The following is a 115343-nucleotide window of genomic DNA, read 5'->3' as shown; positions in this document are numbered from 1 at the left end:
GTTCCGGCACCAAAGATTACAATTCTTCCTTTTTCAAGGTGACGGTCAGCTCTTCTTTTAATATAGGGTTCTGCTATAGATTCCATTTTCAAAGCAGTCTGTAAACGCGTTTTCATTCCTTTGTCTTCAAGTGCGCCCTGCAAAGCCATTCCGTTAATGACAGTAGCAAGCATTCCCATGTAATCACCTTGCACTCTGTCCATTCCAGCGCTGGCACCAGCAACGCCTCTAAAAATATTTCCTCCTCCAATTACAATAGCGATTTCTACACCCTTACTATGGATTTGCTTAATTTCATCTGCATATTCGGCCAATCTTTTTGGGTCAATACCGTATTGTAAATCACCCATTAAGGCCTCGCCGCTAAGTTTAAGAAGAATTCTTTTATATTTCATGTTTGTGTTGCGTTAATTTGTGCAAATATAGACATATTCTGATTTTTAAAAATAATGTTTACAAAAAAATAATTGTGCGCTAAGTTTAAATTTATAGAGAATTTTTACGTTTTTTTTATCAAATGTGATAAAAGTCAGTTGTCAATCTTTAGAAATCCGTAATTTTATACATAGCAAAATAAAATATTTATGAAAAGTATCGTAGCTAAAGCATTATTTAACAGCCATTCCTATGCGGAATATCGAAAATTAGTGTCCGATTTATTATCAGAAGGAAAATCGACCGGAAACGAGCAGTCTGATAGTTTGACTAATTATACGAGATTGAATGAAGCAAGAATGAATCGGCTGGAAAAGACGATCCAAGTTTCTGAAGATTTAGTCTCAAAACTGAAACATTTAAATAATCATTATATCTGGCTGGTTATTTCGGAAGGTTGGTGCGGCGATGCGGCTCAGATTCTTCCAATTTTAAATAAAATGGCTCACGAATCAGATAAAAAAATTGATCTCCGAATTGTGTTTCGGGACGAAAACGACGAATTAATGAATCATTATTTGACAAATGGCGGAAGAGCCATCCCGAAAGTAATTGTGATTTGCAAAGAAGCTGGAATTGTGAGAGCAGATTGGGGCCCAAGACCAAAAGGCGCTACCGAATTAATGGTAAAACATAAAAAAGAAGTTGGACCAATTGATGAAAAAATCAAAACCGACCTTCAGTTGTGGTATCTTGCAGATAAAGGGATTTCAGTTCAGGAAGAACTGGTTGAAATCATGGAAAGCATTAAATACAACCGTCTATAATAACTGCTTTTTTTGTAAAGAAAGCTTGAATAAATTGTTGATAACCTGTTGATAATAAATAAAATAAGATGTTAAATAATGAGTCTAAAATTTTTATTTCATTCAAAATTTTGTAATTTAGTAACACTATCCCACTTCTATTATTAATTTTCTGATTTACTCTTTTTATTGGTGTTTATTTAATGTTTAACTATTAAAAAATGCACTGCTATGAAAAAGTTATTCGAAAGATTTTATGATTTCTTTTCTACATTTTTATTTGGAGGGAAAAATGTGCCTCACTATTAACTCAGGGGAAATAAGTATGGAATAACTATACTTTGATTTACGAGCTGGGCACATTACGATTATGTTGTAATGTGCTTTTTTATGCATTTTACTTTGGCAATTACTTTAAACTTTCTTCAAATAAAGTAATGTCAATTGCATTTTTAACATCATAATCACCAATTTTTGTTCGGCGTAAAACGGTTAAGTGTGAACCGGAATTCATCGCTTTTCCAAAATCAAAAGCAAGGGAACGAATATAAGTTCCTTTAGAACAAACTACTCTAAAATCAACTTCGGGCAAAGCAATACGAGTAATCTCAAATTCGTGTATTGTTGTTTTTCTGCTGGCAATTTCTACCGTTTCGCCTGCGCGCGCATGTTCGTACAAACGAACGCCGTCTTTTTTAATAGCAGAAAAAATAGGCGGTTTTTGATCAATTTCACCTAAAAATTGTTTTACGGTTTCCTGAATCAAAGCATCATCAATATGTGAAGTTGGGAAAGTCTCATCGATTTCTGTTTCTAAATCGTAAGATGGAGTAGTAGCTCCAATATAAAAGGTTCCCGTATATTCTTTTGCCTGACCCTGAAGTTCAGATATTCTTTTGGTGAATTTTCCTGTACAAATTAGTAATAGGCCTGTCGCTAATGGATCTAAAGTTCCGGCGTGCCCAATTTTGAACTTTTTTGGAAGTCCGACTTTATTAATTAAAAGGTATTTTAACTTATTGACAGCTTGAAACGAACTCCATTTTAAAGGTTTGTCAATCAATAAAACTTGTCCGTCTAAATATTCTTCAGTTGTCATTATATAATGGTAAGCGGGTGAATTAAAAAGTGAATCAGCAATAAAACAATTCCGGCAATGATTCGGTAATAGCCAAAAACTTTGAAACCATTTTTAGTCAAAAATCCAATGAAAGTTTTAATTGCTAAAAGTGCTACAATAAAAGCAACAACGTTTCCAATAACCAATATTGTGGTTTGATCTTGCGATAATTCAAAACCAGCTTTGTAATAATCGTAGCATTTTTTTACGGTAGCGCCAAGCATTGTTGGAACAGCAAGAAAAAATGAAAATTCAGCGGCTGTTGTTCTGCTTAATTTTTGAGACATTCCACCAACGATGCTGGCACCGCTTCGAGAAACTCCTGGAATCATAGCAATACATTGAAATAAACCAATTTTAAGGGCCTGTAAATAAGTGATTTCTTGTGAAGTTTCAGCAGTATTTGGGTTGTTGAACCATTCGTCAACTTTTAATAAAATCAATCCTCCAATTAAAAGCGAGATAGCAACTGTAACAGGATTTTCTAATAAGCCATCAATAAAATCGCTTAGTAATAATCCTAAAACAACGGCAGGAATAAACGCAACTAAAAGTTTAAAGTAAAAATCAAGCGTTTGAAAAAATCGTTTAAAATATAAAACGACTACTGAAAGAATAGCGCCAAGCTGAATAACAATCGTAAAAAGTTTGGTAAAATCTTCGTGTGCAATCCCGAAAAAAGAAGAGGCAATAATCATGTGTCCAGTTGAAGAAACAGGCAAAAACTCTGTAATTCCTTCAATAATGGCAAGAACGATAGCTTGTAATGTATTCATGGAGAATTTTAGATTTCAGATTTCAGATTTCAGATTGTCACCCTGAGCGAAGTCGAAGGGCAGTCCAATTAAAAATCCGAGATCTATTTTATTTAGATTTTTTGAAAATAGAATAAATCGTGATTCCAAAACCAATTAAAACGGTTGTTGGCGCTAAACGAATACGTCTAAAGCTAAAAATATCTTCATTAAAAACATTCGGGTCAGTACTTCCTCCGCCAGACATTAGAATAAATCCTAGCGCAATAACACCAATTCCGATCAATAAGATTTTGTAGTTGATGCCGTCAAAAAGGAATTCCTGTTTTTGAACTTGTTGTTCTTCTTTATTGTTGTTTTTCATTTTATTTCTTTTGCTGTCCTGAGCAATACCCAAGATGTTTTATTTATTGTCAGCCTGAGCGTAGCCGAAGGCATTTTATTTAATACTGAAAACTTAAAATTGCGACTTAGTACTAGTATAAATCGTCTGTTCTTAAGTTTAAGAAACGTTGTGTTGCAAAATGCGTGCTTACCCAAGTAATTAAAACGCCTAATCCGAAAACGGCCAATAAAACCAATCCAATTAAGGCTTTGTCTTCTAAAATTCCTAAACCTGGGAAATTAGTTTCAACATAAATTAAAAGCCCAATCAATGCAACGATGGCCAAAGCAGCGCCAAGCATTCCTAATTTAACGCTTCTTGTCACAAAAGGCTTGCGGATAAATGATTTAGTCGCACCAACCATTTGCATTGTTTTAATGATAAAACGGTTTGAATGTATTGATAAACGAAGTGAACTGTTGATCAATAAAACGGCAATTATAGTCAAGAAACCGCTGATGATCAAAATCCACATACTTACTTTTTTGATATTGTCATTTACCAGATTTACTAATTGTTTGTCGTAAACAATATCTTCAATCATGGTGTTTTTGCGCAGACCGCTTTCAATTTTTAAGATGCTGTCTCTTTCAACATAATCTGCTTTTAGGTGAATGTCGTATGAATTCAATAACGGATTTTCTCCCAAGAAAGTAAGGAAATCTTCTCCAATAATATCAGTGTGCTCTTTCGCCGCTTTTTCTTTGGTTACATAAACAAAAGATTTTGCAAAAGGAGCTCTTTTTAATTCGGTATTAAACGCTTTGATAACGCTGTCATTTGCTTCATTTTTAAAGAAAACGGTCATGGCGATTTTTTCTTTAAAATCATCTGCCAGTTTTTTAGAATTAATGATGAATAATCCCAGTACTCCTAAAAGGAATAAAACCAAGAATACACTTAATACTACCGAAAAATAAGAGGAAATTAACCTGCGTTTTTGAAATTTATCAAAGTTAGAACTCATAGTCTGCTTAAATTATGTGGTAAAAATAATAAAGAATTTCTTTATTTAAAGTTAATAACGAACTTTTATACCATAAATGTACAATTTGATATTGAATAAAAAATAGGTTTAACCGCAAAGTACACAAAGTTTGCATGAAAAATTGTTTGAATCGCGCAAAGTCGCAGAGTCGCAAAGTTTTTCTTCAATCAATTTTAAAACTTTGCGACTTTGCGACTCTGGGAGCAAAAAAACATTGCACATTAGTCCCGATAGCTCTCGGGACTGCATCTCAGAACCTTAGTTGACTTTATAAACTTCAATGCTTTTTAACCAATAAACATGTCTTGGCCCGGTTCTAATATCGTTTCTGCAAATAGCAATCATTTCGCCATTTTTTAACGGTTTTCCATTTTCTTCAAAAAGAATAAAGGCATTTTCACCTGTTGGATTATTGAAAATTTCTGCCCAAGAAAAAGTAGCTTTATAATCGTCTGAAGCTCTTGCAACGATATAAAAATTGCGGTCTTTATGATCTTCTTGTTTGATTTTTGCTTTTTCTAAAATATCTTTTAAAAGCACTCCTTTACAAACTTTAATTTCTCTTTTGACTTCTCCGTTTTTGCCAGTTATTTTTAGATTGTCAATTGTAACAACTTTCATTTTTCTTAATGAATCAACAGTCAATTGCAACGGAAATTCGACATCACCCTTTACTTCGATTTGATGATTTACTAATTTCAAACTGTCTTCTACCGAAAGCAGGTCATGATCAAGTTTTTTTGTTTCTGAAGTTTTTTCAGCTGCAACTTTTTCTTCTTTTTTAGAAGAATTACACATCGCACAAGAAAATGCAATTAGAAAAATAAGAATGTAATTTTTAATTTTCATAGAATTAATGATTTAGAGTTTTTTGGTTTCCCATACTAATGATAAATAATACAAGCCGCCAATTGATGGTCCGCCTAGAATTGATGTATACGCTTTATTTAAAATATTCGTGCCACCTAGTTTTGTTGTAATACCTGATTTTTTGAAATAATAATTAACCTGTGCATCCATCGACCAATAGGCAGGAACAGTGCCGCTGACTAAAAAAGAAACGTAATCAAAATTGTTTTGATAGCGCGCTGTAACACTTGCACCGAGATTTTTCCAGATGTTTTGCGCCATTAGCGTTCCGTTGACGTTGAATTCAGGTGTGTTGAAGCCGTCTTCAAGTCCGTCTTTATCATCTGTTCGGTCGAGTTTTGTATAAGTAAGATTGGTTAAAGCAGTAAAAGTTTCATCAAGTCGATATTTCAAACCTAAACTTCCGCCGTAATTGTAGATTTTACTTTTAGAATTTGTCCAGAGTCTATAGCGATTTTGGCTGTTTTTTGAATATAATGCAGTCGGAATCTGATTTGGATCTGTAGTATTTGGAATGCTGGCTTCGACTTGGGCGATGAAATTTTTATAGGAGTTGTAATAGAAATCGGCATCAATAAAAAGGTTTCGGTTTAATGTTATTCCTCTAAAACCAACTTCAAAGGATTTCACAAATTCAGGTTCTAAATAGGTGTATGGATTTTTCTGAATCGTATTTTTATTTTTTTCGATTGCCTGCGCCTGAGTCAAGCCATTTGTATTGACATCAGTATTTACCTGTGCCTGAAATTTATCAATGGAAGCTTTCGTATATGAGTTTTCAAAAATTCCGTCAGACATGATTCGCAATCCGCCAACACGTTTTACACCTCCCGAATTCACATTCGAAAAACCCTCAAAAATACTCGGAAAACGGTACCCGTTTTGATACGAAGCTCTAAAATTTAAACTTTCTTTTGGCGAATAAACTGCAGTAAACTGTGGCGTGAATTTGGCTTCAAAATAATCGGCTTTATCAACTCTTACTGTTGCGCCCAAACGTAATTTTGAATTGAAGAAATCTTTTGTCAATTGTGTAAATCCGCCCGTTTTTTGATAGGTTAAATTTTCGTCAGCATGAACAGGATTAATAAAATAATTGCCGTCTGGAACAATGATGTAGTTTCTATAATCCAGTCCGCTTAATAGTTTTGCATCCATTTTTTCGAAGAAATGGGCAAAAGCTTTATCCCAATTAATTAATCCTTCGCCATGAACTAAAGTTGATTTTACGCGCAAAGCGGCGCCAATATCCCAATTGTTGATATCAATCAATTCTTCTTTTTTCTTTTCATAAGCTTCAGTTCCAGGAATAAACCTTCCTTGATCACTTTGCGTTCTGGCAATTCTGTGTGCATCTGCGACTGTTGCACCGCCTGTTATGGCGTTTTTGTAGGCAGTTGTATAATCGGAAAACCATTTGTCATCAGATTTATAAGCGCGGTCCATATTTTCGGCAAGGGAACGCATATTGTATGAATCGCCCGTGTTCTCTGTTGTTGCGTAGGCTTTTACCTGAAAAACGGTAGAATGATAATCAACAGCAAATTGATTTAGTGTGTAATTGTCAAGTCTAAATCGGTTTGAACGCTGATAAATCGTGTTTATTAAAGCTGTTTTGTATGATACAGAAAGTTCATTTCCCGGTTTTGGGCGAAAATAAAATCCGACATCAGCTTTATAATTTTTGATTCCATAATCTGAAATATCCGTTTCGCGATAACCTGTTCTGGCCACAACATAATTTTTGCCGTTTAGGTTTAAGGTTTTTCGGTTTGCCGATTCGTTTCCGTAGCCATTAACTTCGTCATAAGCCGGATTATCTGCACCAAATAAACCTGTCGATGCATTTGCATTTGGAGCTAAATCGGTTCTGTCATCGGCAACCCAATCTGTTCCTCCGGTTGTCGAAGCATTTACTTTAAGCGCCAATTTTTCATTGAAAGCTTTTGCAAATCTTAGATTAAACTGCGAATATACTTTTGGCGAAAATCGGTCAATATTCCCCACATGATTTATGCCAGTTAATTGCTGAATACTGACGCCTTGATATTCAAAAGGATTTTTAGTTTGAATATTTGCTAAACCATTAATGGCGTTCATTCCATACAAAGCGGCGGCGGTTCCTGGAATTATTTCGATTTTATCAATATCAAGGTCATTAGCGCCCAAAGCATTTGCAATTGGTGCGCCCAAGTGTGGTGCCTGATTGTCAATTCCGTCTACCAATTGCGCAAATCTTACATTTGTAGAATTAGCAAAACCACGAGTGTTGATTACTTTAAAACCTAAACTTGGCGTAATAATTTGAACGCCTTTTACATTTTCAAGCGCTTCGTAAATGCTTGGCGATCCCATTTTTTTGGCTTCCGCCGATTTTAATTGTTCGATGCTGATAGGAGAACGCATAATATTCTCAGAACGGCGAGAGGCTGTAATAACAACTTCGCTTAGTTCTTCTTTTTTGATGCTGTCTTGCTTTGCTTTAGAATTTTCAGTTTGTGAAAAACTTTTCAGGCTGATAAAAATAAAGAGCAGATATAGTTTTTGGTTCATGTCTTTGGTTTTCTTTCAGTATGTTTTAAAATGAACACTGAAGGTTAAAAAAAATGATCTTGGTTTTTTAAATGCATAGAAACATAGATCAGCTATGTGTATTGAAATGAGTGAAACACCTTTTTTAGGTAACTAAAGGTATATTTCTATGTGTTTAAATATTTGTTTTTAAAATTTCAGATTCTGTGTTTCTTTTTGAGCAAACTCTTTAATGCGTTTTTCAACTTCGTAAAAAACAGTGATTGCTCTTTCTCCGGCTTCAGTTAATCGCGCGCCACCACCGCCTTTTCCGCCAAGCAATTTTTCGACCAACGGATTTTCGGCACGCTGATTCATTTCTTCAACCAATTGCCAAGCCTGACGATACGCCATTTTCATTTCTTTCGCTGCATTCGTAATCGATCCAGTTTTCTGAATGTTTTCTAGAAGCCAGATTTTTCCAATTCCTAGAAATGGACCATCGGCTTCTTCAATCCAAACCCGAACTTCAATCGAATATTTTTTATTTATACTCATTTTGTTCTTTAAATAACTTTGTAAAAATAAAGATTAGTGCGTAAAAGTATTCTTTCTTTTTTTTCAAATGTTTTATAAAAAGAAAATATTTGATACGTATTTTGAATTACAAACATAAGTATTTTTACGTAATTAAAAATAAGTATTTTGTTATTTTATTTGTTTGTCAGTGAAATAGCTTTGGAACAAGCGACAATAAATGTAAATTTGCGCGATAATTAATTAGTGAAAAGCCTTAGAACCTTAGTCACTTAGAATCTTAGTCACTTAGAAATGAAATACAATCCAAACGAAATTGACGCCAAATGGCAAAAATATTGGGCAGAAAATCAAACTTTTGCAGCAAAAAATAACTCTGAAAAACCTAAACATTATGTTCTCGATATGTTTCCTTATCCGTCTGGAGCAGGATTACACGTTGGGCATCCGCTGGGTTATATAGCTTCAGATGTGTATTCTCGTTTCAAAAGACATCAAGGTTTCAATGTTTTGCATCCAATGGGTTACGACAGTTTTGGATTGCCGGCAGAACAATATGCAATTCAGACAGGACAGCGTCCGGAAGATACAACTCGTGTAAATATTGACGGCGGAGTTGATAAAGAAGGAAAGCAAATTGCGGGATACAGAAAACAATTAGATAAAATCGGATTTTCATTTGATTGGGCGCGCGAAGTGCGTACATCAAATCCGGATTATTACAAACATACACAATGGATTTTTATCCAATTGTTCAATTCTTGGTATTGCAGAAAACAAGGAAAAGCTTTTGAAATTTCTGAGCTTGTAAAAGTTTTTGAAGAAGAAGGAAATAAATTAGTTGAAGCCGTTTGTGATGACAACGTAGCGATTTTTACTGCTGAGGAATGGAACTCCTATTCTGAAGATCAAAAAGAAAAAATCCTGTTGCAGTACAGAATGACCTATTTGGCTGAAACCGAAGTGAACTGGTGTCCTGGCTTAGGAACTGTCTTGGCAAATGACGAAATTGTAAACGGAGTTTCTGAGCGTGGAGGCTTTCCTGTTATAAGAAAAAAAATGACACAATGGAGTATGCGAATTTCTGCTTATGCCGAACGTTTGCTTCAAGGTCTAAATGATATCGATTGGAGTGAGTCTATAAAAGAATCTCAAAGAAACTGGATTGGGAAATCGGTTGGTGCTTTGGTGACTTTTAATGTGAAAAATCACGATGAAGTAATCGAAGTTTTCACTACTCGTCCTGATACTATTTTTGGAGTTACTTTTATGACTTTGGCACCAGAACATGATTTGGTTGCTAAAATTACAACTCCAGAACAAAAAGCAGCAGTTGAGGCGTATATTGAAAAAACTGCAAAACGTTCTGAACGTGAGCGTATGGCCGATGTAAAAACCATTTCGGGAGTATTTACAGGTGCTTATGCGGAGCATCCTTTTACGAAAGAAGCCATTCCGGTTTGGATTGGTGATTATGTTTTGGCAGGTTACGGAACTGGCGCTGTAATGGCGGTTCCTTGCGGAGACGAAAGAGATTATGCGTTTGCTAATTTCTTTAAAGGTCAAAACGGAATGCAGGAAATCAAAAATATCTTCGCCAATGTTGATATTTCTGAGGCCGCTTACGGATCAAAAGACAACGTTGAAATCGCAAATTCTGATTTCTTAAACGGATTAAATTATAAAAATGCAACGTATGCTGCTATTAGCGAATTGCAAAAAATAGGTCAGGGAATTGGTAAAACAAATTACCGTCTGCGTGATGCTGTTTTCTCTCGTCAGCGTTATTGGGGTGAGCCATTTCCAGTTTATTATGTGAATGGATTACCAAAAATGATTGATACACAACATTTGCCAATTATTTTGCCAGAAGTAGAAAAATATTTACCAACTGAAGACGGTTTGCCTCCTTTAGGAAATGCTGCAGTTTGGGCTTGGGATACAAAACAAAATAAAGTTGTTGATACCGATTTAGTTGACAATGTCACTATTTTTCCTTTGGAATTGAACACAATGCCAGGCTGGGCAGGAAGTTCATGGTATTGGATGCGTTATATGGATGCGCACAATGAAAATGAATTCGCAAGCAAAGAAGCTTTGGCTTATTGGGAAAGTGTAGATTTATACATTGGTGGAAGTGAACACGCAACCGGACATTTATTGTATTCTCGTTTTTGGAATAAATTCTTAAAAGACAAAGGGTTTGCGCCAACAGAAGAACCATTCAAAAAACTGATTAATCAGGGAATGATTTTGGGGACTAGTGCTTTTGTTTACAGAATTGAAGGAACTAATAGTTTTGTTTCTAAAAATAAAATTGGAGACCACAAAGTACAGCCAATTCATGCAGATGTTTCAATGGTTAATTCTTCTGATGAATTAGATGTTGCTAAATTCAAGGCTTGGAGAGAAGATTACGCTGATGCAGAATTTATTTTAGATGATAACGGAAAATACATTGTAGGTCGTGAAGTCGAAAAAATGTCGAAATCAAAATACAATGTAGTAACGCCAGATGATATTTGTGATGAATATGGTGCTGATACATTACGTTTATACGAAATGTTCTTAGGTCCGTTAGAGCAGGCAAAACCTTGGAATACTGCTGGTATTTCTGGAGTTTTTGGTTTCTTGAAAAAATTATGGAGATTGTATTTTGATGATAATGGTTTAATTGTAAACAACGACGAACCGACAAAAGACAACTTGAAATCATTGCATAAAACCATCAAAAAAGTGGCGGAAGATATTGAGAATTTCTCTTTCAATACTTCAGTTTCCCAATTTATGATTTGTGTGAATGAATTGTCTTCTCAAAATTGTCATTCAAGAGCGATTTTAGAGCCGTTAGCGATTTTGGTTTCACCATATGCACCTCATATTGCTGAAGAATTATGGTCACAGTTAGGACATACAACTTCAATTTCAGAAGTTGCTTTCCCAATTTTTGAGGCAAGTCATTTGGTTGAAACAAATAAAGAATATCCAGTTTCTTTCAACGGAAAAATGCGTTTCACCATCGAATTGCCTTTGGATTTAACCAAAGAACAAATCGAACAAATCGTAATGAAAGACGAAAGAACACAAAAACAATTAGACGGCAGAACGCCAAATAAGGTGATTATTGTTCCTGGAAAAATCATTAATTTGGTTGGTTAACCGAATTAAATTCCAATATAAAAATTCCAAATTCCAATTTTATGATTGGGGTTTGGGATTTTTTTTGTGCTTATTTTTTTCCGCCACGAATTCACAAATTAATAGAAAAAAATTCGTGAATTTGTGGCGGAAAACCTAGCGTCCTTTGCGTAAACCTTCGCGCACTTTGCGGTTAAAAACCCCTACCAACATTGGAATTTGGAATTTTTTTATTTAAATTTTAAAAACTTTTGTAACATTTTAATAGCTCTCGTATCCAAACGACGGATCCGATTAAATTAACAACTTAAAACTATTAAAAATGAAAAAGTATATCATCTTAATTATCGCATTCTTATTCTCTGCATTATGTCTAAATGTTTTTGCACAAACAAAATCATATCCTTTTGAAGTTCTTAAAACCGGAAAGGGAAAACAAACTATAATTTTCATTCCCGGATTTGCTTCTTCTGGAGAGGTTTGGAACGAAACTAAAGCTTCATTCGAAAAAGAGTTTACTTGCTACACGCTTACAATGCCTGGTTTTGCCGGAGTAAAACCACAGGTGAATCCTTCATTCGAAAATTGGAAAACAGAAATCGCCAATTTTATAAAAGAAAATAAAATTGTAAAACCAATCTTAGTTGGCCATAGTATGGGCGGTGGATTAGCACTTGCCATTGCTGCTGATTATCCAGAATTAATCGGGAAAATTGTGGTTGTAGATGCGCTTCCGTGTATGGCGGCACTGATGGATCCTTCTTTTAAATCAAAAGAAAACAATGACTGCACAGCAGTTGTGAATCAAATGACAGGCATGACTGATGCTCAGTTTTTGGATATGCAGAAAAAAACAATGCCACGACTTTTGGCTGATGCCTCAAAAATGGATATGGTTGTGGATTGGAGCGTAAAATCAGACAGGAAAACATTCGGACAAATGTATTGTGATTTTTCCAATACCGATTTAAGAGCGAAAATCGCACAGATAAAATGTCCAGCGTTGATTTTATTAGAGTCTTATTTTATAAATTTAAAACCAGCAATTGAAGATCAGTATAAAAACTTGAAAACAGCCCATTTTCAATATGCGAGCAAAGGTCTGCATTTTATTATGTATGATGATGCAGCTTGGTATTTGGCACAATTAAACACTTTTATAAAATAATAAGAATGGAATTTGAACAAATCTACAAGACGTATTGGGATCGAATATTCAGGCTCTGCATGGGTTTTGTCAATGATTATGACATTGCGCAGGATCTGGCTCAGGAAACATTTATAATTGTCTGGCAAAAGTTGGATACTTTTAGAAATGAGTCGGCGATTGGAACTTGGATTTTTAGAATTGCTTCTAATAATTGTTTAAGGCAGATTGAAAAAGAAAAGCGTTTCCCAAAATCAGATTTGCCAATTCATCTTTCTGAAGAAAAACAGCAGTCAATAGAACCTCAGATTCAGTTTTTATACAAATGCATTGCCGAATTACCTGAAACGGACCGTATCATTATTTCACTGGAATTGGAAGAAGTCAAGCAGACTGAAATTGCCAAAATTGTTGGACTTTCAGAAGCGAATGTAAGGGTGAAAATTCACAGAATAAAAGAAAAATTGACTCAAAAATTTAAAGAAAATGGACAACGATAACAATATAGATTTTAAAGATTTATGGAAAAAACAATCCGTAAGTCAGCCCGATATGCAGGATTTGCTTTCCAGAGTTAGCAAGTTTAAAAAAGCGTCTTTACGCAGTTTATGGATGACTAATATTATGCTTTTTGCAACGAGTGCGTTTATAATTTTTGTTTGGATGCATTATCAGCCACAGTTTATTTCAACTAAAATCGGAATTGTTTTAACGATTCTTGCGATGGTGATTTATTTGTTTGTTTCTAATAAATTATTCAGCAATTATAAAGATATTGATGCAACGCAGACGAATCAGGAATATCTTCAAAAATTAATTCTGATTCAAAAGAAGCAGCAGTTTTTGCAAACTAATATGATGAGTCTATACTTTTTGCTTCTAACCGCTGGAATTTGTTTATATATGTATGAATATGCAAGCAGAATGACAGTCCGAGGTGCAAGTCTTACGTATGGAATCACCTTGCTTTGGATTTTGTTTAACTGGTTTTATATTCGTCCAAAACAGATTAAAAAACAGCAGGCAAAAATAAATGCTCTGATTGAAAAGTTTGAAGAAGTAAACAATCAATTATCTTAAATTCCAAATCAAAAAATCCAAATTCCAACAATTATTATAAGTTCCAATTTTTAAAAATCCAAATTCCAATTAGTATTTGAATTTGGATTTTTTTCATTTGAACTCGAGCGATAGCGAACAGGTAAAGCAATTTTATGTAAGATGTCAAAATGTCATTTTGTTAAAATGGTTCATAAATTGCGATTGGTTTTGTAACTTTAAATTTCAATCAAAAAAATAAAAACATGGGAGGTGCATACATAATTCTTGCCGGAGCTATAATGTTGTTTAGCTGGATGGTAAGTTCAAAACTGAAAAGTAAATTCGAATTATATTCGAAACTGCAGTTGCAAAACGGAATGAGCGGTAAAGAAATCGCTGAAAAAATGCTTGCTGATAATGGGATAAGAGATGTTCGTGTTATTTCGGTTGCAGGTCAATTGACCGATCATTATAATCCGTCTGATAAAACAGTTAATCTAAGTGAAGCGGTTTACAATCATCGAAATGCGGCGGCAGCGGCAGTCGCAGCGCACGAATGCGGGCATGCGGTTCAACATGCGATAGGCTATGAATGGCTTACGCTGCGTTCTAAGTTAGTGCCAGTTGTAAGCGTTGCATCTAATTACATGCAATGGATCTTGCTTGCTGGTATTTTGATGATTAAAGCTTTTCCTCAGTTATTATTGGTAGGTATTATTCTTTTTGCAGCAACAACTTTGTTTTCGATTATTACGTTGCCAGTAGAATATGATGCGAGCAACAGAGCGTTGGCTTGGCTTGAAAATAAGCATATGTTGACACAACAGGAGCAAGCAGGAGCTAAAGATGCCTTAAAATGGGCTGCAAGAACTTATTTAGTTGCAGCAATTGGATCGATTGCAACGCTTTTGTACTATATCTCGATTTATTCTGGAAGTAGGAGGAATTAATTGATTAATTAGAAAATTAGTCAATTAGATAATTTATAACAAACCCGACAGATTTTTAAAATCTGTCGGGTTTTGTATTTTTTAGCAAACGATTTGTCAGGCTGAGCGTAGTCGAAGCCCTTGTGTGTAACCTAGCCTTCGACTTCGCTCAGGGTGACAATTATTTTTTTAAGAAATTATCTAATTATCAAATTGACACATTCTCTAATTTACAACTGTATCTGCCTGTCAATCTGCTGATCCAACGAAATAAAGGTTTCAGTTCTTGACACTCCTTCAATAGCTTGAATTTTATTGTTTAAAAGAGACATTAAATGTTCGTTGTCGCGACAAATAATTTTAATCAAAACCGACCAGTTTCCGGTTGTATAATGACATTCTAAAACTTCTGGAATTTTTCTTAATTCTTTTACAGCTTCAGAGTTTCGGGAAGCTTTGTCAAGATAGACACCAATGAATGCCATTGTGTTGTAGCCTAAAACTTTTGGATTAACAGTGAATTTTGATCCTGAAATAACGCCCGATTGCTCGAGTTTTTTTAATCGTTGATGAATTGCAGCGCCTGAGATACCGATTTTATTGGCAATTTGTAATATTGGTTTTCGGGCATCGTCCATTAAATAACGAAGAATCTCTTTGTCGATACCGTCAATTTCAATTATTAGGGAATTAATTTTCATAACTTAAAATTTGAAACTATTTTTTGTGATTTGGGTTTGGAATAGAAATCAAATGTAGTTAAAAGGAAGGAAAAATAAAATTCCAATTTAAAATATAGCAGCCCGTGATTTCAACCACGGGATTGGGTTGTGTTTGATTTATAAATTGTTATAAAAATAAAAAATCCAAATCCCAGTGATTAGTTGGAATTTGGATTTTAATCCCGAGGCTTCGGGAGTATATTTTTATTCTTAGGTTTACTTTCCTTTGTTTGCTTCGGCGATGTATTTTTCTAAAGCCATTGTCATAGAAGGAGTTTCAGGAGTTGGAGCAAGAATATCAATTCTTAAACCATGGTCTAAAGCTTCTTTTTGAGTTGTGCTTCCAAATACAGCGATTCTGGTATTGTTTTGTTTAAAATCTGGGAAGTTTTTAAACAAAGATTTAATTCCTGTTGGGCTAAAAAATGCTAAAACATCGTAATAAACATCAGCCAAATCAGAAAGGTCACTCATTACAGTTCTGTAAAAAATAGCCTGTGCCCAATCAACTTTTAAGTTGTTCAGCGTTACTGGTGCATCTGCATTTAATTGATCAGATGCAGGAAGTAAAAACTTCTCGTCTTTGTACTTTTTGATCAGCGGAGATAAGTCTGCAAAATCTTTTGCTCCAACGTAAATTTTACGTTTTCTGTACACAACATACTTTTGAAGGTAAAAAGCAACTGCTTCAGATTGACAAAAATACTTCAATCCTTCAGGAACTTTGTAACGCATTTCATCAGCCACTCTAAAAAAATGATCTACAGCATTTCGACTTGTTAAAATGATCGCAGTGTAATGATTAAGATCGATTTTTTGTAATCGAATCTCTTTTGCGCTAACCCCTTCCACATGAATAAATGGTCTGAAATCAATTTTTATTTTGTGTTTTTGTTGGAGCTCAAAGTAAGGAGAATTCTCCACTTTAGGTTCAGGCTGTGACACCAAAATTGTTTTCACTTTCATATTATAAACATTTTCTAAGCACTCCCTTTTGTTATCCAATAATAGAGAAAATAATAAGGGGCTATTTCAAGAGCGCAAAGATATAAAATAAAATAAAATAACTTGCTGATTATTGCATTTTGATACGTTTTAATTGAAATAAAATAGGAGTATAAGCTTATACACAGCGAAATGCCTATCAATGCTAACGGCACAATGGTTGGAATATTGTCATAATAAAACAAAACAGCATTGATTGGAAGCAGTAAAACCCCAATATAGGTTCGATAAGTGACTTTTTGTAGGTTAAAAAGATCTACAAATTCTTCAATATTAAAGGAAGTGGCTACAATTTTCTCGACTAAATATTTTGCAAGAATAAAATAAAGTAGAAATGTTGCGATCTGGATAAATAAAATCCAATCGGTTTTTAATACGATATCTGCTGCGTTTTTTGAATTTTGAGAAAAAATATGCATCGTCAGCTGAATAAAAAAAGCAAACGAAATAATCTGCACAAAAAACAAGCCTACTGTAAAACTGCTTTTCATGTGGCTGTTGTCACGGTAGATTTTGGCATATTTATCTGAAAAAATCAACTTGCTGAATTCTGAAAATCGGCTTTCGTAAGCTGACTTCGTAATAGCAACAACGGCAAAGGTCAGGACAAATAAAGCAGTTGCCCAGTCTTTGTTTTCAATAATTCGTGGATGAAGGTGTTCAATCATAGTGTCACAAAATTAGTAATTTTTTATTTCAATAGTTTTATTATGCATTTATTATGAAGCAAATGCTATAAAAAGTTTATTTTTGCGGTGAAATTACCGAGAAAAAAATGAGTGATAGTATTGTCATAATTCCTACTTACAACGAAATAGAAAATATTGAAAGCGTTGTAAGAGCTGTTCTTTCGCAGCACAAGTCTTTTCATCTTTTAATTATTGATGATAATTCCCCAGATTTTACCGCAAATAAAGTGATTGCACTGCAGGAAGAATATCCTGGAAGATTGTTTTTGGAAAAAAGAGCAAAAAAGTCAGGTTTAGGAACTGCTTATGTTCATGGTTTTAAATGGGCTTTGGAGCGTCAGTATGATTTTATTTTTGAAATGGATGCTGATTTTTCACACAATCCAAATGATCTTGAAAAATTATTCGATGCCTGCCATTTTGGAGGTGCCGATTTAGCTGTCGGATCTCGTTATGTAACAGGAGTAAATGTTGTAAACTGGCCTTTAAGCCGTGTGTTGATGTCTTATTTTGCTTCGGTTTATGTTAAGTTTATTACCGGAATGAAAATTCACGATGCTACAGCGGGTTTTGTTTGCTACAAAAGAGAGGTTTTGGAAAAAATAAATCTGAACAAAATTAAATTTGTTGGTTATGCTTTTCAAATTGAAATGAAATATCGAACTTATTGTGGTAAATTTGAGATAACGGAAGTTCCGATTATTTTTACCGACCGAACAAAAGGAGTTTCAAAAATGAGCAATGCCATTATTAAAGAAGCTATTCTTGGTGTAATTTCTCTTCGATTAAAAAAATTATTCAATACATTATAAAGAAAAAGACAATGAACAGGGTTTTAATTAAAAATGCTAAAATTGTAAACGAAGGGTCAATTTTTGAAGGTGATGTTTTGATTGAAAATGACTTAATAGTTGAGGTTTCAGACAGCATCAGCCTAAAAACTTCTGACTGTAAAGTGATCGATGCCGAAGGAAATTATTTAATTCCGGGTGCAATTGATGATCAAGTGCATTTTAGAGAACCGGGATTAACGCACAAAGGCGATATAGAATCAGAATCGAGAGCGGCAGTCGCGGGTGGAATCACCTCTTTTATTGAACAGCCAAACACGGTTCCGAATGCGGTTACTCAAGAAATATTAGAAGATAAATATCAAATTGCTTCTGAAAAATCATTTGCGAACTATTCGTTTATGATGGGAGCAACAAACGATAATTTAGAAGAAGTTCTAAAAACAAATCCAAAGAATGTTGCAGGAATTAAGATTTTCCTAGGTTCTTCAACAGGAAATATGCTGGTAGATAATGAAGCAACTTTGGAAAAAATCTTTTCAAGCACACCAATGCTGATTGCAGTTCACTGTGAAGATGAAACTACAATTCAAAACAATTTGGCAAAATTTAAAGAAGAATACGGTGAAGACGTGCCAATTACAGCGCATCATTTAATACGTAGTGCAGAAGCTTGTTATATTTCATCTTCAAAAGCAGTTGCCCTGGCGAAAAAAACAGGCGCAAGACTTCATATTTTTCACCTTTCAACGGCAAAGGAAATGGAATTGTTTACCAATAAAATTCCGTTAGAAGATAAAAAGATTACCGCTGAGGTTTGTGTGCATCATCTTTGGTTTACTGATGCAGATTACAAAACAAAAGGGAATTTCATAAAATGGAATCCAGCTGTTAAAACGGCTGAAGATCGTGCAGAACTTTGGAAAGCTTTGAATGACGGGCGAATCGATGTTATTGCAACAGATCATGCGCCTCATACTAAAGAAGAAAAACAGCAATCGTATTTGAAAGCGCCTTCTGGAGGTCCATTGGTACAGCATGCAGTTGTGGCAATGTTTGAAGCGCATCATCAAGGAAAAATCAGCGTGGAGAAAATTGTGGAGAAAATGTGTCACAATCCGGCTAAAATTTTCAAAATTGAAAAAAGAGGCTTTATCAAAGAAGGTTATTATGCCGATTTAGTGATTGTGAATCCAAGTTTGCCTTGGAGTGTAAACTCTGATAATATTTTGTACAAATGTGGCTGGTCTCCTTTTGAAAATATGGCTTTTAAATCGAGAATTACGCATACTTTTGTGAACGGAGAAATGGTTTATAACAATTTCAAAGTAAAAGATATACGCGCCGGAAAAAGATTATTGTTTGACAGATAAAAAACTGAAATGAAGAATTTTGTATTTATAATATTGGTTTTGTTTCTTTCTGTAAGCTGTAAAAAAGAGCTTGTAAAAGAGCCAAAAGGACTTATTGAAAGAGGGAAAATGGTTGATATTATGTATGATCTTTCTATTTTGGAAGCAATGAAATATCAAAATCCGCTGTCTTTGGATTCAGTTGAATCAGATCCGAAGAAGTTTATCTATAAAAAATATAAGGTAGATAGTCTTCAGTTTGCACAAAGCAATATTTTTTATGCTTCTGATTATGAAACGTATAAAGATATGTTTGATGAGTTAGGCAAGCGATTGGCAGTGCAGCAGCGCGCTACAGATTCAATAGTTAAAATAGAGGATAAAAAGGCAGCAAAAACAGCGAAGAAAGCAGCTGAAAAAGCTAAAGATTCTATAAAAAAAGCAGCAAAACCGGTAAATATTGATCCAAAGAGCAGAGAAAAGCTTTTAGACAAATAATTAATTATAGTTTTGAAATATTTATAATGTACTCATGTACATCCTGAAAAACCGTTCCTAGAGCGGTTTTTATTTTTTCATTAGAATAAAGATCTTTCGAATACGATGATTTTGCAGTTGCTTTTGTCAGGCGTCTTTTTTGAAAGAATAAAGTTGAAAAAACAGCATCTGTCATCCAAAGAACATTCATTAAAAACGGTTTTGCGTGAATGCGTGGTTTTTTTACTTTTAAAACCGTTGCAATCGTATCAAGAATGTCTTTAAAAACTACATTTTCTGCAATTAAGGTAAAACGCTCATTTTTGATGTCGCTTTTCATTAACTGAGAAGCTGTTTTTACAACATCGTCAACGGAAATAAAACCTGTGCTTCCGAGTGTGTAAAAGGGAAGTCCGTTTGCGACTTTTACGTATAATTCGGCACTTCCTTGTTGTGTGTTTTTTGTTTTCGGAATCGGTCCTAAAATCACTCCCGGATTTACAATTATAATATCCAGACCTTCTTGAACGGCACGCCAAACTTCCATTTCGGCGCCATATTTAGAAATGGCATAATCACTATGTGGTTTTTCAGGATTCCAGTCGGTTTCTTCAGTGATGAAGGTTTCATGTGGTGCTAAATCTCCTAATGCAGCAATAGAACTTATAAAACAGAATTTTTTTATTCCGCGCGCTATTGAAAAATTGACCATATTGGCTGTTCCTTCAATATTGGTTTTTCGCAGTGCGTCTTCATCTTTTGGATCAAAAGAAATTAATGCGGCGCAATGATAAACGTAATCAATATTATTGAAAGCAATTTCGAGAGAAGGAACATCTAAAATATCGGCTTCAAGCCATTCTATTTTATCAAACAAATCACCTTTTTTATAAAGTTCAAAAACCGATTTTGTTTTTTGAATGTTGTTTTGACTGCGGTAAATTGCCCGTACATTTTCTCCATTTTCAATTAAATGAAGTAATAAATGCGAGCCTACTAAACCTGTTCCTCCAGTTACTAATACCATTTTGTAAATATAAGTTTTTGCTTGGAAGATGCAAAGAGACAAAGGCTCAAAGTTGCAGCGGTTTTTTGATTTTGTTTGAATTTCAAACGCAAAAAAAAATGCTGCCAAAATATTAGTTTAAATATTCTGACAGCATTTGTGATATAATAAAATAGTTTAGAAAATGGTATAAGCTAAAACAAAATCTACTGAACTATAATTTGTAGAGTAATTCAAGTAATCACGCATTAGCTGCTTTTTTGTGTTTAATCGCAGTTCGCCGCTAAATTTGTTTTTAAAATTATAACCTAGTCCAAAGGCGAAATTTGCTCCAGTATTGCTTTTAAATTCGGTAACTGTATTAGTAGCTACGTCTGTGTATGTTATGCTTGCCTTAGAACCCAAGTCGATAACATATGCTGCATTAATGAAAAGTTTCGAGTTTTCATTTAAAAACATATAATGTCTGATTCCTAGTGGTACTTGAATAGTATTATAATTCGCACTTGCTTTGTATTCTTTATCAGGAATCGATACAAATCCTGTTGGCACCAGGTATATTTTTTCGTTTTCATATTTTTGGTAAGATGGATTCGTGAAAACGCTCCATTTGTTTTTATTGTAAGGCAAAACATATTCTGCCTCAAAACCAATTTTGAAAATAACCTTACTGTCAAAATCAACATTAAAGTTTGAATTACCAGTGTTGTTAGCAGATAAAGAAACAAAACTTACTGCGGGAGCTATTTTTATATGAAAAGCTCCTTTTGTTGTGTTTTCTTCTGCTTTTGGAGCCGCATTTGGATTGACAGCATTGTTGTATTTGTTGAAATACTTAACAAGATCAGCTTTTTTATAAGTAAGTCTTGCAATATCATTTTCGGTTATATTGTCCGATTTTACATTTTTAAAAAGCTGCGTTTTATACTCATTGCTTTCAATAACTTTTTCAGCTCCCTCGTTGTTGTCAGATTCAATATATTTTACATTAATAAGCTGTTCTGTCGGAATCGTTTTTGTTTCATAGAAGTAGCGAGTGATGCTTTCGTCGCTGAAACTATATAAAGTTGCATCGCCTTTTACAAGGACTTTTAGAAAGATAACTTCTTCACTCCAGATAGGCTCTTTGTTTGTAAGCATTTTTTTTAGTTCATTACTTGAGCGATCGATTTTGATTTTAAATTTTTTATACGTGCTTTCATTAGTAATTCCAAATTCCTGAATATTAGCAATATTTTCAGTTTTAAATTCTTTTTCGCTAGGATCTGTTTTGTATTTAAAGTCTTTAGGAGTGTTTTTCCAGTCTAGATTTTTGATAAAACATTCTGTTCGCTGGCCATCGTTTGAAATAAAGTAGCCTTTTTCAAAAGAAATTTGTGCATTGATAAAAGAGCAGTAAAGTAAGAGAGTAAATAGTAATATTTTTTTCATTGTTATATTTTTGATGTCGGCGAAACTAGAAAAAAAAGAATGGTCATTTTTACGGGTTTCCTCATTTTTAGTTTTTTTTTGATCAAAAGTTTTAAAACTTCAAGTTTTTCTTCGCTTTTATTATATCTGATTTAGTATTGCTTTTTGATATTGCCATTGCCATTGATTATATTTGCGCAAAATATTATTAAAAATGAAGAATCTAGTTGAAGAATTAAAGTGGCGCGGTTTGTACCATGATAGCATGCCAGGAACGGAAGAACAATTGCTAAAAGAGGTGACATCGGCTTATATTGGTTTTGATCCAACGGCAGATTCACTGCATATCGGCAGTATGGTTCAGATTATTTTATTGGTTCATTTAAAGAATTTTGGTCATCAGCCAATTGCTCTTGTGGGCGGCGCGACTGGAATGATTGGTGATCCTTCTGGAAAATCTGACGAAAGAAATCTGTTGAACGAAGAAACTTTAGCTAAAAATGTTGCCGGAATTAAAAGCGTTCTGTCTCGTTTCTTAGACTTTAATTCAAAAGAAGCAAATTCTCCAATTATGGTAAACAACTATGACTGGATGAAAGAGTTTTCGTTTATTGATTTTGCACGTGAAGTTGGAAAACGTATCACGGTAAATTATATGATGGCGAAAGACTCTGTGAAGAAAAGATTGAGTGGAGAAGGTGAAGGAATGTCTTTTACGGAATTCACTTATCAATTAATTCAGGGATACGATTTTTATCATTTATATAAAAATAACAACTGCCTTTTACAAATGGGAGGTTCTGACCAATGGGGAAATATTACCACTGGTACGGAATTAGTACGCAGAATGGGTGGCGAAAATGCAAAAGCTTTTGCTTTGACTACGCCATTGATCACAAAAGCAGACGGATCTAAATTTGGAAAATCTGAAGGCGGAAATGTTTGGTTGGATGCTGATAAAACTTCTGTTTATGCATTTTACCAATTCTGGTTGAAAGTAACTGACATTGATGCGAAAAAATATATCAAAATCTTTACTTTTTTAGATAAAGATGTAATTGATGCTCTGATTGAAGAACATGAGGTAGCGCCGCATTTGTGGATTTTGCAGAAAAAATTAGCAGAAGAAATCACGACTTTTGTACACGGAAAAGAAGCTTTAGAGAAAGCAATTCAGGCTTCGAATATTTTGTTTGGAAGTTCTACAGCAGAAGATTTGAAACAATTAGACGAAGCAACTTTTTTAGAAGTTTTTGACGGAGTTCCGCAGGCAGAAATTGCAAAAGCTGATTTAGAAAACGGATTGGATATTATTTCAGTTTTAAACGAAAAAACAGGTTTCTTTAAATCAAACGGAGAGGCGAGAAGAGCTTTAACGGCAAATTCAATTTCGGTAAACAGAGAAAAAATTAAAGAAGATTTTGTTTTAACAGCGAATGATTTAATCAACAATCAGTTTGTTTTGTTACAAAGCGGAAAGAAAAACTATTTTGTGATTAGAACTGTTTAAGTGTTTAATCGGTTAATTGTTTAATCGAGTTTGAAGCCGATTAAACGATTTCAACAAATCAAGGATTAAACCGTAATATATTATCAAAACGTCCCAATAGCATGAAAGTGTTGTTGGGATTTTTTTATTTTGAATGAAAATAAAATCGAATGTTTTTTTTAGTAAGTTTATTCCCTAACTAAAACAACAAACCTATGATTGGAATTTTATTTATTTATTGGATTTGGAAAGCATTTGCCAATTTGGCTGAAGAATATGGCAAGAACAAGTGGCTCTATTTTTTTATAGGAATTGTAGCTTATTACGGAGGAACAATTGTTTCTGGATTTGGTCTTGGTCTTTGCTTAGCCTTTCTTGGTGATGCAAGTGCTGTAAGTGAAGATTCTATAAATCCAGGATGGAATTTGTTTTTTATACTTTGCGGCGGTTTAGCTTGTTATGGAATTTATAAGCTTTTAGAATATAAAGGTGAAAGAGAATTACTAAAAGAAGATAGTATAGATGATATTGGAATTAACAATGAAAATCAAGGCGATTTATAGTTTGTTTTTTTTCGGTTAAACGAATTAACAAATCAACGATTAAACATTTTACAAAACCATCAGGTTACAGCCTCTGATATCAGAATTATCAAAACGTCCCAAAACTTCAAAAGAGTTGTTGGGATTTTTTTTGCCTAAATCCTGCGTTGCAATAAAAGAACAAGAATTAATATTGGCCAAATCTATAACATTGATGCCTCCGGTTTTTCCGTCGTTTACATATGTAAGCGCATCTTCTGGATCGCGCACTAAAATATTCATCCATGAAGGACATTCAAAAACACCGTCTCCCAGTGAATAGGCTTGTGCCAAAAGTTCAGTCATTCCGTATTCTGAATGAATTGATGTAACGCCAAAACCTTTGCACAGCAATTCATGAAGCTCTTCGCGAATCATTTCTTTTCGTTTTCCTTTCATGCCTCCAGTTTCCATTATTATGGTATTTTGAAGCTGAAATTGATGTTTTTCAATCAGATCTAATAAAGCATAAGTAACGCCAATTAAAATTACATTCTGACCAGATTCATCAAGTTCAGTAAGTTTCTTAATTAAGTCGTCATGATTGTGTAAATAAAACCCGCTTTCAGGCTGATTCGAGAGCTTTATCAGATCGTCGACCATATAAATTAGTGAAGAGCCGTCGCGTTCTAAATAAGACGGCAAAAGGGCTAAAACAACGTAATCTTCGATATTGCCATAAAATTGAGAAAATCCCTGACGATAGCTTTCTTCATAAAGGGAAACATCAGTAACTAAATGTCGGCTGGTAACCATTCCGGTTGTACCGCTGCTGGTAAAAGTTACCTGAGGAAAATCAGTGGTAGAAACTACTTCGTGAGATTTGAAAAATTGAATAGGCAAAAACGGAATTTGTTTCAGTGATTTTACCTGCTGTGGATTCACTTTTAAAAAATCACAAAAATCACGATACACTTTATTGTTTTCGTGCTGAAAACGAAACACTTTTAAAGCTATTTTTTCAAACTGTTTCTGACTCGAAATGCTAAATATATCGCTGGCTGTGATCAAAACTTTTTTTTGCAAAGATATTGTTTTTAGTTTTCAGTCGCAGTTTTCAGTGACAGTTTTCAGTTGCAGTTTTCAATCACGGTTTCCGGCAAAGTATATAAACTGAAAACCGTGACTGCGACTGAAAACTAAAAAAGCTCCTAAGAAGGAGCTTTTTTCTATATTTTACCGAATAATAAGCTTTCGGGTTGCTGATGCATTTTCTTCACTTATCTTGATGATATAAACGCCGGGAGCTAAATCAGAAACATTCAGTTCTTTTGAAGTGATATGTGTTTGGAGTACTTTTTTTCCCAGAAGATCAAAAACGATAATTTCTTTCTCTAAATCATTTTTAGATGAGATGTATACTTTTCCGCCAGTGACTGGATTAGGGTACAAGCTTAGACCCTCGATAGAAGTAGACTCTTGAGGTTTTGGTAATTGTTTACTGTCTTGTGCTGAAACACTTACAGTAAAGAAAAAAGCCAATAAGAATGTAATATAAAAGTAGTTTTTTGCCATCGCATAAATTTGATTAGTGTAAATATACAAAAAAAATTACAAAAATTACGCCAAAAAAAAACATCCTAAATATTTAGGATGTTTTTAACATTTTATAAGTGTATTCTTATTATTTGATCAAGTTTACACCGTCAACTGTAGCCCAAGCTCCAGCAGTTAATGAAGCTCCAGTTGCAGTAGTACTTGGAGTGAAAGTTCCAGTAGGGAAAGCAACAACAATAGCGTCAGTAGCTCCGATTGGCGTTACATTTGTTGTGTTAGTGATTTTTACATTTAAAAGTTTGATTTTAGATGTTTTCACTTGGTGATCGTTTGTTGCAGCATCTAAGATACTAACAGCGCTACCTTTGTAAGTAGTAATAGTTCCAGTTGTAGTTGTAAAGTTACCGTAACCATCGATTACGATGTTGCTGTATTCTCCGTTACCTTCTCTTTTGAATTGGAAAGCATCAACTTGATTATCTCCAACTTCAGGAACGTTACCAGCTTCTCTTTTTAAAGTAATGTTAGAAACTTTTGGTCCGAATGAGTTATCATTTAAAGACGCTTCAATTTCCATTCCGTAGTTACCTTTTCCAGTTTGGTAAGCATACCAGTTTGTATTGATAGTACCTTGCCATCCATCTTGCCAGTCAAAAGCATCATCATAGTTTCCGTAAGAAATAGCATTTGTCATACTTACAGTTCCTCCGAAGAATTCGAATCCGTCATCAGCACCTTTGTAAGATACTAAGTGATCTAAAACTGTTCCTGAACCTACTGAATAGAAAGTAAAACCATTGTTTTCTTTTTCTCCGTCAGCTAATTTAGAACCAGCATATTCTACTCTTGTGTATACTAATGAACCACTATTATCAGTAGCATTAGCTCCACCGTAAGAAATTTTGTTACCATCTTCAGATGTACCAGTAGTTCCTCCACCAGCTACTTTTGCAGGAGCATCACCGTAAACAATGATACCACCCCAAGAACCTGGAAGTTTAGATTTTTCTGTAAATACAACTGGTTTGTCAGCAGTACCTTGAGTGATTAATTTTCCACCTTTTAAAACAACTAATGCGTTGTCTCCAGTAGCTTTATCAATAGTAATTGTTGATCCTGCTTCAAAAGTTACAGTTACACCAGAATTAATTTTTACAATTCCTTTTAATGTGTAGTTACCATAAGCATACGTTTTGTTTGCTGTGATTGAACCTGTGATTTCGCCTGTTGCAGGTGTAGGTGCAGGAGTTGGGTCATCGCTGCTAGAGCAAGAATTTAAGAATAAACCTGTAGCAAGAGCTAAAGCAAAAAGTTTAGTTTTCATAATTTGTGTGTTGTATTATTCGTTTTTATTTTTGTCAAAATTAGAATGTAAATCCTTTTCAGGTGTTATCTCAATATTACATTACGGTTATCAAAAACCAACTAAAATGTCAAGAAAATGTTAAGAGGTTTTAAAATAGCTTTTAAATAAAAAAGCCCCAGATATATCTGGGGCTTTCATGGTATAATGATTAAATGCTATTAAAAAGTGTATCCTAATTTTAGAGAGAAACCAACTCCTTTTTTATAGCTTTGAGCTAATAGAGATTCTTCTGCAACTTTTATAGTTCCGTCGTTTCCGAATTCTAATTTTCTTGCAGGGTTTAATAAGTTTTCAGCTGTAAACTTCACATCAAAGTGCTCTGAAATTTTGCTAGACCAAACAAGATCCAATTGCGATACTGGCAATTCATAAGTATGATCCTGACCGTTTGTTCCTACTGCATAAATTCTTTTTCCGAATACGCCATAAACAAGAGACATAGTGTTTGTCCAGTCTTTTCCTAAATTGAATTCATATTTCAAATCTGAGTTTAGCAACCAGTTTGATGCACCTTGTAAATCTCTTGATCCTTTATGTGTTTCAATTGATGGGTTAATTGTAACAATTCCATCCTCATCTGCTGAAGCATAAGTTGGACTTACATTAACTTTAGTAGACATCAATGTACCGTTTAAACCAAATGAGAACGCTTTAAGATTATCACTGATTCTGTCTAATCCGAAAAGGAATTCAGCTTCAACTCCGTATAAGGTTGCGTTGTCAGAGTTTAAGAATGTTGTAACAGTTCCTGTTGTAGCATTCGAAACAAAAGTTCTTTCAATTGGGTTGTCAAGATATTTTCCAAATACACCTACAGCAAGCATTTCTTTTGCAGAAGGGAATAATTCATATTTTAAATCAACGTTGTAATTGTCGCTGTTTTTTAATAAAGAGTTTCCTTGTACTGAAGTTCCATCAGCATTTTGGTATGAGATAGGGAACGATTCCATAATAACTGGTTTTGTGTAAGTTTTACTTGCAGCAAAACGCAGGTTAGATTTTTCATTCATCAAATATTTTACGTTCAATGAAGGTAAAACATAGAAGTTGTCATATGTACTTACTTTAAAAGGAGCGTCAAAACTTCCTAATCCTCTGTACTTAGTTTCTTTAGTTGTGCTTTCAACTCTCACACCTGCATTAAGTTCATACTTTTCTCCAAATTTCAAAAGCAAATTAGTGTAACCTGCATTTGACGTTTCTGTAAGTTTTACTTTCCAAGTTGAATTTGAGTTTTCTTCAAAAGAAGTACCATTACTAGCCTGAAGGTCACTTATGATATGATCATTGATATTGTTTATGCTAGATGAAAATAAACCACCTCGGCTTGAAACAAATCGGTAAGAAGATTCCATACCTGAAGTATTACCGTTGTAACCAACTGTTAATTTGTTTTGTTTTCCGTCTTTTCCAAATTTAAGGTTGTACTCAGCCATTGCTGACAAGAACGAATTTCCATCTACCGTTAAATATTGACGTAAGAAGTTGTTACCTCCATATGAAGTGTTAATTTCATCATCGCCTGTTTTTTGTCCAGTAAAGAACTTTCTGTCTGGTTGCTCAAATTTAGTATCAGCATAAGAAACACCAGCTTTTAAAGTTTGGTTTTTATCTTCAGTTAGATTGTATTCTCCTAATAATTGAAGATTCAAATAATCACTTTTGTCTAATTGGTTCGTACGGATAAGTGTATTTTGAATAGCAGTTCCATTTGATTGACCAAATTGATCTTTGATTGAGTTCAAAGTAGTTTTAATATATAATGTATTAAATGCTAATTTGAATTTGTTTGTATTATAATTTAATCCTAATAATGTTGAAGTACTAGTTTTAAAACGGTAATCAGTTACAACAAAATTGTTCACGTATTTTGAACCTGTTGTTTGTAAATCTAAAGTTCTGTCAACACCTTCTCTAATTGCATAGTTATTATCATAGTTGATCGATAATAAATAAGAAAAAGAACGTTCGTTGCTTAAATCAAATTTTTCAGCATGCAATAAGTTCAAGCTTGAGTTTAATGGGCTTTTGCCTTCGTTTACGCTAAAACCTTTGTTGCCGCTAACAGAGCTTAAAGCCTGTTCGTTTGTAAAAGGTGTTTTTGAAGCAGTTGAAGGTAAGAAACTTGGTAATTCTCTGTCTTTTCCGTTGAATCCAAAAAATCCAGCAGCGGTTGCAGCATCTTCAGAAAGTAAAAAATCTTTAAAGCTGTTTCCAGTTGTATAACCAAAACCAATATTTATTTTAGTTACACTTTTTGTTGGTTTTGAAGTTTGAATATTGAAAGTTCCTCCAGCAAAATCTCCGTAGATATTTGGGTTGAAAGTTTTGTAAACATCAATAACACCTACAATGTTTGTTGGGAACAAATCCAACGGAACAATTTTAGAAAATGGATTGTTTGAAGGAGCAGCAAGTTCGTTAATCAATAAGTTATTGTAACGATCTTCAAGACCACGAACAAATAAACCTCTTGATCCTACTTTTGAGATTCCGGTGATTTTTGTTAAACCTTCAGCAACATCACTTACACCTTTTCTAGACATTTCCTGTGCACCAATACTTTGTTTGATTACAACAGCATTTTTTTGGTCTAATAATAAGGCGGTTTCTTTTTCTTTGTTTGCTGTCGATTTTACAACAACATCTTTAAGAGTATAGCTTCCTGATGATAATACTTGGTTAACAGTAATTGTTTCGCCTGCTTTAACAGTTACTGGTTTTTCTACAGATTCATATCCTACGAAACTAAAAATAATAGTATAAGTTCCTGGATTTATACTTAACGTATATTTTCCGTCAATGTCAGTGTTGGCACTAATGTTTGTTCCTTTTATTAAAACATTTGCAAAAGGAAGTACTTCATTATTAGTTTCTTTGTCGGTTAATACACCAGAAATCGTACCTTTGTTTTGCGCGATCGAAATCGAACAGATAAATAATGTGATTAATAGAAATTTTAAATTGAATTTCATTTCAGTGTTGTGTTTAATTTATTTTTGTGCAAAGAAAGAACGGCATTGTAAAGTTCATGTTAGGCACTTGTTATGTTTTTGTGTTGCTAAGATTATCAAATTGTTACCAGATTAAATTACCGTTAACCGTAATTTTTAACGGTTATTTTGTTACTATCTTTACGCTGTGAAATAAAAAACATCGAATATATATTACAGAGAATTTGATGTAAAAATCTCAATTTTTGCTATTTATGAAAAAAACACAAACCAAGATTTTATTAGTTGACGATGAACCAGATATCTTAGAAATCGTTGGCTATAACCTTGCGCAGGAAGGCTACCAGATTGTAACAGCTTCGAACGGAAAAGAAGCTATAGCAAAGGCTCAGAAAGAATTGCCGGAACTAATCATTATGGACGTAATGATGGCCGAAATGGACGGGATGGAAGCTTGTGAACACATCAGAAAAATTCCAGAATTAAATAATGTTATCATAACATTCTTAACCGCAAGAAGCGAGGATTATTCGCAAGTAGCTGGTTTTGACGCAGGTGCTGATGACTATATTACAAAACCAATAAAACCAAAATTATTGGTAAGCAAAGTAAAGGCGCTGTTAAGAAGATTAAAAGAACAAGAAGTCGTTACTGATACAATAAATGTTGGCGGAATTGAGATTAACCGCGAAGAATACAAAATCATAAAAGGAAACGTTGAAATCGCTTTACCAAGAAAAGAATTCGAATTGTTTTACTTATTAGCTTCAAAACCAGGAAAAGTTTTTAAAAGAGATGAAATTCTGGACAAAGTTTGGGGAAATGAAGTTGTAGTTGGAGGAAGAACAATTGACGTTCACATCAGAAAACTTAGAGAAAAAATTGGCGAAGACCTTTTTAAAACCATAAAAGGTGTTGGTTATAAATTTGAAGTTTAATCTTTTTAAGATACTAAGGTTCTAAGATGCTAAGATTCTAAGGCTTGGCAAAAATCGAATCTCAGTTTAGATTTAAACTGATTCAAATTATTAAAACATTCACTAAATTTAAACCATATAAGAAATTGAAGTTTATCAGAACTCCAGTTTCTTATATGGTTTTTGAGTTAAACTTAATTTTACTTAATCTCTTAATGGTTCAATACTTTTAATGAAAATCAATTTTAAAAAAACATACAAATTTGCGATTAAGTCGGCTTTATATATAAGTCTGTTTGCAACAGGATTTGTCTTGATGCTGATGTCTTTATTTTATAAAAATCAATTGAATCATCAAATTGCTTTTGGAATAATATTTATAATTTCAATTTATATTTTCTCTTTTTTGGTGCTTCAATATCGTGTTGAAAGATTTATATACAGAAGGGTAAAAAAGATTTACGATGAGGTTTCGCTTTTAGAATCGACACCGCTTATAAATCAGCCCATCACAACCGATATGGAAACGCTTTCGCGAGAAGTGAAAAAGTTTGCAACCGATAAAAAGCTTGAAATCGAAATGCTCGAAATTCGTGAACAATATAGAAGAGAGTTTCTTGGAAATGTTTCGCACGAACTTAAAACGCCATTGTTTACCGTTCAAGGTTATGTTTCGACTTTGTTGGATGGTGCAATGGATGACAAGAATATCAGAAAAAAATATTTAAAACGTGCCGAGAAAGGTGTGGAGCGTCTTATTTATATTGTGGAAGATTTAGATATGATTACCAAATTAGAATCGGGTGATTTAGATTTAAATATGACTGATTTTGATATTGTTGAATTGATTCAGAATGTGTTTGATTTATTGGAGATGAAGGCCGATAAAAAGAAAATCAAACTGGCTTTTGAAAGCAAAAATGTTCAGTCGGTAATTATTCGCGGTGATCAGGACAGAATTCAGCAAGTGCTGGAAAACCTGATTGTCAATTCTATTAAATACGGAAAAGAAGGCGGTTTGACTGAAGTTGGTGTTGTAAATCTTACCAAGAAAAAAGTTTTAATCCGAATTAGTGATAATGGTGAAGGTGTTGAGAAACAAAATATTTCGAGACTTTTTGAGCGTTTTTACCGAGTGGACAAAAGCGGAACACGTTCTGAAGGAGGTTCTGGTTTAGGATTAGCAATTGTAAAACATATTATTGAGGCTCATAAAGAGAAAGTTTATGTAGAAAGTGAATTCGGAATTGGTTCTGAATTCTCTTTTACACTCGAAAAAGCCAATAAAACACTAAAAACTTAGGTTAAATAATTGTAACAGCAGTTTTTTCAGAAGCTGTAAAATTAAAGGTTTAACAATAAATCAACATTTGACTTCGCGTCATAACATTAAATTTTTATTATAGTAACATCTTGTTAATGATTTCTTAACATAGGTGATACATCTTTGCATCTTGAAATTAAGGGCAATAGAAAAATGATAAAAAAAATAATCACTGCAGTTTTATTACTGCTTATTTGCGGAGCCGCTAATGCGCAGGAATTAAATAAACAGGATGTAAAAAACGAAGTAATGCGTATTTTAGATTCTATCAATAAAGCAAAACTTCCGGACACTAAATCTGGAGGAGGAGTTGAAGAACATTGGTACGATAAAATCTCTTTAAGAGGTTATGCCCAGATAAGATATAATGGTTTGTTCTCAACAAATGATAAAGTTTCGTGCGATCAATGTGACAGATCTTGGGGAACAACTTCAACAGCTCCAGATGCAAAAGCAAACAACGGACTTTTTATTCGTCGTGCACGTTTAGTGTTTTCTGGTCAGGTTCATCCAAATGTATTTTTCTATTTCCAGCCTGATTTTGCCAGTTCACCAGTTACTGGAATCCAAAATTTTGTTCAAATTCGTGATTTATATTTTGATCTTTCTTTTGATAAGAAAAGAGAATATCGCGTTCGTGTAGGACAAAGTAAAATTCCGTATGGATTCATTAACATGCAGTCGAGTTCACAGCGTTTAACATTAGATCGTGCCGATGCTATAAACAGTTCAATAGCAAATGAACGCGATTTAGGAATGATTTTTTATTGGGCACCTGCCGAAATCAGAGAGCGTTTTGCAATGTTAGTAAGAGATGGTTATAAAGGTTCAGGTGATTTTGGTGTGTTTGCATTTGGAGTTTATAATGGACAGATCGCTAATAAAATAGATGCAAACAGAGATTTGAATGTAGTGGCCAGAGTATCTTATCCTTTTGTAATTGGCAGCCAGATTATTGAACCCGGAATTCAAGCCTATGATGGGAAGTGGGCTTTTACAGACGAAATTTCAACCGGTGTTATTGTTAATGATCCTAAATATGTGAAAGATGAAAGAGTAGGGGCGACTTTTGTTTTGTATCCAAAACCTTTCGGAATCCAAACCGAATACAATATTGGTAAAGGACCTCGTTATAATCCAGCAACAAATACTGTTGACGAAAAGAGTTTGAATGGAGGTTATGTTTTACTTAATTATAAATGGGATTTCAAGAAACAGCATATTTATCCTTTTGCTCAATTTCAATATTATGACGGAGGCAAGAAATATGAAAAGGATTCCAGAAGTTATGTCGTAAGAGATTATCAATTTGGTATCGAATGGCAGCCAATCAAAGCATTCGAATTAACAGCCGAATATGTTATCGCTGACAGAACTTTTGAAGACAGCGCCCGCCCTGTTAATAGACAAGAGGGGAATCTATTGCGTTTGCAAGCACAGTTCAACTTCTAGAATTATTCCTCAAAAACAGAAAATAAAGCATCCCAGTCAATATCATTTTTAAATTGGGACAATCCTTTAAACGACTTTACTTTTGAAAGATCTTCAATGGTAAAGTCGTTTTGCATTGCATACGGTACCAAGTTTTCTTCCTGAAGTTTTATCGCCAGATATTCTTGTTCATATTGCCCTGGAGTTGGAATAAAAAAGGCTTTTTTGCCCAATTTTGCCAAATCCATAACAGTCGTATATCCTGAACGGCAAAGAACAAAATCACTTTCGTTAAAAGTTTGTTCCAGCTGTTTTGAATTCATGAAATTGTAATATGTAACATTTCCAGCCTGCCATTTGCTTTGCACTTTTTCTACAAGGCCTTGTATAAATACCACTTTTCCTTTAAAATTAGCGGCCTCTTTTTGAAGTTTTTCATCCAAATAGGTTCGCTGAGGTTCAGGTCCAGACAAAATAATCATTAAATCATATTGTTTTGGCGTTTCTTTTTGACGCATTCTGCTCAACGGCCCAATATATTTTAGATTAAGGTGATTGGTTTTTAAATGACCTAATTCGCCCGTAAGATTAGTTTCTCCATTTGTATCAGGAACCCAGCATTCTGTATATTTTTTGATAATGTGTTGATGACATTTACTGGTAAACCAAGTAGTGTTTCCTGTCATAACATTCAATTGATGTGTCATAAAAACAGATGGAATTTTTCTGCTAAAAACACCTAAACGATTGTCAGAAATGATACCATCAATTCCGTGTTTTTTAATCCAGCCGTTCACTATTTTTTTCTCGTCTAAAATAGCTGTAATCATTTTAGGAAGATTCTTAATCAGCTTCCATTTAAAATTTTTGCCATTTTTTGCATATTCAATATGATAAGAAGGCAATTCTAAAGTTTGTATGTACGGAAATTCTTTTCGCAATAAGGCAAGTGCAACTCCATCAGAAGCAATAATCGGAATGAAATTATTCTCTTGAAGCGCTTTGATAATCGGGATACATCTTGTGGCGTGGCCTAATCCCCAGTTTAATGGAGCAACTAAAATTGTTTTGTTCGCAGAATAGTCAATGCTCATAGTTTAACACTTTTTGAAAACGAAGATAAAGAAATATGTTTCTGATGATATTTCGGACATATTACTAAATTATTAACTCTATATTTTATTTAAGTTGCTAAGATACTGAGGCACTAAGGTTCTAAGATTTTCTTGCTTAGTAAATAAAAAAGCCGAACATAAGTTCGGCTTCAAAGTCTCATATTGAACCTTAGCACCTTAGTCCCTCAGCACCTTTGCTTACTCTTGAATATAAGTTTTATTTCCATTTTTGTTAATGTAGTATTTACCGCCTCTTGGACCTGTATATACTTTTTTTCCATTGTATTCTCCCGTAACTTTATCCGGAACAGCTGGGGCTTTTTCGTTTGTTTCTTTTAAAGTTTTTGTGGCGGTTTTTTTAGCTGCTGTAGCATCTTTTTTAGCTGCTTTTGATGCTGCGTCGGCGCGGGCTGCTGATTTTTTTACATCAGTTGTGGTGCTTTCTGCTTTTTTATCGGCACTTTTTTTAGCTTTGTCTGCGCTGCTTTTGGCTTTATCGGCGCTGCTTTTTGCTTTTGTAGCTTCTTTTTCTGCTGATTTTTTAGCTGCGCTTGAAGTTTCTTTTTTTGCTTTTGCGGCTTCTTTATCTGCTGTACTTTTTGCACTTGCTGTTTCTTTTTTAGCTTTTGTCGATGCTTTGGTAGCTTCATCCGCCGACTTTGTAGCTTTGGCTGATTCTTTTTTTGCATCCGCTGCCGCTTTATCTGCTTTTTTCTTTTTAGCAGTTGCTTCGCTTTTGGCTTTGGTGGCTGTTGTAGTTTCCTGAGCATAGAAATTTCCAGATAAAACAACTAGAAAACAAATTAAAAATAATTTTTTCATGAGGTTACAAGTTTAAAATTCAAATTAAAATTAATCAATTTATTTTTATTTAAACGTAGGTTTTTTCCTTATATTATTAAAAGTAAGCGCGAAGTTGTACATTTCCAGTATGAACCGTTGCTCCAGTCTCACTTTTACGGCCTTGATAGTTTAAATTAACATCTAAAAATGACGTTATATTTTTTTGAAGCAGCAATTTCCAAACTAAATTTTGTCCAGCCTGAAGACCTTCCAGCATTTGATATCCTACTGATGAAAATTCATTTCCGGTAAATTTATTTTCGTAAAAAGAAAATTCACCATTCAGTGTTACTTTTTTCTCACCAGCAAATGAGAATGAAGTTCCCAGTCTGTTTTGAACTAAAGTTTCTAAATTGCCAATCTGATTTTCTTTATTCTGAAATTCATAAAAGACATCTAAACTCGTATTTTTCGAAAATAAATAACTGATTTTTGGCGCAAGCTGATAACCTCTCAAATCATAATTTTTCTCTATAAAATCTTCTGAAACTAAATTCGTTTTTATTGTTTTGGTGAAAAAATTAAAGAGCCACGTTTTTTGAACCAAATGCATATACTGCAATTGATGCGAATTATTCGTAACATTTTGTGATCCTACAGACAGCAGATTTTTACCTTTATTGACCAAATAAGAATAAGTAACAGAATGTTTCTGTTTGCCTCGGTTAAAATACAAACTGTTTCTTAAGCTTGAATTTAATCCCAATATATTTTCTTCTGAAGAATCAAACGGATTTAGCTCCAAACGTTCACCTTTACTTTTTACTTTTCGATCCATAATAAAGGAAGTTTGATTATAGAAATAAGAAGCAAATTTCTTCAAACCTTTTTCATTTTGCCATTGCATTGGATTCAAAATCAGCGACTGCGAAAATTTATTTTGATTGGTTTTAATGTAAACTTGATTGGGCAAAAAGATTCTGATAAAGCGCGCCTGATCTGGAAACTGCGCAATTTCAAATTCTTCCAGTTCTTTAATTCCGTTGCCGTTGTAATCGTTCCAAGTATAAACACCTTGGCCAGTTGGGACTTCAATATACGTGAATTCTTGCTGTGCAATAGTTCCTGAACTGGTTTCGTAAGTAGTTCCAATTTGCATTAATTGAGTAAAGAAACGGTCATTATATAAAATTCTTGAATTCAATGAAGGTTCATTGCTTCGATTTGGATCTGTAAAATTTAAATTTCGATAACTCGCATAAACCGCCAGATTTGTTTTTTTATTCTGAATCAATTTTGATCTCAAATAATAAGTCTGCGAATTGTTGACATGCTTCAATAATCCGTTTTGCAAACTGTCATTTTTGCGTTGCAGAAAACCGATTTCTACAAAAACTTTGGTACTGTCGCCACGCCCAACAAAACCTCCAAATTCTGAAAATCTTTGGCTCAAGGCCGAAAACTGATTCGTAACTTTATCTTTTTCCTGATTGTCCTCAAGCTGCATACTGGCGCCAATCCAGTTTTTTCCAAAATGATATTTGGTTCGGGTCTGATTTCGAATAAATTTTGAAACCGAAGTTGTGGCATCAGAATTCAAAAAACTTCCCTGATTTTCAAAAGTCCATTTCTTTATTTTAAAAAAAGCCGTAGTGGTGTGGCGCGTTCCTGCATAACTTTCGCTGAAATCTAATTTCTCAAATTGATACGTCAATAATCCAACATTCGACGTTTTCTTCTTCGCAAATAAATCAAAATTAAAACCAGTCGCCAGCAGACTCTGATTCCCCAAAAGAGTCGTGTTTAAATTCCAGTCACGACTAAATTCAATATTATACAAACGCTCAACCGACTTAAAATTTTCCTCCACAAATTGATAATTTGCAAAAGCATCTAACGTCCAGCTTTTAGTAAAAAGACGTTTTTTGATATTGGTCTTAAAAGCAATTCCTTCGTTGTTTGCATCATCAATACTCGAAAATAAATTTTTGTCGTTGTTGCTTACAGCGAGTTCAAAATCGGCTAACGTTTTTTCATTTGGATTATATTTCCCTAAAAAGGTCGCAACCTGTAGTTTTATTGGCGGAACCAATTGCACAACGGGTTCGTAATTTCCTTGAAGAATTCCGTTTACAGGAGGAGCATATTCGTAAATTCTTTCAACCGAATTATTGTTTTGAATAATATAATTTCCAGCGTTATTGCCAACAAGACTGAATTTGACATTGTACAAAACATCAGCAGAATTGTTCGAATATTCATAAACTTCAACCGAATTGATGAGCATTTTTTTATATAAAATTTTATTGTCCGAATAGGTATCTTCAAATGCTGATGGTGCTTTCATCAAATCTGGATTATCGCCGGCCTGACCTAAAATTTGAACCTGATCTTTTGAAAGATTTTGCTGCAAAGGCTGATTTTTTAAATCGCTTTCAGAATAAACATAACCGCCAAAACTCCAATTTTTTGTTTCATGCGAACCGCCGGCATACGTTACAAGTCTGTTGTAATTTCGTTCAGAATATTGGTATTCAATGTTAATACGCATTTCAGAAGTAATGGTAAAAAGCGACGTAAAAACAATTTCACCTGCATTATAATCGATCACATAATCATTATTTTCACCACGTTTCAGCAAAACGCCATTTACATAAACACGTTCTGAACCAGAAATAACTAAAACGTACAATTCGCCATTTTGACCTTTTAATTTATACGGACCTTGATTTCCTTCCTGCCCTGTAAAAGTACTTTTGGCATATTGGCCTTTTACAAAAGCAACTGAAGCAAAGACATTGGTTTTGCTTTTTCCGGTATCAAAATCAAAACTTGCAGAAAGTCCCTGAACTTTTTTGTTGAAATTTAGAAATTGCGTTTTGTGATTTTCCAGAAAAACATCGCCTGCGCGAATGTTCCAATCGTCGCTGAAAAGTTCCATGAAAATATTATCAAACTGATCCAGCTTTTGTGAATAACCGCCATCTTGAAGCGGAATATTATTGTCCTGAAGCGAGGCCCGCAAACTGACTTTGTCTGAGATTTTTCCTGCAATCTGTAAATCTAGATTAGAGTTTAAAACCGTATTTTGATTGTTCCCAACGGTAACGCCACGCGTAATACTTCCAGAAGTATTTAAACCATCAAAGGGGACAACTTTTTTAGTATTGGCGTTGTCAATTTTATACAGTTTTTCAGAACCGGCTTCGTTGCTGACCACTTGATCTGCTTTGTAAAGACTATATTCTTTGGTTATAAAATCTGGATATTTTAAATAATTGACAATTAAAGTATCTGAAAGTGAAGTGAATTTTTCATTTAAAAGAAGTGTTCCTTTTTGAAAATCTATTTTATAAAAAGAAGAATCGATAACTTCATTTTTGGTATTCAGAAGCTGAAAATAACTCGGATTTATGCTGACTTTTTCAAGATGAATGGTATCGCGCGCTGCAATTACTTTTTTTGTTTTGTACGATGATTCTGTTTCCTGAGCCTGAAGCGCAGAAAACCAGATAAAAACCGTTAAAAAAAGTAATTTTTTCAACATAAATACTTTAACTCTAAAAAGCCAAAAGTAGTATTTATAATTGGGAAATGTTTGGTTGGTTATTTTGTTTATAATGAGTTATTGATGAGTTCTGAGCGAATCACAACTGCTTTTGCATTTATACATTTTTAAGACTTTGGGTTTCCTCTATTTTGAGTCTTGTTTCATTTATAAAGTCATTTGCATTATCAATATAGAACAATACCTTTTTTGAGTTTTTTGTTATTCCAAAAGGGAGTTTGAAATTTTGATCGTTTTTTAATTCTAATGAAATATTGTGTGGTTCCAGTTTACCTAATAATGCATATTTTACAAGTTCAGGACTTTTTTCATAATCGCCTTCGAATTTATTGATTGATGAAATCGAATGCATAGGAATTTCTGTGCTTTCAAAAAGACCATACCGAAGGACAATTTTTTGAGACAATACAAGATGAGTTCTGAAAAAAATAGCTTTTAGATGACCAATTAAATTGATTAACAAATAAACATGAAGTACTAGTAATAAAATAGCTAAAGTTTTATTTCGGGAAATTAAGAGTGCGTGAAAACCAAACGCCTCAAAAACAGAAACAAGCATCAAACCAAAATAAAGACCGCTGACACCGCTATTGTAATATCCTGAAAAGTCGTTTTCGGTTTTTTTATCACCTTGCCATTTTATAAAACAATAATAGAATGAGCAAATTTCAAAGGCAATCATCTTTCCTAATTTTTCAAAACGTACCGACTTTTTTAAAGAGTTTGTAATAATTGAATGTGCATCTTGCTCAATGTTTTCTTTTTGCTTTGCTGTTTTTTTGAAATTTTTTAAAAACAAAAATGCTTTCCAAGTCAGGAATAGCAAGAAAGCGATGTTTAAATAGATTTTCAACAGAAACAATTTTTCGAAAAAATTATTTTCCATTGAAAATAGGTAAGGCGTTATTTTAAATACCGAATAAAAAACGAACCAAAAAGTAAGTTCTGTTTGTTTTTTTCTCGTTAGCAAATAGTAGAAAAAGGGAATAACCAGTAAAAAGACCGTAGTTAAAAGTGATATGAATTGATGGTTGTCTTTTACAAAATTACTAAGGGCAAACAATGCAATAAGAATTTCTGTAAGCGTAAAAATAATAAGTAATTTATATTTTTTGAACATAAGTTTTTCTAAAATTAATGCTGCATAGCGATTAACTATTTTCCATTGTAATTTAGTAAAAAGGGCTCTCATTGAATGAAAAAAAAGTAATTTTTTCATCATAAATGTCTTAAACTCTAAAATTCAAAAAGTAGTATTTATAATTGTGAAATGCTGCTGAAGATATTTTAGTTTTTATGATTAGGAAATAGCTTCTAATGCATATGTCTTCCTACAACAGTAAGAATTACTATTAGAATAATGATTGCAAAAACAGAATTAGGATTAGCAAAATTAGTAGTATAACCAAACTCTTTTATTCGCTTGGGAGGAAAAAGTCTTTTATCTTTTGGGTTGTAATAGAAAAGTCCCCAAATCCAGTTGTCGGGGTTGTTTATCCATTTATTTTTTTCTTCTTCGCTTGGCTCGCTGTCGTTTTCCATTAATTCGGCAATTTCTAATATTATTTGATTTTTCTTTAAGCATTATAAAATTAGTTAAATATTTTAATCTTAGGAATAATCTTATTTTGTATTAAAACTAAAAAGGCGATCAATCAAAATCAATTTTTCTTTAGCTTTGTGAGGATAAAACAAATTTAAAAATGGACACAGGTAAAGAACTCTTATTCTTTTTTAGTGCTTTAGGAGTTTTCAACGGAATTATTCTGGGTGTATATTTCTTTTTCTTTACCAAGAAAAAATACCTGACTAATTATTTTCTGGGCGCACTTTTATTTGCACTAAGCATCAGAATAGGGAAATCTGTATTTATATATTTTAATCCAGCCTTGCCAAAAACATATTTGCAATTTGGGCTTACGGCTTGTTTTTTTATTGGACCTTTTCTTTATTATTTTCTAAAATCAGCTGTTGCCGAAATTAATATAATGCCAAAATCCTGGAAAATTACACTTTTATTCTGGGGAATATTTATTGTTTCGATCGGAATTATTTATCCGTATGAATATTATCCCTTGCTTTGGAAACGCTATTTTATAAAGGTTATTTATTTGCAATGGTTTGTTTATATCGTAGTTTCTGGATTTGAAATCAGAGGAATATTGGCAAAAATCATAAACAGAAAACATAAAACAACTCCATCAGAAATGTGGTTTGGGATGATTTTTCTGAGCAATTTGTTATTGTTTCTTTTTTATTTTCTGGCTATAATGCATGCTCCGGCGGCAACTTATATTAGTGGTGCGGTTGTTTTTTCGTTTATTCTGTATTTAATTATTTCGATTCTTTTGTACCGAAAAAAGACAGAGGATTTGTTTTTATTGAATGGACCCAAAAATTCTGGTAAAAAAATAGATTCGGCGGAAGCCACAATTTTATTAGAAAAATTGGATAAAATTATGCTTGAAAAAGAATGGTATAAAAACTCAAACCTCACTTTACAGGATTTGTCTCAGGAACTTACTATTTCGAGCCATCAATTGTCTCAGTTTTTAAACAATAATTTGAATAAGAATTTCACCAGTTTTGTGAATGAGTTCCGAATAAATGAGGCTTGTAAAATAATAACTTCAAATGACAAACTGACCTTGGAATCTATAGGTTACGATGTTGGGTTTAATTCCAAATCGACATTTTTTGCGGCTTTTAAAAAACATACCGGAACTACGCCTTTGAATTATCAAATTCAGTCTCTGGATGCATAAACAGAGTCTCGATTTATAAATTCGTACTCCTGATTTCGCTTTCGATTACCTCATTTTGTGATTTGAAACTGACTTTTGTTCTCACAAAGTCAAATTTTAAATACAAAAATTCATGAAGTTTTTAATTCTGGTATTCGCTTACATTTCTTGTTTTCTTCTAAATGCAACCCAATCAAACGCGCAATCCATTCAGAAAATATCTGGAAAAGTGATTAATTCAAATAATGAATTAATGATGGGAACCGCAACAGTCTTATCTGTTCAGGATTCTACAATCATTAAACAATTGGATTTTTTTGATGGCGTTTTTCAATTGTCGGATATCAATCAAAAAGAAATTCTTTTAAAATTAAATGCAGCAGAATTTGCAGATCGTTATTTGAGTGTGAAATACGAGGGAAAAGAAAATGTTGATTTAGGTCCCATTATCGTCATACAAAATCAATTAAATGAAGTTATTATAAAAAGCCAGCCTTCATTAATAAAATATGGTGCAAACGGAAATATTGATGTTAATGTAAACGGAACGGTTCTCGCAACGAGCAGTTCTGTAAATGAATTATTAGGAAGAGTTCCAAATGTTACAGTGGCCGATGGAGAAATAAGCGTGATCGGAAAAGGAGAAGCTATTATTTACTTAAATGGAGTTTTGATTAATTACGACCGTTTTGCTGCAATTCCGGTTTCTCAAATTCAGAAAATAGAAGTCATTTCAAATCCGTCTTCCAGATATGATGCCGAAGGAAAAGCGGTTATCAATATTGTGACGAAACAAAACGTTGAAAGTGGTGTAATAGGAACGGCAAGCCAGCATGTTTCGGTTTCTAAATTTGGAGGAACAAGCTATAACTCGCTTTTTGATTTTAGTTATTCTAAAGGAAAGTTTTCTTTTATAAGTAATTACGGTTTGCAATTGGGTAGAAATCGTGAATTGTTATACACTACCAGAACGCGCCCAAATCCTGATGAATACATAAAATCTGAATTGACAACAGATTGGAAAAGAAGATTCAATAATTATTCAAATTTTGGAGTAGGACTTCAATATAGTTTTAATGCAGCTAATTATATTTCGTTGGCTTACAGCGGTAATGTCAATGATTTAGGAGGAATAACAAAAAGCACAAATACTATAGAAAATAGTTTCGGAAGTAGTTTTTACGCCACAGATGTTGATCGAAATGATGTTTTATTGAATCAGTTTGTTAATTTGAATTATAATAGGGAAACAGATCAAAAAGGTTCAACATTGTTTATTGGTTCTCAATTTTCCAATTACAATCTGACAATAGGAGATCAAATTAAGGAAAACAGTTTTGTTGAAGAAACAGATCTAGAAAGGTATTTAAAGAATAATGTGGGAAGCAGGATTAATATAATTGCAGTTCAGGCAGATTATACAAAAAAAATAGATGAAAAAACAAAACTTGAAACGGGAGCAAAGATTAGTTATGCAACGATAAAATCGGGAACTGCTTTTCTGATTTCTGATGATAATTTGGATTTTGAATTAGACGAGAAGCTTTCGAGTGATTTTAAATACAATGAAAAAATTGTAGCTGCTTATTTCAACTATGTTAGAACTTGGAATGATAATTTCAATTTTTCGCTTGGTGTAAGAGCAGAAAAAACGAATTATAATTTGTTTACAAATGCAAATAAAGTTCAGGAATTTGAAAAAAGTTACAGTAACCTCTTTCCAAACGCACTTTTAAATTTTGATTTTTCAGACGATTGGAAAGTACATTTTTCGTATGCTGCAAGAATCACAAGGCCAAGATATCAGGCTTTGAATCCTTATGTTGTTTATCAAGATCCATTTACTACAATTGAAGGAAATCCAAATTTAGTTCCAGAAAAAACACACGCTTTTGAAATCGGTACAATGTATAAAAAGTTCGATTTTAAAATAGGATATACGTATAAAATCGACCCGATTTCTGCTGCTGCTTTGCGCGGTGACACACCCAATAGTTATGTTTTAAGAGCTTTAAATTTGGAAAAAGGACACACTTTTTTTAGTTCGCTTTCTAGATCTTTTAACGTCAAATGGTGGAACTCTACCAATACAATGAGTATAACGTGGCAGAAATCTGTAGATAATTTTTATGCATTTGAATTTAGTCCTGTGAAACCTCAATTTTATTTGTATTCCAATAATACTTTTACGATTACAAATCTTTTCAAGCTTCAGCTTTTGGCTTGGTATTTAAGTGACAGAAGTTATGGATTGGGAAGTGAAAACAGCCGTTCGACAGTAACTTTAGGAATTGAAAGAAATTTTTTCGGTGATACTTTAAAGCTCAATTTTTCAGCCAATGATATCTTTCACAAGTTTATGGTTTCTGGAGATTATAATGTTGGGCAGACTCAAATTTATTACCATAGAACGTATACGAGTAATTACTTTAAACTTATTGCAACTTATAATTTTGGGAATTCTAAAAAAACAACTTATAAGAAATCTGAAATTGAACAATCGGAGAATAATAGAGCGAGGTAAACAAAAAAAGGCCCCACATTAAAGTGAAGCCTTTCTAAAATATATTTGAATTGAAATAATTACCTTTTATAAAGCAATATTAGTTTAGCTCTTTTGTCACAATCTGCATTGTTTCACGGCTCACTTGTTTCAATAAAACTTCTTTGTTTTTTTCAACCGTTTCGGCAGCTTGTTCTGTAAAGTGACGAATGGTATAAAGTGTTACATTTTCGCTGTAATCTACTTTGAATTTTTTCGAAAGAATGGCGTTCAATTCGTTGAAATTTCCAAATTTATCTTCCACACAAACAGAGAAACTAATCGCAGAATTCTGAATTAGGTTCACTTTGATTTTAAATTCGTGGAATAATCCAAAAATCTCACTGATATGCTCTTCCATAATAAAAGAGAAATCAATTGACGAAAGCGAAATTAAAAGCTGTTCTCTTTTTACAATAAAACATGGATATTGCGGTTCAAGATCAACACCTTTAGAAACGCAAGTTCCTTTTAATAAAGGATTTATGAATGATTTTACGTATAACGGAATTTCTTTTTTCTGTAACGGCTGTAATGTTTTTGGATGAATAACTGTCGCTCCGTAAAACGCCAATTCGATTGCTTCACGATACGAAATTTGGTTCAACAAACTTGCATTTTCAAAATAACGCGGGTCAGCATTCATAACTCCAGGAACGTCTTTCCAGATGGTTACGCTTTCGGCATTTAAGCAGTAAGCAAAAATTCCAGCCGTATAATCTGAACCTTCACGGCCAAGAGTTGTCGTAAAGTTGTTTTCATCGGCACCTAAAAATCCTTGCGTGATATTTAAAATTTTACGCGGCACATTTTTGCTGATATTTTGCTGTGTAGCTTCCCAGTCAACTTCGGCATCTCTGTAAGTTGCATCAGTTTTGATGAAGTTGCGGACATCAAGCCATTGCGTTTGAATTCCTCTGAAATTCATATAATGACTTAAAATATTGGTAGAAATTAATTCTCCAAAACTTACTACCTGGTCATAAACGAAATTGTAATTTGGCGATTTGTTATGCGCTAAAAAGTATTCCAGCTCAGTAAATTGTTCGTTTACTGCTGTAAAAACTGCATGTTTTTCGTCTTCAAATAAATCCAATAAGATTTGATTGTGGTACTTTTTTATTTCTTGTACCGAAGAATTTAACTCAGCCGATTTGTCAAAATAATTTTTGATAACCACTTCAAGAGCATTTGTTGTTTTTCCCATAGCCGAAACTACCAGGATTACATCTTCATAACCTACTTTTTGTAAAACGTCATAAACGTTTTTAATTCCATCTGCATCTTTAACCGATGCTCCACCAAATTTAAATACTCTCATTTTTAATTTTAGATTTTTAATTTCAGATTTCAGATTCAAATTGAAACCTAGTATTTTGTTTTTTTGCCACTAATTCCACGAATTTCCACAAATTAATTCGTGCTAATTCGTGAAATTCGTGGCAAAATAAATTTTATAATTTTTCTAAGAACGAATTAACTCCTGCTTCATCCATTTGAACAACTTGCCAGTCTTCCAGAATTCTTGCTCCAGAATTCTTGTAAAAATTAACGGCTGGTGTATTCCATGCTAAAACATTCCATTCCACTCTTCGAACGTTATCTTTTTTTCCTTGTTTCATGATTTCAGCATAAAGCGCCGATCCTAAACCGGTACCGCGCATTTTTTCTTTTACAATCAAATCTTCAAGGTGTATTGTTTTTCCTTTCCAGGTCGAATAGCGGTAATAGTATAATGCAATTCCAACTATTTCTTTTCCATTTTTACTTTCTTCAGAATCACTTTCAATCTCTGCCACAAAAACCTGAAAAAGAGGTTTTTCTCCAAATCCGTCACGAACTAAATCTTCTTCTGTAATTACTACAGCTTCAGGTTCTTTTTCGAATATTGCCAGCTCCTGAATTAATCCTAAAACCGATTTCATGTCTTCGGGATTTCCTTTTCTAATATTCATTTATTCGTATTATTAAGTGTTTATTAGCTAAAAAAGCATTTATTTATAAGGTACTTTTTGCTATTAATTAGCAAATATACAATAGTAGCAAACTAACAAAATAATTTTTAAATCATTCTCACAAAATAAGCGATATTTGTGACTTTAAATTAAAACTATAACGATATAGCAATGGAAGAACGCAATAAAACACTGGGAGAGTTTATTATTGAGAACCAAAAAGCATTTCAGTATTCGTCGGGAGAGCTTTCCCGGATTATCAACTCTATACGTTTGGCGGCAAAAGTCGTAAACTATAAAGTTAACCAAGCAGGATTAGTGGATATTATTGGCGCCGCAGGTGAACAGAATATCCAGGGAGAAGACCAGCAAAAATTAGATGTCTATGCCAACGAAGTATTTATCCAGACGTTAATAAACCGTGAGATTGTCTGTGGTATTGCTTCTGAAGAAAACGACGATTTTATAACTGTTCAGGGGAGCGACAACAGTCATAATAATAAGTACGTGATCTTAATGGATCCGCTTGACGGATCTTCAAACATTGATGTAAACGTTTCTGTGGGAACTATTTTTTCTGTTTTCAGAAGAATTACACCGATAGGAACCCCGGTAACAAGCGAGGATTTTTTACAGCCGGGAATCAATCAAGTGGCAGCAGGTTATGTGATTTATGGAACTTCGACAATGCTGGTTTATACCACCGGACATGGAGTAAATGGTTTTACACTGAATCCGGCAATTGGTACATTTTATCTTTCACACCCAAATATGAAGTTTCCAGAAAACGGAAATATCTATTCGGTAAACGAAGGAAATTATGTTCATTTTCCGCAAGGAGTAAAAAATTACATTAAATATTGTCAGCGTGAAGAAGAGGACAGACCTTATACTTCAAGATATATAGGAAGTCTTGTAGCTGATTTTCATCGAAATATGATAAAAGGCGGCATTTATTTATATCCAACAAGCTCAAAAGCACCAAAAGGAAAATTACGTTTATTATATGAATGTAATCCTATGGCTTTTATTGCAGAACAAGCCGGAGGAAAAGCAACAGACGGTTTTGGAAGAATTATGGAAATCCAACCGACAGAATTACATGAAAGAGTTCCGTTTTTCTGCGGAAGCAAAAATATGGTGATAAAAGCTGAAGAATTTATGGCAGCTGAATAAAAGTATTCAGTGTTCAGTTTTTAGTATTCAATCATAGTCAACCTAACAGGTTTTTATATCCTGTTAGGTTTTTTTGTTTAAGTTTTCATGGTTGAATATGAGTTTAAAATCAAATCCAATAAGTTTAATAAAAAAGGATCTTTTTTTTGAAAACACTTATTTATATTTGTATGAAAATATTTATTAATTTAATTAGTTAAACTTTAAAATATACCATATGAAAAACATAACTATTACTCTTTTAGCCATTTTGTCATTCTTAACCATTTCCTGTAATAATGATAAAAACGATGATATAATTATAGGAAAATGGGAAGACAATATTAAACTTTCTCAAAAAACCGCCACTGTTACTTCTGAAAGTAATTCGATAACCATTACAACACAAGGTGAGAGTTGGTGGCTGAACGGAATTGCATTAAATAAGGTAATGATTGATTTAGGTAAAGTTGATACGTTTGCTAAAAACTTTGTTGTTACGAATTCAGAATTTCAATTAGAAAGAAAGAATGGTAAAACCATTATAATAACAATGAATAAAAATACGACCAATGCTGAAAGAGTTCTTTCTATTGCACTTGAAGATGGGGATTATTTTGATAACATAAATATTACTCAGTCAAAATAATCGTTTAGAATATAGGATCAAAACAAAAACCCGATAATCAAATTATCGGGTTTGTTTTATAATTTCATTCACAGTCAAATTTTCAGTATAAAACTGAATACTAAAAACTGATTACTGAATACTATTTATGCATGTGCTGCATTTCGTAAATAAAAGTATCTCCGTCAACTTTCTGATCTACTAAAGACAATGCTTTTGCAATGATATAATCCACGTTGCTTGGAGTGAATCCTAAAGCTACACTTATCTTTTTTAACAATACTTCTTGTTTGTCTTCAAGGTGGTGGTCAACATGCACCATTCTTGTTAAGTCATATAAACGCTCTAAACGCTGTACGTATGAATAAGGCGGATTAATTGGGTATTTTAATGGATCGCTAAGGATTTCTTCGTACTCTGATTCTGTAATTTCTAAGCGAGAAGCAAGTTTATCTAAGAATTGTTTTTCTTCAGGATATACAATTCCATCTGCTAAAGCTACGCGAACAATAGCTGAGAAATGGCCTTTATTTCTTTGTTTGAATTCGCTATCAAATAATTCTGAAAATGACATAATTAATTAAGGTTTTTGTTAAACAAAGATAAAAGTTATTTTAATTCATAATTTTAAATTTCTCATAAAATTTAACTTATTTTTCTGCGTTGTTTTTACGGAGGGACTTCACGAAATTTTCAAAATAAATCGTAAGTTTACATCCCCTAATCATTTAATATTACAACCCCTATGTCAGAATTTTGGATTTATTTTCAGATAGGACTAAAACATGTTTTAGACATCAATGCCTACGATCACGTTCTTTTTTTAATCGCACTAACGGTTCCTTATGTTTTTAAAGATTGGAAACGCATTTTGCTTTTGGTTTCGGTTTTTACAATCGGTCATACAGTAGCATTAATACTTTCTGTTTTTGGAATAATTGCAGTAAAAGTGAATCTTGTAGAGTTTTTAATTCCAATAACGATATTGATAACCGCCTTGTATCATCTTTTTACAGCAGGAAAAGCAACTAAAAATGAAGGTGTAAATTTAATTTTTATGGTTACCCTGTTTTTTGGAATTATACACGGACTTGGATTCTCAAATTATTTTAAAACAATTTTAGGAGGTTCGGCAACGTCAAAATTACTACCTTTAGGAGAATTTGCGTTAGGAATCGAAGCAGCTCAGTTAGTTGTGGTTTTCGTAGTTTTGATACTATCATATATAGTGCAGACCGTATTTCGTTTTTCAAAACGCGACTGGGCACTTGTAATGTCGGCTTTTATTGTTGGAGTTGTGATTCCGATGATTATTGAAAGCCCAATTTGGAACAGATAAAATAAATGGAGATAAAAAAATTAAACAAATACGATAAAGCTTATTTGAGAATTGCAAAAGAATGGAGTTTGCTTTCGTATTGCAAACGCAAACAAGTAGGCGCAATTATCGTAAAAGACCGAATGATCATTTCTGATGGTTACAATGGAACGCCATCTGGATTTGAAAATTGCTGCGAAGATGAAGACGGACTGACCCGATGGGATGTCCTTCATGCCGAAGCAAATGCAATTTTAAAAGTAGCACGGTCAACGCAGTCCTGTGAAGGTGCGACTTTGTATATCACACTTTCACCATGTAAAGAATGCAGTAAATTGATACATCAGTCAGGAATTAAAAGAGTGGTTTATCATAATGGATATAGAGATGATTCCGGACTTCAATTTTTGTTAAAAGCGGGTATCGAAGTCGAACATATTCCTGTTTTAGAAGAGTAATGAAATTTAATCCAAAATATTTGCCAATTGTTATCGGAGCTACTTTTGCTCTGGGAACCGTACTCGGAAGCCTGATGAATGCTCCCGCAGATGATCAGCTTTTGGCTAAAAATTACTCGAAAACCAAATTAAATAAACTGATCGATTTTATTAATAATGAATATGTCGACAGTATCAATACCGATTCAATTGTTAATCTGACAGTTGATAATATCTTATCAAAATTAGATCCGCATTCCGTTTATATTCCGCCAAGTGAACAAGCCGAAGTTGCCGAAAGCATGAAAGGTGATTTTGTTGGAATCGGGATTAATTTTTATATGTATAAAGATTCTGTTGCAATCATAAAACCTATTGAAAACGGACCTTCTGCGAAAGCGGGACTAAAATCTGGCGACCGAATTTTATTTGCAGGAAAAACAAAATTATACGGACGAAAACTTCCTTCTGATAGTTTATTTTCGAAATTAAAAGGGCTTCAAGGTTCTGAAATCGAATTGACGGTTTTTAGAAAATCGGAACAAAAGAAACTGAAATTTAAAATCAAAAGAGATATTATTCCCATTAAAAGTGTTGATGCTTCTTTGATGCTTGGAAATAATACAGGTTATATCAAAATCAACCGTTTTGCCGAAACTACATATAATGAGTTTAAAACTGGTTTGACTCGATTGAAACAAAGCGGTATTCAGTCACTGGTTATTGATCTTCGTGACAACGGTGGCGGTTACATGGAAGAAGCTGTAGCTATTGCCGATGAATTTTTGAAAGACAAACAGTTGATCGTTTTTACCAAAAATAAAAACGGCACAACCGAAAAAACATACGCAACAAAAGCCGGAAGTTTTGAAACCGGAAAAGTTTATGTTCTGATTAATGAAAACAGTGCTTCTGCCAGTGAAATCTTGGCTGGAGCCATTCAGGATAATGATCGAGGTACTATCGTTGGGCGCCGTTCCTTCGGGAAAGGATTAGTACAGCGCGAAATGGATTTTAATGACGGATCTGCAGTGAGATTGACTGTGGCGCGTTATTACACACCTACAGGAAGATCGATTCAGAAACCTTATAAAAAAGGAAATGAAGAATATTTTAAAGAATCAGAATCCAGAATAAAATCTGGAGAACTTTATGCGAAAGACAGCATAAAAGTGGCCGATTCATTGAAATTTAAAACTCCAAAAGGCAAAATTGTTTACGGCGGTGGCGGCATTGTTCCCGATGTTTTTGTTCCGATGGAAGCAGAGCACGGAAATGAAAATGTTGCTTATTTATTGCAAACCGGAATTGTTGGACATTTTGTTTTTGAAGAATTGGATAAAAATAGAAAAGCGTTTGTTGGACTTCATTTCAATGAATTTTTAGAGGAAATGAAAAATTCAGATGTTTATTTCAAGAAGTTTAAAAACTACATTGCAATGACTGGTCTGGATTTAAAGTTAGATAAAACAAAAGCTTTGGTTAACCGTTATATCACAGCTGAATTTGCTAGACAATTATTTGGCGAATTGTATTACTACAATGTGATTTTGAAAGAAGACGCCATGATCAAATCGGTTTTAACTCCGAAAAAACAATCCTGAAACTTTTAAAATATGAACACAGAAGCCATTGTAAATGCTGAAATCGAACTTTTGACTGCAATTAAATATGCTGATGTTTCAACTTTAGAGAAGCTCCTTCACGACGATTTGCTTTTCAATTTGCCTGACGGAAACACAATCACAAAAGACTTTGATTTAGAATCCTATCGTTCGGGGAAAATGAAAGTAGTGTCATTAGAAGCTTCAGATCAAATTATTAATATAATTGATGATGTGGCTGTCGTAACTGTAGTAGTTTCATTAAAAGCGACTTATGATAATGCTGCAATAAATGGCGTTTTTAAATACATCAGAGTTTGGAAACAGTTTGATGAAAATTTAAAAGTTATCGCCGGAAGCTGTATTCCATTGGCATAAATTTTGAGAAGAAACTTAATAATAACATAAAATTAGACTTAGCGATCCTTGCGTAATTCTTGGCGTACTTTGCGGTTAAACACATTTAAAACATGAAAAATTTAAAAAGAATAGGTTTTCTTCTGATGGTAATGACTTTTATAATCTCTTGCGCAGGTGCGAAAGATACTTCCAGAACAGTTTCAGGAAAAGTCGAATCAATTGAAGGAGGTAAAGACGGCTACACAGCAAAAATCAACACAGCTCAAAAAGAGGTTTATTTTGCCACAATCAGTATTGTAAATGTAGGGGGACCACAAAACTACAAACAAGTAAAAATTGGTGATGAAGTTTCAGTAAAAGGAGAATTCTGGAAATCTGAGGATGAAAATCATATTAAGGTTACGCAGATAATTTCTGTGAAATAAAAATTATTTAAACCATATAAGTTATATAAGTTCATTTAATATCTATGCGCAAAGCATTTATATTGACTTATATAACTTATATGGTTTAAAATTTTATCGAATGCTATCGTGCACATGAGTCTGCACGCCATTATTCCATAAAGTAAGAATATCTGTGGCAACAGCGGCACCGCTTCCTGCGGCAATAGCTAATTGGCTTCTCCAGCCAGCTAAAGTTCCAATTGCATAAATGCCCTCAGCAACTTTGTGATCGTCATTTTTTAACTGAATTCGCTGTTTTTCTGGAAGTGCTTTTTTATGCGGTTCAACAAACTGCATCAAGCCTTCAATGTCAAATGTATTGGCAGAACCAATTCCGACAACAATGGTTTTTGTTTTATAGGAGTTTTTATTTGTTATTACAGTAAATTCAGGAAATTGTCCTTCAACTTTAATTACCTTTTCATTTGGAATTTGAGTAATATGCGGATAATTTGCAGCTAAATCCTGTGTGCTTTCTGTAAGTAATTCAGAACCTAATTTCCCTGACGTTATGCCATAAGCATTGTAGAAAATTGCTTCCTGAAGAGAAGAATTTTTTTGATGTGTAAAAATTCCGATTTTTTTATCGGCAGCAAAAGCTTTATTTTTAGCAGAGCCTAATACAAGTGCACAAGATATTCCTGATACGCCTCCGCCAATAATTAGAACGTCAAACATTATTATCTGCCGTTTGTTTTTTCTTCAATTCTTTTTGAAATTCTAAAAATCAAAAGAATCAATACGGCGCAGAAAGAAGCGGCGATTCCAATAAAAGCTACCATACTATCCCCTTGAAATGGGTTTTTAAAGTCCAATAGCGTAATATTAAAAACAATTAAAGCTAATGCTAAAAGCACTAATATTGAAGTAAAAATTTTCATCTGGTTGTTTTTTGTTTAAAATAATCAAAGTAAAACCTTAAAAAAGAGCTTAAAGTTTTGTTTTTAGAAATTTTATGGGGTAAAAGTATAAAAATAAATGTTAGACGAACAAACCTTTAACATTAGCGGCGAATAATTTAACAGCAATCGCTAAAAGTATGACGCCAAATGTCTTGCGGACCACGCCCAGACCGTTTTCACCTAGTAAAGTTTCAATTTTCTTTGATGATTTTAAAACGATGTAAACCAGTATAATATTTAGTAAAATAGCGATAATAATATTGATCGTATGAAATTGAGATCGGAGCGATAGCAGTGTTGTCATAGTTCCGGCTCCGGCAATCAACGGAAACGCTAAAGGAACAATTGAAGCTGATCCTGGCTCTTCATCACGATAAATTCGGATTCCTAAAATCATTTCCAAAGCAAGAAAGAATAATACAAAAGATCCGGCAACGGCAAATGAATGTACATCAATACCAATTAAATTCAATAATCCTTCTCCAACAAAAAGAAAAACAATCATAATCATACCTGCGACTAAGGAAGCTTTTTCTGAATCAATGTGCCCAACTTTTGCTCGTAAATTGACAATAATCGGAATCGATCCTACAATATCAATTACTGCAAAAAGTACCATTCCAACTGTAATAATTTCTTTAAAGTCAATTTCTAACATATAGCGCTGATTTTAAGCGATTAATAATTTGCTGCAAAAGTAGGTAATAAAGTTAGGTGATTTTTTGACACCTTGTATTTTTGTTATAAAAACACTGTTTATTCGTGTAAATTGTGATATTTGTAACATTGTAATCTTTCGGTTGCTGATTTGCGGAAAAAGGGCCGCTTATTTTTGAACTTAATTTATTTTCTGTTTTTCTAGGAAAAGTTAATAAAATCAAGCGTTAAAAATGTAACTTACTGAAAATCAATCACTAAATTTGTTGTAACTTAAAAAAGGAAAGATTATGAAAAAGATGATGCTTGTTATAGTTTTCTTGTGTTTGTTGTTTCCATTCAATAGTTCACAAGCCCAAATCTGGCAGCAAATTAAAAAAGCAGCACAACAAAAAGGTCAAAACGGGAGTGGAACCGCTGATCAAAATGTAAGTATGGAAAATGCCGTTTTGGGCTACGGTAAAAATAAAGTTGACCCGTCGGTTGTCCCGAGTTCGTATAATTTCAGCTGGAAATATATTATGGAAATTAAAACGGATGAAGGAAAAGCAATGAATGCAAATTATTTGCTAGAACCTAATGCAGCTTATTTTGGAATGAATATGTCGCAGGGACAAGGACAGGATATGTTCATGATTATGGACTCTAAAAACAGCATTACGGTAACTGCTTTTGGAAACGGAAAGGAAAAAATGGCATCAGCGTCAAAAATGGCTGATTATTCGGAAATGGCGAAAAAAGAGGGAGAGAAGTCTAAATTTACTTATAAGGCACTTCCGAACAAAACCTTTTTGGGGTACAACTGCAAAGGAATTCAGATGACAAGTGATGAATACGATATTATTTGTTATTACACGAGTGAGGCAAAAGTCAGTTTTGGCGACATGTTTAAAAATCAGAAAGGATGGAAAATGCCCGAAGGATTATCGAATTATTTTAAACCCGAGGACCGTACCTTATTAATGGATATGACAATGAAAGATTTAAAAAGCCGAAAAGTAACCACAATGAAATGCATTAGTTTGGAAAAAAGCGCTTATACATTTAATAAATCCGACTATAAATTTATGTAGATAAAATGGTAACATTCTAAATAAGTTGGGTTTGCAAACATATATCGGTGAGCGGTTTTTATTTCCTGAATCTTTAATTACCTTTGCAAAATGTTTCAACTAGGAAAAACCATCGTATCAGAGGATATACTCGAAAAAGAATTTGTTTGTAATTTATCAGCATGCAAAGGGGCTTGTTGCGTCGACGGAGATGCAGGTGCGCCTTTGAGTGAAGCTGAAACTAAAATCTTGGAAGAGATTTATCCAAAAGTAAAACCTTTTTTAAGAAAAGAAGGAATTGCTGCAATTGAGGCTCAAGGAACTTGGGTAAAAGGAACTGATGGCGATCTTGAAACGCCATTAATTGATGAGAAAGATTGCGCTTACGTTATTTTTGACGGAAAAACGGCACTTTGCGGTATCGAGCAAGCTTACAATCAAGGAATCGTAGACTGGAAAAAACCAGTTTCTTGCCACTTATATCCAATCCGTGTGAAAGACTTTACAGAATTTGCGGCGGTAAATTATGATAAGTGGGATATTTGCGATGATGCCTGTTCTTTAGGCAAGGAATTAGAAGTTCCAGTTTACAAATTTGTTAAAGAAGCTTTGATTCGCCGTTTTGGTGAAGACTGGTATTTGGAACTTGAAAAAGTTGCTGCCGAACTTAAGAACTCGTAAAAATCAAGTGTAAAAAATACCCTTTTGCGAGGGCGCGTTTTAACTCAAAAAAATAAAGTTTTAGCTCAAAAAAAACTTTTAAAAACTATTTAAAATTTCTTGCTTTTTATTTCAAAAAGTCTATATTCTACGGGACTTCAAGATGCTATTTGTGCTTTTAAAGTGTTCATTTGCAATAAATTAATTATTGTATGAAAATCATTTCAAATTTCACCCGTTGTTAAAAACTACGTCGAATTGTGAATAAGTTTGACTTTCATTTTTAGCGATAATTGACAATCTTTGTAGTCTACTGAATTAGTAAAGTTTCAGTATAAAAATTAAACAAAAATTGTCATGTCACAAGTCGAACCAATATTACAAGAAAATAAAAATCGTTTCGTTATTTTTCCAATTAAACATCATGATATTTGGGAATGGTACAAAAAGATGGAAGCTAGTTTTTGGACTGCGGAAGAAATCGACTTGCACCAAGATTTGACAGATTGGAATAACAAATTAAATGATGATGAAAGATATTTCATCAAACATATTCTTGCATTTTTTGCGGCTTCTGACGGAATCGTAAATGAGAATCTTGCTGAGAATTTTGTAAACGAAGTTCAATACGCTGAAGCGAAGTTTTTCTATGGTTTCCAGATCATGATGGAAAACATTCATAGTGAAACGTATTCTTTATTGATTGACACTTATGTTAAAGACGAAGCAGAAAAAGCAGAATTATTCAATGCTTTGGAAGTTTTCCCTGCAATTGCTAAAAAAGCAGAATGGGCTTTAAAATGGATCGAGTCTGATTCATTTGCTGAAAGACTTATTGCTTTTGCTGCTGTTGAAGGTATTTTCTTCTCTGGCGCATTCTGTTCAATTTATTGGTTGAAAAAACGTGGTTTAATGCCAGGTTTGACATTTTCTAATGAATTGATTTCTCGTGACGAAGGCGTACATTGTGATTTTGCGGTTCATTTGCATAATCATCATTTGATTAACAAAGTACCAAAAGACAGAATCAAAGAAATCATTGTTGATGCTCTTGATATCGAAAGACAATTTGTAACAGAATCGCTTCCGGTAAGTTTAATTGGTATGAACGCGACTTTAATGACGCAATACTTAGAATTTGTTGCCGACAGATTATTAGTAGAATTAGGTTGTGAGCGTGTGTATGGATCAGCGAATCCGTTTGATTTCATGGACATGATCTCTCTTCAAGGAAAAACTAATTTCTTTGAAAAACGTGTTGCCGAGTATCAAAAATCAGGTGTGATGAACACCGACAGCGATGCTCAAAAAATTTCATTTGACGCAGATTTTTAGAACAACAGTATTTTGATTTTGGCTGATTTTATCTAAGGCCATGATTAATAATTTTTACAGAACAATTTTAGGTTAGATCTCTATCACCCAAATCGGAGATTTAATAGCAATTTTAACGGCTTTTCGGTTTGATATTCAAATTGGAAAAGGACAACTATTGAGAATCCTGTAATTCTCGAAAAATAATTTAAAAACACGCAATGTTTAAGTACTAGAATTCGTTTTCTAGATGCTTTCATTTTTTCAATAACTAATTAATAGTAAGCTTATGTATGTAGTAAAAAGAGATGGCCACAGAGAGCCCGTAATGTTTGATAAGATTACAGAAAGAATCAAAAAATTGTGTTACGGCTTGAATGAGCTCGTAGATCCGGTTAAGGTAGCGATGAGAGTTATCGAGGGATTGTATGATGGGGTTTCTACTTCTGAACTAGATAATCTTGCGGCAGAAACGGCGGCTTCAATGACTATTGCGCATCCTGATTATGCACAATTGGCAGCGCGTGTGGCAATTTCAAATCTACATTCAAATACAAAAAAATCGTTCTCAGAAACGATGAAAGATATGTATCACTACGTAAATCCAAGAAATGGTCAAGACGCACCATTAATTGCTGATGACGTATTTAAAGTGATTCAGGAAAATGCTGCTTTTTTAGATTCTCATATTATTTATACAAGAGATTTTAATTACGATTACTTTGGTTTCAAAACTTTAGAGCGTTCTTATCTTCTTAAAATAAACGGAAAAATCGTAGAGAGACCACAACATATGTTGATGCGTGTTTCGGTTGGTATTCACTTAGACGATTTAAAATCGGTTATTGAAACTTACGATTTAATGTCTAAAAAGTTCTTTACGCATGCAACGCCAACGTTGTTTAATGCCGGAACTCCAAAACCTCAAATGTCTTCTTGTTTCCTTTTGGCAATGCAGGATGACAGTATTGATGGGATTTACGACACATTAAAACAAACAGCAAAAATCTCGCAATCAGCAGGAGGAATTGGACTTTCTATTCATAACGTTCGTGCAACTGGATCTTATATTCGTGGTACAAACGGAACTTCAAACGGAATTGTTCCAATGTTGAGAGTATTCAATGACACCGCTCGTTACGTAGATCAAGGTGGTGGAAAACGTAAAGGAAGTTTTGCGATTTACATTGAAACTTGGCATGCTGATATTTTTGATTTCTTGGATTTAAAGAAAAATACAGGAAAAGAAGAAATGCGTGCGCGTGATTTATTCTTTGCCATGTGGACTTCAGATTTGTTCATGAAACGTGTTCAGGAAGATACAACTTGGACTTTAATGTGTCCAAACGAATGTCCAGGATTATATGATGTTTACGGAGATGAATTCGAAGCATTATATACGGACTATGAATTTAGAGGAAAAGGAAGAAAAACAATCCGTGCTCGTGAATTATGGGAGAAAATCCTAGAATCACAAATTGAGACTGGAACGCCATATATGTTGTACAAAGATGCAGCAAACCGTAAATCGAACCACAAGAATTTAGGAACAATTCGTTCTTCTAACTTGTGTACAGAGATTATGGAGTTTACTTCTAAAGATGAAATTGCAGTTTGTAACTTGGCTTCTATTTCGTTGCCAATGTTCATCGAAAATGGAAAATTTGATCATGAAGCGCTTTACAACGTTACAAAACGTGTAACGCGTAACTTGAACAAAGTAATCGACAGAAACTATTACCCAGTTCAAGAAGCTGAAAACTCAAACATGCGTCACCGTCCGGTTGGTTTAGGTGTGCAAGGTTTGGCTGATGCTTTTATCATGTTGCGTTTGCCATTTACAAGTGACGAAGCTAAAACATTAAACCAAGAAATTTTCGAAACTTTATACTTTGCCGCTGTAACCGCTTCTATGGAAATGGCAAAAGAAGAAGGACCATATTCTACATTTGAAGGGTCTCCAATGTCAAAAGGAGAATTCCAATACAATATGTGGGGAATGAAAGATGAAGAATTATCAGGACGTTGGGACTGGGCTTCATTAAGAAAAGAAGTGGTAGAACACGGAGTTCGTAACTCATTGTTAGTAGCGCCAATGCCAACTGCATCGACTTCTCAGATTCTTGGAAACAACGAAGCTTTCGAACCATATACATCAAACATTTACACACGTCGTGTATTGTCTGGAGAGTTCATCGTAGTAAACAAACATTTACTAGAAGACTTAGTAAAACTAGGTTTATGGAACGAAGATTTGAAACAAGAAATTATGCGTCATAACGGATCTGTTCAAAATATTGATAGGATTCCGCAAGACTTAAAAGATTTATACAAAACTGTTTGGGAAATGTCGATGAAAGATATTATCGATATGTCACGTCAAAGAGGTTATTTCATTGACCAATCTCAATCGTTGAACTTGTTTATGCAAGATGCAAACTATTCTAAATTGACTTCAATGCACTTCTACGCTTGGCAGTCAGGTTTAAAAACAGGAATGTATTACCTAAGAACAAAATCAGCAGTTGATGCGATTAAGTTCACATTAAACAACGATAAAAAAGAAGAAACAGCTCCGTCTTTAGTTGCAGAAACTGAAGAAATCAGTGTTGAGGATTACAAAGCGATGTTGCTGAAAGCACAAGCGGCAGATCCTGAGGATTGTGAGATGTGTGGGTCTTAATTTTTTTTTAGAGGAAAGAAAATAGAATAAAGAGAAAAGATTTATTCTTAAATTAATAGAAAGCAGTTATTGTAATGATAGCTGCTTTTTTTACAATAAAAAACATGAAATTAGTCAACGATATAATCAATGAATTAATAGATACAGAAAAAACTGTAAGTTCTCCACTTTTAAAAACAAAAGTTTTAGCCAGTAGACTTCAAAATGAAACTTTATTAAAATGGGTTAGCAATGAATTAAAAGGATATGAAAATTCAGATGAATTACCAATTTATCGAAAATATAAGGGAAATATAGTTGGGACATTTATTAATGGGAATCAACAATATAATAATCAACCAGTTCCGATACTTGGTCTTGATAAAGAATTTCAAGATATGCTAACTGATATGAAATTTTTTGATAGTATATCAAGTTTAGAAAAACTTAATCAAGAAGATGGAAGAACAATGATGGGCTATGTTTTTCCTGCAGAAGTTACAAGTCTTATCGCTGAAAATTGGAGAAATATGGGGAATCCATATCTACATCTAATTAACTGTCAAAGACGAGTTGCAGGTAGCGTAGTTGAAGAAATTATAGCATCAGTTAGAAATAGTTTGTTAGATTTTATGCTTAAGATAGATTCGGAATTTGGAAATATTACAGAAATAGAAGAATTAAAAACTAAAAAAGAAGCAATTGCAACAATTATGAATCAAACAATTATAAATAATACTGGAGACGGAAATGTTTTAAATACAGGAGAAAAAGCTCAAATTTCGGCAAATATAAATATTGCAAAAGGAAGTAAAGATGAACTTTTTAGAAGATTAAAAGAGGGTGGAGTTAAAGAAGAAGATATTACTGAACTTGTTGAAATAATAGATGATGAAGAGCCGAATTTTGTAAATAATACATTTGGACAAAAAGTAAATACTTGGACTCAAAAAGTGTTAGGAAAAGCTCTTGATGGTTCTTGGAATATTGGAATAGGTGCAGCTGGAAGTTTGGTCGCTGAAGTAATAAAAGCTTATTATGGAATGTAGAGAAAAAATGACATGTCTCTATTCTTCTATGAATGAATCTGAATAAAAAATAAAAAGCGAAGAAGATGTTTTATTATCTTCTTCGTTTTATTTTGTAGGTAACAATATCCCCAAAAATTCCCCGTTCTAATTATTACCAAAGATTTTTAAAACTTAGCATCTCAGTAACTAAGTAACTCAGAACCTTCTCTTTAAACCTTTAGGAGAAAGTCAAGTCTTATTGTAATAATTTCTGCATCATGAAAAAAAGCAATCTTTGGTCCTTACGATTGGGTTTTTCTGGAAAAGAATCTGATAAAATTGAAAAATTAGGATTAGAGAAATTTCTAAAACATTCCTATGATTCAAAATTCGATAAACAACTTCCTGCTTTTTTAGAAGACGATCCTAAAACACTTATCGAATTAAAAGAATTTAAGCAGGCTATAAAAGATGCTGATTCTGACGCTAAAAAGAAAATTCTCAAAAAAGAAATTTATTCAGCCATTGAACTAAGAAGATGGTGGATTAATAAAATGCGAACTGATGAATTTCCGCTTCGGGAAAATATGGTTGTTTTTTGGCACAACCATTTCGTTTCAACTTCGCAAAAAGTAAAAGTCAATTACTGGATTTATCAGCACAATATGATTTTACGGGAACATGCTTTTGGAAACTTCAAAGAGTTAACGAAGCAAATCGTAAAGTCAAACGCGATGCTAAAGTATTTAGACAATGTCGACAATAAAAAAGGCAAATACAACGAGAATTTAAGTCGGGAATTGTTGGAGTTATTTACTATCGGAATTGGAAATTATTCTGAAAATGATATCAAAGAAGGCGCAAAAGCACTCGCAGGTTTAAATTATGGCGATGACGGCGGTGTTTATAGAAAAATTCCTGAAGATAACAGTGATAAAACCTATTTCGGAAAAACGGGAAATTGGAAAGCCGATGATCTTGTAGATATCATTTTCGAACAAAAAAACATTCCGTATCTCATTACCAGAAAAATTCTGAAATGGTTTATTTATGATAATCCACCCGAAGATTTAGTGATTTATTATGGTGATTATTTTCGAAAGAAAAACTTCGAAATTCAACCTTTGCTGACAAAAATTTTTACCGAAGAATATGCCAAAGAAAATTCGGGAAACAAAATCAAAGATCCATTGGTATATATCATTCAGTTGATTGATGAATTGGAAGTAAAAGATTTTGATGACGCAATGATAGCGCTTTTCCTTCGACAGCAAGGAATGGATTTATACAATCAGGTAAATGTAAAAGGCTGGGACGGCGGAAACTCCTGGCTGACTTCTCAAATTTATTTACAGCGAAATAATACATCGGATTTGCTTTGCAGTGGAAGAAGTATTTCAAAAAAAGTATTGAACACAATGACAGGAGAAGAGGAGAAACCAAAAGTAGAATTCGACAAAATCGATGTGAAAATTGATTTTGATTCCAATGGAAACAACAAAACAATCATTGCAGAATTGTCCAACCGATTATTATTTGATGTAAATGATTCCATGCAAAAAGACATGGAGAATTTACTCAAATACGATTTTGACCCAAAAGAAGCGCACGCCAATTTCGCGGTCATCCGACTTTTTAATTACATCACAAAACTTCCAGAATATCAATTAATTTAAAAAGCAGTAATCATGAACAGAAGAGATTTTCTAACATTGACAGGAACTTTTACTGGCGGAATGCTTGTTCTTCCTGATTTTTTACACGCTTTTGGTTCGCAGAATAATTTAATAATCGGTGAACAATGTGTTGTTTTTGTGCAATTGAACGGCGGAAATGACGGATTAAATACTTTTATTCCGTTTGATGATCCTTTATATTATAATTATAGAACCAAAATTGCTTTGAATAAAGATTTGGTAATCAGTAAAAATAAAGGAATGGCTTTTCATCCTTCGTTGAAAGATTTTGCCCAAATGCAACAAAACGGAGATTTGACGGTAATTCAGAATGTAGGTTATCCAGAACCAATTCGTTCCCATTTTAGAAGTCAGGAAATTTGGCAAACCGCAACAGATTCTAATAAATATATAAATGAAGGCTGGCTCGGAAGATATTTAGATCTTCAGTGCAACGGACATCAGGCGACGGCCGGAATAAATTTAGATTCCATTGATAATCTCGCTTTAAAAGGTGTTGAACCTAATTTTATAACCGTAAAAGATCCAAACCGATTTAAAGTAAAATCAGATAAAGAAGAAAATATAACGTTGTCTGATAATCCGCATTTAGACTTTGTTCGAAAAATTGCTAATTCGGTTACTGAAGGTTCAGATGAAATTCAGAAAGCTTTGGCAAAATCAAAATCCGAAATCACTTATCCAAAAACGGAGTTATCCAAAAATCTGGAATGGATAGGAAGATTGATAAAAGGAAATCTGAATTCGAAAGTTTATTATACTTCGCTCGGCGGATTTGATACGCATGATAATCAACTTGCCATACACGAGAAAAAATTAGCCGATTTGAATGATGCTTTATACAGTTTTTATCAAGATTTAAAACAAGCGCAATTATTGCAGAATGTTACAATTGTAGTTTTTTCTGAATTTGGAAGACGAGTAAAAGACAACGGAAATGGAACAGATCATGGAACTGCAGCGCCAATGTTTATTATTGGAGGAAATAATAAAGGAACAATTTTAGGGAACAATCCAAATTTAGCCGACTTAGATAATGGTGATTTAAAATATCAAACCGATTTTAGAAGTGTTTATGCATCTTTATTAAAAGAAAAATTGAATTTTGATTATTCAAAAATTGGGATTTCGAATAAACCGGTTTCTGGATTGTTTTGATTGAAAGATAGCCACGACTCGAGCGATAGCGAACAGGCGAAGTAATTCACGAATTTTTATTTTAAAATCTGTGTAATTCGAATTAAATAACCACAATGATTTGCGCTAATTCGTGAATTCGTGGCGAAAAAAAACTTAGCATCTTAGCAACTCAGAACCTTAGAACCTCATTTTAATATTCTCATTTTAAGCCTATATTTTTATATTATCATACAAAACCTGCTAAATTTGTTAAGAAATCCCTTTTTGTTTCATAAAATGCAATAATTTTTTTGGTGCGCTAAAAATAATTTATACATTCGCAGAGAATTTAAACAATAACACAAACGAAATGGCATCTAACCGTTTTTATTTTAGCAACTCTTTTTATTTCTTCTTTAGTAGAAGTGAGGATTGTGCTATGGTTATTTGAAAAATATAAAGACAAATAAAACTAATATACAATCCTGATGCAAATCAGGATTTTTTTTTGAATATATGACAACGAAAATTGCAATACAAGGTATAAAAGGTTCTTTTCATCATCAGGTTGTGAATGAGTATTTCGCTGAAAACGTGGAAATTGATGAATGTTTGTCTTTTGAAGAATTGATCGACAGCCTTCTTTCAGGAAAATCGGATCAGGCGGTTATGGCGATCGAAAATTCAATTGCAGGTCCAATTATTCCGAATTATGCTTTGATTGACAAGAATAATTTACACATTATTGGAGAGCATTATTTAAGCATTCACCAAAATTTAATGGCTTTGAAAGGTCAGAAAATTGAAGATATAAAAGAAGTTCATTCGCACCCAATGGCCATTTTGCAATGCATGGATTTCTTAAAACAATATCCAAATATCAAATTGGTTGAGGATAAAGATACAGCCGAAACAGCCAGAAGAATTCAGGAAAAACAATTAACCGGAATTGCGGCAATTGCAAGTAAAACGGCTTCTGAAATGTATGATTTAGAAATCATCGCGCCAGAAATTCAAACGATCAAAAATAATATGACTCGTTTTGTGATTATCAAAAAGCAAAATTCATTTTTGCCGGAAAACGAAATCAACAGAGCGTCAATCAAATTTGAATTGGATCACAAAAGAGGAAGTTTAGCAGCGGTTTTGAATGTAATGAGCGACTGCAAGCTGAATTTGACAAAAATTCAGTCGCTTCCAAAAATTGAAACACCTTGGAAATATTCATTTTTCGTAGATGTGACATTTGAAAAATACGAAGATTTTGCAAAAGCCAAAACGTTATTAAACATCATGGCGGAGTATTTTAAAGTGTTAGGGGAATATAAAAATACAAAACCTTATATAGGTTAGAAGTTAAAAGTTAGAAGTTAAAAAGTCCTTCGACTTCGCTCAGAAGGACAAGAAAATAAAACTCTAAAAGAGAAATATTAAAAAAATGATTACAACAGCAAAAAGATTAGATACAGTTGAAGAATACTACTTCTCCTCAAAATTGAGAGAAGTTCGTCAACTGATGTCTGAAGGAAAATCGATCATCAATATGGGAATCGGAAGCCCTGATTTGAGTCCGTCAAAAGCAGTAATTGAAGCAGTCGCTGCAGCAATTCAAGACGAAAACGGGCATGGTTATCAAAGTTATCAGGGATTACCGGAATTGAGAAAAGGGATGGCCGATTTTTATCAGAATCAATTTGGTGTTGAAGTGAATCCGAATAATGAGATTTTACCATTGATGGGTTCTAAAGAAGGAATTATGCACATTTCGCTGGCTTTTTTAAATGAAGGCGATCATGTTTTAATTCCGAATCCAGGTTACCCGACTTATACTTCGGTAACCAATTTGGTTCAAGCAGTTCCAGTTTATTATGATTTGAAAGAAGAAAATGGCTGGGAACCAGATTTTGAAGCTTTAGAAAAATTAGAGCTGGAGAAAGTAAAAATTATGTGGCTGGGATATCCGCACATGCCGACAGGAGCGAGAGGAAGTTTAGCGTTATTTGAAAAATTGGTTGCTTTTGCTAAAAAACACAATATATTATTGATCAACGACAATCCGTATAGTTTTGTTTTGAATGATAATCCGATGAGTTTATTGCAGATTGAAGGTGCGAAGGATGTGGCTTTGGAATTGAATTCGTTAAGTAAAACGTTCAACATGGCCGGCTGGAGAGTCGGAATGGTTTTAGGAAATCCTGAAATTATCGATGCGGTTCTAAAAGTAAAAAGCAACATGGACAGTGGGATGTTTTACGGAATTCAGAAAGGTGCAGTTGCCGCTTTAAATTGTGATAAATCTTGGTTCGAAGATCAAAACAAAATTTACAGACGCCGAAGAGAATTAACAGAAAAATTGGCAGAAAAACTAGGCTGTAAAGTATATAAAGAAGGAGTCGGGCTTTTTGTCTGGGCAAAACTTCCGGAAGGAATCGAATCAGCAGAGAAGTTTATTGACGAAATATTATATGAGAAACATATTTTCATCACGCCGGGAACCATTTTTGGAAGCAACGGCGAAGGATATATCCGATTCTCATTGTGTGTGAAAGAAGAAAAAGTACAAGAAGCGATTGATAGATTTTAGAAGCAAGAATCAAGAGTAAAGAATCAAGATTTTAGATTTTTAGACATAGTTTGTCAGGCTGAGCGAAGTCGAAGCCCAAGTTCCAATTGGAGCGCCCTTCGACTCCGCTCAGAGTGACAGAAAAGAATAAAGGTCTTGAAAAAACGAGAAGCCCTAGCCCTGATAGAAGCGGCATCCTTTTATGGCGGGGTTCGCCATAAAAGATACAGCGGATAGCAGGAAACAGCTTCTAATAAAAAGAAATATGAAAGTATACGTAATAGGAATAGGATTAATAGGCGGTTCGATGGTGCTGGACATCAAAGACCAACATCCGGATTCGACGATTTTTGGAATTGACAGCAACGAAAAGCACTTGCAGGAAGCCATTGATCTTGGAGTTATCGACGAAGCGGGAAGTTTTGAAGATTTGGCTGAAGCCGATTTTGTAATCGTTTCGGTTCCGGTGGATGTGGCGCTGACGGTTTTGCCTAAAGTGCTGGATTCGGTTGGAGATAAAACGATTGTTTTTGAAGTGGGATCAACGAAGAAACCAATTTGTGATGCCGTTGCCAATCATCCAAAAAGAAGAAATTTTATTGCCACGCATCCGATAGCAGGAACGGAGTTTTCAGGACCTTCGGCGGCGATAAGAGGTTTGTTTAAAGGAAAGACAAACATTATTTGCGAAGTGGAAAAAACCACTTTTAAATTGCAGGAAAAGGCATTAAAGCTTTTCAGCGAAATCGGAATGAGGATTCGATATATGGATCCGACTTCGCACGACAAACACATTGCTTATGTTTCGCATTTGTCGCACATCAGTTCGTTTATGCTCGGGAAAACGGTAATGAATAAGGAAAAAGACGAACAGGATATTTTTGATATGGCGGGAAGTGGATTTGAAAGCACGGTTCGTTTAGCAAAAAGTTCGCCGGCGATGTGGACACCGATTTTTAAGCAGAATAAAGAGCACGTTCTGGAAACATTAGAAGAATATATTTCAAATCTCAGTCGGTTTAGGGATTTGCTGAAAGAGGAGAATTACAATGCCATTTTTGAAGAAATGGAAAGCACAAATAAGATAAAAGAAATACTAAACGGATTAACAACAACTAAAAAGTAAATTAGAATAAAGATGGAAAATAAGAAAGAAATGAGAAAGTGGTTAGAAGATTTCAATTTAAATCACCCACTTGTGATAGCTGGACCATGTAGTGCAGAAACTGAAGATCAAGTATTGAAAATTGCTCACGAATTGAAAGATTCAAAAGTAAGTGTTTTCAGAGCTGGAATCTGGAAACCAAGAACACGTCCAGGAGGATTTGAAGGTGTTGGAGAAATTGGATTAAAATGGTTACAAAAAGCAAAAGCTGAAACTGGTTTATTAATGGGAACTGAAGTTGCGACTGCGGCTCACTGTAAACTGGCTTTAGAACATGATATCGACGTTTTATGGGTTGGTGCTCGTACAACTGCAAACCCTTTCGCAGTTCAGGAAATTGCTGATACTTTGAAAGGAACTGATAAAATCGTTTTGGTTAAAAACCCTGTAAACCCAGATTTAGCTTTATGGTTAGGTGGTGTTGAGCGTTTACACATGGCTGGAATCGAGAAATTAGGAGTTATCCACAGAGGTTTCTCTACTTACGAGAAAACAAAATACAGAAACATTCCAGAATGGCAGATTGCTATCGAATTGCAAAATAAATTCCCTGACTTACCTTTAATCATCGATCCATCTCACATTACTGGAGATCGTAAAATGATTTTTGAAGTAACGCAAGAGGCTTTAGATTTGAACTACGACGGTATGATTATCGAAACGCACTACGATCCAGATAACGCTTGGTCTGATGCGGCTCAACAAGTTACTCCAGACGCTTTGAAACAAATCATCAAAGATTTGACAATCAGAAAAACGGATGATACTACAGATGAGTACAGCCAAAAAATGAAAAAACTAAGAGCGAACATTGACGTTTTGGATGCTAACTTATTAGAGTTATTAGGAAAACGTATGAAAGTAGCTGACGAAATTGGTCAAGTGAAAAAAGATGCTAACGTTGCGATTCTTCAAAACAACCGTTGGAACGAAATCTTAGGGAAAATGATTTTGGAAGGTGAGAAAAAAGGTCTTACTGAAGAGTTTGTTTTGAGAATGTTTAAAGCAATTCACCAAGAAAGTATTGGTCACCAAGAGAAAATTTTCAACGCATAATTTTCTTTAAATTATATAAGTGATATAAGTTAGTTTTAGTTTTTTATAAACTTTGTTATTTAGTTTAATTATATCACGATTTTAAAAATAGATTGTTTTTTTATATTAAATCTCCACTGCTTTAGGGCTTTGGAGATTTTTTTTGGAAATAAGTATTATCTTCCCAACCTTTTGCCATTTTTTGTTCTCTATAACAATATAAACCTTAATTTTCGTGTCATGAAATTAAAATTGTTTTCGTCTGCGCCGAGCATTTTTCAAATGAATTTGAATGTATTGCTTTTCTTTCTGTTTTTTATCGGAACAAAAACTTTTGCACAAAGTCCTGAACTTACCGTTAAAGGAGAAGAAGCTGAAAAAGTGAGAATGAATAAACTTTTCGTCAATGTAAAAGTCGTAGGCAATATTGCTTATACGACTGCCGAAATGCATTTTTTTAATTCAGGAACACGGCAAATGGAAGCAGAACTTATTTTTCCGCTTCCGGAAAATGTTTCAGTTTCAAGATATGCAATTGACATAAATGGAAAATTGAGAGAAGCTGTTCCGGTGAATAAGAATAAAGGGAAACAGGTTTTTGAGGCCATCGAACATCGTCGTGTTGATCCGGGATTGTTGGAAAAAGTCGACGGGAATAATTTTAAAACGAGAATTTATCCGCTAATGCCAAATGGCGAACGAACTGTTGTTATTGGGTATGAAGAAGAACTTTCGGCTTTTGATAAAGATAATCTGGCGTATCAATTGGTGAGCCGTTTTCCGAAAAAATTAGATCAATTTGAAATTAATGTTTCAGTATTAGGAGCTTCAACTGCGCCAATTGTTACGGAGAATTCGGGCAAAGAAATCATTTTTTCGAAGTGGAATCAATCTTTTCAGGCTTCGGTAAAAAAAGAAAATTATCAGCCTGAAGAAAAAATAGTAGTTAAGATTCCGATACAGCAAAATATCCCAAGTGTTGCGATGAAGAATGCTGGCGGTCAATATTATTTTTATGGAAATACTTTTATAGAAGGAAACAAAATCGCTAAAAAAACTCCGGCTTCAATAGGTTTGATTTGGGATAATTCTTTGAGCTGTAAAAACCGAGATACAAAGAAAGAACTGGATTTGCTGAATGCTTATTTTCAAAAAATAAAAAACACAAAAGTGACTTTATATTTTTTGAATTATACTTTTGAAAAACAAAGAGAGTTTGTGATTTCTGATGGAAATTGGGCGGAATTAAGAACTATTTTAGAAAACACAAAATACGATGGCGGAACACGTTATTCTAAAATTAGTTTTGAAAATCAGGATGAATTTTTGTTTTTCTCTGACGGATTATCTTCTTTGAGTGAAAATCTGTTGCCAAAAACTAAAAAGCCTGTTTACACTATTACCTCTTCGGTTTCTGCAGATTTTGCTTTTCTGAATTTTTCTTCAACAAAAACTGGCGGGAATTTCATCAATTTAAATCAGATAAATACTGAAACGGCTTTGGATAAACTGACCAATGCGAATTTGAAATTTCTTGGAATAAAAGAAAATTTAACGGTGACTGATTTATTTCCGATGGAAGGAACTTCGGTTTCGGGGAATTTCAGTTTTTCCGGAATTTCTTTAAATCCAAAAAATGAAATTACTTTATTATTTGGATATAATAATGAAGCGGTTTTAGAAAGAAAAATTACGCTTGATGTTTCTGCTCAAAATGCAGGAGATGTTAATGTGGAGAAACTTTGGGCACAGAAAAAAATCGCCAATCTTGAATTGCAGTACACTAAAAATGCAGATGAAATAGAGCTTCTTGGAAAGAAATTCGGAATTGTAACTAAAAATACGTCGCTCATTGTTCTGGAAAATGTGAGAGATTATATTTCGTATGATATTGTACCACCAGCAGAATTGCGCGAAGAATTTGATCGAATTAAAAAACAAGAACGTGATGCTACATTGGCACAGCAAAAAAATAACTGGGAAAGTATTGCAAGTTATTTTAATGACTTAAATATTTGGTGGAAAAAGAATGTGCAATACAAAGGACAGAAAATTGCTTCTAAGTATAAGCATAAAAGTTGGGCTCAACCAGTAAGAGCTCAAGCAAATGAAACCATAAAAGGAGATCCTGATGCAGTGTTGACTGTAGACGAACCCATTGGTACGGGAACTGCTTCTGTAATTGTGGAAGATAATAATCCTCATGAAACTGTTCCTGCTCCAAAAGTAGATCAGGTTAAATTCGCCCCACCTGTGGTCGTGAAAACTAAGGAATTTACTGAAAATATGCCAAAAATTGTTGAATTAAAAGATAAAAAAGTTGGATTTGAAGAAATAGAAAAAGAGACGAATGTTGCTAGATCACAAGATTCAATAGTTCTAGGATACGGAACACAAAAGAGAAGAGAAGTAGTTGGTGCTATTACAGAAAGTATCTCAAAAAATAAAGATCTTTCGCAAGATTTAAATTTCAGTAGGGGTTATTTAGCTGGAGATTCAAAAAAACCTTTAATTATACTTGATGGCCAGTTTTATGGAGGTGAATTGACTGATTTGAAGTCGGATGATATCGATTCGCTAGAGGTTGTGAAAGATGCTTCGCGAATTGCTGCTTATGGAAGCAGAGGGGCAAATGGAGTGATTATTATAACAACGAAAAAGAAGTCTTCAAATAGTGAACTTGTCCAAATAAAAAGTTGGAATCCAGATCGATTGTATTTAAAAGCTTTGGCAAAAGCTCCAAAAGAAAAACAATATGATTTGTATTTGGACTTAAGAAAAGCGCAGGAAAGAAATCCAAGTTTTTATTTTGATGTGGCTCATTTTTTCTACAATCAGGGCGATCTTAAAAAAGCACTCCTGATCATCAGCAACATTGCTGATTTAGGTTTGGAAAATCATCAGCTTTATAAAACTTTGACTTATACTTTACGTCAATGGAAAGATTATGATGATGCAGTATTTACTGCAAAACAAGTCGTAAAATGGAGAGAACATGAACCTCAGAGTTTAAGAGATTATGCCTTAACACTAGAAGACGCAGGAAAATATCAGGAAGCTTTTAATCAATTGATTAAAGCTTTGGAAGTGGATTATTACGGAGAAATGAGCGGTCAATATGAAGGAGTCGAAGATGTTGTTTTAATGGATATTAACCGAATGATGATAGAACATTCAGGATTAAAGACAGGTAAATTAGACAAAAAATATCTATCAAAAATGCCGGTTGATATTCGAATTATTATGAACTGGAACCAAATGGATGTCGATTTAGATTTGCATGTAATTGAACCAACCGGAGAAGAATGTTATTACAGTCATACTTCGACAGCAATTGGAGGACGATTTTCTAAAGATTTTACGGAGGGTTATGGTCCGGAACAATATATAATTCGAAATCCGGTAAAAGGGAAATATCAAATCAAGACCGATTATTATGGTGAAACTGAACTGACCGAAAATGGACCAGCAACAATTATGGTCGAAATTTATACAACCAGAGCTGGAAAAACATCAAAAAAGTTAAAAACAATTCAACTAGGAAAAATAAAAGAGAATCAGGTTTTAGCCGAAATTATTTGGTAAAGTCTGCAAATTAAAAGGATGTCTTTTAAATTTAAAAGGCGAAATTGCGTTGTTCCATTCTAAAAACGTAATTTTGCCTTTTAATTTTTTAGATTAAAGAGCAATCTAAAATCTAAAATTTGACATCTAAAATTATAGAATGACAGGAACCGTTTATAAATCTACAGGAAGCTGGTACACCGTAAAATCTGAAAAAGGAGATTTTTTGGAATGCCGTATGAAAGGGAAATTTAGAATTAAAGGTATAAAAAGTACCAACCCTATTGCTGTAGGCGATATTGTTGATTATGAATTAGAGGAAACATCTGATGCTCTGACCGGAACAATTCATAAAATTCACGAAAGAAAAAACTATATCGTTCGTAAATCGGTTAACTTATCGAAACAGATTCACATTATTGCATCCAATATTGATCAGGTTTTTTTGCTGGTTACTATTGATAATCCGCCAACAACTACAAGTTTTATCGACCGTTTTTTGGTTACTGCCGAAGCATACGGAATTGAAGCTGTCCTGATTTTTAATAAAATTGACACGCTTAATGATCAGACTTTAGATGATCAGCTTTACTTACAGCATATTTATCAGGAAATTGGATATAAATGCCTCCGAATTTCATCTACAGAAAATAAAGGCGTTGACCAACTGAAAGAAATGATGATTGGAAAAGTAAGCATGTTTTCAGGACATTCTGGAGTTGGAAAATCGACTTTGGTAAATGCAATGGAACCAAGTCTTCACTTAAAAACGACTGTAATTTCAGAACAAAGCAAACAAGGTCAGCATACTACAACTTTTGCCGAAATGTACGATTTGTCTTTTGATGCTAGAATTATCGACACACCAGGAATAAAAGGTTTCGGAATTGTTGATATGGAGCCATCAGAAATCAGCGGTTATTTTCCTGAATTCTTCAAATTAAAAGATCAATGCAAGTTTAACAATTGTTTACACAAAGAGGAACCGCATTGTGCGATAAAAGCAGCTTTAGAAAAAGATGAAATTGCCTGGTCACGTTACAATAGTTATCTAAAAATCCTTGAAGGTGACGAAGAACATTATCGAACTGACAACTATGGTGAAGATCGTGCGGCGAGTGATGAAACGAGAAAGTAATTGTGAATTGTGAATGGTAAATTGTGAATTATGGCTGATAACATAATAAAAACGAAGTCTTTTAATTTTGCACTGAGAATTATTAAACTTTTTCAATTCTTAAAAGATGATAAAAGGGAATATGTTCTAAGTAAACAATTACTTCGCAGCGGTACAGCGATAGGTGCATTAATAAGAGAATCTGAGCAAGCAGAAAGTAAAAAAGATTTTATTCATAAACTTGCGATAGCTCAAAAAGAAGCAAATGAAACAGATTATTGGTTGGAATTGCTTTTTCAATCTAATTACTTAAATGAGATTCAATTTCAATCTATTAAGTCTGATATTATAGAAATAAATAAAATTTTAGCTTCAATAATTATAACCTCTAAGCAAAAGTTAGGTACTACATAAATTCACAATTTACCATTCACAATTCACAATTTCTATGAGAATAGTAATTCAAAGAGTTTCCGAGGCATCAGTAACAGTTGATGGTCAAAAAACAGCCGATATTAAAAAAGGATTATTGATTTTAGTTGGAATTGAAGATGCAGATAATCAGGAAGATATTGATTGGCTTGCTGGCAAGATTATAAAAATGCGAATCTTTGGTGACGAAAATGACGTCATGAACTGCTCGGTACAAGATATAGACGGCGAAATTATTGTCGTTAGCCAGTTTACACTCCACGCTTCTACAAAAAAAGGAAACCGTCCCTCTTATATAAAAGCGGCTAAACCAGATTTTGCTGTTCCAACGTACGAACGCTTTGTTGAAGCATTGGAAAAAGAATTTAATAAAAAGGTTCAAACCGGAATTTTTGGTGCCGATATGAAAGTCAGCCTGTTAAATGATGGTCCTGTAACGATTGTTATGGACAGCAAAAATCGCGATTAAAAAAATTTGAACAAATGTTAAGGATTTCTAAAAAAAATATATATTTGAAGAAATTACTTACCAATGAGAAGCCCTTTTTTTTCGTTATTTTTTTGTTTAATTGCCCTTACTTCTTACGCACAAAAGGCTAATTACAATATTACTTCAATTCCAGACAGTCTAAAACAAAATGCAAATGCAGTTGTTCGATTAGATCAAATGGATATTACGATTGTTTCCCAGCGAAGCATGAATATAAAAAAACAACGAGTTGTAACGGTTTTAAATGACAAAGGACTTGGTCATGTTAATGCATATGCTCATTATGATAAAACGAGTTCAATAAACAGTATTGAAGCAGTTGTATATGATGCAGCGGGCAATGAAATCAAAAAAATCAAACGAAAAGATTTTAGAGATCAGAGTGCTGTAAGCGGCAGTACGCTTTTCTCAGACAGCCGTGTCATTTATTTAAATTATACTCCAATTTCATATCCTTTTACGATTGTTTATACTTGCGAAGAAGAAACTTCAAATACTGCTTTTTTACCACAGTGGTATTTTTGGGACGGCTATAATGCAAGTGTCGAAAAATGCGTACTCAATGTTACTTTTCCAAATGATTTGGGTTTTAAGAAAAAAGAATTTCAGTTTTCAGGCTTTAATATAAAAAAGACCGAAGAATCAGCTACAAAGCTGAGTTATATTTCAGAGAATATTTTAGCCCAAAAATCAGAAGATTTAAGTCCATCTTCAGTTGATTTATTTCCAAGAGTTATTATGGGACTGGAAAAATTTCATTTAGAAGGTGTTGACGGAACAGCAACAACCTGGGAAGCTTTTGGAAAATGGTACGGAGATAAAATTCTAACCGGAACGACAACTTTGCCAGAAGAAACTAAAGCTAAAATGAAAGCCCTTGTAGGCGATGAAAAAGACCCAATCAAAAAAGCAAAAATCATTTATGATTATGTACAGAAGAAATCAAGATATGTAAATATCGCTATTGGAATTGGCGGCTGGAAACCTATGCTTGCGAGCGATGTTGATCGTTTAGGTTATGGCGACTGCAAGGCTTTGTCAAATTATACGAAAGCACTTTTGCAGGCAGTTGATGTCCCTTCGTATAATACTATTTTGTATGGTGATCCTGATAAAGCTAATATCCAGTCTGATTTTGTTTCGATGCAGGGAAATCATATGATATTGGCAATTCCAAATGGAGATAATTATACTTTTTTGGAATGTACAAGTCAAGATAATCCGTTTGGTTACCAAGGAACTTTTACAGATGACAGAGATGTTTTAATAGTGAAGCCAGAAGGCGGTCAAATTGTTCGAACAAAAGTGTATGAAGACAAAGGCAATATCCAAAAAGACAAAGGATCGTACACAATTGATGAAAACGGACATTTTTCGGGTTCAATTTCAATAATGTCTGAAGGCTCTCAGTACAGTGAAAAGTACAGAATCGAAATGTATCAGCCAACAGAAAAAGAAGCGCATTATAAAGAATATTGGGGCAATATTAATAATCTGAAATTAGGGAAAATAACATTTTCGAACGATAAAGAAAATATCCGTTTTACCGAAGATGTGCAATTAAGTGCCATAAACTACGCTTCAATTTCGGCAAACAAAATGATTTTTGCTATTGATGCTTTCAATCAAAATGGTGAAAGTGTCAAACGCATCAGAAACAGAAAAAATCCATTCGAGATTCAGCGCGGTTATATGGATTCTGATGAAATCGAAGTAAATCTTCCGGCTGGTTTTACAATCGAATTTCTTCCAGCAAATTATGAACTGAAAGGAAAATTTGGCGAATACAAAACTGAAATTATCAAAAAAGACAATAATAAACTGATTTACAAACGAAGCATGTTTTTGAACAAAGGAAAATATTCAAATAAAGAATATGATGAATATCGACTTTTTAGAGAACAGATTTCAAGAAACGATAACGCAAAAATTATCCTGATAAAAAGCTAAAAAACCAATAAATAAACTAACCAAGAACTAACCCCAAATGAAATTAATTAAAATCTTAAGCCTTTCAATTGTGCTTTTGGTTGTTTCAAAAACAACAGCACAGGAGTTTAAATTAGGAAAAGTATCTGTTGCCGAATTAGAGCAAAAAGTACATCCTAAAGATTCTGCAGCTCCGGCCGCTATTTTGTACAAAAAAGGAAAAGCAAGAATTGAGTTTGACCAGAGCGAAGGTGACTTTGTTACTTTGACTGATGTTGAAGTCCGAATAAAAGTGTACAAAAAAGAAGGTTATGAATGGGCAAATCATAAAGTGTGGTATTATAAAATGTCCGGGCTTAATGAGAAAGTATCTTTTTCGGATGCTTACACTTATAATTTGGTAGGAGGCAAAATCGAAAAAACGAAATTAAAAACAGAAGGAACTTTTGATGAAGTTTTAAATAAATTCAGAGCTCAAAAGAAAATTACAATGCCAAATGTAAAAGAAGGTTCTGTAATTGAATTTAATTATACAATCAAAAGTCCGAGTGACCGACTAATAAGAGAATGGGATTTTCAAGAAACAATTCCGGTAAATTACTGTGAGTTTACAACTTGTGTCCCTGAATATTACGTTTTTAATTCTAGACAAAAAGGATATTTTTTTCCGAAAATGACCGTTGAAAAAAGTCCTCGTTCAATAATATTTACAAGTAAAGAGAGATCAGAAGGACGTGTTTCTACAACTACATTTTCGACAGACAAAGTTGATTATATTGAAACAAGAACAACTTATGTAGCACAAGATTTCCCAGCAATGAAAGAGGAAGCTTTTGTAAATAACATGGATAATTATGTTTCAAGTATTCAGCATGAATTAGCGATGACAAAGTTTCCAAATTCGCAAATGCGAATGTATTCTACAGATTGGGAATCGGTTGTAAAAACAATTTATAACTATGAAACCTTTGGTCCGGAATTAAACAAAACAGGTTATTATGAAGATGATTTAAAAGCGTTGCTTGCTGGGAAAAATACACCTGAAGAAAAAATCTGGGTTATTTTGAATCATGTGAAAGCGAATGTAAAATGGAACGGTTATACAGGTTACGATTGCGATAACGGAGTTAAAAAAGCATACAAAGAAAAAACAGGAAATATTGGCGACATTAATTTGATGCTGACTTCAATGCTTCGTTTCGCAGGACTTACTGCAAATCCAGTTTTGCTGAGCACACGTGAAAACGGAATTGCGTTATTCCCTAACAGAACTGCTTTTGACTATGTAGTTGCAGCAGTAGAAACACCACAAGGAAATTTATTATTAGATGCTTCAAATAAATTTTCAACACCAAATATTCTTCCTTTCAGAACCATTAACTGGACCGGAAGATTAATCCGTAAAGACGGCACTTCTCAAGAAATTGATTTAACGCCTAAAAAAGCATCAAATGATATTGTTTTTATGACTTACAGCATTGATGCCGATGGAAAAGTTTCTGGAAAAACTAGAAGACAATACACAGATCATATGGCAATGATCACAAGGGAAAAAATTGACGGTGTTAAACAAGAAGATTATCTTGAAAAATTAGAAAACAAAAGCGGAAAAATCGAAATAAGTGATTACAGCAGAACTAATGAAAAAGATATTCTATTGCCTGCTATAGAAACGTATGCCTTTACAGGAAGCAACTTATGCGAAATTATTGGGGGTAAAATTTATATTAATCCGATGCTGTTTTTTACTAATGACAAAAATCCTTTTAAACAGGAAATAAGAGAATATCCGGTCGATTTTGGATTTCCGCAAATGGATAAATTCAATATCACAATTGAGATTCCTGAAGGTTTTACTGTTGAAACACTGCCGGCTCCAGCAATTATAAATATGGAAGACAATGCAGGAAGTTTTGAATTTAATGTCGGGGCGAACGGAAACAGATTGCAGGTAGTTATTGCGAATAAAATTAACGAAGCTATTTTTTCTGCAGAAAAATATGAAATGCTGAAAGAATATTACAAAACAATGATTGCAAAAGAAACTGAAAAGATTGTTTTAAAACGTATTTAAATATGAAGTTCCAAAACTTGGTAATAGTTCTTTTTCTGTGCATTGGTTTTTCAAAAATCAATGCACAGAATTTTGCATTAGGAAAAGTAAGTATTGCTGAGCTGGAGGAAAAAATGCATCCGATAGATTCTTCTGCTTCGGCAGCAGTTTTGTTTACTAAAGGTCTTGTCAAAATAAATAATACAGGATATACAGAACGTATAACGCAGACCAGAATAAAAATTTATAAAAAAGAAGGTTATGACTGGTCTAATATGCAGTTTAGTTTTCCGTCAGGGAAATTAAGCGCGATCAGTATTACAGATGTGTATACGTATAATTTAGTCGACGGAAAAATTGTCAAGTCTAAACTAAAATCAGAAGGTGAATTTCTTGAAAAAATCAACAAAGATTATTGGGCTAAAAAATTTACGTTTCCAGATGTTAAAGAAGGTTCAATTATAGAATATCAGGTTAAGGTAATTGGCGGTTCATTAAATATTATGGATTGGGATTTTCAAAAAAGTATTCCAGTAAATTTCTCGGAATTTAAAACCATAATTCCTGATGCATTTTTGTTCAAAAAAAATTTCAAAGGATTTTTTATTCCAAAATCAAATTCGCAGGTTGCTAATACCTATGGTTATTTAGCAATGGAAAGTACATATTCTCTTCAAAATGTACCGGCAATGAAAGAAGAGGATTTTGTGAATAATATGGATAATTATCGTGCGTCTATTTCGCATGAGCTCGAAGCGATTGCTATTCCGGGGCAGATTTACAAATCATTTTCAACAAACTGGCCTTCTGTTGCAAAAACCATTTATGAGTTTGATGATTTTGGTCCAGAAGTAAAGAAAACGGGTTATTTTGAAGATGATCTCAAATTGTTATTGGCTGATAAAATAAAGCCAGAGGATAAAATAGCGGTCATATTTAATTATGTGAAATCAAACATAAAATGGAATAATCATCTCGGCTACGGATGCGAAAACGGAGTCAGAAAAGCGTATAAAGAAAAATCAGGGAATTGCGCAGATGTCAATTTAATGCTCACGGCAATGCTTCGTTATTCTGGTTTAGATGCAAATCCGGTTTTGATTAGCACACGTTCTAACGGGATTTCTTTTTTTCCTAGTATGACCGGATTTAATTATGTGATTGCAGGAGTAGAAACGCAGCAAGGAACTATTTTATTAGATGCAACAGATGATTATGCAAGCGTAAATGTGCTGCCTTTAAGAGATTTAAATTGGGTTGGACGATTAATTCGAAAAGATGGAACTTCTGAAGTTGTCGATTTAATGCCAAAAAAGAGCTCTTCAGATATTGTTGCGATGAGTTTTGAAATTTCGGAATCTGGAAAAATTGAAGGAAAAGCAAGAAGATTATATTCGGATTATCATGCGCTGAATTTTAGAGAGAAAATCGCAAAATAAAATGAAGATGCTTATATCGAAAAATTTGAAAATGAAAACAATAAAATCGAACTAAGCGATTATAAAAGAGTCAATGAAAAAGAATTTTCCTTGCCAGTTTCTGAATCATTTTCTTTCGCAGGATCTGATTTGGTCGAAATCATTGGCGGAAAAATATATCTAAATCCGATGCTGTTTTTCTTAAGTGAAAAAAATCCTTTTAAACAGGAAAAAAGAGAATATCCAGTTGATTTTGGATTTCCAACAGTACAGCGCTATAACATTGATATAAAATTGCCAGAAAATTTTACAGTCGAAAATTTACCAAAGCCTGTTGCTGTTGTTATGGAGGATAATTTAGGCGTTTTTAAATTTGATATAGCACTTTCAGACAACAGAATTCAGCTTGCGATCATTCATCAAATTAATGAAGCCATCGTCCCGACTGGAAAATATGATATGCTGAAAGAATATTACAAAACAATGATTGCAAAGGAAACCGAAAAAATTGTTTTAAAAAGAATATAAAAAATGAGATTACGTTTAATGATTGTCTCGGTTTTCATGATTTTGGGAGCTTCAAAAGTCACGGCTCAAAATTACGAACTGGGAAAAGTTACTATTGCTGAATTAGAAGAAAAATCAAACCCAAAAGATACTGCTGCTCCGGCAGCTATTTTGTTTAAAAAAGGGAGAACTTTTTTTACTTATACAGAAGGAAAAGGAATTATTTCGAATAATGTCTATGAATTCAGAATTAAAATCTATAAAAAGGAAGGTCTGAGCTGGGCAAATCAAGAAGTTTCTTATTACGTAGGATATGATAATCTAAATGATGATACAGTAAATTTTTCTAATGCTGCAACATACAATTTAGAAAACGGAAAAATCATAAAAACTAAATTGGCTAGCGAGGGAAATTTTAAAAATAAAATAAACAAATACTGGAATCAGGCTTCAATTACTTTACCAAACGTAAAAGTGGGTTCGGTTTTAGAATTTAAATATGTTTTGAAATCAGAAAATATAGTACGACTTCCTGATTTTGATTTTCAGTATGACATCCCGGTCAATTATTTCGAATATCAAACAGAAATCCCAGAATTTTTTATTTATAAATCCTTGCTCGTTGGAAATTTAAAAGTAGAAACGAAAGCAGAAGTGGTTTTAAGCAGCCAAGTATTTGCGGTCGGATATAAACAGATTAATAGTTTTTATTCGTCAAAAGATATACCCGCACTTAATGATGAAAAATTTGTTGATAATATTAGTAATTATAAAGGATCAATTCAGAACGAATTGGAAAAAGAAAGATATCCCGAAAAACCTGCAGTTAATTATACAAAAACATGGGAAGGGGTTGCAACCTCGATCTACAAGAGTAAAGATTTTGGAGACGAACTTAAGCAAAAAGATTATTTTTCAGAGGATTTAAAAAAAATAACCCAGACAACTGAATCAAAAAAAGAACGCTTAAACTTAATTTTTAAGTTTGTCCAGAATAGAATGAATTGGAACGGACAAAGAAGTTATTTTGTGGACAAAGGTGTCAAAAAAGCGTATGAAGAAAAATCGGGAAATATAGCCGAGATAAATTTTATTTTGATCTCAATGTTGAAAAATGCAGGGATTGAAACAGATCCTGTTTTGGTAAGCACAGTTGAAAATGGTGTTCCGGTATTTCCAAACCGAACAGTCTTTAATTATGTTATTGGCGCAGCCGAAATTGACGGAGAAAGAATTTTATTAGACGCCACAAATAAATTTACGGAACCTAATATTTTGCCGCTAAATGTGTTAAACTGGAGAGGAAGACTTATCAAACAAGATGGCTCTTCTCAGGAAATAGATTTGATCCCAAAAAATGCTTCAAAAGATAGTTATACAATCATTGCAAGTATAAACCCTGTTTTAGGAGAGCTTGAAGGTAAGCTACGCATAAAGAAAACAGATTATGAAGCGCTCCGATTTAGACAAATAAATGCTACTGTAAATGAGAATTCTTATTTGGAAAAATTAGAGAACGACTTAGGCAATATTGAAATCACAGATTACAAAATCGAGAATAAAAATGTAAACTTTTCAAAACCTGTTCAGGAGGAGTTTAATTTTAAAGCAAAAAATGCATACGATTTTATTGGAGGAAAAATTTATTTAAGGCCAATACTTTTTTTTACCGATTTGACAAATCCGTTTAAACAGGAGAAAAGACAAATGCCTATTTATTTCGGATTTCCAGGGCAAGACACTTACAATGTCTTTTTGGATATTCCAGATGGTTTTGTTGTTGAATCGCTTCCAAAACCAATGAAAATGGTAACAGAAAACAGGGATGTAACTTATACGATGAATATGATTTCTGAAGAAAGAAAAATTCATATTCAGGTTGTTAAGGAAATAAACAAATATATATTCGCCTCTGATGAATATAATATGCTAAAAGATTTCTTTCAAAATATGGTCGCGAGTCAAAATGAAAAAATTGTTTTAAAAAGAATATAAAAAATGAAGTTCTCAAGTTTAACGTTTACTATTTTATTTTTCCTTCTTTCATTAAAAGGAGAGGCTCAAAACTACGAGCTTGGCAAAGTCACAATTGCTGAACTGCAGGAAAAATCAAACCCAAAAGATACTGCTGCTCCGGCGGCGATTTTGTTTAAAAAAGGGAGAACTTTTTTTACTTACACTAATGATAAAGGTTTTTCGGCCAATCATGTTTACGAGTTTAAAATCAAAATCTACAAAAAAGAAGGACTAAAATGGGCCGATCAGAAAGTACGATTTTTTATTGGCTATGAAAACTTAAACGAAGATCGCTTAGAGTTCTCAAATGCGCTTACCTATAATCTTGAAAATGGTGCAATTGTAAAAACAAAACTTGACAATCAAGGAAGTTTCCAGAAAAAGGTCAATAAATTTTGGAAAGAAAAAATGATTACGCTCCCAAATGTAAAAGTGGGTTCTGTTATCGAATACAAATATGTTTTGAAATCGGAAAATCTTCTAAAATTACCTGATTTTGAATTTCAGTATGATGTTCCGGTCAATTACTTTGAATATAACACAGAAATTCCGGAATACTATATTTATAAGTCAATCTCAGTTGGAAATTATCCAATAGAAACTGACGCTAAATTGGTTGGAAAAAGCCAAAGTTATGAGAACGAACACAACCAATCTGGTATACTTTCTTATAAACAAATCAATACTTTTTATAAAGGAAAAGATGTTCCAGCTTTGACAGAAGAGCCGTATGTAAATAATGTAGATAATTACAGAGGTGCTCTTCAATTTGAGATCGAGCGAGTTCGTTATCCAGATAAGCCAGATAAAGATTATTCTGTTACTTGGGAAGGTGTTGCAACTAATATCTTTAAAAATGAACATTTTGGAAAAGAACTTAACGAAAAGAATTTTCTTGTTGAAGATGTTAAAAGATTATTGACAGGAATTGAATCTCCTAGTGACCGAATGAACATTATTTTCAAATTTGTTCAGAATAAAATGCACTGGAATGAAGTCAATGATTATTATACAGATAAAGGAATTGTAAAAGCATACAGCGATCAGACCGGAAATGTAGCTGAAATTAATTTTATTTTGATCAATATGCTGAAACTTGGAGGTATTGATGCCAATCCCATTTTGGTGAGTACAATTGAAAATGGTGTACCAGTATATCCAACAAGAACTGGTTTCAATTATGTGATTGCAGGTGCGCTCATTGATGGAAAAATAGTTTTGCTGGACGCGACACATAATTACACATGTCCAAACATATTGCCTTTGAATGTTTTAAACTGGAAAGGAAGGCTGATTAAAATTGATGGATCTTCGCAGGAAATCAACTTAGACCCAACTGCATTGTCTAAAGAATTTTCGACTGTTTTTGGAAAAATAAATGAAGTTGGCAAAATTGACGGCAAAATGAGAATTCAAAGAACAGAATATGATGCTTATAATTTCAGAATAAAACACTCCGCCCAAAATCAGGAAAATTATCTTGAAAAGTATGAAGAAGAACTCGGAGATTTAAAAATATCGAATTATAAAATTGAAAATGGGAAAGCTAATTTTTCTGAGCCTGTAACTGAAACTTTTGATTTTGCCTCTGACAATGTTGCTGAAAGTATAGGCGGGCAGTTGTTCATCAATCCATTATTATTTTTTACTAGGTCTAAAAATCCTTTTAATCAGGAAAAAAGGCAAATGGGAATTTATTTTGGATATCCAACTCAGGAAAAATTCAACTTGAATCTTCAGATTCCTGATGGATATGAAGTGGAATCGATGCCAAGTCCAATCCGAATCTCATCAGAAAATAAAGAAATCGTTTTTACACTAAATATTTCAAAACTGGAAAATAAAATTCAGATTAGCTGTACGAAAGAAATAAACAATAGTATTTTTGCAGCTGGCGATTACAACGGATTAAAAGATCTTTTTCAGAAAATGATTGCCAGCCAAAATGAAAAAATTGTCCTTAAAAAAATATAGCAATGGATTTGAAAAATGCACAATTAGATGTTGATACCTGGATAAAAGAGCATGGCGTTCGTTATTTTAACGAATTGACTAATATGGCGCAGCTAACAGAAGAAGTTGGCGAAGTTGCCAGAATTATTGCGCGCCGTTACGGAGAACAATCAGAGAAAGAAAGCGATAAAAACAAAGATTTAGGAGAAGAATTAGCCGATGTTGTTTTTGTAGTTTTATGTCTGGCCAATCAAACCGGAATCGATTTACAGGCTGCTTTTGATAAAAAAATGGATTTAAAATCGGTTAGAGATAAAGATCGTCACAAAAACAATGATAAATTGAAATAATTGTGAAATTTCAGCGCGAATTTTGATTTACGGGCGAGGAGTGGTAAATTGCGCGCTTGGATTATGTTACTCATAATTCGCAACTCATAACTAATATCATGAATTTAAAATTAAGCACGAATTCACAATTCACAATTGATAATTCGGAACTAAATATCACCGGTTCAAAAAGCGAAACAAACCGATTATTATTACTAAAAGCTTTGTTTCCAAATATTACTTTAGCTAATACTTCAAATTCTGACGACAGCGAAGTAATGCAGAAAGCATTAATTGGCAATGACGAAATTGTAGACATTCACCACGCGGGAACTGCGATGCGTTTTTTAACCGCTTATTTTGCTGTAAACGAAGGCAGAGAAGTGGTAATGACAGGTTCAAGCAGAATGCAGGAACGTCCAATCAAAATTTTGGTTGATACTTTAAGACAATTGGGAGTTGAGATTTCATACGAAAAAGAAGAAGGTTATCCGCCAATTAGAATCAAAGGAAAAAAAGTAACAGCTTCAAAAGTAAACTTGGCAGCAAATGTAAGCAGTCAATATATTTCGGCACTTTTATTAGTGGCTTCAAAACTGGATAATGGTTTAGAACTTACTTTAGAAGGAGAAATTACTTCAGTTCCTTATATCAAAATGACTTTGGCTTTGCTGAATGATTTGGATATCAAAACCAGTTTCGAAGGAAATGTAATTAAAGTGTTTCCTAAAGAATCTGTAGAATCAAAAGAAATGGTTGTAGAATCTGACTGGAGTTCGGCTTCTTACTTCTTTAGTTTAGTTGCTTTGGCCGATGCTGCGACAATAACTTTAAGCAGTTACAAAGAAAACAGTTTGCAAGGAGATTCAGAGTTAGTTTCTCTTTATGAAAAAATAGGTGTCAAGACTACTTTCCAAGGAAATAAAATGACATTGGAAAAAGTAGCTGGCTTTAATTATCAAGATGTAAATTTTGAATTGAATAATACGCCAGATATTGCACAGACAATTGTAGTGACTTGTTTAGGTTTAGGAATTGGATGTCACCTAACAGGTCTTCATACTTTAAAAATTAAAGAAACCGACAGACTTGAAGCCTTAAGAATTGAACTTACAAAATTAGGCGCAAATATTTCGGTAACTAATGACAGTTTGACTTTAGAGCGTTCTTCAACTATTAATCACGATGTAAAAATCGGAACTTATAATGATCACCGAATGGCAATGGCATTTGCTCCATTAGCAATAAAAGTTCCAATTATTATTGAAGATGCAGGAGTAGTTTCAAAATCATATCCAGATTTTTGGAACGATTTAAAAGCTTTAAATTTCCAAGTTTCAGAATTGTAAAAAATTTTGAAACATATAAGTTATATAAGTTCATTTAAAAATAAAGCTTAAAACATAGCCTCTGGTTTCAACCAGAGGTTTTTTTATGCGTAATTAGACGTAAACCCAGCAAGTTTTTATACCGTCCCGAAGTATCGGGATCCGGACTTTAGGGTTTAAATAGTATGTAAAAACCCAGTTAATATGAACTTATATTTCTTATATGGTTTAAAAACGTTAAAATTAATTTAAATAATGTGCTTTTTATTTATCGTAAAACGGCACTAAATCAAGGACTTTTGAAAATAAACGTCAAAACACTTGACAACGCCTATCTCACAATCGTATATTTGCAAGCGATTTAAAATTTTAGATAAAAAAGTCTAAGATTGATATTTTAAAATCTAACTTCAAATATGAAATTATCACACTTCAATTTCAATTTACCGAAAGAACTTTTGGCTGAATTCCCAGCAGAAAACAGAGATGAATCTCGTTTAATGGTAATTGACCGTAAAAAACAGACAATAGAGCATAAAATGTTTAAAGATGTTATCAATTATTTTGATGACGGAGACGTTTTAATTCTTAACAATACAAAAGTTTTCCCTGCACGTTTGTACGGAAACAAAGAAAAAACGGGAGCAAGAATTGAGGTTTTCTTATTAAGAGAATTAAATTCTGAGCAGCGCCTTTGGGATGTTTTAGTTGATCCAGCTAGAAAAATCCGTATTGGTAATAAACTTTATTTTGGTGACGACGATTCGTTAGTTGCTGAGGTAATTGACAATACAACTTCTCGTGGAAGAACTTTACGTTTCTTATACGATGGTTCTTACGAAGAATTCAGAAATAAATTGACAGAACTTGGAGAAACTCCAATTCCTAAATACATCAACAGAGAAGTTACTGCTGAAGATGCTGAAAGATACCAAACGATCTACGCAAAAGAAGAAGGAGCTGTAGCGGCGCCAACTGCTGGTTTACACTTCTCAAAACACCTTTTGAAAAAATTAGAAATCAAAGGAGTGAACTTTGCTGAGGTAACTTTACACGTAGGTTTAGGAACTTTCAATCCAGTTGAGGTTGAAGATTTATCTAAACATAAAATGGATTCAGAAGAGTTGATCATCAATCAAGAAGCTTGTGATATCGTAAATGAAGCAAAGGCAAAGAAAAAACGTATTTGCGCAGTAGGAACAACTTCTATGCGTGCAATCGAAAGTTCTGTTTCTTCAGCTAATACTTTAAATCCTTACGAAGGATGGACAAATAAATTTATTTTCCCTCCTCACGATTTTAGTATTGCAAACTGTATGATTACAAATTTCCACACGCCAAAATCAACATTGTTAATGATGATTTCTGCCTTCTGTGGTCATGATTTAATGAAAAAAGCATACGACGAAGCGATCAAAGAAGGATACAAATTCTATTCTTACGGAGACGCGATGTTAATATTATAATCTGAGTTTATTTCAGAGATTTCAAAAACCTGTCAGCAATGACGGGTTTTTTTATGGTGTTCAGTGTTCAGATTTTTAGTATTCAGTTTTAGTTTTAAGACCGCTACTGACCACTAAAAATCTGAACACTGAATACTTTAAAAAGCGAAACTTGTTAAATTTATTCGAAATATTTCAAAAGGTGTTATTTTAGCAACCAAAATAAAAAACAATGACTTTTCAAAATACACGCGAATTTGCACGAGAGCTAGATTCGAAAGACGCATTAAATCATTATCAAGATCAGTTTATTTTTCCAAAAGTGAATGATAAACGAGTAATTTACTTTACAGGAAATTCATTAGGATTACAGCCAAAACGTACTAAAGCTTATATCGATGAAGTGATGAGCGACTGGGCAGAACTGGCAGTTGAAGGTCATTTTTATGCAGAGAAACCGTGGTGGGATTATCAGGAAAGATTTTCTGAGCCGTTGAGTAAAATTGTAGGAGCACTTCCGTCAGAAGTTACGGTAATGAATACTTTGACTGTAAATCTCCATTTATTGATGGTTTCTTTTTATCAGCCAAAAGGCAAACGCTATAAAATTATCTGCGAAGAAAAAGCATTTCCGTCAGATCAATATATGTTTCAGAGTCAGGTTCATTTTCATGGATACAAACCAGAAGATGCAATCGTAGAAATTAAACGCCGTGAAGGTGAACACAATATTCGGTTAGAAGATGTTTTAGCAAAAATTGAGGAAGTTGGCGACGAATTGGCTTTGGTTTTAATAGGAGGAGTTAATTATTATACCGGGCAAGTTTTTGATATTAAAACCATAACTGCAGCAGGACAAAAAGCCGGTGCAAAAGTGGGCTGGGATTTAGCGCACGCTGCAGGAAATATCAAATTAGAACTTCACGATTGGAATGTAGATTTCGCCGCTTGGTGCAGTTATAAATATATGAATTCAGGACCTGGAAATGCTTCTGGCTGTTTTGTTCACGAAAGACATCACAACGACCCAAATCTACCACGTTTTGCGGGCTGGTGGGGACACAATAAAGAACGTCGTTTTAAAATGGAACCGACTTTTGATCCCGTTCATGGAGCAGACGGATGGCAGATTAGTAATCTTCCGGTTCTTTCATTAGCACCTTATTTGGCATCTGTAGAAATGTTTGCTGAAGTTGGAATGGATGCTTTAATTGCAAAACGTGATCATATTACTTCTTATCTGGAATTTATTCTGCATGAAATTGACAAAGAAGTGGAAAGTACTTTTGAAATCATTACACCATCAAATCCAGAAGAAAGAGCCTCACAATTGTCTGTTTTTCTGCATGGACAAGGACGAAGCCTGTTTGATTATTTAATGAAAAATGGTGTAATTACAGATTGGCGTGAACCAAACGTTATTCGTCTCGCGCCAGTTCCTTTATATTCTTCTTATGAAGATATGTATGATTTTGGGCAAATTCTGAAAAAAGGAATTTTAGGGAAGTAAAAAAGAATTATATAACAAAGTTCTTGTTTCCCGCAGATTCTGCAGATTTAGCAAATTTTTGGATAAAGTTTCTCAAAGAACAATCCGCTAAATCTGCAGAATCTGCGGGAAAAATTTCAAAATCTTCTAATCTTATAAACTTTATAGAAAATTCTGTAATAAACATTATAGCAGATATTCCGTAATTTGTAGTATATAATTTTAAAAACTACGATCATGAAAGGCTTATATATTTTATTAGCGGCAATACTTCTAACTTCTTGTCAAAATCAAAGCAAAGAAGATTTGAATAAAGCCAAACAAGCCAGTATTGATTCAATGAAAGTTGAAATTAATAAACAACGTGTTATCGACTCAATGAAGACTGAAATGGCGAAGGCAGAAGAGAAACAAAAAGCAGAAGCTCAAAAAGTTGTCGTAGTACATCAAAATGATGGAACAGCAACTGCGGCACCCGCAAAAAAGAAAGGCTGGAGTTCAGCTGCTAAAGGTGCTGTAATTGGTGCCGGTGTAGGAGCAGCGACAGGAGCAATTGTCAGTAAGAAAAAAGGCGAAGGTGCCATAATTGGAGGATTGGCAGGAGCAGGAGTTGGTGCTGGTACAGGCGCAATTATTGACAGCAAGAAGAAAAAGAACGAATAAATTTTAAGCACTATAAATAAAAAAACGCCGATTTAGAATTTCTAAATCGGCGTTTTATTTTATGCTAATTCCAGTGTTGGAATCTGGATCGCATTTAATTCTGATTTATAAAAATCGAATTGGTTTTTAATTTTTTCTTCGTCAGATTTAAAATAGAAAGTTGAAGAAAACAGATTCTGATAATATTCAATTCCTTCTAAAATATTCGCTTTAAAAGAATTCCATTTTTTAAGCTGCATTGCGGTTACTTCTCCAGAAATATTTTCGATTTCATTTCTAAAATAATCGACATACATTTTTAATTCCTTCACAAATAAATTCGGGCGGTCAGTTCTCAAAACCGATTTCCCCTGATAAATATGCTGTACCATTTCTTTCAAAGAAACTTCCTGATCAAAATAAGCCAAATTTGGCCCCGGGCAAATTACAACTCCCTGGTTTTGACCTTTTATTTTGATATCATTTTCGAGATAAGATGCATTTGCCAAACCAACGCATAAGCATGATTTTTCGGTTATTTTGATTTTGCTTTTCTCGAATTCGTCCGAAGATAAAGTATCTTTTTTGCTTTCTAATTCCTCTAGTTTGATATCTTGATATTTTTTTGAAGCGGTACAGATTCCGTGCGGATCATATTCTTTGCTTAATGCTAAGAATTTCTTCGGGCACGAGCTTCCAGCTTTATTCTCATGAATTCTTTTCTGCTTTAAAAATTCATTTGTTGTTCCTTTCAAAGTATTAAATGGAACTCCCAAAGGCGAAATATTGCTCAGATAAAAATCATTTTCTTTGGCATTCATCAATAAATCTCTCGTTTCTTGATCTACAGAAGTAGCTTCAGGAACTAATAAAAAAGGTGAACCCCAGCCAACAGAATCGACTTTGTATTCGTCTAATAAAAATTCATGTTCTTCTGCAGTTCCAACACCTCCTTGAACCGTAATTTTTAGTTCTAAAGGATTTTCTGGGGAAGCTTGATTTTTTAGCTGTAAAGCTTTAATCATTAAATCGTGGGCCGATTGTATCAATTGTTCTTTTTTCTGCTTGAATTCTTCTAAAATCGTGCCCAATAAGAGTCCATCGGTTGCAAAGGCGTGACCACCGCAGTTTAATCCCGATTCGATTCGGTATTCTGAAACCCAAAGTCCTTTTTTAGCCAAAAAATTTCCCTGAATCATCGCCGATCTAAAATCACTTACTTTTAAGATGATTTTCTTTTTCAGTTCGTTATTTTCATTTGGAAAAAAGTCTTTGAAGTTTTCGAAATAACCAAACAATCTTGGATTCATTCCTGCAGAAAGTACAACAGAAGATTCTAGATTACTATTGGCAAAACCTCTTAAAGCAGCGTGAGCATCGTTGAATTCGATTGGAAGCTGTTCATTTTTGACAAAATTATCTTTGTCCAGTTTCGTCATAATATTAACGTCGATTTCGCCAGGAAAAAGATGTGTTTCGATATAGTTTTGAATATTTTCTTTAAAAGCGATTCCATCATCCAATAAATTCTGAAATCCTTTTTTAATGTCAGAAGTATTAGGAAGCATCGACATGAAGTTTTCGAGAGCTGTTTTGCTTTCGGCTAATTCAGTTTTGAAATTTTCGAATTTTTCTTTTACGATTTTGTCCACTAAATTTAGGTAAGAAGTAATTCTTTCGGCACGGTAATCATGAAATTTTTGCGTGATTTCTTCGTAAGGAATGTTGAATTTAGTACTATAAAAGTTACGCATCTTCTCAATTAAGTCATCATCAGCGAGAGCAATAACAGACGAAATTCCGTATTGCGCCACACGAATCGGGCTGTCAATTGTGTACGCTAGCCCCATTACGGGAATATGAAAAGTATGTAAAGGCGATTTTGTCATTTGTCTTCAGATTAAAATAAAGACAAATATTGAAAAAAGGATTTTCCTAAAACCTGATAATTATCAGGTTTGTAAGTTGTTGTGGATGTTTTTTTTCGCCAACGAGCTACCCTCAGTCTTGTCATTCCGAGGAACGAGGAATCTTCGTAAGTTACTCCGCATGCAAAATCATATGAGTTTATTTAATTTGCATAAAAAAGTAAGAATAATCTTTTGTTTTTGTTTTTAGGATTGGAACAAAAAATTAATTTGACAGAATGGAATCATTAGAAGGCTATCATACTTATTATATTTACATTATAACAAACAAGTTTAAAACAGTATTTTATACCGGAGTAACAAATAACTTGAGAGTTCGTTTATATCAGCATAAAGAAAATATTACAGGAGAGAATAAAACTTTTGCTTCAAAATACAATACTGAGTTTTTGTTGTACTATGAAAAGTTTACTTGGATTCAAGAAGCAATTAGTCGTGAAAAAGAGATTAAAGGCTGGACTAGAGATAAGAAAATAGAATTGATTAAAACGATTAATCCAGACTTAGATTTTTTGAATTATATTTTTTCTTAAGATTATTAATTTATTAAGTCGAAATACTTTGTGGAGCTACTTGCGAAGATTCCTCGTTCCTCGGAATGACAAGATTGTGCTGAATAACTTGAGTTAAATCATATCAAAATCTTCTTCAAAGATGCCGCAATGCTTCTCCATAAAAAGTTGTAGAATGATTTTTCCTGAATTCTTTCAATTTCAACATCGGCGGTTTTTGCTTTGTCTCTTGAATCGTTCTTGACCAATAAATTCACAATTGCCGATTTAAGTTTGGCTTCTTTTTCAGGATCTTTCTTTTTGTATAATTTTACTTTTAAATCGTCATAATCCAGAGAAGCATTTCCTTTTGAGACATTATCATTTCCGTAGAAATTAAATCGGTATTTATTAAAAACTCCAGTAAAAGAAGCATTCATATAAGGCTTACTGAATTGCCCCATCGCTTGAACATCAAAATTCGAAATCACGCCTTGAATATGAAAACTGTCATTTTTATCCAAAACGTTAAAACTCCAATCAATATCTAAAGGCGAAGTTTTCATGAAAATGCATTTCACTTTAATTTTGACATCATCCGTTTTTTTCAAACCAAAACCGCTTCGCAGATTGGTTGCCTGCAAATTGAATTTGTCAAAGTTTAAAATTCCGGGGCCTTTTGAAAAATCAATTTCTTCTTCATACACTAATTTCGATTTCAAAACTTGCAATGTGTCGATCTGAAGGGGGAACTTTATATTTCGCAATAAATGATTGTACAAGTATTTTTTGCTCAAATCATCTTTTGGCATTTTTCCGCGATAAATATTGGCGTTAAAATGATTGATTACAAGCGAATTTGCTTTAAAATAAAAACGATCATTTTTAAATCCCCAATCCATTTTTTGAACGTGAGCCGAGTCGAATTTTAAGGTATAAATATCTTTTTCTTTTTCAAGACGTTTCGTGAATTCGCGTCGGTTGAACTGTGGAATATTCGAGAAATTATTGATTTTCAAAAAATTTTTCTCTGTACTAATTTTTCCGATATTGATATGATAAAAGGTACTCGGCCTGTAAAATAAACTATCGCAGACTAAAGCATAGGTTTTATATTGAAAAGGAATTTTCTCTTTTAAAGTAGCATCCGTTATTAAAATTCCTTCTAATTTCAGAATGATTTTTTTAATACTGAAGATTGGTTTTTCAGTATCTAAAGAAACAACATCAATCGATCCGTCATTTAAATAAATATTTGAAACAGCAATAATTTTGCGGAAAGGATCCACAATTTCAGTTTTAATGCTTTTGCTGTTGTTCAGTAATTTTTCTCCTTTTTTGTATAAAATGACGCGTGGTCTATTGATGATGATACTTTCAGCTTGAATAATGTCGCGAAAAGCCAAATCCCAAATATTGAAGTGTTTTATCGTAATCGATTCGATTTTCGAAAAAAGCCCGTTTTTGCTGTCTTTTGGCGCGTTTTTCGGACTTACTAATAATGTCTGTGCTGAGATATTTCGGGAGAAAAGTGAAACTTCAATCTTTTCATAATTAATATTGTAAGCTGTTTTGTTTTTCTCGTTAATAATAATTGGAAGCTGTTTTTTTATCCAGTAATTCAAGCCAACATTGACAAAAATTAAAAGAAAGAAAAGAGAAATTACACCAATTGCTATTTTTTTATAGATAGACATTTATAGTATTGTTTAAATACATAAATTTAGAGTTTTAAAAGAGAGGGATTTTACATTATTCTCTTTTTTGGTTACATCATTTTACAAACCTTATTGTTTATACTTTTTGCAAAATATGAGAAAATTCAAAAAATTTCTGTTGGTTTTAGTATTGCTTATTGTTGTTCTTGCAATCGCTTTATTTGCTTATATTTTTCATTTAAAACCCAAGTATGAAGGGGAATTGCAATTGAAAAATCTTGAAAAAGAAACTACAGTTTATTTTGATGAATTTGGAGTTCCTCATATTTATGCCAATTCTGAAAAAGATGCGATGACAGCGCTTGGCTACGTTCACGCGCAGGAAAGATTATGGCAGATGGAATTGCTTCGCAGAATTGCGCCAGGAAGATTAGCTGAAATCTTCGGATCAGTTGCACTTAAAAATGATAAGTTTTTTGCCGGAATTGGTATTGAAGAGGCATCGGCGAAAGCCATTGCCAAATTGGACAAAAACAGTGAGAGTTATAAATTGACTCAGGCTTATTTGGACGGAATTAATCAATATTTGGAAGAAGGTGTAACGCCAGTTGAATTTACACTTGTTGGAGTTAAAAAGGAAAAATTCACTATAAAAGATGTTTATAATATCTTCGGATATATGTCTTTTAGTTTTGCAATGGCTCAAAAAACGGATCCGTTATTAACCGAAATTCGCAATAAATATGGCGTCGAATATTTGAAAGATTTAGGAATTGAAGGCGAATTCAATACTACACAGCTTAAAAGCTCAAAAGAAAATATTGGAGAATATACCGAAATTTCAAAATCGATTACAGCGTTGTTAGATAAATCGCCAATTCCGCCTTTTATTGGCAGTAATAGCTGGGTTGCTGGACCTCATAAAACAAAAAGCGGAAAAGTGATTTTTGCAAATGATCCACACATTGGGTTTTCACAGCCTGCAACTTGGTACGAAGCGCATATCGTAACTCCAAAACACGAATTGTATGGCTGTTATTTAGCCGGAACTCCGTTTCCGTTATTGGCACACAATCGTGATTATGCTTATGGTTTAACGATGTTTGAAAATGATGATATTGATTTTTATCAGGAAAGAACTCTTGGCGGCGACCCAAATCAATATGAAACTCCGACAGGTTTTGGAAAATACGAAATCAGAAAAAAAACAATTAAAGTAAAAGATACCTCTGATGTCGTATTGACAATAAAGTCAAGCCGACATGGGCCAATTATGAACGACTTTTTAGAGCATCTTGACAGAAAAAAACCAATTGCAATGTCATGGACGTATACGAGAGAACCTATTCAGATTTTAGATGCTGTTTACGGACTGTCGCATGCTAAAAGCAAGGATGATTTTAGAAAAGCAGTTCAGTTAGTAGCCGCGCCGGGATTGAATGTAATGTATGGCGATGCCAAAGGAAATGTGGCTTGGTGGGCAACTGGAAAATTATATAAACATAATAAAGGCGTAAATACCTTTTTAATTTTAGACGGAACAAGCGGAAAAGATGATATTACAGAATATTTAGATTTTTCGAAAAATCCATCTTCAGAAAATCCGAAATGGGGTTACGTTTATTCGGCTAATAATCAGCCGGAAGCGGTAGATGGCTATTTGTATCCAGGTTATTATTTGCCAGAAGACCGTGCCAAAAGAATTTCAAGCTTGATGGATGCCAAATCGGATTGGGATAAAGAAGCAGTCAGCAAAATGATTTATGATAATACATCGCCAATTGCTCCGGGAACGGCCCAAAACTTGATTTCGAGTTTGGATAACAGCAAACTTTCAGCCGAAGAAAAACAAGTTATTGAAGTCTTAAAATCGTGGAAAGGCACAACAAATCTTGAAGATGTTGCACCAACGATTTACAACAAATGGATTTATCTGTATATGAAAAATACTTTTGAAGACGAAATGGGTAAAGACAATTTCGATTTGTTTTTAGGGACACACATTGGGAAACAAGTTATTGCCAGACAAGTAGCTAATGAAAATTCGGTTTGGTGGGATAATATCAAAACAAAAAATGTAAAAGAAACCAGAACCGCTATTGTTTCAAAATCATTTCATGAAGCTGTTGCAGCGCTTCAAAAACAATTAGGAAATACCATTACAGATTGGAATTGGGGTAAAGTTCATACGGTTGAGCACGAACATCCGTTAGGAAAAATTGCTGCTTTGCGAAAACTATTTAATGTTGGTCCGTTTGATTCGCCGGGATCAAATGAAGTGATCAATAATTTATTCTTCGGATTTAACGAAGAAGGAAAATACCACGTAAAAGGCGGACCTTCAACCAGAAGAATTGTCGATTTCTCTGATATCGAAAACAGCTGGAGCATTTTGCCAACTGGACAATCAGGAAATCCATTCAGCAAACATTACCAAGATCAGGCGATAATGTACAATGAAGGCAAATTCAGAAAAATGAAATTGAATAAAGAAGAGATTATAAAAACATCGACGAAATTAATTTTGAAACCTAAAAATTAGTTTCAAGTTTCAGGTTTCAAGTTTTCGGCTTGTACAATCTTTGTCAAAGTTTTAAACTTTGACAAAGATTTTGAGGCTTAAAAAACTTAGAACCTTAGCAACTTAGAATCTTAGTATCTTTACTTAGAAATATACTTTCCTAATACAATATCATTTGCAAAAATATTCAGATTATTAGCAAGTACTTTATTGGCAATCATTACATTTTTAGTTTGGTAAGCAGTGTCTTTTTCGTAAGCTTTTAAAAGTGTTTCTAATTCAACTTCATCATAGAAAGCGAAAGAATTGTAAATCGCATCTCTAAAATTTTTATAGTTGATGCTTTCTGTAATTTCCATTGCTTTTTGTTCGTTCCAGCCTTGTTTGGCAGAAGCCTCATTAATTTTAGACAAACAAAAATCAATTACATAAGTTTTGTAATGAACTGCTTCGACAATTTTGTCAACAATAATTTTGTTTTGCTGTGTAGGCATTGCCGGACGCGGATTATTTTGCGATAAAGATTTAGCAGAAATAAACAGACATAAAAATGCCGTTAGAAAGCGGAACTTTTTTAAATTTTTCATAGGTCGTTTTAGTTGTTTTTGGGTGCGGCTAAAGTAGCATTTTTAAAGATAAATCATAGAATTTGAATGTTAGAAATTGTAACAAAAAAACTCCGATAAAACCAATTTTAAATCGGTCTTATCGGAGTTTTTGAAAATTTAAGCAGTTTATTTTTTCGAAAGTTCTTCTAGTACTTTCTTTCCGCCTTCATTTGTTGGATCAAGTTCAACTGATTTTGTATAATTGACAATCGCTAAGTTTTTGTCTCCATCGGCTAAATAAGCTTCGCCTAAACTGTCGTATGTATTTCCTGATTTCGGAAAAGCTTCAACATTAATTTTGAAAACTTCAATGGCTTCTTTCTTCTTTCCAGATTGTAATAATTGATAACCAACTCTGTTCATATCGCCTTCTTTAATAGCATATGTTGGATCATTTTTTAATTTTTTATACGTTTCTGTTCCCGCAGCAACGCCTTTATTAGTATAAACATCTAATAAATCCAAAGCCAGAGATTTTTTTGGTTGATTAAAAGGCTGATTGTATAAAATCGCACGAATACCATCGGTTATTTCGCCTAAGATAGTACCTCCTGTATTATTCAGTAAAACAACCAGATCTTTATCTGCAGGAATTCTCGAAATATTGGTATTAAAACCATTGATTCCTCCTCCGTGTTCAATTAGTTTTAGTTTTCCTTTATCGCCGTTTGCAACTTCTCTGGTAGACCAGCCATATCCATAAAAACCATCCCATGCTTTGATGTAAGGCTTATATAAAGATTCTATAGATTTTTCCGAAAGCAGTTTTGTAGTATAAAGTGCTTGATCCCAAAGATATAAATCCTCAACAGTTGAATATAAAGAGCCCGCAGCATAAGGAACACTCATATCAATATACGAAGCGTTGCTGATGTTATTGCCATTTTTTTCATAACCTGCGGCTCTGTTTTTTGTAATTAAATCAGAATGGTCATAGCCAGTATTAACCATTTTTAAAGGTGTAAAAATGGTTTCCTGTAAGTTTTGCTCATATGATTTTCCTGTAATTTTTTCGATTATATAGCCCAGCAAAAAATAACCCGAATTGCTGTAATTGAATTTTTCGCCTGGAGTAAATTCCAATGGAAGACTCGAAAATGTTTTTACAAATTCTTCCGGCGTTACGGGATTTCGGCTTTTATCTTTAAGAAAATTTGGCGAAGCGGTAAAATTCGGAATTCCAGATGTGTGCGTCAATAAATTATGAATGGTTATTTTGTCTCCGTTTGCTTTTGGATAATCTGGCAAATAAGTTGTTATTGGAACGTCTAGTTTCAGTTTCCCTTCTTCAGCTAATTTCACAATTAAAAGGGCTGTGAATTGTTTGGTAATTGATCCTAATCTAAATTTTGTATCTGTTTGATTCGGAATATTCCATTCGAAGTTGGCAGAGCCAAAACCTTTCTTGAAGATTACTTTTCCGTTTTCGGCAACTAAAGCCGAGCCGTTAAATTGTCCGTATTCATTGTATTTGGCTAAAAGCTGTTCAATTTGTTTGGCTTTGTTTTGTGCAAAAGTGCTCAGTGAAAAGAGCTGTAAAATGGCGCAAAAAACAATTAGTTTGATTGATTTTTTCATAATGATTGCTGCTTATGGTTTTTGGATTAATAAATGATTCGTTTTTGATTGATGATTGAAACTTCTAACAATTAGATATTCAATTATTTAAATCGAAATTACGATTTTTTTATCTGAATAAATTGAGGTGTTTAAATTGTTAGACGACTGAATTAGCATTTGGTTTCAATAACAATCAAATTTTTTCATTTTATTTTAAATCCAAACGAATCTGAGCATAAACTTAAAAGTAATTTTAGCGGTTTATGCTCCCTAACTAACGATTCGTTTTTTACTTGCAATCAGTATTTTGGATTTATAAAATTTTGCTTAAAAGCATTAGAATTAGAATAATTAATTTTACCATGACTTTGAAAATTAAAAGTTTACTTCTTTTCGATATCAATTAGTTTTTGCCCGTTTTCTCCCAAATAATGCAATAACAGTTTTTCATAAACTTTATAGCCATCATCAACATTGGTGAAAATGATCAGACCTTGTTTTGTTTTTGGAAGCAAAAAGAAAAGTGTCTGAACACCTTGATCAGCACCGCCGTGCGAGAGTGCATATTCTCCGTTTCCAAAATCATAGTTTTCAAAACCCAAACCAAAATATTTGTCTTTTTTATTTTGCTGTACTTGATGTGAATTCATTTCATCAAATACTTTTTTGCTCAAACCGTCGCTGTTCATGACACTGCACAAAAAGGTTCCGTAATCTTGAATTGTAGTTAATAAATCATCGGCGGCGTTTGCGGTTTTGTTTTTTACTGGTTCATATGAATTGCCATTTTTGTCATAATTAACAGCGTACCTCGAAATGTCTACTTTGTCATTCCATATATATTGAGTATCATTCATTTTCAATGGTTCAAAAATTAATTCTGAAGCCAATTGATTTAAGGTTTTTTTGAATTTCTTCTCCAAAGCTTTTCGCAGATATTCCATTCCTTCTCCAGAATATTGATATTGCGTTCCAGGTTTGAATTTAAAATCTAGTTTCCCAGATTTATTCATGTATCTCCAATTTGGAAAACCTGTTTGATGGCTTAAGACGATTCTTGTTGTTAAGAGTTTTGTGTTAGGATCATTTGCAATATCTGGATCTGTCCAATATTTGTAAAGCGGTTCGTCAAGATCCCATTTTCCTGAACTTACTAATTTTAAAGCCACAATTGTGGTTACAGGTTTTGTTAAAGAAGCAACGTTCCAAATGGTATTATATGGTGCCGGAACGCCTTTTTTTAGTTCGCCAAAAACTTTTACCTGTTTTAGTTTTCCGTCCGCAATAATTCCGATTCCTAAAGTTGGGATATTATTTTCTTTCAGCCATTTTTCGGTTTCTTGCTCATTGTCAAAAAGATTAGTTTTTTCCTCAGAAGCATTTACAGCCAAATGATCGTAACTTAAAGATCTTTTTAATCTCCAGATATTATTTTCCAAAACCCAGACATGAGTAAATCGAGCTTTGCCAACTAATTTTTCGTTTTTCTGTTGCAGAGGTTCATTTTTAGCCGCAGTATTTTCATAAAACTGATGAATTCCTGTTTGAACAGCACCATATAAAACACCTTTTTTATATAACGGATAAATTTTTGAGCTTCCGTCAACTAATTCTCTCCGGCATTTATAAGTTGCGGGAGAACCGCATAAACCTTTTTTAAAACTCTCTAAAAATTCTGCTTTATTCGATGTGCCGTCTTTGTCGTGAAAGAATTCGAATTGATCACTGTATAAATTTTCAAATTGAGTGATGTCGCAGGTGTTGAAACCAACATTAAAAAGAAGACTGTCGCGCGACATAATGATTTTGTACAGTTCTGAGTTTTTTTCTTCTTGAGAAAATCCAGTTTGATTATTGAAAAATAAGATTCCAACTAATAAGATTTTTAAATAAGAAGAAACAAGATTGGTGATTTTCATTTTGATAATTGATTGATGATGAATGATTTTGCAATATTAAGGTAATCAAAATTATGAAAATTGTACAAAAGCGAAATCTTATCTTTTTTGCGAAAGAAAGTACGAATCGGGATTGAATGTTTTTGGACTTGTTTTGGTAACGTCTTTGAATTTTTTTATAAAATGCGACTGGTCAAAATACTTGTTGTAAAGCGCAATATCGGTCAGTTTTAATTTCTCTATATCAGAATTGATCATTTGATCGACTGATTTTCTGAATTTTAGAATCTGAATGTACTTTTTAATGGTAAGTCCGGTAGCATTTTTAAATTTAATCTGTAATAATCGCTGTGAAGAATTAAATGCGGAGCTAATTTCCGAAACTGAAATTGCTGAATCCTGATTTTTAATGATTTCACAAATCTTTTCAATTACATTTTTCTCCGAATGTAAAGCCGCTAATTCCTCAAAATAGACATTAACAGTATTTAATAAAATTTCAATTGTAGCATCAATCTGAATTTGAAATGGAAGTTCTTCGGGATTAATTTTGATAATCGAATCGGTAAAATTGCTCAAATCATATTTTGGAAACATCGAAAGCGTCCAAGTATGAAGCTGTATTATAGTAACCTTGGTTTTTGGCTTGATGTTCACCAAAACTTTATTGGTCATTTGCGAACAAAAGTAAATGCCTTTGTTCATCTCGTATTTGTTTTTACTCGTATGAACTTCGATTGCGTTTCCAGAAACAATAGCAAGATTAAAACAGCCGTTTGGCAAAACGAGTTTATTTTCAATCGGGCTTTCGCCGATGCTGTTGTCCAGGCACCAAATTTTATTGACGAACCGTTCAGCTTTTTGCTTTACATAATATTCTGAGTAGAGGTTCATTTTTAGGGTTTGTCTTTGTGTTTTTTTGCAATCTTAAAATCTAGACTAAAGTAAGATTTTTTCTATTACTATAATATCTAAATAAACTCCCCAAAATAAACTCGTTTAGTATTCTGCCATTCTTCTAAAATAACACTGTAGTAAACATCATCTTTACTTTTTCCTTCAGAATCAATATAATTATTTCTAAAAACGCCTTCTTTTAATGCTCCTAGTTTTTCAATAGCTCTTTGTGATTTTAAATTCTCAAGATCAGCGCTGAATTGGATTCTTCTAAATTGAATTTTCTCAAAGCCAAAATTCAATAATTCATATTTACAGGCTTTGTTTAATCCGGTTCCCTGAAAATCTTTTCCGTACCAAGTCCAGCCAATTTCGCATTTTTGGCTCGCATGATTTAAATATCCATAACGCGTACTTCCGGCAACTCTGTTTGTAGCTTTATCTATAATAAGGAAAGGATAACAAATTCCGTCTGCTTTTTGTTTTAAAGTATTTTGAATGTAATTTTCGAAATCATGGTCGTTGCGAACATACATTCCCATATACTTCCAAATTTCATCGTTGAAGATTATTTCTTTGAGTTCGATGTTTCTTTCGTTTTCAAAAGGAAGTAATAAAACTTTTTCGTTTTCTAGGATGATTTCTGATTGTAATAGTTTGCTATTCATGGTTTTTGTTTGATTAGAGGTTGTCTGTAAAGACATTAAAGTAAAGTTTTTTTAGCGCAATCTTGTCATCCTGACGGAGGAAGGATCACACTAGTAATTCGACAAAGATTGGTGATTCTCTGTGCGGAGTTTCGAGTGTGATCCTTCCTCCGTCAGAATGACAAAAAAAAACTTTGCGAGATTATCTTTAGCGAAAATAAGCCTTTTCGCATTTCTAATAAATCTATAAAAACCAGAATTTGTTATGAAAACGGATTTGCATGAGGGATAGAAGCGGCATCTCCCGATTTAGAAAAACAAGGCTTTTAGCCGTAGTTTTTGTTAATCGGGAATATAGCGGATAGCCCGACCCCGCTTTTTTCGGCGGGGTCATGCCCAATTAAATATGACGAAAATGGTTAAATATTTCCTTTATTTTAAAGCTGTTGTATAATTATTACTTATTTTTACGACCTTATATATTAGATTTTCCCTGATGCAAACTTCACTCAAAATTGCTGTTGTTGGTTCTGGACTTGTAGGATCACTTTTGGCAATTTATCTTAAAAAAGCAGGCCATACCGTTCATGTTTATGATCGAAGCCCTGATATTCGCAAAATAAATTTTTCCGGACGTTCTATTAATCTTGCTATGTCTAACCGTGGCTGGAAGGCGCTGGACGCTGTTGGTGTTGGTGAGTCGGTTCGCGAAATTGCTATTCCAATGGACAAACGTGCGATTCATTTAGTCGATAAATTGAATTTTCAGAATTACGGTCAGGAAGGCGAATCGATTTATTCTATTTCGAGAGGAAAGTTGAACCGAAGAATGATCGATCTTGCTGAAGAAGCAGGAGCGGAGTTTCATTTTGAGCAGAAAATTTGGGATGTAACTTTAACTGATGCGACTTTGCACATTGGCGAAAGCGAAAGAGGCGAGTGGGAAGAACGAAAATATGATATGGTTTTTGGTGCCGATGGTGCTTTTTCGAGAATCCGCCATAGAATGCAGCGCCAAAGTATGTTCAATTATTCGCAGGAATTTTTGAATATGGGTTATAAGGAATTGAATATTCCGGCAAATCCAGACGGAACGCATAAATTAGATAAAAATTCTTTTCATATTTGGCCAAGAGGTGAATACATGTTAATTGCGCTTCCAAATCTTGACGGAAGTTTTACTTGTACTTTATTTATGCCTTTTGAAGGGCAGAATTCTTTTGAATCCTTGACCGACCGAAAAATGGTGGAAGATTTCTTCGAGAAAAATTTCCCAGATTCTATAGAAGTGATTCCGGAACTGGCAAATGATTTCTTTAAGAACCCAACCAGTACTTTGGTAACGATGAAATGTTTTCCGTGGACTTTTGAAGATAAAATTGCTTTAATTGGAGATGCCTGCCACGCTATAGTTCCGTTTTATGGGCAAGGAATGAATGCAGGTTTTGAAGATATTACGGTTTTGAGCGAAATGATTGAAAAGTACCAAGACAACTGGAAAAAAATATTTTCGGAATATCAGATCTCAAGAAAACCAAATGCTGATGCAATTGCAGAGCTTTCGTATCGCAATTTCATGGAAATGAGTACAAAAACTGCCGATGAAAAATTCTTATTGCAAAAGAAAATAGAAAAGATCTTTTCGGATAAACACCCTGATAAATGGATTCCGCTTTACAGCCGAGTTACTTTTAGCGATCGTCCTTATGCCGAAGCTTTGGCAATTGGAGACTTCCAAAACGGAATTATGGAAGAAGTTCTAAAACTTGACAACATTGAAAACATCTGGGATACGCCAGAAGTTGAAAATAAGATTCTTGCGTTGTTGGAAAAGGCATAAATTTTTTACACCATATAAGTTATATAAGTAAATATAATGAATAATAAAACCCTACAGATTTTAAAATCTGTAGGGTTTGCTGTTTAAAGTGAAATGAACTTATATAACTTATATGGTTTAAAAGTTTTACTTTTTAAAGATTTTGGTCAAAACGCCAAAAACACCTCTTATAAAAGTAGCGCTTGTCACCACTTTTAAAACTGATTTTGTAACTACTTCCGTCGTACTTGGTCCAGTTTTTGAAGATTTTTCCGGTGCTTGTTCTTGTTGTTCTACTGCGGCCTGATTCGCTTCTTCTATTTTTTTATTCAGAATTTCGTAGGCACTTTCGCGGTCAATTTCCTCATTGTATTTTTTAACTAATTTTGATTTTCCGTTAATTTCTTCAATTTCGTCATCAGTTAAAATATCCATTCGGCTCATAGGCGCACGCATCATCGTGGCAACAAGCGGTGTCGGAATTCCCTTTTCGTTTAGCGCAGTCACTAAAGCTTCTCCAATTCCTAAGCTTGTCAGCAATTCATCGGTTTGGTAATAATCTGATGTTGGGTAATTATCGGCCGTTTTCTTAATTGCCTGGCGGTCATTTGCTGTAAAAGCTCTAAGGGCATGCTGGATTTTTAAACCTAATTGCGCCAAAACACCGCTCGGAACATCCATTGGGTTTTGTGTTACAAAATAAACGCCAACACCTTTTGAGCGGATCAGTTTTACAATAGTTTCAATTTGTTCTAATAAGGCTTTGCTGGCTTCGTTAAAAATTAAATGCGCTTCGTCAATAAAGATCACTAATTCAGGTTGTTCCGCATCGCCTTTTTCCGGCATCTTTTGGTAAATCTCAGCTAAAAGGCTTAACATGAAAGTAGAGAATAATTTAGGCTTGTCCTGAATATCCGTCAAGCGGATGATATTTACGTAGCCTTTTCCGTTTTCGTCAATTCGCATCAAATCATCTGTTTCAAAAGACAATTCGCCAAAAAATATATCGCCTCCCTGTTGTTCCAGTTCGATGATTTTTCTCAAAATTGTTCCTGTTGTAGCAGTTGATATTTTGCCATAACTAGCTGCGATTTCGTCTTTACCTTCTTCGGTTATATAATTAATGACTTTTTTAATGTCTTTTAAATCAAGCAATGGCATTTGATTGTCATCACAATATTTAAAGATAACTGCCACAACGCCAGCCTGTGTGTCATTTAAATCTAAAATTCTTGAAAATAATACAGGCCCAAATTCAGAAACTGTTGCACGCAGTCTAACTCCGTTTTGTTTAGACAGTGACATCAGTTCAACGGGAAATGAAGCTATACTATAAGGTATGTTCATTTTAGCGTGGCGTTCTGTAATAAAACTTTGCTCTTTGCCTTCTTTTGCAATACCGCTGAAATCTCCTTTAATATCCATCATTAATACAGGGATTCCAGCATTAGAAAGCTGTTCAGAGAAAACCTGAATTGTTTTTGTTTTTCCTGTTCCTGTTGCACCCGCAATAAGGCCGTGGCGGTTTAAGGTTTTCAAAGGGATTTTTACGTGAGCTTCAGGAATTGCTTCTCCATCCAGCATTGCACTTCCTAAAGTGATGCTGTCGCCTTTAGAAATATAACCATTGTTTATGTCTTGTATAAAATTATCTTTTTTATTCATGTTTTTATTTGTAATTTAGATGATTATAAGAGTTTTGCTTCGTTTTTTAACAAATAACTGTTATTTTTTTTAGTAAGAAAATGCTTTTTTTGATTGAAAATGATATAAAAAAAATATTCGCAGCTTTTTAAGAAGATTTCAATGGATTAATTGAATATTTACTAAAACGTTGTAATTTTTTTACTATTCGACCCTTTTTTTGTTTTATCAAAAAAATGATGTCAGCAATTTAATGAGATATTTTTTAAATTGACGTTAAATTTCCTTCAATAAAATTAAAAAAAGTTTTTTTATTTAAACTAAACGTATAAATTTGCTCCTCTACAAGTTAAATATAACTAAAAAATAAAAATTATTTAAAACTATTAAAATTAAAAAAAATGGCAAACGTTAAAGTTAAAAAAGAAAGCACTTCAAATGGAGGAGGAATGATCACTGGAATCATTATTGCAGCGTGTATCGTAGTTGGGGTGTTTATTTGGAAAGTAATCATGGGGTCTCCTGCAAACTTTGAGGGTGGAAATCCTGAAACAGGTCACCCAATCAATACCTTAGGTATGGTATATAAAGGAGGATTTATTGTACCAGTATTATTAGGTATGTTTTTAATGGTTGTTGTTTTTTCTATTGAAAGATTCATTGTTATCGGTAAAGCAGCTGGAAAAGCTAACTTAGATAAATTCATGAAAGGTGTTCAAGCAAGTATCAAAGAAGGAAACATCGAGGCTGCTATCGCTTCATGTGACAAACAACAAGGTTCAGTTGCAAACGCAATTAAATCTGCTTTGATTAAATACCAAGACGTTAAAAAAGAAGGATTCAACAGTGAAGAAGCTTCTGAAGTAATCCACAAAGAAATCGAAGAGGCAACTTCATTAGAAATGCCAATGTTAGAAAAAAATATGACTATTATCTCTACTTTAGTATCTTTAGGTACATTAGGAGGATTATTAGGAACAGTATCAGGTATGATTAAAGCGTTTGGTGCGTTAGCTTCTGCTGGAACTCCAGATCAAGCTGCTCTTGCAACTGGTATTTCTGAGGCACTTATCAACACTGCAACAGGTATCTCTACTTCAGTTATGGCGATCATCTCTTACAACTTCTTTACTGCTAAAATTGACGATTTAACTTACTCTATCGATGAGGCTGGTACTACAATCGTTAACACTTACAGAAAATTCAGAGGAAGTTTGAAACAATAATTAATTTTTGATATTAATAATTACGATTAATTATATCAAAATAAAATAAAAGATAATGGCTAAAATAAAAATGAAAAAGAAGTCAACATCGACAGATATGACTGCCATGTGTGATGTTGCGTTCCTTTTGCTTACGTTCTTTATCTTGACCGCTACTGCTAAGGTGCCAGAAGCACTTCCTGTAGATATGCCTGCTTCTACTGTAGAACATAAATTACCAGATTCTAATTTGGCAATTATTACAATAGGTAAAGGTGCAGACGGGAAAACTAAAGTGTTTTTTGACATCAAAGGAAGAGAGATTCGTAAAAGAACTCTTGAAGGGATGGGTGCAAAATTCGGCGTGAATTTTTCAGAAGATGATAAAGCTAAATTTGCTTTAATGGATGACTTCGGTGTTCCAGTAACAAGTTTAAAACAAATTATCGATATGAAAGCTGCTGATAGAACTAAAGCAAATCAGCCTGGAATTCCAACCGATTCTTTGGACAATCAATTAAAAGAGTGGCTTTTGGTTTCAAGAAGAGCTGCAATTGACCTTGAGGATAAAGAATTAGAGATTGCAATAAAAGGAGATGCTAAAGAACAATATCCACAAATCAAAAAGATTATGGATATTTTACAAGATCAGAAAATCAATACTTTTAACTTAGTTACAGGTACGAGAGGAAAAGACTTTTAATTAAAAAAGATACACTAAAATGGCTGAATTAAATACCGGCGACGGTGGTGGCGGAAAAGGTGGCAAAGTAAGAAGTAAAAAGCAAAATTCGAAAGTCGATTTAACGGCGATGGTGGATTTGGCATTCTTATTGATCACGTTCTTTATGTTAACCACATCGTTGTCAAAACCTAAATCGATGGATTTATCATTGCCAGATAAAGATGAAGACCCTACTAAGAATAAAGATATCAAAGTAGACGAAAATCGTACGATGACAGTGATGTTAGGAGAGAATAATAAGATGGTTTATTATATGGGATTATTAGCGTCACCAATTGCGGGGCCTAAAGATATCAAATATGGTAAAGATGGTATCCGTAGAGAAGTTCTTAGTAGAAAAAAATCTGTTTTAGCATATTCTGCTGCTCAAGGGAAACCTAAAAATGGAATTATCGTTATTATTAAACCAAGTAAAAAATCAACTTACAAAAATTTAGTTGATATGTTGGATGAAATGGCGATTGCTGGAGTTGATACTTATGCTATTGTTCCTGAGTTTAGTCCTGAGGAAACAAAATTAATAGATAAACAATAAGAGTTATCTTGTTTGAACATCCTAATAATCAAGAAAAATGAAATTAGATATTATAAAAAATCAGTGGCTTGATATCGTATTCGAAGGACGTAATAAGATATATGGTGCATATGAGTTAAGAAAATCGAACAGCAAAACTACGGTTAAAGCGCTTGTTATTGGTTCGATCATTTTTGGCTTTGCTGTAGCAGCTCCTCTTATTGCTAGCTTCTTGCCAGATTCTGGTGCAGATGATGCAGATAAAGATATTAAGATCGCGACTGTTAAATTACCTCCTAAGAAAAAAGAAGAGGTAAAACCAAATGAACCGCCACCACCACCGCCACCACCAAAAGTGGATCAGGTGAAGTTTGTGAAACCGGTTGTTGCTAAGGCAAATGAGGTTACTGAAGATCCTCCAAAAATTGAAGATCTTAAAGATAAAAAAGTTGGTTCTGAAACTATTAAAGGAGATCCAGATGCAGTTTTAACTGTTGATGAGCCAGTAGGTACTGGAACTGCTGCAGTAGTAGAAGAAGATAACCAAGTATATAACACAGCTGGTATCGAAGTAAAACCAGATTTCCCTGGAGGAATTGATAAATTCTACAAGTTCGTAGGAAATAATTACAAAACTCCAGAAGAAGAAGGTTTAAAAGGTAAAGTTTACGTTACGTTTGTAGTTGAAAAAGACGGTTCATTAACCGACATTAAAGTTTTAAGGGATATCGGTTACGGTACAGGAGCAGAAGCAATTCGTGTTCTTAAAAAATGTCCAAAATGGACTCCTGGCGAGCAAAATGGTAAAAAAGTTAGGGTACTTTACTCTCTTCCTATTACTATTCAATCTGCAGAATAATGTTAAAAGATATGCTTAATAATATTCAGAAGAAATCGCTCAAAGAGCGATTTCTTCTTGTTTTAGGAATACTGTTTTTTTTAATATATCTTGTGCTGGGTTTAATGATTATGTTTTGGGAAAAGCTTCCTTTAGATATGGAACCTAAATACAGATATGCTTTTGGTGGATTGTTGATTGTTTATTCAGCAATACGTTTCCTAAGATTAATTAATTCTAATACGGACTAGTATGTTAAAGTATAGTAAAGTTTTTGGTTTGATTGTTTTTGTCTTTTTGTTTGTGATGTGCAACCAAAAAAACAAGAATGAATCAAAGGAAACAATTTTAAAAGGATCGCTTGATATTACAGTTGATGAAACGGTAAAGCCAATCGTAGATGATCAGGTTGCTGTTTTTGAAGGAACTTACTATGATGCTAAAATTACGGCTAAACCAAAGTCTGAAGTTGAACTTATCAATGATTTGTTGAATAAAAAAACTAAAGTTGCGGTAACAGCACGTAATCTGACTGCTGAGGAACTGAAAAGGTTTGATAAAAGTAAAATTAATCCTCGAGTTACTCCTTTTGCTATTGATGCAATTGCTTTAATTTCAAACAAAAGCAATAATGACACATTAATTGCGTTGAAGTCTGTAATTGATTTTATGCAGGGTAAAAAAGATACAGGAATAAAAGGACTTGTTTTTGATAATCCTAATTCTAGTACGGTGCGTTATATGAAGGAATTGGCTAAAGTGAAAGATATTCCAGCAACTGGAGCATTTTCTTTTAAAACCAATGATGAAGTTATTAAATTTGTTTCTGAAAATGACGGAATGATTGGTATAGTTGGTGTTAACTGGCTTTATCAACCTTCTCCAAATATGAGCGAGACAATAAAAAAAATCAATGTTTTAAGCGTTAAAGGCTTAAAAGATGATAATTATTATAGTCCAACTCAAACTGACATTGCATTAAATAAATACCCTTTGGCACGCGATTTGTTTATTATAAACTGTCAAGGGTATAATGGGCTGGGAATGGGACTCGCTTCCTTTATGGCTGGCGAGATTGGTCAGAGAATAGTGTTGAAATCTGGATTAATGCCAGTAAAAACGCCAAGCAGAAAGCTTAATATTAGAACCCAAATTTTAAAAGATAAAGAATAAATTAATTACGACAAAGATGAATAAATTTAAAATTTTTAGTCTTGCCTTAGTTGCATCTGCTACTGTTGCAAAAGCGCAAGATATCAAAGAAGCAAAAAAAGCAATTGATGCTGAGCAATTTCAAAAGGCAAAATCATTGCTTAAGTCAATCATCAAAGCGAAACCTTCAGATGGAGAGGCTAATTTTGTTTTAGGAAACATCTATTTAAATCAAAGCGTTATCGATTCAGCGAAGATTTATTATTTAAATGGATTAGAAGCATCAGACAGAAAAAACCTTAATTATATCGGATTAGGTCAAATTGATCTTGACAGTAAAAATGCTGCATCTGCTCAAGCTAATTTTGGTTTAGCAACTAAGGATATGAAGCGTAAAGATGTTGATGAATATATCTACATTGGTAAAGCTTACACTAATTCAAATAATCCTGATTATAATGGTGCTATTGCTAGTTTAAAACGTGCTTTAGCAATTGAACCGCAAAATGCAACTGCTTTATTGGCTATTGGTGATGCTTATTATGGAGCAAACAACCAAAACGACGCTTATAAAGCTTACCGTGATGCTTTTACTGCAGATCCAACACTTTTAAGAGCTAAAATGCAATTAGGAGTTTTACTTAAAGGAGCTAAATCTTATGATGAAGCGATCAAAGCATTCAATGAAGTTATTGCATTAAACGCTAGTTATGGTCCAGTTTATAGAGAATTAGCTGAAACATATTACAAATGGGCAAGAAATAAACCTTCTACAGCAAAAACTAATTTGCAAAATGCGATCACAAACTATGAGAAATACTTAAGTTTGACAGATTACTCTTTAGATTCTAAAATGCGTCACGCAGATTTCTTGATCTTGGTTAAAGATTATAAGAGTTTAGAAACTGTTGCTAATAAAATGATTGCTGAGGATAAAGTAAATCCTAGAATTTACAGATATTTAGGTTATTCTGCATATGAAAATGGAAATATTGATGTAGCTCTTAAATCATTAGAGGATTACATTAAAGTTCCAAGTAACAAAATTATTGCTAAAGATTACTTATACTTAGGTTTTGCAAAAATTAAAAAAGGTACTGCTGCTGACGGTGTTGTTGAACCTTCTGCTTTTGAAGCAGGTTTAACAGATATTAAAAAAGCAGTTGCTATGGAGCCATTAGCAGTTGAAGATCTTGGAGATTTTGGTAAAGAATTGTTTACTAAAAAACAATACAACCAAGCTGCTGCTATCTATGAATTAAGCGCAACTAATGCAGATCAGAAAAACTATTTGAATGATAATGTATATTATGGTATTTCACTATACTATGCAAATGCAAATAAAGCTAACGGAGCTGCTGATGCTGCTGCCTTGACTAAAGCTGATGCAGCTTTTGACAGAGTTCTTGTAGCTTCTCCAACTTATGACGAGGCTTACTTATACAAAGGAAGAATCAACAACTTGTTAGAGAAAGATGATTTAATTATCAAAAACTACGAAGAGTATATTGCTAAAACGACTGCAAAAGGTGCTGAAGAATTAGCTAAACCTGCAACAGTTAAAAAAATAGTTGAATCTTACAACAGTATTGGTGCTGCTTATGCTAATACAGATAAAGCTAAAGCAATTGAATATTTTAATAAATCTTTAGTTTTAGACCCAACGAATGATTATGCAGCTAAATCTGTAAAAGCTTTAAAATAATATAAGTTTTCGAACTAATTATAAAACCGACAGTTCTATAAACTGTCGGTTTTTTTTGTTCCGTAAAGAAATGACTATCTTTGCACTTTAAAATTGAATAATGTTAACAAAAGAAATACAATTAGAAGTTAATAAAGGAGCGATGTTGCCTTTGATGGAAGAGTTTTATACCATTCAGGGAGAAGGCTTTCATACGGGAACTGCCGCATACTTTATTAGAATTGGAGGATGTGATGTGGGATGCCATTGGTGTGATGTTAAAGAAAGCTGGAATGCAGAACTGCATCCGCCAACAAGTACTGAATTAATTGTTAAAAATGCTTCAGCTTACGCTGATACAGTTGTGATAACAGGAGGCGAACCGTTAACATGGGATATGACTTTGCTTACAAAGCAGTTAAAAGATAAAAATCTAAAAGTTCATATTGAAACGTCAGGAGCTTATCCTTTGAGCGGAACTTGGGATTGGATTTGTCTTTCTCCTAAAAAAAATAAATTGCCGACTCAAACAGTTTATGATAATGCGCATGAATTAAAAGTGATTATTTATAATAAACACGATTTTATTTTTGCTGAAGAGCAAGCTGAACTTGTGAATGACAATGCAATTTTGTTTTTGCAACCAGAATGGAGTAAAAAAGAAGAAATGACTCCGCTGATTGTTGATTATGTAATGAATAATCCGAAATGGCGGGTTTCTCTTCAAACACATAAATATTTGAATATACCATAAAAGAAAAATCTCTTCATTTGAAGAGATTTTTCTTTTTAATAAGTTTAATAACAAGGGAATTTTTCAGTCCCAGTTTTTAAAATTCTTTAAATTAGTGATATGCGCTAAATGATGATTAGAATGCCACGCGTACATTCCGATAATTTGTTTTAATTTTAATTCAGAATTATTTTCAGGATGAACAAAGGATTTTTCTAGATCACTTTCAGATAAATTTTTCATGATGTAAGCTAATCTAAAATGAAGCCCTTCTAGTAAATTTAATGTGGGCTCAATTGGCATATGTAGATTATCAGGAAGTTCACTCCATAAAGTTTCATCATATGCTTTTATCACGGGATTATTTTCGGTTAAAGCCCACTTAATTCTGATGAAACAATTCATGTGGCTTTCAGCACAATGATGAATTACTTGTCGCACGGTCCATCCTCCAGGACGATAGTGCGTGTCAAGCTGTTCATTGGTTAAATGAATGGTTTCATTTTTTAATTTTTCTGGAAAAGAGGCTATTTCTTCAATTTTATTTGAAATGTATTCAGTCGAATAGCTGTCAGGAATTACAAATTTCCCAATAGGATACTTTAATTTCTCTAAATCTAGTTCTTCCATTTTTATAATGTTTTTATCTTATATTGAAAGTTTAGCTAAATAATCATAATGCTCGCCTTCTAAAATCAGTTCACATCTTAATCCATTTGCGATCGCAGCATTCTGAAGTGTATTGTAATCTAAATAAAGCCAGTCAAAAGATTCTTCTTTTTCACCTTTATAAGAAATAGTAAAGGTTAATTCTCCATAATAATTATCAGCCGACGGAATCCATTTACCTCCGTCTTCATCTTCATCAAACATATAAATAATATCGGAACTGTCAATTAAAATTTGACCGCCTGAATTTAATAAAGATTTTAATTTAGATAAATATTGGTTGCAGTTTTCTAGTTTTCCAAAAATTCCGGTTCCATTCATTAATAAAAGAATAGTGTCAAATTTCTCTCCTTCAAAATCTAGGATATTTTGAACTTTGGTATTTTTTACACCACGTAATTGACAGGTTTCGATTGCTTTTTCTGAAATATCTATCGAAGTAACATCTAAATTACGGTCGTTTTGAAGAGAAAGGCTGTGACTTCCTGCACCGCAGCCCACATCTAAAATTTTCCCGAAAGATAATTGCAGTGCTTTTTGTTCCAGTTTTGGCATTTCATTATAGGAACGAAATAAATAGGAAACACTCATTTCGTCTTCTTCAGAAATAGAAGTTTCGGTAATGATATCTTCTGGTGCATTATTGGTTTGGAAATCGAACATCGCTTTCCCAAAAAGATCTTTCATCGTAATTTAATTCAAAGATTAAGGTTTCAAGTTTAAAGTTGTTTAATTTTGCAGTTCAACTTTAAATTTTAAACTTGAAGCAAATTTTAAACAACTTAAATAAGTTAGCCAAAGATAAGCATATCGAAAACAAAAAGTATTTTGATAAGCTTAAAAAGAAACAGCCTAAAAATTTAGACTATGTAATGCAGGACTTGCATGACGCTGAGTTTAAAAAAACGGATTGTCTGCAGTGTGCCAATTGTTGTAAAACGACTGGACCGTTATTTACTTTGGCCGACATCGAAAGAATTTCGAAATCCTTTAAACAAAAACCACAGCAATTTATAGAGCAATACCTAAGAATTGATGAAGATAAAGATTATGTATTAAAAAGCGTTCCCTGTACTTTTTTGGATGCTGAAAATTATTGTATGATTTATGACGTCCGTCCAAAAGCATGTCGTGAATTTCCGCATACAGATCGCAAGAAGTTTTATCAGATTACAGATTTGACATTAAAGAACGTCGCAATATGTCCGGCAGCGTATAATATTGTTGAGGAAATGAAAAAGAAGCTTCCGTTATAATAAATCGAGATATTTCGTAATTGTTTTTTACGGCAATTCGATTCTGATTTTTTAAATGTATTTTTGAATAAATAAACAGTGGGTATTACCAATATAACATCATTAAATTGAATTTAGAATATTTTATAGCCAAAAGACTTATTACTGCCAAAGATTATAAAAGCAGTATTTCGGCACCTATCATAAAAATTGCGATTTCGGCAATTGCAATTGGTATAATTATGATGTTGGTTTCTGTGGCGACCGGAATTGGATTGCAGCAAAAAATACGTGACAAGATATCTGCTTTCAATGGTCAGGTTATTATATCAAACTTTGATAATAATAATTCTGAAGTGACTTTAGTTCCAATTTCTAAAAAGCAGGATTTTTATCCCAATTTTAAATCGATTCCAGATGTCACCCATGTTCAGGCCATTGCAACTAAAGCCGGAATTATAAGAACTTCAAATGCATTCGAGGGAATTGTTTTTAAAGGAGTAGGAGCAGATTATGATTGGAGTAATATAAAAGAGTATTTGGTTGAAGGGAATTTACCTGATTTCTCAAAGTCGCTTAATGAAGAAGTTATTATTTCCAGATTTCTTGCTGATAGACTTAATTTAAAATTAGGAGACAGTTTTAATACTTTTTTTATAAAAGACGAGCAAGGAAAAATGCCAAACAGCCGCCGATTTAAAATCGCGGGTATTTTTAGCTCAGGATTTCAGGATTTTGACGCTACATATATAATAGGGGATATACGGCATATACAGCGAATCAATAAATGGGCTCCGGATCAAGTTGGAGCTTTCGAGGTTTTTGTCAAAGATTTTACCAAGATAAAGGAAACGGGTAATCAAATTTATGAAGCAACGTCATCAAGTCTGGATACAAAAACGATTATAGAGAAGTATAGTTATATTTTTGATTGGCTCCAGCTTTTCGATTTCAATATAGTAGTAATTCTAGGTGTAATGATTTTAGTTGCTACTATAAATATGGTGGTGGCCCTTTTGGTTTTGATTTTAGAACGCACACAAATGATAGGAATTTTAAAATCATTGGGCGCAAACAACTGGGCCGTCCGAAAGATATTTTTGTATAACGCCTTCTATTTAATTATTCGGGGATTGTTCTGGGGGAATCTTATTGGGATTTCAATATTGTTAATTCAGCAGCAATTTGGAGTTGTCCATCTCAATCCTGAAAATTACTATGTCAATCAAGCGCCAGTATATTTAAATTGGGGTTACGTAATAGCATTGAATTTGCTGACCGTCGTAATTTGCTTTTTGGTACTATTAATTCCTTCCTATTTAATAACGAAAATATCGCCTGTCAAAGCTATAAGATTTGATTAATGATTGAAGATGTTTAATAATAAACAACCCGACAGATTTTCAAAACCTGTCGGGTTTGTTTTTTTGATCAGGAGCTATTTCCCGCTATCCGCTTCAATCTTTTTGCGGCGAACCCCGGCACAAAAGGATTTACGCTTCTATCGGGGCTAGGGCAAGGGTTTCCAGAAGAAATATCCCGAGGGAAAAGCGATTGCAAAAGAAAACCGGCAGGGAAGCAGGCTCCGAAATCCTGATTTCTGTTCATAAAAGAGCATGAAAAGCTGAAAACTCCTCAAAACGGATGGCTGAAAAGCGCCTAAAAATAAAGAAACCGCATGATAACGAAGAAAAACCTGACAGGGAAGAGAAAAAAATGAATATGTAAATAATCTGTTATCAGCGAGTTAAGAAAAAGATCAAAAAAAGGGCAGAAAAAGAGAATAAAAAAGCTTGTTTAACTGAATAAAGGTGGTACTTTTGCACCCGCAACAGCGAAAGACGTTCACCGAAATACTGACAAGGGTTTAAATGAGAACTGAAAATTTATTTTCAAAAAAAGATTTAAAAAAGCTTGCGGGATTGGAAAACGGGTATTACATTTGCACCCCGCAAAACACGGAAAGTTCCTTGAAAGACTGGCAAGAAAAACGATAAAATGAGGCGAAAAAAAAGTTTCAAATTTTTTCAAATTTTTCTTGCGAGAAACAAAAAGAAGTTTTAGTTTTGCACCCGCTTTGA

General features: G+C 33.6%; 101 protein-coding genes (1 of these 101 running past the window's edge). 62 read left to right on the top strand and 39 right to left on the bottom strand.

Annotated features, from left to right (window positions below):
- On the bottom strand, positions 1–395 hold the 5' portion of the coding sequence (gene pyrH, locus GKZ88_RS15425) for a UMP kinase (RefSeq protein WP_035681787.1). It extends 313 nt beyond the left edge of the window; 395 of the gene's 708 nt are visible here — the first part of the coding sequence; it begins with the start codon at positions 393–395; the stop codon falls past the left edge of the window.
- A gap of 189 nt (positions 396–584) precedes the next feature.
- Here pyrH and GKZ88_RS15420 point away from each other — a divergent pair, with 189 nt between their 5' ends.
- Positions 585–1202 carry a thioredoxin family protein gene (locus GKZ88_RS15420; protein WP_155103247.1) on the top strand — a complete coding sequence of 206 codons (618 nt, stop codon included), beginning with the start codon at positions 585–587 and terminating at the stop codon, positions 1200–1202.
- A 388-nt stretch (positions 1203–1590) separates the two neighbouring features.
- Here the strand turns inward: GKZ88_RS15420 and truB are convergent, their stop codons facing one another.
- The 7 genes from truB to GKZ88_RS15385 form a co-directional block, all read right to left on the bottom strand.
- Positions 1591–2280 carry a tRNA pseudouridine(55) synthase TruB gene (gene truB / locus GKZ88_RS15415; RefSeq protein WP_155103246.1) on the bottom strand — a complete coding sequence of 230 codons (690 nt, stop codon included), beginning with the start codon at positions 2278–2280 and terminating at the stop codon, positions 1591–1593.
- A complete protein-coding gene (locus GKZ88_RS15410) occupies positions 2280–3077 on the bottom strand; it encodes an undecaprenyl-diphosphate phosphatase (RefSeq protein WP_155103245.1) in 798 nt (265 codons plus the stop codon). Before GKZ88_RS15410 ends, truB begins: the two co-directional genes overlap by 1 nt.
- 88 nt (positions 3078–3165) lie before the next feature.
- Positions 3166–3420 carry a DUF3098 domain-containing protein gene (locus tag GKZ88_RS15405; RefSeq protein WP_155103244.1) on the bottom strand — a complete coding sequence of 85 codons (255 nt, stop codon included), beginning with the start codon at positions 3418–3420 and terminating at the stop codon, positions 3166–3168.
- 112 nt (positions 3421–3532) lie between these two features.
- Positions 3533–4408, bottom strand: coding sequence for a permease-like cell division protein FtsX (locus GKZ88_RS15400; RefSeq protein WP_155103243.1), 876 nt, complete (start codon positions 4406–4408; stop codon positions 3533–3535).
- Positions 4409–4687: 279 nt separating this feature from the next.
- A complete protein-coding gene (locus GKZ88_RS15395) occupies positions 4688–5278 on the bottom strand; it encodes a molybdopterin-dependent oxidoreductase (RefSeq protein ID WP_155103242.1) in 591 nt (196 codons plus the stop codon).
- A gap of 12 nt (positions 5279–5290) precedes the next feature.
- Positions 5291–7852 (bottom strand): TonB-dependent receptor, encoded by a 2562-nt coding sequence (locus GKZ88_RS15390; protein ID WP_155103241.1) that lies wholly within the window; start codon positions 7850–7852, stop codon positions 5291–5293.
- A gap of 168 nt (positions 7853–8020) precedes the next feature.
- Complete coding sequence (locus GKZ88_RS15385; protein ID WP_155103240.1) at positions 8021–8368, bottom strand: LysR family transcriptional regulator; 348 nt, start codon at positions 8366–8368, stop codon at positions 8021–8023.
- A gap of 273 nt (positions 8369–8641) precedes the next feature.
- On the opposite strand from GKZ88_RS15385, the gene leuS reads away from it, so the two are divergent.
- The 5 genes from leuS to GKZ88_RS15360 all read left to right on the top strand — a co-directional run bounded on the left by leuS (position 8642) and on the right by GKZ88_RS15360 (position 14623).
- On the top strand, positions 8642–11506 hold the full coding sequence (leuS, locus tag GKZ88_RS15380; RefSeq protein WP_155103239.1) for a leucine--tRNA ligase: 2865 nt from the start codon (positions 8642–8644) through the stop codon (positions 11504–11506).
- A gap of 301 nt (positions 11507–11807) precedes the next feature.
- Positions 11808–12653, top strand: a complete 846-nt coding sequence (locus tag GKZ88_RS15375) for an alpha/beta hydrolase (protein WP_155103238.1) — start codon at positions 11808–11810, stop codon at positions 12651–12653.
- A gap of 5 nt (positions 12654–12658) precedes the next feature.
- A complete protein-coding gene (locus tag GKZ88_RS15370; RefSeq protein ID WP_155103237.1) occupies positions 12659–13132 on the top strand; it encodes an RNA polymerase sigma factor in 474 nt (157 codons plus the stop codon).
- Positions 13119–13712, top strand: a complete 594-nt coding sequence (locus GKZ88_RS15365; RefSeq protein WP_155103236.1) for a hypothetical protein — start codon at positions 13119–13121, stop codon at positions 13710–13712. Before GKZ88_RS15370 ends, GKZ88_RS15365 begins: the two co-directional genes overlap by 14 nt.
- 224 nt (positions 13713–13936) lie before the next feature.
- The gene (locus GKZ88_RS15360; protein ID WP_155103235.1) at positions 13937–14623 is read left to right on the top strand and encodes a zinc metallopeptidase; all 687 of its coding nucleotides are present in this window, start codon (positions 13937–13939) and stop codon (positions 14621–14623) included.
- Between the two features lie 209 nt (positions 14624–14832).
- Here the strand turns inward: GKZ88_RS15360 and GKZ88_RS15355 are convergent, their stop codons facing one another.
- From GKZ88_RS15355 to GKZ88_RS15345, 3 genes are all read right to left on the bottom strand, one after another.
- Positions 14833–15303, bottom strand: coding sequence for an Lrp/AsnC ligand binding domain-containing protein (locus GKZ88_RS15355; RefSeq protein WP_035653302.1), 471 nt, complete (start codon positions 15301–15303; stop codon positions 14833–14835).
- A gap of 237 nt (positions 15304–15540) precedes the next feature.
- On the bottom strand, positions 15541–16290 hold the full coding sequence (locus GKZ88_RS15350) for a uroporphyrinogen-III synthase (protein WP_035653304.1): 750 nt from the start codon (positions 16288–16290) through the stop codon (positions 15541–15543).
- Positions 16291–16304: 14 nt separating this feature from the next.
- Positions 16305–16997, bottom strand: a complete 693-nt coding sequence (locus GKZ88_RS15345; protein WP_155103234.1) for a DUF4271 domain-containing protein — start codon at positions 16995–16997, stop codon at positions 16305–16307.
- A gap of 107 nt (positions 16998–17104) precedes the next feature.
- Here GKZ88_RS15345 and GKZ88_RS15340 point away from each other — a divergent pair, with 107 nt between their 5' ends.
- From GKZ88_RS15340 to GKZ88_RS15330, 3 genes are read left to right on the top strand one after another with little or no spacing between them, the layout of a single operon-like run.
- On the top strand, positions 17105–17830 hold the full coding sequence (locus GKZ88_RS15340) for a polyprenol monophosphomannose synthase (RefSeq protein ID WP_155103233.1): 726 nt from the start codon (positions 17105–17107) through the stop codon (positions 17828–17830).
- 11 nt (positions 17831–17841) lie between these two features.
- Positions 17842–19182 carry a dihydroorotase gene (locus GKZ88_RS15335; protein WP_155103232.1) on the top strand — a complete coding sequence of 447 codons (1341 nt, stop codon included), beginning with the start codon at positions 17842–17844 and terminating at the stop codon, positions 19180–19182.
- A gap of 9 nt (positions 19183–19191) precedes the next feature.
- Entirely contained in the window at positions 19192–19659 is a 468-nt protein-coding gene (locus GKZ88_RS15330; protein WP_155103231.1) for a DUF4296 domain-containing protein, read from the top strand.
- Positions 19660–19663: 4 nt separating this feature from the next.
- Here the strand turns inward: GKZ88_RS15330 and GKZ88_RS15325 are convergent, their stop codons facing one another.
- Both GKZ88_RS15325 and GKZ88_RS15320 read right to left on the bottom strand, forming a co-directional pair.
- The gene (locus tag GKZ88_RS15325) at positions 19664–20665 is read right to left on the bottom strand and encodes an NAD-dependent epimerase/dehydratase family protein (protein WP_155103230.1); all 1002 of its coding nucleotides are present in this window, start codon (positions 20663–20665) and stop codon (positions 19664–19666) included.
- 156 nt (positions 20666–20821) lie between these two features.
- The gene (locus tag GKZ88_RS15320) at positions 20822–22075 is read right to left on the bottom strand and encodes a tRNA modification GTPase (RefSeq protein WP_155103229.1); all 1254 of its coding nucleotides are present in this window, start codon (positions 22073–22075) and stop codon (positions 20822–20824) included.
- Positions 22076–22268: 193 nt separating this feature from the next.
- Here GKZ88_RS15320 and tyrS point away from each other — a divergent pair, with 193 nt between their 5' ends.
- Both tyrS and GKZ88_RS15310 read left to right on the top strand, forming a co-directional pair.
- A complete protein-coding gene (gene tyrS, locus GKZ88_RS15315; protein WP_155103228.1) occupies positions 22269–23564 on the top strand; it encodes a tyrosine--tRNA ligase in 1296 nt (431 codons plus the stop codon).
- Between the two features lie 194 nt (positions 23565–23758).
- Entirely contained in the window at positions 23759–24106 is a 348-nt protein-coding gene (locus GKZ88_RS15310) for a hypothetical protein (protein ID WP_155103227.1), read from the top strand.
- Between the two features lie 48 nt (positions 24107–24154).
- On the opposite strand, the gene GKZ88_RS15305 is transcribed toward GKZ88_RS15310, so the two are convergent.
- The 4 genes from GKZ88_RS15305 to GKZ88_RS15290 form a co-directional block, all read right to left on the bottom strand.
- Positions 24155–25135, bottom strand: coding sequence for an acyl transferase (locus GKZ88_RS15305; protein WP_155103403.1), 981 nt, complete (start codon positions 25133–25135; stop codon positions 24155–24157).
- Between the two features lie 165 nt (positions 25136–25300).
- Entirely contained in the window at positions 25301–25639 is a 339-nt protein-coding gene (locus tag GKZ88_RS15300) for a T9SS type A sorting domain-containing protein (protein ID WP_155103226.1), read from the bottom strand.
- A gap of 109 nt (positions 25640–25748) precedes the next feature.
- The gene (locus GKZ88_RS15295) at positions 25749–26945 is read right to left on the bottom strand and encodes a hypothetical protein (RefSeq protein ID WP_155103225.1); all 1197 of its coding nucleotides are present in this window, start codon (positions 26943–26945) and stop codon (positions 25749–25751) included.
- Positions 26946–27145: 200 nt separating this feature from the next.
- Entirely contained in the window at positions 27146–29962 is a 2817-nt protein-coding gene (locus tag GKZ88_RS15290; RefSeq protein ID WP_155103224.1) for a TonB-dependent receptor, read from the bottom strand.
- Between the two features lie 233 nt (positions 29963–30195).
- On the opposite strand from GKZ88_RS15290, the gene GKZ88_RS15285 reads away from it, so the two are divergent.
- From GKZ88_RS15285 to GKZ88_RS15275, 3 genes are all read left to right on the top strand, one after another.
- A complete protein-coding gene (locus tag GKZ88_RS15285; protein WP_155103223.1) occupies positions 30196–30879 on the top strand; it encodes a response regulator transcription factor in 684 nt (227 codons plus the stop codon).
- A gap of 211 nt (positions 30880–31090) precedes the next feature.
- Positions 31091–32161, top strand: a complete 1071-nt coding sequence (locus GKZ88_RS15280) for an ATP-binding protein (protein ID WP_155103222.1) — start codon at positions 31091–31093, stop codon at positions 32159–32161.
- A gap of 174 nt (positions 32162–32335) precedes the next feature.
- The gene (locus GKZ88_RS15275) at positions 32336–33634 is read left to right on the top strand and encodes a porin (RefSeq protein ID WP_155103221.1); all 1299 of its coding nucleotides are present in this window, start codon (positions 32336–32338) and stop codon (positions 33632–33634) included.
- Positions 33635–33636: 2 nt separating this feature from the next.
- On the opposite strand, the gene GKZ88_RS15270 is transcribed toward GKZ88_RS15275, so the two are convergent.
- The 5 genes from GKZ88_RS15270 to GKZ88_RS15250 form a co-directional block, all read right to left on the bottom strand.
- Positions 33637–34707 carry a glycosyltransferase gene (locus GKZ88_RS15270; RefSeq protein WP_155103220.1) on the bottom strand — a complete coding sequence of 357 codons (1071 nt, stop codon included), beginning with the start codon at positions 34705–34707 and terminating at the stop codon, positions 33637–33639.
- A gap of 219 nt (positions 34708–34926) precedes the next feature.
- On the bottom strand, positions 34927–35550 hold the full coding sequence (locus GKZ88_RS15265; RefSeq protein WP_155103219.1) for a hypothetical protein: 624 nt from the start codon (positions 35548–35550) through the stop codon (positions 34927–34929).
- 76 nt (positions 35551–35626) lie between these two features.
- On the bottom strand, positions 35627–39058 hold the full coding sequence (locus GKZ88_RS15260; protein ID WP_155103218.1) for a hypothetical protein: 3432 nt from the start codon (positions 39056–39058) through the stop codon (positions 35627–35629).
- A 118-nt stretch (positions 39059–39176) separates the two neighbouring features.
- Positions 39177–39965: a hypothetical protein gene (locus GKZ88_RS15255; protein ID WP_155103217.1), complete on the bottom strand. Its 789-nt coding sequence runs from the start codon at positions 39963–39965 to the stop codon at positions 39177–39179.
- A 428-nt stretch (positions 39966–40393) separates the two neighbouring features.
- Positions 40394–40621, bottom strand: a complete 228-nt coding sequence (locus GKZ88_RS15250; protein WP_155103216.1) for a DUF5808 domain-containing protein — start codon at positions 40619–40621, stop codon at positions 40394–40396.
- 161 nt (positions 40622–40782) lie between these two features.
- On the opposite strand from GKZ88_RS15250, the gene GKZ88_RS15245 reads away from it, so the two are divergent.
- A complete protein-coding gene (locus tag GKZ88_RS15245) occupies positions 40783–41844 on the top strand; it encodes an AraC family transcriptional regulator (protein ID WP_155103215.1) in 1062 nt (353 codons plus the stop codon).
- 112 nt (positions 41845–41956) lie between these two features.
- Positions 41957–44347: an outer membrane beta-barrel family protein gene (locus tag GKZ88_RS15240; protein ID WP_155103214.1), complete on the top strand. Its 2391-nt coding sequence runs from the start codon at positions 41957–41959 to the stop codon at positions 44345–44347.
- Positions 44348–44426: 79 nt separating this feature from the next.
- On the opposite strand, the gene GKZ88_RS15235 is transcribed toward GKZ88_RS15240, so the two are convergent.
- Both GKZ88_RS15235 and GKZ88_RS15230 read right to left on the bottom strand, forming a co-directional pair.
- On the bottom strand, positions 44427–45686 hold the full coding sequence (locus GKZ88_RS15235) for an aspartate kinase (protein WP_155103213.1): 1260 nt from the start codon (positions 45684–45686) through the stop codon (positions 44427–44429).
- A gap of 133 nt (positions 45687–45819) precedes the next feature.
- Positions 45820–46320: a GNAT family N-acetyltransferase gene (locus tag GKZ88_RS15230; RefSeq protein WP_142451686.1), complete on the bottom strand. Its 501-nt coding sequence runs from the start codon at positions 46318–46320 to the stop codon at positions 45820–45822.
- 171 nt (positions 46321–46491) lie between these two features.
- Here GKZ88_RS15230 and fbp point away from each other — a divergent pair, with 171 nt between their 5' ends.
- Complete coding sequence (gene fbp, locus GKZ88_RS15225) at positions 46492–47496, top strand: class 1 fructose-bisphosphatase (protein WP_155103212.1); 1005 nt, start codon at positions 46492–46494, stop codon at positions 47494–47496.
- A gap of 217 nt (positions 47497–47713) precedes the next feature.
- Positions 47714–48124, top strand: a complete 411-nt coding sequence (locus GKZ88_RS15220; protein ID WP_155103211.1) for a hypothetical protein — start codon at positions 47714–47716, stop codon at positions 48122–48124.
- A 121-nt stretch (positions 48125–48245) separates the two neighbouring features.
- Here the strand turns inward: GKZ88_RS15220 and GKZ88_RS15215 are convergent, their stop codons facing one another.
- Positions 48246–48677 carry a TerB family tellurite resistance protein gene (locus GKZ88_RS15215; protein WP_155103210.1) on the bottom strand — a complete coding sequence of 144 codons (432 nt, stop codon included), beginning with the start codon at positions 48675–48677 and terminating at the stop codon, positions 48246–48248.
- A 171-nt stretch (positions 48678–48848) separates the two neighbouring features.
- Between GKZ88_RS15215 and GKZ88_RS15210 the strand changes: the two genes are divergently transcribed.
- The 5 genes from GKZ88_RS15210 to GKZ88_RS15190 all read left to right on the top strand — a co-directional run bounded on the left by GKZ88_RS15210 (position 48849) and on the right by GKZ88_RS15190 (position 52247).
- A complete protein-coding gene (locus GKZ88_RS15210) occupies positions 48849–49442 on the top strand; it encodes a HupE/UreJ family protein (RefSeq protein WP_155103209.1) in 594 nt (197 codons plus the stop codon).
- 5 nt (positions 49443–49447) lie between these two features.
- The gene (locus tag GKZ88_RS15205) at positions 49448–49879 is read left to right on the top strand and encodes a dCMP deaminase family protein (protein ID WP_155103208.1); all 432 of its coding nucleotides are present in this window, start codon (positions 49448–49450) and stop codon (positions 49877–49879) included.
- The gene (locus GKZ88_RS15200; protein WP_155103207.1) at positions 49879–51462 is read left to right on the top strand and encodes a S41 family peptidase; all 1584 of its coding nucleotides are present in this window, start codon (positions 49879–49881) and stop codon (positions 51460–51462) included. The genes GKZ88_RS15205 and GKZ88_RS15200 overlap by 1 nt, the downstream gene beginning before the upstream one ends.
- A 12-nt stretch (positions 51463–51474) precedes the next feature.
- Positions 51475–51840, top strand: coding sequence for a nuclear transport factor 2 family protein (locus GKZ88_RS15195; protein ID WP_155103206.1), 366 nt, complete (start codon positions 51475–51477; stop codon positions 51838–51840).
- A gap of 92 nt (positions 51841–51932) precedes the next feature.
- Positions 51933–52247 (top strand): hypothetical protein, encoded by a 315-nt coding sequence (locus tag GKZ88_RS15190; protein WP_155103205.1) that lies wholly within the window; start codon positions 51933–51935, stop codon positions 52245–52247.
- A gap of 93 nt (positions 52248–52340) precedes the next feature.
- Here GKZ88_RS15190 and GKZ88_RS15185 read toward each other — a convergent pair whose 3' ends face one another.
- The 3 genes from GKZ88_RS15185 to GKZ88_RS15175 form a co-directional block, all read right to left on the bottom strand.
- A complete protein-coding gene (locus GKZ88_RS15185) occupies positions 52341–52946 on the bottom strand; it encodes an FAD-dependent oxidoreductase (RefSeq protein WP_155103204.1) in 606 nt (201 codons plus the stop codon).
- A 2-nt stretch (positions 52947–52948) separates the two neighbouring features.
- Positions 52949–53149 (bottom strand): hypothetical protein, encoded by a 201-nt coding sequence (locus tag GKZ88_RS15180; protein WP_026728410.1) that lies wholly within the window; start codon positions 53147–53149, stop codon positions 52949–52951.
- A 100-nt stretch (positions 53150–53249) separates the two neighbouring features.
- The gene (locus GKZ88_RS15175; protein WP_035653377.1) at positions 53250–53828 is read right to left on the bottom strand and encodes a MarC family protein; all 579 of its coding nucleotides are present in this window, start codon (positions 53826–53828) and stop codon (positions 53250–53252) included.
- A 289-nt stretch (positions 53829–54117) separates the two neighbouring features.
- Here GKZ88_RS15175 and GKZ88_RS15170 point away from each other — a divergent pair, with 289 nt between their 5' ends.
- From GKZ88_RS15170 to GKZ88_RS15050, 26 genes are all read left to right on the top strand, one after another.
- Positions 54118–54900 (top strand): DUF4412 domain-containing protein, encoded by a 783-nt coding sequence (locus GKZ88_RS15170; protein WP_155103203.1) that lies wholly within the window; start codon positions 54118–54120, stop codon positions 54898–54900.
- A gap of 90 nt (positions 54901–54990) precedes the next feature.
- Positions 54991–55560: a DUF3109 family protein gene (locus GKZ88_RS15165; RefSeq protein ID WP_155103202.1), complete on the top strand. Its 570-nt coding sequence runs from the start codon at positions 54991–54993 to the stop codon at positions 55558–55560.
- 336 nt (positions 55561–55896) lie between these two features.
- Entirely contained in the window at positions 55897–56874 is a 978-nt protein-coding gene (locus GKZ88_RS15160; protein WP_035653382.1) for a ribonucleotide-diphosphate reductase subunit beta, read from the top strand.
- Positions 56875–57142: 268 nt separating this feature from the next.
- On the top strand, positions 57143–59536 hold the full coding sequence (locus GKZ88_RS15155; protein WP_155103201.1) for a ribonucleoside-diphosphate reductase subunit alpha: 2394 nt from the start codon (positions 57143–57145) through the stop codon (positions 59534–59536).
- A gap of 104 nt (positions 59537–59640) precedes the next feature.
- Positions 59641–60564 carry a hypothetical protein gene (locus GKZ88_RS15150; RefSeq protein WP_155103200.1) on the top strand — a complete coding sequence of 308 codons (924 nt, stop codon included), beginning with the start codon at positions 59641–59643 and terminating at the stop codon, positions 60562–60564.
- A 239-nt stretch (positions 60565–60803) separates the two neighbouring features.
- Positions 60804–62201, top strand: a complete 1398-nt coding sequence (locus GKZ88_RS15145) for a DUF1800 domain-containing protein (RefSeq protein WP_155103199.1) — start codon at positions 60804–60806, stop codon at positions 62199–62201.
- A gap of 12 nt (positions 62202–62213) precedes the next feature.
- Positions 62214–63380, top strand: coding sequence for a DUF1501 domain-containing protein (locus GKZ88_RS15140; protein WP_155103198.1), 1167 nt, complete (start codon positions 62214–62216; stop codon positions 63378–63380).
- A gap of 477 nt (positions 63381–63857) precedes the next feature.
- Complete coding sequence (locus tag GKZ88_RS15135) at positions 63858–64694, top strand: prephenate dehydratase (RefSeq protein WP_155103197.1); 837 nt, start codon at positions 63858–63860, stop codon at positions 64692–64694.
- A gap of 85 nt (positions 64695–64779) precedes the next feature.
- Positions 64780–65925 (top strand): aminotransferase class I/II-fold pyridoxal phosphate-dependent enzyme, encoded by a 1146-nt coding sequence (locus tag GKZ88_RS15130; protein ID WP_155103196.1) that lies wholly within the window; start codon positions 64780–64782, stop codon positions 65923–65925.
- Positions 65926–66169: 244 nt separating this feature from the next.
- A complete protein-coding gene (locus tag GKZ88_RS15125) occupies positions 66170–67030 on the top strand; it encodes a prephenate dehydrogenase (protein WP_155103195.1) in 861 nt (286 codons plus the stop codon).
- A gap of 12 nt (positions 67031–67042) precedes the next feature.
- Positions 67043–68125 carry a bifunctional 3-deoxy-7-phosphoheptulonate synthase/chorismate mutase type II gene (locus GKZ88_RS15120; protein WP_035653393.1) on the top strand — a complete coding sequence of 361 codons (1083 nt, stop codon included), beginning with the start codon at positions 67043–67045 and terminating at the stop codon, positions 68123–68125.
- A 219-nt stretch (positions 68126–68344) separates the two neighbouring features.
- Positions 68345–71689, top strand: coding sequence for a VIT domain-containing protein (locus GKZ88_RS15115; RefSeq protein WP_155103194.1), 3345 nt, complete (start codon positions 68345–68347; stop codon positions 71687–71689).
- Positions 71690–71828: 139 nt separating this feature from the next.
- The gene (rsgA, locus tag GKZ88_RS15110) at positions 71829–72806 is read left to right on the top strand and encodes a ribosome small subunit-dependent GTPase A (RefSeq protein WP_155103193.1); all 978 of its coding nucleotides are present in this window, start codon (positions 71829–71831) and stop codon (positions 72804–72806) included.
- A gap of 30 nt (positions 72807–72836) precedes the next feature.
- Positions 72837–73199 (top strand): four helix bundle protein, encoded by a 363-nt coding sequence (locus GKZ88_RS15105; protein WP_155103192.1) that lies wholly within the window; start codon positions 72837–72839, stop codon positions 73197–73199.
- 34 nt (positions 73200–73233) lie between these two features.
- The gene (dtd, locus tag GKZ88_RS15100; RefSeq protein WP_155103191.1) at positions 73234–73686 is read left to right on the top strand and encodes a D-aminoacyl-tRNA deacylase; all 453 of its coding nucleotides are present in this window, start codon (positions 73234–73236) and stop codon (positions 73684–73686) included.
- Between the two features lie 63 nt (positions 73687–73749).
- Complete coding sequence (locus GKZ88_RS15095) at positions 73750–75657, top strand: DUF3857 domain-containing protein (RefSeq protein ID WP_155103190.1); 1908 nt, start codon at positions 73750–73752, stop codon at positions 75655–75657.
- A 37-nt stretch (positions 75658–75694) separates the two neighbouring features.
- Positions 75695–77710 carry a DUF3857 domain-containing protein gene (locus GKZ88_RS15090; protein WP_155103189.1) on the top strand — a complete coding sequence of 672 codons (2016 nt, stop codon included), beginning with the start codon at positions 75695–75697 and terminating at the stop codon, positions 77708–77710.
- A gap of 2 nt (positions 77711–77712) precedes the next feature.
- Positions 77713–79128 (top strand): DUF3857 domain-containing protein, encoded by a 1416-nt coding sequence (locus GKZ88_RS15085; protein ID WP_347343883.1) that lies wholly within the window; start codon positions 77713–77715, stop codon positions 79126–79128.
- Positions 79129–79218: 90 nt separating this feature from the next.
- Complete coding sequence (locus GKZ88_RS22655; RefSeq protein ID WP_347343882.1) at positions 79219–79635, top strand: hypothetical protein; 417 nt, start codon at positions 79219–79221, stop codon at positions 79633–79635.
- Between the two features lie 3 nt (positions 79636–79638).
- Positions 79639–81609 (top strand): DUF3857 domain-containing protein, encoded by a 1971-nt coding sequence (locus GKZ88_RS15080; protein WP_155103188.1) that lies wholly within the window; start codon positions 79639–79641, stop codon positions 81607–81609.
- 3 nt (positions 81610–81612) lie between these two features.
- Positions 81613–83604, top strand: coding sequence for a DUF3857 domain-containing protein (locus GKZ88_RS15075; RefSeq protein WP_155103187.1), 1992 nt, complete (start codon positions 81613–81615; stop codon positions 83602–83604).
- A 2-nt stretch (positions 83605–83606) separates the two neighbouring features.
- Positions 83607–83933: a nucleotide pyrophosphohydrolase gene (locus tag GKZ88_RS15070; protein ID WP_012022600.1), complete on the top strand. Its 327-nt coding sequence runs from the start codon at positions 83607–83609 to the stop codon at positions 83931–83933.
- A gap of 98 nt (positions 83934–84031) precedes the next feature.
- Positions 84032–85261 carry a 3-phosphoshikimate 1-carboxyvinyltransferase gene (locus tag GKZ88_RS15065; RefSeq protein WP_155103186.1) on the top strand — a complete coding sequence of 410 codons (1230 nt, stop codon included), beginning with the start codon at positions 84032–84034 and terminating at the stop codon, positions 85259–85261.
- A 395-nt stretch (positions 85262–85656) separates the two neighbouring features.
- Complete coding sequence (gene queA / locus GKZ88_RS15060; protein ID WP_155103185.1) at positions 85657–86706, top strand: tRNA preQ1(34) S-adenosylmethionine ribosyltransferase-isomerase QueA; 1050 nt, start codon at positions 85657–85659, stop codon at positions 86704–86706.
- A gap of 211 nt (positions 86707–86917) precedes the next feature.
- Positions 86918–88195: a kynureninase gene (gene kynU, locus GKZ88_RS15055; RefSeq protein ID WP_155103184.1), complete on the top strand. Its 1278-nt coding sequence runs from the start codon at positions 86918–86920 to the stop codon at positions 88193–88195.
- A 216-nt stretch (positions 88196–88411) separates the two neighbouring features.
- Positions 88412–88837 carry a YMGG-like glycine zipper-containing protein gene (locus GKZ88_RS15050; protein WP_155103183.1) on the top strand — a complete coding sequence of 142 codons (426 nt, stop codon included), beginning with the start codon at positions 88412–88414 and terminating at the stop codon, positions 88835–88837.
- A 59-nt stretch (positions 88838–88896) separates the two neighbouring features.
- Here GKZ88_RS15050 and GKZ88_RS15045 read toward each other — a convergent pair whose 3' ends face one another.
- The gene (locus GKZ88_RS15045) at positions 88897–90705 is read right to left on the bottom strand and encodes a hypothetical protein (protein ID WP_155103182.1); all 1809 of its coding nucleotides are present in this window, start codon (positions 90703–90705) and stop codon (positions 88897–88899) included.
- Positions 90706–90962: 257 nt separating this feature from the next.
- Between GKZ88_RS15045 and GKZ88_RS15040 the strand changes: the two genes are divergently transcribed.
- Positions 90963–91277, top strand: a complete 315-nt coding sequence (locus tag GKZ88_RS15040; RefSeq protein WP_155103181.1) for a GIY-YIG nuclease family protein — start codon at positions 90963–90965, stop codon at positions 91275–91277.
- A 98-nt stretch (positions 91278–91375) separates the two neighbouring features.
- Here the strand turns inward: GKZ88_RS15040 and GKZ88_RS15035 are convergent, their stop codons facing one another.
- A complete protein-coding gene (locus GKZ88_RS15035) occupies positions 91376–92932 on the bottom strand; it encodes a hypothetical protein (RefSeq protein ID WP_155103180.1) in 1557 nt (518 codons plus the stop codon).
- 115 nt (positions 92933–93047) lie between these two features.
- On the opposite strand from GKZ88_RS15035, the gene GKZ88_RS15030 reads away from it, so the two are divergent.
- Positions 93048–95435, top strand: a complete 2388-nt coding sequence (locus GKZ88_RS15030; RefSeq protein ID WP_155103179.1) for a penicillin acylase family protein — start codon at positions 93048–93050, stop codon at positions 95433–95435.
- Between the two features lie 119 nt (positions 95436–95554).
- Here GKZ88_RS15030 and GKZ88_RS15025 read toward each other — a convergent pair whose 3' ends face one another.
- The 5 genes from GKZ88_RS15025 to GKZ88_RS15005 form a co-directional block, all read right to left on the bottom strand.
- On the bottom strand, positions 95555–96001 hold the full coding sequence (locus GKZ88_RS15025; protein ID WP_155103178.1) for a hypothetical protein: 447 nt from the start codon (positions 95999–96001) through the stop codon (positions 95555–95557).
- Positions 96002–96148: 147 nt separating this feature from the next.
- Entirely contained in the window at positions 96149–97600 is a 1452-nt protein-coding gene (locus GKZ88_RS15020; RefSeq protein WP_155103177.1) for a serine hydrolase domain-containing protein, read from the bottom strand.
- Positions 97601–97965: 365 nt separating this feature from the next.
- The gene (locus tag GKZ88_RS15015; RefSeq protein ID WP_155103176.1) at positions 97966–99501 is read right to left on the bottom strand and encodes a serine hydrolase; all 1536 of its coding nucleotides are present in this window, start codon (positions 99499–99501) and stop codon (positions 97966–97968) included.
- A 78-nt stretch (positions 99502–99579) separates the two neighbouring features.
- Positions 99580–100374: an AraC family transcriptional regulator gene (locus GKZ88_RS15010; protein WP_155103175.1), complete on the bottom strand. Its 795-nt coding sequence runs from the start codon at positions 100372–100374 to the stop codon at positions 99580–99582.
- 77 nt (positions 100375–100451) lie between these two features.
- A complete protein-coding gene (locus GKZ88_RS15005) occupies positions 100452–101045 on the bottom strand; it encodes a GNAT family protein (RefSeq protein WP_155103174.1) in 594 nt (197 codons plus the stop codon).
- Between the two features lie 475 nt (positions 101046–101520).
- On the opposite strand from GKZ88_RS15005, the gene GKZ88_RS15000 reads away from it, so the two are divergent.
- Positions 101521–102864, top strand: coding sequence for an NAD(P)/FAD-dependent oxidoreductase (locus tag GKZ88_RS15000; RefSeq protein WP_155103173.1), 1344 nt, complete (start codon positions 101521–101523; stop codon positions 102862–102864).
- Positions 102865–102990: 126 nt separating this feature from the next.
- On the opposite strand, the gene GKZ88_RS14995 is transcribed toward GKZ88_RS15000, so the two are convergent.
- A complete protein-coding gene (locus GKZ88_RS14995) occupies positions 102991–104508 on the bottom strand; it encodes a helicase HerA-like domain-containing protein (RefSeq protein WP_155103172.1) in 1518 nt (505 codons plus the stop codon).
- A 380-nt stretch (positions 104509–104888) separates the two neighbouring features.
- On the opposite strand from GKZ88_RS14995, the gene GKZ88_RS14990 reads away from it, so the two are divergent.
- The 8 genes from GKZ88_RS14990 to GKZ88_RS14955 all read left to right on the top strand — a co-directional run bounded on the left by GKZ88_RS14990 (position 104889) and on the right by GKZ88_RS14955 (position 111379).
- Positions 104889–105713 carry a MotA/TolQ/ExbB proton channel family protein gene (locus GKZ88_RS14990; RefSeq protein WP_155103171.1) on the top strand — a complete coding sequence of 275 codons (825 nt, stop codon included), beginning with the start codon at positions 104889–104891 and terminating at the stop codon, positions 105711–105713.
- A gap of 55 nt (positions 105714–105768) precedes the next feature.
- Positions 105769–106395 carry a biopolymer transporter ExbD gene (locus GKZ88_RS14985; protein WP_155103170.1) on the top strand — a complete coding sequence of 209 codons (627 nt, stop codon included), beginning with the start codon at positions 105769–105771 and terminating at the stop codon, positions 106393–106395.
- A gap of 19 nt (positions 106396–106414) precedes the next feature.
- Positions 106415–106972, top strand: coding sequence for a biopolymer transporter ExbD (locus GKZ88_RS14980; protein ID WP_155103169.1), 558 nt, complete (start codon positions 106415–106417; stop codon positions 106970–106972).
- A gap of 37 nt (positions 106973–107009) precedes the next feature.
- Positions 107010–107810, top strand: coding sequence for an energy transducer TonB (locus GKZ88_RS14975; protein WP_155103168.1), 801 nt, complete (start codon positions 107010–107012; stop codon positions 107808–107810).
- The gene (locus tag GKZ88_RS22515; RefSeq protein ID WP_133527309.1) at positions 107810–108040 is read left to right on the top strand and encodes a hypothetical protein; all 231 of its coding nucleotides are present in this window, start codon (positions 107810–107812) and stop codon (positions 108038–108040) included. Before GKZ88_RS14975 ends, GKZ88_RS22515 begins: the two co-directional genes overlap by 1 nt.
- A gap of 1 nt (position 108041) precedes the next feature.
- Positions 108042–108962: a substrate-binding domain-containing protein gene (locus GKZ88_RS14965; RefSeq protein WP_155103167.1), complete on the top strand. Its 921-nt coding sequence runs from the start codon at positions 108042–108044 to the stop codon at positions 108960–108962.
- 16 nt (positions 108963–108978) lie between these two features.
- A complete protein-coding gene (locus GKZ88_RS14960) occupies positions 108979–110646 on the top strand; it encodes a tetratricopeptide repeat protein (protein WP_155103166.1) in 1668 nt (555 codons plus the stop codon).
- A gap of 100 nt (positions 110647–110746) precedes the next feature.
- On the top strand, positions 110747–111379 hold the full coding sequence (locus GKZ88_RS14955) for a 7-carboxy-7-deazaguanine synthase QueE (RefSeq protein ID WP_155103165.1): 633 nt from the start codon (positions 110747–110749) through the stop codon (positions 111377–111379).
- 63 nt (positions 111380–111442) lie between these two features.
- Here the strand turns inward: GKZ88_RS14955 and GKZ88_RS14950 are convergent, their stop codons facing one another.
- On the bottom strand, positions 111443–111988 hold the full coding sequence (locus GKZ88_RS14950) for a YfiT family bacillithiol transferase (RefSeq protein ID WP_155103164.1): 546 nt from the start codon (positions 111986–111988) through the stop codon (positions 111443–111445).
- A gap of 18 nt (positions 111989–112006) precedes the next feature.
- The gene (locus GKZ88_RS14945) at positions 112007–112714 is read right to left on the bottom strand and encodes a class I SAM-dependent methyltransferase (RefSeq protein WP_155103163.1); all 708 of its coding nucleotides are present in this window, start codon (positions 112712–112714) and stop codon (positions 112007–112009) included.
- A gap of 74 nt (positions 112715–112788) precedes the next feature.
- Here GKZ88_RS14945 and GKZ88_RS14940 point away from each other — a divergent pair, with 74 nt between their 5' ends.
- Together GKZ88_RS14940 and GKZ88_RS14935 are read left to right on the top strand one after the other, a co-directional pair.
- Positions 112789–113283 (top strand): YkgJ family cysteine cluster protein, encoded by a 495-nt coding sequence (locus GKZ88_RS14940; RefSeq protein WP_133527315.1) that lies wholly within the window; start codon positions 112789–112791, stop codon positions 113281–113283.
- Between the two features lie 107 nt (positions 113284–113390).
- A complete protein-coding gene (locus tag GKZ88_RS14935; RefSeq protein ID WP_155103162.1) occupies positions 113391–114626 on the top strand; it encodes an FtsX-like permease family protein in 1236 nt (411 codons plus the stop codon).
- A gap of 481 nt (positions 114627–115107) precedes the next feature.
- Here GKZ88_RS14935 and GKZ88_RS22510 read toward each other — a convergent pair.
- Positions 115108–115343 (bottom strand): hypothetical protein (locus tag GKZ88_RS22510; protein ID WP_230392528.1); only part of this gene is annotated, 236 nt, incomplete at its 5' end.

The organism is Flavobacterium sp. LC2016-01 (assembly GCF_009711135.1).
Classification (GTDB): domain Bacteria; phylum Bacteroidota; class Bacteroidia; order Flavobacteriales; family Flavobacteriaceae; genus Flavobacterium.
Note: the sequence above shows the minus strand (reverse complement) of the source record. Positions and strands in the feature narration are given on the sequence as shown.

Coding starts and splice junctions, on each gene's coding strand:
- GKZ88_RS15265 (WP_155103219.1), bottom strand. CDS start 35,550: ATGAAAAAATTATTTTTAATTTGTTTTCTAGTTGTTTTATCTGGAAAT.
- GKZ88_RS15410 (WP_155103245.1), bottom strand. CDS start 3,077: ATGAATACATTACAAGCTATCGTTCTTGCCATTATTGAAGGAATTACA.
- GKZ88_RS14950 (WP_155103164.1), bottom strand. CDS start 111,988: ATGGAAGAACTAGATTTAGAGAAATTAAAGTATCCTATTGGGAAATTT.
- GKZ88_RS15015 (WP_155103176.1), bottom strand. CDS start 99,501: ATGAAAATCACCAATCTTGTTTCTTCTTATTTAAAAATCTTATTAGTT.
- GKZ88_RS15000 (WP_155103173.1), top strand. CDS start 101,521: ATGCAAACTTCACTCAAAATTGCTGTTGTTGGTTCTGGACTTGTAGGA.
- GKZ88_RS15320 (WP_155103229.1), bottom strand. CDS start 22,075: ATGAAAAAAATATTACTATTTACTCTCTTACTTTACTGCTCTTTTATC.
- GKZ88_RS15195 (WP_155103206.1), top strand. CDS start 51,475: ATGAACACAGAAGCCATTGTAAATGCTGAAATCGAACTTTTGACTGCA.
- dtd (WP_155103191.1), top strand. CDS start 73,234: ATGAGAATAGTAATTCAAAGAGTTTCCGAGGCATCAGTAACAGTTGAT.
- GKZ88_RS15075 (WP_155103187.1), top strand. CDS start 81,613: ATGAAGTTCTCAAGTTTAACGTTTACTATTTTATTTTTCCTTCTTTCA.
- GKZ88_RS15310 (WP_155103227.1), top strand. CDS start 23,759: ATGATTGGAATTTTATTTATTTATTGGATTTGGAAAGCATTTGCCAAT.
- GKZ88_RS15240 (WP_155103214.1), top strand. CDS start 41,957: ATGAAGTTTTTAATTCTGGTATTCGCTTACATTTCTTGTTTTCTTCTA.
- GKZ88_RS15345 (WP_155103234.1), bottom strand. CDS start 16,997: ATGATTGAACACCTTCATCCACGAATTATTGAAAACAAAGACTGGGCA.
- GKZ88_RS15350 (WP_035653304.1), bottom strand. CDS start 16,290: ATGAAAGTGAAAACAATTTTGGTGTCACAGCCTGAACCTAAAGTGGAG.
- GKZ88_RS15190 (WP_155103205.1), top strand. CDS start 51,933: ATGAAAAATTTAAAAAGAATAGGTTTTCTTCTGATGGTAATGACTTTT.
- GKZ88_RS14975 (WP_155103168.1), top strand. CDS start 107,010: ATGAAATTAGATATTATAAAAAATCAGTGGCTTGATATCGTATTCGAA.
- GKZ88_RS15290 (WP_155103224.1), bottom strand. CDS start 29,962: ATGAAATTCAATTTAAAATTTCTATTAATCACATTATTTATCTGTTCG.
- kynU (WP_155103184.1), top strand. CDS start 86,918: ATGACTTTTCAAAATACACGCGAATTTGCACGAGAGCTAGATTCGAAA.
- GKZ88_RS15045 (WP_155103182.1), bottom strand. CDS start 90,705: ATGACAAAATCGCCTTTACATACTTTTCATATTCCCGTAATGGGGCTA.
- GKZ88_RS15005 (WP_155103174.1), bottom strand. CDS start 101,045: ATGAATAGCAAACTATTACAATCAGAAATCATCCTAGAAAACGAAAAA.
- GKZ88_RS15185 (WP_155103204.1), bottom strand. CDS start 52,946: ATGTTTGACGTTCTAATTATTGGCGGAGGCGTATCAGGAATATCTTGT.
- GKZ88_RS15300 (WP_155103226.1), bottom strand. CDS start 25,639: ATGGCAAAAAACTACTTTTATATTACATTCTTATTGGCTTTTTTCTTT.
- GKZ88_RS14995 (WP_155103172.1), bottom strand. CDS start 104,508: ATGAATAAAAAAGATAATTTTATACAAGACATAAACAATGGTTATATT.
- GKZ88_RS14965 (WP_155103167.1), top strand. CDS start 108,042: ATGTTAAAGTATAGTAAAGTTTTTGGTTTGATTGTTTTTGTCTTTTTG.
- GKZ88_RS15255 (WP_155103217.1), bottom strand. CDS start 39,965: ATGGAAAATAATTTTTTCGAAAAATTGTTTCTGTTGAAAATCTATTTA.
- GKZ88_RS15065 (WP_155103186.1), top strand. CDS start 84,032: ATGAATTTAAAATTAAGCACGAATTCACAATTCACAATTGATAATTCG.
- GKZ88_RS15095 (WP_155103190.1), top strand. CDS start 73,750: ATGAGAAGCCCTTTTTTTTCGTTATTTTTTTGTTTAATTGCCCTTACT.
- GKZ88_RS15025 (WP_155103178.1), bottom strand. CDS start 96,001: ATGAAAAATTTAAAAAAGTTCCGCTTTCTAACGGCATTTTTATGTCTG.
- leuS (WP_155103239.1), top strand. CDS start 8,642: ATGAAATACAATCCAAACGAAATTGACGCCAAATGGCAAAAATATTGG.
- GKZ88_RS15210 (WP_155103209.1), top strand. CDS start 48,849: ATGTCAGAATTTTGGATTTATTTTCAGATAGGACTAAAACATGTTTTA.
- GKZ88_RS15400 (WP_155103243.1), bottom strand. CDS start 4,408: ATGAGTTCTAACTTTGATAAATTTCAAAAACGCAGGTTAATTTCCTCT.
- GKZ88_RS15030 (WP_155103179.1), top strand. CDS start 93,048: ATGAGAAAATTCAAAAAATTTCTGTTGGTTTTAGTATTGCTTATTGTT.
- GKZ88_RS15245 (WP_155103215.1), top strand. CDS start 40,783: ATGGACACAGGTAAAGAACTCTTATTCTTTTTTAGTGCTTTAGGAGTT.
- GKZ88_RS14945 (WP_155103163.1), bottom strand. CDS start 112,714: ATGAAAGATCTTTTTGGGAAAGCGATGTTCGATTTCCAAACCAATAAT.
- GKZ88_RS15325 (WP_155103230.1), bottom strand. CDS start 20,665: ATGGTATTAGTAACTGGAGGAACAGGTTTAGTAGGCTCGCATTTATTA.
- GKZ88_RS15130 (WP_155103196.1), top strand. CDS start 64,780: ATGATTACAACAGCAAAAAGATTAGATACAGTTGAAGAATACTACTTC.
- GKZ88_RS15035 (WP_155103180.1), bottom strand. CDS start 92,932: ATGTCTATCTATAAAAAAATAGCAATTGGTGTAATTTCTCTTTTCTTT.
- GKZ88_RS15360 (WP_155103235.1), top strand. CDS start 13,937: ATGGGAGGTGCATACATAATTCTTGCCGGAGCTATAATGTTGTTTAGC.
- GKZ88_RS15285 (WP_155103223.1), top strand. CDS start 30,196: ATGAAAAAAACACAAACCAAGATTTTATTAGTTGACGATGAACCAGAT.
- GKZ88_RS15180 (WP_026728410.1), bottom strand. CDS start 53,149: ATGAAAATTTTTACTTCAATATTAGTGCTTTTAGCATTAGCTTTAATT.
- GKZ88_RS15370 (WP_155103237.1), top strand. CDS start 12,659: ATGGAATTTGAACAAATCTACAAGACGTATTGGGATCGAATATTCAGG.
- GKZ88_RS15125 (WP_155103195.1), top strand. CDS start 66,170: ATGAAAGTATACGTAATAGGAATAGGATTAATAGGCGGTTCGATGGTG.
- rsgA (WP_155103193.1), top strand. CDS start 71,829: ATGACAGGAACCGTTTATAAATCTACAGGAAGCTGGTACACCGTAAAA.
- GKZ88_RS15170 (WP_155103203.1), top strand. CDS start 54,118: ATGAAAAAGATGATGCTTGTTATAGTTTTCTTGTGTTTGTTGTTTCCA.
- GKZ88_RS15230 (WP_142451686.1), bottom strand. CDS start 46,320: ATGAATATTAGAAAAGGAAATCCCGAAGACATGAAATCGGTTTTAGGA.
- GKZ88_RS15205 (WP_155103208.1), top strand. CDS start 49,448: ATGGAGATAAAAAAATTAAACAAATACGATAAAGCTTATTTGAGAATT.
- GKZ88_RS15105 (WP_155103192.1), top strand. CDS start 72,837: ATGGCTGATAACATAATAAAAACGAAGTCTTTTAATTTTGCACTGAGA.
- GKZ88_RS15010 (WP_155103175.1), bottom strand. CDS start 100,374: ATGAACCTCTACTCAGAATATTATGTAAAGCAAAAAGCTGAACGGTTC.
- GKZ88_RS15340 (WP_155103233.1), top strand. CDS start 17,105: ATGAGTGATAGTATTGTCATAATTCCTACTTACAACGAAATAGAAAAT.
- GKZ88_RS15385 (WP_155103240.1), bottom strand. CDS start 8,368: ATGAGTATAAATAAAAAATATTCGATTGAAGTTCGGGTTTGGATTGAA.
- GKZ88_RS15040 (WP_155103181.1), top strand. CDS start 90,963: ATGGAATCATTAGAAGGCTATCATACTTATTATATTTACATTATAACA.
- GKZ88_RS15120 (WP_035653393.1), top strand. CDS start 67,043: ATGGAAAATAAGAAAGAAATGAGAAAGTGGTTAGAAGATTTCAATTTA.
- GKZ88_RS15165 (WP_155103202.1), top strand. CDS start 54,991: ATGTTTCAACTAGGAAAAACCATCGTATCAGAGGATATACTCGAAAAA.
- GKZ88_RS15020 (WP_155103177.1), bottom strand. CDS start 97,600: ATGAAAAAATCAATCAAACTAATTGTTTTTTGCGCCATTTTACAGCTC.
- GKZ88_RS15335 (WP_155103232.1), top strand. CDS start 17,842: ATGAACAGGGTTTTAATTAAAAATGCTAAAATTGTAAACGAAGGGTCA.
- truB (WP_155103246.1), bottom strand. CDS start 2,280: ATGACAACTGAAGAATATTTAGACGGACAAGTTTTATTGATTGACAAA.
- GKZ88_RS15160 (WP_035653382.1), top strand. CDS start 55,897: ATGTCACAAGTCGAACCAATATTACAAGAAAATAAAAATCGTTTCGTT.
- GKZ88_RS15070 (WP_012022600.1), top strand. CDS start 83,607: ATGGATTTGAAAAATGCACAATTAGATGTTGATACCTGGATAAAAGAG.
- GKZ88_RS15250 (WP_155103216.1), bottom strand. CDS start 40,621: ATGGAAAACGACAGCGAGCCAAGCGAAGAAGAAAAAAATAAATGGATA.
- tyrS (WP_155103228.1), top strand. CDS start 22,269: ATGAAGAATCTAGTTGAAGAATTAAAGTGGCGCGGTTTGTACCATGAT.
- GKZ88_RS15420 (WP_155103247.1), top strand. CDS start 585: ATGAAAAGTATCGTAGCTAAAGCATTATTTAACAGCCATTCCTATGCG.
- GKZ88_RS14960 (WP_155103166.1), top strand. CDS start 108,979: ATGAATAAATTTAAAATTTTTAGTCTTGCCTTAGTTGCATCTGCTACT.
- GKZ88_RS15145 (WP_155103199.1), top strand. CDS start 60,804: ATGAAAAAAAGCAATCTTTGGTCCTTACGATTGGGTTTTTCTGGAAAA.
- GKZ88_RS15220 (WP_155103211.1), top strand. CDS start 47,714: ATGAAAAACATAACTATTACTCTTTTAGCCATTTTGTCATTCTTAACC.
- GKZ88_RS15280 (WP_155103222.1), top strand. CDS start 31,091: ATGAAAATCAATTTTAAAAAAACATACAAATTTGCGATTAAGTCGGCT.
- queA (WP_155103185.1), top strand. CDS start 85,657: ATGAAATTATCACACTTCAATTTCAATTTACCGAAAGAACTTTTGGCT.
- GKZ88_RS14955 (WP_155103165.1), top strand. CDS start 110,747: ATGTTAACAAAAGAAATACAATTAGAAGTTAATAAAGGAGCGATGTTG.
- GKZ88_RS15365 (WP_155103236.1), top strand. CDS start 13,119: ATGGACAACGATAACAATATAGATTTTAAAGATTTATGGAAAAAACAA.
- GKZ88_RS15150 (WP_155103200.1), top strand. CDS start 59,641: ATGAAATTAGTCAACGATATAATCAATGAATTAATAGATACAGAAAAA.
- GKZ88_RS15295 (WP_155103225.1), bottom strand. CDS start 26,945: ATGAAAACTAAACTTTTTGCTTTAGCTCTTGCTACAGGTTTATTCTTA.
- GKZ88_RS15080 (WP_155103188.1), top strand. CDS start 79,639: ATGAGATTACGTTTAATGATTGTCTCGGTTTTCATGATTTTGGGAGCT.
- GKZ88_RS15330 (WP_155103231.1), top strand. CDS start 19,192: ATGAAGAATTTTGTATTTATAATATTGGTTTTGTTTCTTTCTGTAAGC.
- GKZ88_RS15085 (WP_347343883.1), top strand. CDS start 77,713: ATGAAGTTCCAAAACTTGGTAATAGTTCTTTTTCTGTGCATTGGTTTT.
- GKZ88_RS15390 (WP_155103241.1), bottom strand. CDS start 7,852: ATGAACCAAAAACTATATCTGCTCTTTATTTTTATCAGCCTGAAAAGT.
- GKZ88_RS15405 (WP_155103244.1), bottom strand. CDS start 3,420: ATGAAAAACAACAATAAAGAAGAACAACAAGTTCAAAAACAGGAATTC.
- GKZ88_RS14985 (WP_155103170.1), top strand. CDS start 105,769: ATGGCTAAAATAAAAATGAAAAAGAAGTCAACATCGACAGATATGACT.
- GKZ88_RS15140 (WP_155103198.1), top strand. CDS start 62,214: ATGAACAGAAGAGATTTTCTAACATTGACAGGAACTTTTACTGGCGGA.
- GKZ88_RS15155 (WP_155103201.1), top strand. CDS start 57,143: ATGTATGTAGTAAAAAGAGATGGCCACAGAGAGCCCGTAATGTTTGAT.
- GKZ88_RS15375 (WP_155103238.1), top strand. CDS start 11,808: ATGAAAAAGTATATCATCTTAATTATCGCATTCTTATTCTCTGCATTA.
- GKZ88_RS15260 (WP_155103218.1), bottom strand. CDS start 39,058: ATGTTGAAAAAATTACTTTTTTTAACGGTTTTTATCTGGTTTTCTGCG.
- GKZ88_RS14980 (WP_155103169.1), top strand. CDS start 106,415: ATGGCTGAATTAAATACCGGCGACGGTGGTGGCGGAAAAGGTGGCAAA.
- GKZ88_RS15235 (WP_155103213.1), bottom strand. CDS start 45,686: ATGAGAGTATTTAAATTTGGTGGAGCATCGGTTAAAGATGCAGATGGA.
- GKZ88_RS15050 (WP_155103183.1), top strand. CDS start 88,412: ATGAAAGGCTTATATATTTTATTAGCGGCAATACTTCTAACTTCTTGT.
- GKZ88_RS15355 (WP_035653302.1), bottom strand. CDS start 15,303: ATGAAAATTAATTCCCTAATAATTGAAATTGACGGTATCGACAAAGAG.
- GKZ88_RS22515 (WP_133527309.1), top strand. CDS start 107,810: ATGTTAAAAGATATGCTTAATAATATTCAGAAGAAATCGCTCAAAGAG.
- GKZ88_RS15115 (WP_155103194.1), top strand. CDS start 68,345: ATGAAATTAAAATTGTTTTCGTCTGCGCCGAGCATTTTTCAAATGAAT.
- GKZ88_RS15215 (WP_155103210.1), bottom strand. CDS start 48,677: ATGTCATTTTCAGAATTATTTGATAGCGAATTCAAACAAAGAAATAAA.
- GKZ88_RS15270 (WP_155103220.1), bottom strand. CDS start 34,707: ATGAGCATTGACTATTCTGCGAACAAAACAATTTTAGTTGCTCCATTA.
- fbp (WP_155103212.1), top strand. CDS start 46,492: ATGGAAGAACGCAATAAAACACTGGGAGAGTTTATTATTGAGAACCAA.
- GKZ88_RS15275 (WP_155103221.1), top strand. CDS start 32,336: ATGATAAAAAAAATAATCACTGCAGTTTTATTACTGCTTATTTGCGGA.
- GKZ88_RS15090 (WP_155103189.1), top strand. CDS start 75,695: ATGAAATTAATTAAAATCTTAAGCCTTTCAATTGTGCTTTTGGTTGTT.
- GKZ88_RS14990 (WP_155103171.1), top strand. CDS start 104,889: ATGGCAAACGTTAAAGTTAAAAAAGAAAGCACTTCAAATGGAGGAGGA.
- GKZ88_RS15135 (WP_155103197.1), top strand. CDS start 63,858: ATGACAACGAAAATTGCAATACAAGGTATAAAAGGTTCTTTTCATCAT.
- GKZ88_RS15200 (WP_155103207.1), top strand. CDS start 49,879: ATGAAATTTAATCCAAAATATTTGCCAATTGTTATCGGAGCTACTTTT.
- GKZ88_RS15395 (WP_155103242.1), bottom strand. CDS start 5,278: ATGAAAATTAAAAATTACATTCTTATTTTTCTAATTGCATTTTCTTGT.
- GKZ88_RS15175 (WP_035653377.1), bottom strand. CDS start 53,828: ATGTTAGAAATTGACTTTAAAGAAATTATTACAGTTGGAATGGTACTT.